The organism is Paraburkholderia caribensis (assembly GCF_002902945.1).
Taxonomy (GTDB): Bacteria; Pseudomonadota; Gammaproteobacteria; order Burkholderiales; family Burkholderiaceae; genus Paraburkholderia; species Paraburkholderia caribensis.
The window spans coordinates 3328830-3442435 of sequence record NZ_CP026101.1 but is presented as its reverse complement, the minus strand read 5'-3'; the positions used below and the strand labels follow the sequence as shown (position 1 = coordinate 3442435).

Sequence of the window (113606 nt, the reverse complement as noted above, 5' to 3'; positions counted from 1 at the left end):
TTAGGCTTTGCGCTGGCATCCGCGAATTGTTAGCGTGCTTCAGGCGTCGCCCCTGTGCGGGGCGGCACCTACTTTTCTTTGCCGCCGCAAAGAAAAGTAGGCAAAAGAAAGCGGCTCAAACCGCCAGCGCTAATTCTTGCCTGAGGGCCCCCAAAGGTTCTTATGCTTCACACGGCAATCACGTGACCCACGTTCGTTGCCAACGCTCTGAATGAGCGCCTCACCCGCTTCACGCATCTGCGTTTCAGCATGCCTCACCAGACAGTCCACGGCCGCCCAGGTGGCAAACTGTGTGTCAGCTTTCGCGCCATACGCGCCTCACTCCGGACCGATAGCGCACGCCTCCCACCCTGTAAGAGCGCCAAGCCATACGACGCGACAACCTACACACAGTTTGCCACCTGGGCGGCACGTACCATTCGCTGCCGCTGGCTCATGTATGGGTGTTTGAAGTGGGTGAGGCGCTCATTCAGCGCGTTGGCAACGCACACGGACAAGGGCGTTGCCGTGTGAAGTGTGGGGACGTTGGGGGCCCGTGGGCAGACGTCAAGAATTGGCGGTGTGAGCCGCTTTCTTTTGCCTACTTTTCTTTGCGGCGGCAAAGAAAAGTAGGTGCCGCCCCGCACAGGGGCGACGCCTGAAGCGAGCTAACGTATCGCGGATGCCAGCGCAAAGCCCAAAACACCAAACCGCACCGCGTGAAGCACGCCAACAAAAACGCGGATGCCCACGCAAAGCCCAAAAAACCACCCCCTCCGCTACCAGCAAAAAAAACCACTACAACAAACCAGGATAACAAGCCCCCTCAGTAACAACAACATCAAGCGGAACATCATGCGCTTCCCGCTGCATCGTGCCGATCCGGCACACCTCATACGCGACACCGACAGTCACCGGCACCTTCCCTGCCGCGCGAAAACCGGCGAGCGTCCGATCGTAATACCCTCCGCCATACCCGAGCCGATAACCATCGACATCAAACCCGACACACGGCACAAACAGTAAATCAGGCGTAATCACTTCGCCGGAAGTCGGTTCATGAATCCGATGCGCCCCGACCTGCATCGCCATATCAGGCGTCCAGACATGAAATTCCAGCGGCCGGTCACGGCCAGTAATAACGGGAAGGCTCGCGCGCCGCGCACCATCGCCAGCGAGCCACGCGGCAATCACAGACCGGATGTCGAACTCGCCCGACAAAGGCCAGTACAACCCTACACTCGCAGGCGAATAAACCGTTAACACATCCAGCACCCGACGCCTCAGGGCATCATTGCCCGCCGCATCGAGAGCCGCATGCAGACGCGCTTCCAGCAGCGTGGCGCGCAGTTCCTTTTTCGATTTCGCGATGGGGTTGCATGCTATGCTTGAGTTCAATTCGCGCTCCAGAAACGCTCTAGAAATAACGATGTCCAAACGCCTCTTCCGAGTATATCGCGCGGCCAGCCTGGCCCTCGCCGCGGCGGCGCTCGTCGCGTGCAGCACGGCCTCCGCCGTCAAGCCGATCCCGCTTTCCCAACTCACCAACGACGACCAGACTTTCGTGCAATTGCGCGAGGCAGCGCGCAATAACGACGCAGGCCGCGCCGCCCAGCTCGCGGCGATGATTCCGGATTACCCGGCGCCGTCGTATCTGGAATATTTCCAGTTGAAGCCACAGTTGTTCGACAGCTCGGGCCATCCGCGTATCGACGCGCCCGACGCGCCCGTGCTGTCGTTCCTGCAACGCTACGACGGCCAGGCTATCGCCGACCGAATGCGCAACGACTACCTCGTCGTGCTCGGCGCGCGTCACGACTGGCGCAACTTCGACCAGCAATACGCACGCTTCGTGCTGAACGACGACACACAGGTGAAGTGCTACGCGCTCGAATCGCGCGCGGCGAAAGGTGAGAACGTGGTCGATGCGGCGCGCGCGCTGCTCGTCGATCCGCGCAACTATGGCGACGGCTGTGTCGATCTGATCACGTCGCTGGCCATCAACCAGCAGTTCACCACCGACGACGTCTGGCAGCAGATCCGTCTCGCATACGAACAGAATCAGACCAGCACGGGCGCCAAGCTCGTCGACGCGCTCGGCAATAACCGTCCCGATCCGACGCTGTTCGACCAGGCCGCGACTACGCCGCCGCTGCTGCTCGCGCGCGGCGTCGGCGGCGATCCGCAATCGCATCAGCTCGCGCTCCTCGCGATCACGCGCATGGCCCGCAACGATCCCGCCATGGCCGCCGCAACCTTCGGTTCCGTCGCACCGTCGCTGACTTCGCCCGAACGCGCCATCGGCTGGGGCACGATCGCCTATCAGGCAGCCGCCAAGCAGATGCCGGGCGCCATCGACTGGTACCGGCTGTCGGCGAACGCGCCGTTGTCGAATCCCGCATACGAATGGCGCACGCGCCTCGCGCTGCTCAATGGCGACTGGACGATGGTGCGCTGGTCGATCGAACAGATGCCGCCGGCGCTGCGCAGCCAGCCCACGTGGACTTACTGGCACGCGCGGGCCCTGAAACAGGCAGGCGATGTCGTCACGGCCAACCAGGAATTCGAGTCGATCGCGCCGCAGTTCAATTTCTACGGCCAGCTTGCCGCTGAAGAACTCGGCCAGAAAATCGTCGTGCCGCCGAAAACCACCGTCACGGACGCCGAAGTCGAACAGGCCGGCAACACGCCGGGCTTCGCGCTTGCGCAGAAGTTCTATCAATTGAATCTGCGTCTGGAAGGCAACCGCGAATGGAACTGGCCGCTGCGCAGCATGACAGACCGTCAACTGATCGCGACAGCCGAATACGCGCGCCGTATCGAACTGTATGACCGCGCGGTGAACACGGCCGACCGCACGAAGACCGAGCATGACTTTTCGTTGCGCTACCTGTCGCCGTTCCGCGATATCGTCGAGCGCGACGCGCAGTCGAATGGTCTCGACGTCGAATGGGCCTATGGTCTGATCCGTCAGGAGTCGCGCTTCATCATGAACGCGCGCTCGGAAGTCGGCGCGAGCGGCCTGATGCAGCTGATGCCGGGCACCGCGCAACTGGTCGCGAAGAAGATCGGTCTCGGCCCGATTTCGCGTGCGCAGATGAACGACATAAACACCAATATCCTGCTCGGCACGAACTACCTGTCGATGATCTACAATGAGTTCGACGGGTCCGCCGTGCTCGCCACGGCAGGTTACAACGCAGGTCCGGGCCGTCCGCGCAACTGGCGCTCAACGTTGCCGCGCGGTGTCGAAGGCGCGATTTTCGCGGAAGCCATTCCGTTCCAGGAAACGCGTGACTACGTGAAGAACGTGCTGTCCAACACGGTCTACTATGCAGCGTTGTTCGAAGGCCGTCCGCAATCGCTGAAGGCGCGTCTGGGTTATATCCAGCCGTTGCAGTAACGATGCGCCATGCCGCCGCCGCGTGATCCGTCACGCAGGCGGCGGAGCACGACCTCAGCCGTTGCTGCGGCTTCCATCAGGGAGTCGAAAAATGCGACATCAAACCATCGCAATCGTCGGCGGTTCTGGATTTATCGGCAGTCATCTCGTCAACGCGCTCGTCGAACTCGGCAAAACGGTGCGCATTGCGACCCGCCGCCGCTATCACGCGCGACATCTCACACTGCTTCCCATCGACGTGATCGAAACCGATGTGTTCGATCCCATCCAGCTTGCGCGCTTCGTCGAGGGCGCGGATGCCGTCGTCAATCTTGTCGGCGTGTTGCATGGCCATCGCGGCGATCCATACGGGCCCGAGTTCGCGAAAGCGCATGTCGAGCTGCCGACGAAGATCGTCTCCGCCTGCGAAGGCAAGGGCGTGCACAGGTTGATCCATATGAGCGCGATCGGCGCCGACCCGCGCGGGCCGAGCATGTATCTGCGCTCGAAGGGCGACGGCGAGCGCGCGGTGCACGCTTCGTCGATGCTCGCATCGACCATCTTTCGCCCGTCCGTTGTGTTCGGCCCCGAAGACGCGTTCCTCAACAAGTTCGCGTTCCTGCAGCGCATGTTTCCCGTCATTCCGCTGGCGAAACCCAACGCCCGCTTTCAGCCGATCTTTGTCGGCGATGTCGCGAAGGCAATCGTCAACGTGCTGGATCTCGATGCGTCGACGGGCCGTACCTACGAGCTTGGCGGGCCGTCGGTGTACACGCTCGAAGCGCTCGTCGAGTATTGCGGCGACGTGATCGGCAAGCATGCGCGCATCATCCGCTTGCCCGATTCGCTGGCGCGATTGCAGGCGCTGTCGTTCGAGCTGGCGCCCGGCGAACCCGTGATTTCGCGCGACAATCTCGATTCGATGAAAATCGACGCCGTGCTGAGCGCGCCGCTCGCGCCCGAGCTCGATATCGAGCCGGCCAGCATCGAAACGATCGCGCCCGTGTATCTGACGGGTTCGTCGTTCCGCTCGCGCTTCAACGCGTTCCGCGCGAGCGCGGGCCGCTAAAACTTTTGTCGTTCACTCCACTTTATGGCGAAGCATGAAACTCGTTATCGGTGACAAGAACTATTCGTCGTGGTCGATGCGGCCGTGGCTCGTGCTCAAACACTTCGGCATTGCATTCGAAGAGGCGATCATCTGGCTAAACGAGGCGCAGACCCGAGCGTCGATCCTCGAGCATTCGCCTTCGGGCAAAGTGCCGTGCCTGATTGCCGACGACGGCGTCACCGTGTGGGATTCGCTCGCCATCTGCGAGACGCTCGCCGAACGTTATCCGCAACACGCAATGTGGCCGCGCGACGCAATCGCGCGCGGCCGTGCGCGCAGCGTCAGCGCCGAGATGCATTCTGGTTTCGGCGCGCTGCGCAACAACATGTGGATGAACATTCGCGCGTCGTTTCCGGGCAAGGGCGCGACGCCCGAAGCACTGGCCGATATCGCGCGCATCGACGCGATCTGGAGCGAATGCCTGGCAACCTATGGCGGCCCGTTCCTGTTCGGCGAATTCACGATTGCCGATGCAATGTATGCGCCCGTCGTGATGCGCTTCAATACGTGGCAACCCAAGCTGTCGGAAGCGGCGCTCGCCTATTCACGCCGCGTGACGTCGCTGCCCGCGGTCAAGGCGTGGATCGACGACGCGCTGCAAGAGACACATCGCATCCCCTATCAAGACACCTGCGCATGAATATCTACGCAGTAGGCGGCGCGATCCGCGACGAGCTGCTCGGCATGCCCGTGCAGGACCGCGATTACGTCGTGGTCGGCGCGACGCCCGAACAGATGGTCGCAAAGGGCTTTCGTCCCGTCGGCAAGGACTTTCCGGTTTTTCTGCATCCCGACACGCATGAGGAATACGCGCTTGCGCGAACCGAGCGCAAAACGTCGGCGGGCTATCACGGCTTCCAGTTTTTCTATGCGCCCGATGTGACGCTAGAAGAAGACCTCGCGCGGCGCGACCTCACGGTCAATGCGATGGCGCGCGAAGTCACGCCCGACGGCGAGTTGATCGGCCCCGTGATCGATCCGTTCGACGGCCAGGACGATTTGAAGCACCGCGTGTTCCGGCATGTCAGCGATGCGTTTCTCGAAGACCCGGTGCGCATTCTGCGCGTCGCGCGTTTCTCGGCGCGCTTCACGGATTTCGCTGTCGCGCCCGATACGCTGGCGCTAATGCGCAAGATGGTCGAGGCGGGCGAAGTGGATGCGCTCGTGCCCGAGCGCGTGTGGCAGGAACTGTCGCGCGGACTGATGGAAAAGAAGCCTTCGCGGATGTTCGATGTGCTGCGCGAATGCGGCGCGCTCGCGCGCATTCTGCCGGAAATCGACGCGCTCTATGGCGTGCCGCAGCGCGCCGACTATCATCCCGAAGTCGATACGGGCGTGCATGTGATGATGGTCGTCGATCACGCCGCCGCGCAGAACTATGCGCTCGCCGTGCGCTTCGCGGCGCTCACGCACGACCTCGGCAAGGCGACCACGCCAGAAGACGTGTTGCCGCGTCACATCGGCCACGAAGGGCGCAGTGTCGATCTGCTGAAGCCTTTATGCGAGCGCCTGCGGGTGCCGAACGAATGCCGCGATCTTGCGCTGCTGGTGGCGCGCGAGCACGGCAATATTCATCGCGTGATGGAGACGAAGGCGGCGGGCATCGTGCGGCTTTTCGAGCGCAGCGACGCGCTGCGCAAGCCCGCGCGTTTCGCCGAAGCGCTTCAGGCCTGTGAGGCCGATGCGCGCGGCCGGCTCGGCTTCGAAGCCAGGGCCTATCCGCAGGCGGAGCGTCTGCGCCAGGCTCTGGTCGCCGCGCGTGCCGTCGATGCGGGCGCAGTCGCGAAAGCCTACGAAAGCGAGCCGGCGAAGATCAAGGATGCCGTGCATCGCGAGCGCGTGCGGGCGGTTGCGCAGGCGTTGAGCGAAACGGCGTCGGAGGAAGAGGCGGAGTAGCTCAGAGCAACCGCGCAAGCAGCGACAGCAGCATCGACAGCACCAGCGTCGACATGAACGGGAATGGATATTCCTTCCCGAACAGCCGCAGCGTGACATCGCCCGGCATCCTGCCGATCCCGAGCTTACGCAGCCACGGCCAGCACGCCGACAGCACGGCGACGGCGATGAAGGTGGTCAGCAGCCAGCGGATCATCGTATGGGCCTCGGTTCGACGCTCAGAGCGTATGCGAGCGGTCGCCGCGCGCGAACGCGTCGAGCGTGCCGTCGATCCCGCGTGAAAACGCGATCACCTTGAACAACTCGCCCATCTCGGCTTCCGACAGCAGCTTCTGCACCGCGTTGGCGGCGGGCAGGAAGTTGGGGATGTCGGATGGATCGATCGTGCTCAATGCTTCCGTGATACCGGCGTTCATCAGAAAACGCGCGTGCGACGTAAAGCCGAGCAGGTCCGCGCCCGCATCGACGCCCGCCTCGGCGATACCGGTGAATTCCACGTGCGCGGTAATGTCCTGCAAGCCGGGGTAGAGAAACGGATCGCCGTGCGCGCGGTGCCGGTAGTGGCACATCAGCGTGCCCTGCGCGCGCTGCGCATGATAGAACTCGTGACGCGGAAAGCCGTAGTCGATCAGCAGCACGGCGCCGCGCGTGAGCATCGTGCAGACGGTGCGCGTGAAGGCGAGGGCGGCGTCGTGGGTTTCCGTCACATAATCGTGGTCGCCTTCGATCTCCAGATCGCGCAGGAAGGCGGCATCGTGCGTCGATTGAACGGGGCGGTCTTCGAATTGCAGCGCGCCGTCCTTCATCGCCACGCCGCGCTCGTGCCACGCTTCGTCGATGCGCGCGAACAGGCGCACGGGCATCGCGTCGAGCACTTCGTTGCCGACCACGACGCCTTCGAATTTCTCGGGCAACGCGTCCAGCCAGCGCACGCGAGCGGCCATGCCGGGCGCTTGCGCTTCGATCGTTTCGCGCTGGCGCTCGCGCAATTCGCCAGACAGATCGACGATCGAATACGTGTCGAACTGCGTGCCCAGTTCATCCAAAGCATTCAGCAGGCCGGCAGCCAGTTTGCCCGTGCCCGCGCCGAACTCCATCACGTGACGCGTGCCGCTCATGTCCAGCGCCTGCGCGATGGGCCGGGCGAGCGTCTGCGCGAACAGCGGCGACAGTTCCGGCGCCGTCACGAAGTCGCTGCCATCCTCGGCGCGCCGGCCGAACTTGACCGCGCCGCCGCTGTAATAGCCCAGTCCCGGCGCGTAGAGCGCGCGCTCCATGTAGCGATCGAACGGCATCCAGCCGCCGTTTGCGTCGATCTCCGCGCGAATCTGCGAAACCAGCGCTTCCGACTGCGCGAGCGCGGTCGGGCCGGGAGCAGGTAAACTATCGGGTTGGTGAGCTTTCGGATTCATCCCCGCATTGTAAATGACCGCCTCGAACGATACTTTCGCCGCCAGCGGCCGTCCCGAGCGGCCCGTCCGCACCGTGCTGGTCACGGGCGCCGGCCACCGGATCGGCCGTGGGCTGGCTCTGGGCTTTGCCGCGGCGGGCTGGGACGTGGCCGTGCATTACGGCTCGTCGAAGGCGAAAGCCGACCAAGTCGTCGCGGAAATCGCCGCGCTCGGGCGGCGCGCCGTCGCGCTGAAGGCGGATCTGTCCGTCGAGGCGGAGGTGGAGCGGCTCGTGCCCGATTGCACGGCGGCGCTCGGGCGGCCGTCGTGCATCGTGAACAATGCGTCGATGTTCGACGAGGACACCGCGCTCGACGTCGGCTACGCGAAGCTGCTGCATCTGACGTCGATCAACGTCGGCGCGCCGCTCGTGCTCGCGCGGATGTTGCATGAGGTCACGCCCGAGGCAGCGCGTCATGACGAATCGCTGCGCGCGGCCGTCATCAACGTGCTCGACCAGAAGTTGTACAACATGAATCCGGATTACCTGTCGTACACGCTGTCGAAGGCCGCGCTCGGCACGGCGACCGTCGCGCTTGCCCAGGCGCTGGCGCCGAAGGTGCGCGTCGTCGGTCTTGCGCCGGGCCTGACGCTGCAATCCGGCGATCAGACCCCGGAAAGCTTCGCGGCCGCGCACAAGGTGACCCCGCTCGGCCATGCGTCGCGCGTGGAAGATCTCGTCGCGGCGGCGTTGTATCTCGCGGATGCGCGCGGCGTCACGGGCACGACGCTGGTGGTCGACGGCGGCCAGCACCTGGTGCCGCTGCCGCGCGACGTGATGTTTTTGACGGGCGCCGACCGATAGCCCGACAGTTATCGGCCGTTAGACGTTGCGCCCTCCGGCGCGCCGCACAGCGCGCCCAATTGCAACTGCGTGCGCGTTCGCACGCACCCTTTTTTGTACTGGAACGAACATGTCTGCCGCTTTGCTTCATCCCCGGCTCGCTGATTGCCGCCGGCTCTTTCTGCGCGATTACGAGGTGCACATCAACATCGGCGTGCATGACTTCGAAAAGCGCGGCGAGCAGCGCGTGGTGATCAACGTCGAACTGTTCGTGCCGCTCGCGCTGTCCACGCCCGTCGAAGACAAGCTGCGCGAAGTCGTCGATTACGACTTCATGCGCTCGACGATCGCGCAGCGCGTGAGCCAGGGGCACATCCATCTGCAGGAAACGCTCTGCGACGACCTGGCGAAAGCGCTGCTCGCGCATCCGCAAGTGCGCGCCGTGCGTCTGTCGACGGAAAAGCCCGATGTTTATCCCGACTGCGATGCCGTGGGCGTCGAAGTCTTCCATATCAAAGAGGTCTGAGCGATGAACGCTCCCGAAACGCTGACGGGCGTCGACGCGGCCGCGCCGATTGCCGAAGCTGCCGTCGAAGCCGCCGAGCCCAAGCGCGCGCTGACGCGCCGCGAGCAGAAAGAGGCGTACGAGAACAACAAGCTGTTCAAGCGCCTCGCGCGCCAGGTCGGCCAGGCGATCGGCGACTTCAACATGATCGAGGACGGCGACAAGGTGATGGTGTGCCTGTCGGGCGGCAAGGACAGCTACGCGATGCTGGAGATCCTGATGCGGCTGCGCGAGCGCGCGCCCATCAACTTCGACATCGTCGCTGTGAATCTCGACCAGAAGCAGCCGGGTTTTCCGGAGCACGTGCTGCCCGAGTACCTGAGCAAGCTCGATATTCCGTTTCATATCGAGAATCAGGACACGTACAGCATCGTCAAGCGGCTGGTGCCGGAGGGCAAGACGACGTGTTCGCTGTGCTCGCGCCTGCGGCGCGGCATCCTCTATCGCGTGGCGGGCGAACTCGGCGCGACCAAGATCGCGCTCGGCCATCATCGCGACGACATCCTGCAGACACTGCTGCTGAACATGTTCTACGGCGGCAAGCTGAAGGGCATGCCGCCCAAGCTGCAATCCGACGATGGCAAGAACGTCGTGATCCGGCCGCTGGCGTACGTGAAGGAAACCGATCTCGAGAAATACGCGGAACTTCGTCAATTCCCGATCATTCCGTGCAACCTGTGCGGCAGCCAGCCCAATCTGAAACGTGCGGAAATGAAGGCGCTGATCCGCGAATGGGAAAAGCGTTTTCCTGGCCGCGTCGACAACATGTTTAACGCTTTAACGAACGTCGTGCCGTCGCATCTGATGGATCACAAGCTGTTTCCGTTTGCGTCGTTGCGCGCCACGGGCGAAGCCGACGCACAAGGCGATATCGCGTTCGACGAAGAGCCGTGTTCGACCGATTCCGCATCGGAAGGGACGCAGCCGGCATCGCAAACGATTTCCTTCGTGCAATTCGACGATGTTTGACGCTTTATCCATCCCGCAAAGCCTTTTAAAACAGGCATTTGCGGGGTGATTCCGGTTTGGTGGGCCAGGTTGCAGTCACACTCAGCGTGCTAGAATCGCCCACTCCAAACTCGTCAAATACGCCCACGTCATGAACATCGTGATTCTGGCGGCAGGCACCGGCAAGCGCATGCGCTCGGCATTGCCAAAGGTGCTTCATCCCCTGGCCGGCCGGCCGCTTCTTGCTCACGTCATCGACACCGCCCGCACACTGAATCCGACGCGTCTCGTCGTCGTGATCGGTCACGGCGCAGATCAGGTGCGCGAAGCCGTGGCGGCGCCCGATGTGCAGTTCGCCTTGCAGGAACAGCAGCTCGGCACAGGGCACGCAGTACAGCAGGCATTGCCGCTGCTCGATCCGTCCGCGCCCACGCTCGTGCTGTATGGCGACGTGCCGCTCACGAAGGCCAGCACGCTCAAGCGTCTGACTGACGCGGCGGGCCACGACGGCTACGGCGTGCTGACCGTCACGCTCGACGATCCCACCGGTTACGGGCGCATCGTGCGCGATGCGCAGGGCAAGGTGGAGCGCATCGTCGAGCAGAAAGACGCGACGCCGGAACAGCAGAAGATCGCCGAGATCAACACGGGCATCGTCGTGATGCCGACGAAGCGTCTCGAAGGCTGGCTGTCGTCGTTGAAGAACGACAATGCGCAGGGCGAGTTCTATCTGACCGACGTGGTCGAACTGGCCATCGAAGCGGGCATCGAAGCCGTCACCGCGCAGCCCGACGAAGAATGGGAAACGCTGGGCGTCAACAGCAAGCAGCAGCTCGCGGAACTCGAACGTATCCATCAGCGCAACGTCGCTGACGAACTGCTCGTCGCGGGCGTGACGATCGCCGATCCGGCGCGCATCGACGTGCGAGGCACGCTCGAATGCGGCCGCGATGTGTCGATCGACGTGAACTGCGTGTTCGAAGGCAAGGTGACGCTGGCCGACAACGTGTCGATCGGGCCGAATTGCGTGATCCGCAATGCGTCGGTTGGCGCGGGCACGCGCATCGACGCGTACACGCATATCGAAGGCGCACAGGTCGGCGCGCAGGCCGTGCTCGGCCCGTATGCGCGGCTGCGTCCGGGCGCGACGCTGGCGGACGAAACGCACGTCGGCAACTTCGTCGAAGTGAAGAACGCGGTGCTCGGCCACGGATCGAAAGCGAACCACCTGTCGTATATCGGCGATTCGGATGTCGGCGCGCGCGTGAACATCGGCGCGGGCACGATCACCTGCAACTACGACGGCGCGAACAAATTCCGCACGGTCATCGAAGACGATGTGTTCGTCGGCTCGGATACGCAACTGGTGGCGCCCGTGCGCGTCGGCCGTGGCGCGACAATCGCGGCGGGCACGACGGTCTGGAAGGATGTCGAAGAAGGTCTGCTGGTGCTCAACGAAAAGACCCAGATAGGCAAGACGGGCTACGTGCGCCCGACGAAAAAGAAAAGCTGAAGGGAACCGCGTGCGCGAGGCGCGCGCCTCGACCCCTAACTCTGCAAAGGATCATTCAATATGTGCGGCATTGTCGGCGCTGTTGCGCAGCGAAACATCGTTCCCGTCCTGATCGAAGGACTGCGTCGCCTCGAATATCGCGGCTATGACTCGTGCGGCGTCGCCGTGCTGGCGAACGGCGAGCCGAAGCGGGCTCGCAGCGTGGCGCGCGTCGCCGATCTCGACGAACAGGTGCGCGAGACGCACCTCGAAGGCGCGACGGGCATTGCCCACACGCGCTGGGCCACGCACGGCGCGCCCGTCACGGACAACGCGCATCCCATCTTTTCGCGCAACGAACTCGCGCTCGTGCACAACGGCATCATCGAGAACTACGAGTCGTTGCGCGAGATGCTGCGCGGCAAGGGTTACGAGTTCGTCTCGCAGACCGATACGGAAGTGATCGCGCATCTGGTGCATAGCCTGTATCGCGGCGATCTGTTCGCGGCCGTGCGCGAAGCGACGGCGCAACTGCATGGCGCATACGCCATCGCCGTGCTGCACAAGGGGCAGCCGCATACGGTGGTGGGCGCGCGTCAAGGTTCGCCGCTCGTCGTCGGCCTGGGCGAGGGCGAGAACTTCCTCGCATCCGACGCGCTCGCGCTGGCGGGCAGCACTGACCGCTTCATCTTCCTCGAAGAAGGCGACGTCTGCGAACTGACGCTGGAAACGGTGCGCGTGTTCGATCGCGACGGCAATCCCGCCGGGCGCGAAGTGCGCCAGGTGGCAGCCTACGGCGGCGCGGTCGAACTCGGACCGTATCGCCACTTCATGCAGAAGGAAATCTTCGAGCAGCCGCGCGCGATCACCGACACGATCCCGCAAGCCGACGCATTCGATGCAGCGCTGTTCGGCGAAAACGCGCCGAAGGCGTTTTCGGAGATCGACAGCCTGCTGATTCTCGCGTGTGGCACGAGCTACTACTCGGGGCTGACGGCGAAGTACTGGCTCGAATCCGTCGCGAAGATTCCGACGCAGGTTGAGATCGCGAGCGAATACCGTTATCGCGATTCCGTGCCGAATCCGAAGGCGCTCGTCGTCGTGATTTCGCAATCGGGCGAAACGGCCGACACGCTCGCAGCGTTGAAGCACGCACAGTCGCTGGGACACAAGCACACGCTGTCGGTGTGCAACGTCGGTACGAGCGCGATCGTGCGTCTGACGGAGTTGTCGTTCCTCACGCATGCTGGCCGCGAAATCGGCGTCGCCTCGACGAAGGCCTTCACGACGCAGTTGGTCGCGCTGTTCGTGCTCGCCGCGACGCTCGGCAAGATGCGCGGTCATGTCAGCGCTGCGCAGGAAGCGGACTACATCCGCCAGCTGCGTCACTTGCCTGCTGCGCTCAATAGCGTGCTGGCGCTGGAGCCGCAGATCATCGCGTGGTCGGAAGAGTTCTCGCGCAAGGAAAACGCGCTGTTTCTCGGCCGCGGCCTGCACTATCCGATCGCGCTGGAAGGCGCGCTCAAGCTAAAGGAAATCTCCTACATCCACGCCGAGGCTTATCCGGCGGGCGAACTGAAGCATGGGCCGCTTGCGCTCGTGACGGAAGCGATGCCGGTGGTGACAGTCGCGCCGAACGATGCGCTGCTCGAAAAGCTCAAGTCGAACATTCAGGAAGTGCGCGCGCGCGGTGGCCAGCTGTATGTGTTCGCGGATGCCGATACAAAGATCGTCAACGATGAAGGTATTCACGTGATCCGCATGCCGGAGCATTACGGCTTGCTGTCGCCAATCCTGCATGTGGTGCCGCTGCAGATGCTCGCGTATCACACGGCTTGCTCGCGCGGCACGGATGTGGATAAGCCGCGTAATCTCGCGAAATCGGTGACGGTGGAGTGAGGCGGTTGGCTTCGTGCTGATGTCGTTGTTTTTGCCGTAACCGTCTCACCCGCGTTCTGGATACGGCGCCGCGCTCGCGGACGTATCCAGAACCAGTCGCATGTCCTTTCTCTTCCCCTGATGTTTCCCTCGCGCGGCCCTCAAGGCTTCGTCGCACAGGCCAGCACGCAGGGCATCGGTATCCTCACCTCATCGTCGCTGGCATAGGCCGCCGCGCCGTCGCGCACCGTCTTGCTGATCGCAGCCAGCGCATCCGGCGTCTGCGCGTTCAGGATTGCCGACACCCGCACGCCGCCGCGCAACAGCATCTCGAACAACGCATCCGGCGAGCGCGCATGCAAAGTCTGCCCGACTTCCTCGATGCGCGGCTCGCGAAATCCTGCGTCCAGCAGTACGCGCTCGCACTCGGCCCAGTCGCTGAATCTGAAGAACGGCGGCCCGGGCGGCAACTGGACGTCCGTCCGGCCGTGCGTCTCGATTGCCTTCAGCACGATCGAGAAGCCGACCGCCTTGTCCGGTGACGCCCAAACCGTGAAGCCCACCTTGCCACCCGGCCGAAGCACGCGGAACGCTTCCTCGATTGCCTTCTCGGGATGCGAGAAGTGCAGCATGCCGAAGCTGATGCCGACGGCATCGAAATCGTCGTCGGGAAACGGCAGGTCTTCCGCGCTGCCGATGCGAAACGTCAGCGCGGGATAGATGCGCCTTGCCTGATCGACCATCGAATCCGCGAAGTCCACGCCGACGACATCCGCGCCGCGCTGCGCAGCCGCCGCGGCGAGATAGCCCGGGCCCGAGGCGACATCGAGCAGACGCACGCCACGGCGCACGGCGAGCGCATCGAGCAACGCGCAGTGCGACTGGATGGTCAGGTTGCCGAAAAACGTGTGATAAGGCTGCGCGACGCGCTCCCAGCCTCGATGTTCGAAGGCACTGAACTGGTCTTCTTTCATGGCCGTCCCCTTAGTGCTTCAAGTCACTTCCGTTATAGGACCCTCGCGTCAGAGGTCAACGACCAATCACGACCAACCGCCGCCAGACCACCCGGCGATTCTCTCCACACCGAGATGTCCACACGATGCTATGGACAACATGGGGATATCACGGAGGCGATTGCTGTGGGCGGTTTCTGGGTAGACACGAGGCGTGCTCGAACATGGGACAAGTTATTCAAACTTGCGGCGAACGGTCCCACGCTTATACGCAAGGGTATACGTTTCGCAATGCGTTGAGCGCAAAGCGGATTTGGCGCTTGTCCACAGGAAGTGGATGCCCTTGTTAACTGCTACTACGTATACATATCTATAACTTCAAAGACGGTAAACAAACCGCGCGTGCCGCCTGCATGTACGGCAGGGCGATGAATCTGCCTGTTCGATGAACTGCGCGATGAACAGCGCGATCAACAGCGCGATCAACAGCATCGGTCTGGAAAAACGCGTTGTCGGAATTCGTCTCCGGCACGCGGGCCATGTGTATGCCGCGAGCCGACAGTTCTGCGCCATAAGTCGTTTGCCGCGCGCAATCACACGCGTCTCATCCGCCGCCAAAGCATGCGTGGCAAGCCGCAAGGTCTGCGAGCCGCAAACGGGCATACACATTGCTGTTAGAAGGCGCGCCCGCTCAATGAAGCGGACTTCACCAAAACCCCCGGAGGCGATCGTGCTGGCAACAAAACCGTGTACTGCGACATGTGTCATCGATGGAATCGCGGTCACGCTGACCTTTTTCCCCGACACCGGCGTTCTGCGCATCACCGACAGCACGGGCAGTCGTCTAAGAGAAACACGCTGGTCCGCGTCGTGGCAAAGCCTCGTCGCGACCTTCCGCGAACTGAGCGAAACGCCTGTCGAAGAACGCGCCGATCCGGATGTGCTGTTCGGCAGCTACTATCGGTCGAACGCGATCAGCATCCGCTACGCGAGCTGAACACGACACGGAGCCTTGCTGGCGCGCTGACGGCCGTCCGGACAAACGGCCGAACTGAGCCACGATTCGCCCTCGCTTCCGCCGATTGAATGCGCGTGCTCGCTCCTATACTTCTTTCCATGGCGCGACGATTCAACAGCCCATCGACGCGGTTCCCCTCCGCGTTGCGCAAGACCGCAGGTTGCCAGCAGTCGTAACAGAAGCAGCAGAAGCACCGGAAGCACCGGCAGTGGCAGTCGACGAAGTGGCCGTACGCGCAGCAACGGAAGTTCATGCAACAAACGAAGTACGCGCAGCACTGGAATCAGCAGTTTGAATGGGTGGTTTGAAGTTGCAGTCGCAGCACAAGCAACATAAGCAACACAAACAACAGGCCGTCGAAAGACCGGTTCATCGAATGCAGTTGGGGTTAGCAGCAAGGAGTAGGCGCGGGGCCAATCGAAGCAAAAAGATGTTCTACTAATAACAGCTTCTCGTGATGAGCAGCAGTCGGCAAGCATCCACGCGCCTGTTCGATATGACTCATCCACCGAGCCCTGTTCCCCGCGGAACAGGGCTTTTTTTCGTGCAGCGAGCGTTTCTCACATACGCTCGACCTCCTGCCAGCCGCCCGTCGTCATGCTCTTCACCGATGCGGCAACGAATGCCAGTCCCTTCACGCCATCGCTGACGCCGGGGAAGAGTATCGGCTGGTCGTCGCCAGGGGCTCCCGCAATGCGTGTCGCCACGCGCTGTGCGAACTCCGTATAGAGATTCGCGAACGCTTCCAGATAACCCTCGGGATGACCGATCGCGATACGCGTCGAACGCTGTGCGCCTGCGCTCGTCGCAGGTCCCAGCCGGCGCGTGATGATCTCTTCGAAGGCGTCCTGCCGCCGATGGATCAGCCGGTTCGGCTCCTCCTGATGCCACTCGAGCCCGCCCTTGTCGCCGTGAATGCGGAAGCTCAATCCATGCTCCGAGCCCGCCGCGGCATTGGTGACCCATAGCGAGCCGCGCGCGCCGTTCTCGTAGCGCAACAACGCGGACACGTAATCGTCGATGGTGCGGCCTGGAATCGCGGACCCGACGTCCGCGCACAGGCGCGTCACGTCCAGCCCCGTCACGAACGCGCCCAGATGAAACGCATGCGTGCCGATGTCCATCAGCACGAGCGAACTGCCCGCGCGCCCGTCCGTACGCCAGCCCGCGGGCAGATCGTGGCCGGCCAGATAGCTCTGCACATATTGCAGATGCACCTGGCGAATCTCGCCAAGCTCGCCCGCGAGAATCATGTCGCGCGCCTGGCGCACCATCGGAAAGCCTGTGTAGCAATAGGTCACGCAGAACTCGGCGTTCGTGGTCTTCACGCGCGCGGCGATCTCACGCGCCTGCGCGAGATCGCTGGCCAGCGGCTTGTCGCAGATCACGTGAAAGCCGCGCTCCAGCGCCAGCATGCAGATGGGGTGATGCGAGTCGTTGGGCGTCATCACCGCGACGGCGTCGATGCGATCGGGGCGCGCCGCTTCCGCTTCGAGCATCTGTTGCCACGATGCATACGCGCGTTCTGCACCGATGCCGAGGTCGCGTGCCGCCTGCCGCGCGCGCTCGGGATTCGACGACAGCGCGGCTGCGACGATGTCGTACTGACCGTCGAGGCGTGCCGCAATGCGATGCGTCTCGCCGATGATCGAGCCCGGCCCGCCGCCGATCAGACCCAGCCGGATGCGCCGGCCAATCGTGCTTGTCACCATATCGTCTCCGTCGTTGTCGAATGTGCGGGGCTAGTGCGTCGCATTGCGAAATTCGAGGTTGCGCAGCTCGTCGGCGAATTGCTCGTCGGACCAGCATTCGTCGAGCGCGATCATGAGGATCTGCTGCTGACTTGCGGGCGCGAGTCCGCCCACGGGCGGATTGCGGTCGAGATTCGTCGGGAACGCATAGCCTTCCGCGCACGACGCGACAACGGCCGCCGTTTGCGCCGCATCGAGACGCTGTTGCGCACGCATCGCCCGCAGCACGGGAAACACGGCATTGCACATGCGAGTCCGGTCGAGCGATTCCATCGCGCGCCCATACGCCGACGACACCTGCAACAGGTTCGCCATCCGTTGCACGTCGCGCGTGAGGTTCGAACCCGCTGCGTGAAAGAGTGCGGGGCTGAAGAACAGCGCGTCGCCTTTTTGCAGCGGCAACTGCGCGTAGTGCGATTCGAAATACGCGCGGAAGTCCTCGCGGCGCCACGCGACATAACCTTGCGGATAACGCTGCGAGAACGGCAGCAGCTTGGTCGGGCCGCTCTCGACGGGCATGTCGGTGTGTGCGACGGCGCCTTGCAGCGTCAGCAGCGCGGACATCGTGTGGACATGCGCGGGAAAGCGCTGCGCTTCGTCGACGGTGAGAAAGCCGAGATGGAAATCGCGGTGCGCCTGCTGCGCTTCGCCGCCCGGCCGCACGACGTTCACCTGCGAGGTCATCTGATACGCGGGCCCGAGCCAGGCTTCGGCGGCCGCCACCAGAACGGGATTCGCGAAATAGCGGACGAACACGTCGGGTGCGGCGAGACACAGCTTTTCCTGCGCGTTCCAGATGCGGTCGTTCGCGCCCGCCTTCGCGAAGTGATCGGCGCCGCCGCCCGCCTTGCGCTCGCTGCGAATGATCGATTCGAAGATCGCGGTCGCGTCGTCGATGGCGGTCGTGTCGTCGTATGCGCGGTGCAGCACGAACACGCCCGCTCCGTCGAGCAGAACGCTGGCCCACTCGGCGAGCAGCTCGGGGCGACGCGCCGCGTCGGCCACGATGGGTCGCAGCGCATCGCCGTCGTAGACCGGTATGCCTTGCGCGATGTCCGCCGCAAGGCGCGGGCGTGGACGCATTTCACGTGAGGCTTCGATCAGCGTCGCGAAGTCGTCGACGGAACAGTCGGCTTCGCGAAACCATGTGTGTCCGCCTGAAGGCAGAGGCCGTGGGTTCATCTCGTCTCCTCCGATGCCATCGGGTGGTCCGATGTTGCGAACCAGCTTATCCGCAATCTCCTGCGCTGAGTGATCAACGAAACATCAAAAACACATCAAGAGGGGGCGGCGGATTTGCATGGCGAGTCGCCAGTCTTCGAGGAAATCGCTTTGCGGATGGGCCTCTGCATGATGACCGTCGACCGCGCGCTGAACGGACGCGCACACCTGCGCGAGCACACGCTGCGCACTGACGATGAGACTACTCCGTACGATGGGCTCGCGCGGTTCGCGGCGCGTCCTCAGCGGCCGTGCTTCACTGCAGCGGCGCCGTCCACGCTACAGTGCGGTTGCGCCCTTCGCGCTTGGCCGAGTAAAGCGCGCTGTCGGCGCGCGCGAGCGTCGTGTTCAGATCGTCGCTCGTTTCGACCTTGCAAACGCCCGCCGAAAACGAATAACGGATCGCGCGGTCGCCAGCGACCTGCACACGGCGGGTCATCACCTGGCGGCGCATCCGCTCGACCGCCGACACGCCATGCTCGACGGGCGTCGATGGAAACACCACCAGAAATTCCTCACCGCCGATGCGCCCCGCGATATCCGTCTGACGCGTCGCATGCCGGCAGACTTCGCCGAAGTCGCGCAGCACGGCGTCGCCGGCGGCGTGGCCGTGTGCGTCGTTGATCTGCTTGAAATGATCGAGGTCGACGAGCGCGACCGTGAGAGGCGTTTCCGTACCGACGGCGGCCGTGATCGCGAGTTCGAGCGCGGACATCGAATGACGCCGGTTCGACAGGCCTGTCAGCACGTCGGTGCGCGCTTCCTGCACCGCGCGTTCGTGCGCGCCGATCCACGCCTGCTCGCTGGAACGCAACGCCGAGATGTCCGTGCCGATCAGCACGATCCAGTCGTTCTCCAGCAGCGTTTCCGTCATCCAGAACCAGCGCCCGTCGATCAGCTCGGTCGCGAAGCTGCGTTGCCCGGCGCGTTCGCGGCGTAAGGCGATCGCGTCGCCGATCACGGCTGCGGCGTTGTCGCCCTCGATGCGCGTGCCGCATTGACCGAGGATGCCGCGCATCACGAGATCGGCGAAGGTGATTTCGCCGCGCTCGCGGTTCAGGCGGAAGGCGTGCTTGAATGCGCTGCTCGCGAACACGAGCCGGTCGCTCGTATCGTAGATCGCGACCAGCTTGTTTTTGCCGTCGAGGGCGCCGAGCAATGCTTCACAGGCGATGTCGTCGGTACGCAGATCCTGAATCGATTTCATATCGGTGCAGATGGGTCTCCGAACTCGCCGCGTCGTCGAAGCGCGGCTTGCGTCCCAGGTCCGCCGTGTCGCTCAAGAAAAGCGCCACGGACGAAGCCGTGGCGCGAAGCGTTCCAATGATTCCGACTGCGTGAAGAATCACGGAGAACGTGGAGACGGAATCAAGTCTACCTGGACGCAGGGCGCGGCCATCGCGTGAACAGTGAGCAGTTTTGCCCGCAATTCCGCGGGTCGTGCGGGCGTTGTGCATCGCTGCGAGGTCCGGCGTGTCGCCATGCTCACGCGTGGTGCCTGGTCTGACGGCTCCCGTGAGCGGTGGACGATTGAGCGCGCGGCAAGCACGGCGCGGTCTCGTCACGAGCGACGCCGAGGATGACGTTTGGCTCGTCGCGCTTGCTTCGCATGCGACGCGCACGCCGAACGAACGTTCGCGATGTACAGTGATAGCCCAATCGATCGATACGAACAACGACATGACGACTGGTTTCGCCCGACGCGTGATGGTCTGGACCTGCGTCCTGAGCAGCATTACGGCAAGCAACGCGCGACAGCCATCACGCGCGGCGCCACCAACGGGTGAAGCCGCCGATGCCGCCCATGCCACCCGCTCACCAGGCCGCGGGCCGACGCTCTGGCTGGCCGTGAGTCTGTCGATGGGCAGCGCGATCGCGCTGGGGCTCGCGCGCTTTTCCTATGCATTGCTGTTGCCGCCGATGAAAAGCGACCTCGGCTGGAGCTTCGCGCAGGCGGGGGCGATGAACACCGCGAATGCGCTCGGCTATCTGCTTGGCGCGCTAGCGTTTCCGCGTCTGTCGCGTCGCTGGTCGGCGGGCGCGCTGTTCGTCGGCGGATGCGTTGCGACAGCCTTGCTGATGGCGATCACGGGTCTGTCGTCCGATACGGGCGCGCTGCTTGCGCAGCGCGTGGCGACGGGCATCGCGAGCGCATTCATTTTCGTGAGCGGCGGCGTACTGGCGGCGCGCCTCGCAACCTCGCACCCGCGCGATGCAGGCCTCGTGCTCGGCCTATACTACGGCGGCACCGGATGGGGCATCGTCGCGTCGGCACTGCTGGTTCCCGTTTCGCTCGCTTCCTTCGCGCTCGTGCATCGCGCGCACGACTGGCAGATGGCGTGGTTCGCGCTTGCTGTGGCGTGCGTCGCGTTGTCGTTGATCGCTGGGCGTGCCGCGCGGCGCATCGACTGGCAGCACGCGATCAGCGCGGCCACGTCCAATGACGCGGCGGCTGCGCAGCCCGCCGCGCCGATGCTGCGCTATGCGTTCGCGCTCGCCGGCTACGGGCTGTTTGGAGTCGGCTACATCGGCTACATGACGTTCATCATCGCGCTGCTGCGCAACGGCGGCATGAGCGAAGGCGTCGTGACCGGGTTCTATCTGCTGCTCGGTGTTGCAACGATCGTGTCGGCGCGCATCTGGTCCGGGCTGCTCGACCGCATGCGTGGCGGCCAGGCGCTCGCGTTGCTCAACGCCTTGCTCGCGCTGGCGACGCTGATGCCCGCCATCGTCGCGCATCCTGTCGTGGCGTTTGCGTCGGGTGTGCTGTTCGGCGCGACATTCCTGTCGGCCGTCGCGTCGACGACGGCATTCGTGCGCCACAATCTGCCCGCCGCGCATTGGGGCCGAGGCATCAGCGCATTCACGATCGTGTTCGCGTTCGGACAGATCGTCGGGCCGACCGTGATCGGCCTGGTGTCCGACGGCGTCGGACTGGAACGTGGACTCATCTATTCGGCAGGCTTGCTTGCCGCTGGCGCGATGCTTGCTGCATTACAGACAAGCTTGCTGCGGACGCCCATTCGGTGAACTGATGGTTTGGTCGAAAGCAATGCACAACGTACGACCGCATATTCGGTGCCATGCCAGGTGTCATTTGGGTCACACAGTTGCTGCGTTGCGGTCGCCAGCGTACAGATTGCACGCACAGCCGGGAGCAGGATGGAAACCGATGAAACACTCAGTCATCGAATTCGAATTTGACTGTTGCTATTTCGTCAAAACGACTAGAGAGACGCGAGATCAACGCCTAGAGTTAAAGTGCTTTCTCAAGTCTTTTGTGCGGTGCGGGGGTGCTTATGAAACGCAGGAACGCGCGACAACTGGTCCGGATGCTATCGGACATACGGCATGCGGCAGATTGCAGGGCGCTGCGCGCAGCTGCGACGCAACGGGCCATCGAGCTTGCTGCGCAAGAGGCGCAAGACGAGCAGGAGAAGCCCGACACCGCCCGCGAGAGCACTTGCGACAAGACGACGTGGAGAACGTCATGAGAAACGCCACCGAGCAATCGCTGCGTTTTCTGGTCGAGAAATGGCTTGGGCCGGTTTCCGCGCCGGTGCACGTCACGCAGTTCGGGCGCACCAAATGGGACCACACGCGCTACGTGCGCGTCGAAACGTCCGCGCCCGATGGTTTGCGTTCGTTGTTCTTCTTCCGTCACGACGACGGATGCTGGTGCGTGTTTCCGCCGACGTCGAACCGCCGTCGCCCCGTCGAAAGCTGGCGCCAGGTGGCGGCACAGGCGGCCGCGTAGCATCGTCCGCAACGGCTGGCCCATGTGCGCCAGCCCGCCAGCCGCGTTTCAGGCGGGTTCCGCCGAGTCTGACGAGACTTCGCGCCGCGCCGTCCACATCGGCATCACCTGACAGACGATCAATCCCGCCAGCATCAGCGCGCAACCGAGCAGCGCGCGCGGCGCCAGTGTTTCACCCAGCACCAGCCAGCCGGCGAGCGCGGCGAACACACCCTCCATGCTGAAAATCACGGCCGCGTGCGCGGGCGCCGCATCTTGTTGCGCAACGACCTGGATCGTGTACGCCACGCCCACCGAAAGTGCGCCACCGTAAAGAATCGTCGGCGCGGCACGCACGATGTCGGCAATGCGCAACGGGTCCACGGCAAGTCCCACCGCAAGGCTCACCACGCCGCAAACGACGAACTGCACCAGCGCGAGCGCGAGCGGATCGTGACGGCGCGCAAAGCGGCTCACGAGTACGACCTGCGCCGAAATGACGATCGATCCCGCGAGTTGCAGCCAGTCGCCATACAGGATGGAAAAATGTTCATCGACACTCAGGAAATACATGCCGAGCGCGGCCAACAGCGCGCCGAGCCATACGCCGATGCCCGTCTGATGGCGCAGCAATACGCCGATCAGCGGCACGATCACGACATAGAGCGAACTGATGAACCCCGCATTCGCGACCTTCGTGTATTGCAGGCCGATCTGCTGGCACGAGATCGACACGGCGACGAGCAGGCCGAGCAGCGCGCCATCGCGCCATAGCGTGGCTGCGCGGGAAGGCGCAGGAGAAGCGGGGACGTCGTTCGCGCCCGCGTGCTTGCCGCGCCGCCGCCGCGCAATCGACCACACTATCAGGACAACGAACGCGCCCAGCAGGAAGCGCAGCCCCGTGAAGAGAAACGGACCGATCGAATCGAGACTCAAGCGTTGCGCGACGAACGCGCTGCCCCAGATCATCGCGGCGACGAGCATCAGCAGATTCGCGCGCAGGTGTTGGCGGGTGGCGGTTTTCAAGCGGAAATTCCTGACAGGGCCGGGCGCGTTTCGCGGCAGGCTTTCGAGGCCGCGCAGGCACGTTGCGCGCCTTCTGTTTAGACGAAACGACGGCCGTTAAATGGCAGCCGATATGATACCTGTTGACCGTCGGCGAAGCGTTCTGCAATTGAAAGCAATCGGTAAGGAAGCTGTCTCCCGGAAAATACATATCGAAGCTTATGGGATGACAAACAGCCAACGCTGCGTGATACTCCCCGCGGGGAGCCGCCGGGCGCTGTGTGGCCCGGCAGGCTTCGCCATCATGCGGTTCCAATTCAACATTTGACTTACAGTCGTCAGGTTTGGGGATAACACACATGAAGAAGATCATCGCCTCGCTCGTCACCGCCTCGCTCGCGCTGGTGTCCGTTCAAGCTTTCGCACAGGCATCCGACGCAGCGCCGGCAGCAGCTAGCGCCGCGAAGCCGAAGCATGCGCACAAGCAACTGAAGACCCACGGCAAGCGCGCAGGTGTGTCGTCGGCAGCATCGGCTGCAGGCACGAACGACAAGGGCACGCAGAACTAAGCAGCCCGTTCGCGCAGCAAAAAGAAAGGCCGAAGCGATGCTTCGGCCTTTTGCTTTTGTGGCGCGCTCTTGACGCGCCTTCGACACGCCCGTGGCGCATCCGGTCCGCGCGCCCGCGTCTCGACCTGCGCGACACCCGCAACGCCGCTCAAACGCCTGCTGCGAGTCCGTTGACCAGCAGCTCGGCGATCAATCCGTTCATGCCTTCGGGATGACTCGCGGCGCGCTCCTTCAACTGATCGACCAGCGAACCCGGCAGTTTGCACGCGAACGGCACGAGGCCTTTGGCCTGATCGAGCTTGCGCTGCTCGCGCCGGTCAAGTTGCGGCTGTAGCGACGACGCCTTGCCGAAGCGATCGGCGGAGAGCGACTGTTTCATCTCGTTGCCGAGTTTCAGCGCCTTGTTTTTCTCAAGGTCGAATTTCTTCATTGCCATGCGGAAAGGCCTCTAAACAGGTAAGCAATCCACCATTGTACGCATCGCGCGGCGCGTGAATGCCCGACTGATGCCGATTCGCTGAAGGGGAATGCCGCAGCTATTTCGCCGACGCTTCCGCGTTCGTCACGCTGTCCATCAGCGCGCGCATGCGCCGCCAGTGCGAGCCTTCCCAGAAAACGCGCTGGCACACGTCGCAGGTCACGAACTGTGCGTGCCGTTCGAGCACGCCTTCGGGCGCGCGTCCGACCGCCTCGTCTTTCGCAATGCGCCGCAGCGGCGCGTTGCACGTGAGGCACAGGCGAAACGGCCGCGCGCTGCGCGCCAGATCGAGCCGGTCGAAAATCTCGCGCAGTTGCGCCTCGGGTTTCAGGGCGCGGACATAGCAGCCATGTGTGATCGTGCGGCGCTTCAGCAGTTCGCGGTCGCGCGTCAGCACGATGCGGCCTTCATCGGATGCAATCGACTCGATATGCGAATCGGCGTAGTGATTGTCGTAAAGTGTGTCGAAGCCGGCCAGCCGCAACAGTTGCGCCAGTCCGCCGAGATGCGCGTCGGCGACGAAGCGCACCACCCGCAGCGGGCGCTCGCGCACGCGCAGAATCGGCTGAATGTCGAGCGCTTCGAATTTCGGGTAGACGGCAACGCGGTCGCCTTCCTGCAACAGATGATCGAAACCGACCGATTCGCCGTTCACGACGATCAGTTCGACTTCCGTATGCGGCACGCCGAGCGCCTCGATCATGTGCTTTGCGCTGGCCGCGCGCGCACACTCGCAACTGAACGACTGCCGGCGCAGCGGCCGCGCCAGAAAGTCGTTCAATTCTTCGTAGAAGCGGAAGGTGGCCGTAACCATGACGCCAGTATGGCACCGTGCCTCACGCAGCGCCGATGGGCAATTACCTGCACGACGCGCGCGGCTATGCTCTACTTCGGGTTCTTGAACAGGAGTGATTGATGGACATCGGTTTTATCGGTCTCGGCGAAATGGGTGCCGCAATGGTGGCAAACATGCTGAAAGCCGGGCACAGTGTGCGCGTCTGGAACCGCTCGCCGGACAAGGCGCAGCCGCTCGTCGAACTGGGCGCGCAGATCGTCGGCTCACCCGCCGAAGCTTTCACGGGCGACGCCGTCTTCTCGATGCTCGCCGACGATGCCGCGCTGCGCGACGTCATCAGCGCGCCGTTGCTCGAGCACGCGCCGCGCGGACTGATTCACGTGAACATGGCGACGATTTCCGTCGCGCTGGCGGAAGAACTGGCGACGGCGCACGCCGGGCGCGGCCTGAACTACGTCGCGGCACCCGTGATGGGCCGGCCGGACGTCGCGGCGGCCGCGAAGCTGACCATCGTCGCCGCCGGGCCCGCCGAAGCGATCGACCGTGTTCAGCCCGTGTTCGATTCGATCGGCCAGAAGACATGGCGGATCGGCTCGCTGCCGCAGCAGGCCAACGTCGTGAAGCTGGCGGCGAACTTCATGCTGGCGTCGGCGGTGGAGTCGCTTGGCGAGGCGTCGGCCTTGCTGGGCGGTCATGGCGTCGCGATGCAGGACTTTCTCGACGTGATCACGAACAGCGTGTTCCCCGGTCCCGTGTATCAGGGCTACGGCAAGATGATCGCCGAGCAGCGCTACGAGCCGGCGTTGTTCAAGGCGCGTCTCGGCCTGAAGGACGTGCGCCTCGCGCTGGCGGCAGCCGAGTCGGTGTCGACGCCGCTGCCCGTTGCGAGCGTGGTGCGCGACAGTCTGATCGAAGCCGTCGCGCACGGCGACGGCGAGAAGGATTTCGCCGTGCTGGGCCAGGTCGCATCGCGTCGCGCGGGGCGTTGAGGGCGCTGCGCTTGTCTTTGCTTGCGCTCATTCGCGCAGGCCGGCATCGCGCAACTGCGTGGGAGCGGGCGGGCGAGCATAATGCTCGTTCCGCCCGTTTTTCATTTTGATCGAGCAATACGCATCATGAGTCTGCATACCTGGTGGCTCTACCTCGCGACGATCTTCGTTGTCTGCGCGATTCCCGGCCCGAACATGCTGTTGATGATGACGCACGGCGCCCGTCACGGCATGCGTCAAACAACGGCCACGATGGCCGGCTGCCTGATGTCGCTGATGCTGATGCTGGCTGTTTCCGTCGCTGGCCTCGGTGTGCTGCTGAAAGCGTGGCCGACGACGTTCGACGCGCTGCGCCTGCTTGGCGCGGCTTATCTGATCTGGCTAGGTGTGAAGGCGTGGCGCGCGCCCGCGAGCGAAGCGGCGGCGGCACAAGTCGACGCTTGCGCCGACGCGATGGGTGGCAAGCGCGCACCGTCGCGCGGTGCGCTGATGCGTAATGGCTTTCTGGTCGGAAGCAGCAACCCGAAGGCGATTCTGTTTTCGGCTGCGCTGTTGCCGCAATTCATCGACGCTTCGCGCCCGACGCTGCCGCAGTTCGCGGTGCTCGTCGCCACTACGGCGGTGATGGAAGTCAGCTGGTACGCCGTCTACGCGGGCTGCGGCACGCAGATCGGAGCGAAGTTGAGAAGCAGCAGCGTCGCGAAAGCTTTCAACCGGTTGACGGGCGGCGTGTTCGTCGGCTTCGGCGCGATGATGGCGCTGATGCGGCACTGACGCTCGCCTTTCAGCGCTCGCTGCGTCTCATGGCGCGGCGGCGAGCGCTTGTTCGTCAATGGCGGCCTGTTTGCGCGGCTCGATCGACGAAACCGAACAGGAATACGGCAACCGCGAATCCCAGCGCGACTGCGCACACACCGCTCCATCCTGCTCTGGCCCACGCAACGCCTGACAGCGCCGCGCCGATTGCGCCGCCGACAAAGAAAATTCCCACAAAGAGTGCATTCAACCGGCCGCGTGCAGCGGGGTTGATCAGATTGATTGCGCGTCGTCCGAGCGTTTGATCGGCGATGACGCCAGCGTCGAGCGCTGCCGCGCCGGCGACCAGCAACGCCAGCGCCGTCACAGAATGCGCCGCCGGCGAGAATCCGCCCCAGCCAGCGCCCGCGACGCCCAGCACGAGGACGGCCGCGATCATCGCCAGATGCGCGACGATCTGCGTCGCCTGGCCCGCGCCGCGATCGCCGAGATAACCGGCAAACGGCGTGACGATCGCGCCCGTCGCGCCCGCCAGCGCAAACGCGGCGACGCCTTGCATGCCGAGTGAGAACGGCGGCTGCGCGAGCCGCAATGCGATGGCCGTCCAGAACGCGCTGAATGCGCCAAGCGCAAGGGCGGCCAGCGTAGCGCGCCGTTGCAGCACGGGTTCAGTACGCAGCAACGTCCAGAGCGAGCGCAGCAACTCAGCGTAGCGCGCGGTGGCGGGCGGCGCGTGGTTCGGCAACTGGATGGACAGCACGACCGCCAGCAACGCGTCCGCAAACGCTTCGATGCCGTAGAAAGCGCGCCAGCCAAATGTTCCGGCGATCACGCTAGCAAGCGGACGTGAAAGAAGAATGCCGGACATCAGTCCGCTCATGACGTTGCCGACGGCGCGCCCGCGGCGGCTTTCGGGCGCCATCGACGCCGCCATCGGCACGAGCATCTGGATCACGCTCGACGTCGCGCCCGCCATGAACACCGACGCCAGAAACATCCAACCCGAGCGCGCGAACGACGACAGCGCGAGAAACACGGCACAGCAGGCGAGCGTCCGGACGATGAGCCGGCGATTTTCGAGCAGATCGCACAGCGGCACGAACAGCAGCAAACCTGCTGCATAGCCGAGTTGCGGGAGCATCGCGATGAGGCCGGCCAGCGCGGGCGGCAGACCCAGCGCGCGGCTGACCGGCCCCGTCAACGGCTGCGCTGCCGACAGATTGACGACGATCACGCCGACGGCTGCGGCGAAGAAAAGCGTCAGCGGCGTGCTCAACGTCGTGCCGGGCGGCGCCGATGGGTGTGGCGGCGGCGACTGCGCTGACTCCGGCGGTGACGCGGCGGCGAGGCGGCGCGGACAGGTGTCGGCCGGCTGGTTCATGGTTCGGCTCCGGAAGATTTCGATCCGCCCTATCGTAGGGATGCCTGTGTTATGCGACAATTGAATTATCTCGATAATGTTTATGCGAGGTTGTTTTGAACACGCGTGATTTGCAGGCTTTCGTGGCGGTGGTCGAAAGCGGATCGATGGTGCGGGCGTCGGAGCGGTTGTTCCTGACGCAGCCGGGTCTGACGCGCCGCGTGCAGAACCTGGAAACGATGCTCGGTATCGAGTTGCTCGACCGGCAGAGCAAGCCACTGAAGCCGACGGCAGCAGGCAACGAGGTGTACGGTCTCGCACGCACGGTGCTGCGCGCCGTCGACGATCTGATGTCGGTTGCGTCGCCGGACAGCGAGCCGACGGGCGAATTCAGGATCGGCGTGCCGCCGTTTCTTTCCGAGCTTGCGCTGGAGCAGCCTATCGACCGTTTGCGCAGCGCCTTCCCGAACCTGACGTTGCGCGTGACGGCGGGCTGGTCGCCCGGTTTGTTGCAGATCGTCGAGCAGGCGAAAGTGGATGCCGCCGTGGTGCTGCTGCCGGAAAGCGTGCCGTTGCCGGAAGGGCTGACATCGAAGCTCCTCGCTTACAAGCCGACCGTGGTTGTCGCGCCGCGCTCGTTCGGCATTGCCGACGAGCCGGCGACGCTCGCGAGCTTGTCAGCCTACCCGTGGGTGTTGAATCAGGACGGCTGTGGGATGCGCTCCGCGCTGAGTCGCGCGATGGCGGCGGCGGGTTTGCCGTTCAACGTCGCTGTCGAGGCGTTCGGCTCGGAACTGCAGTTGTCGCTGGTGACGCGTGGGCTAGGGGTGGGGCTGGCGACGCCGGAAGTGCTCGCTCGCAGTCCGCATCGGGAGGCGCTGCAGGTCATCGACGTGCAGGACTTCCGGAACGGCCTGAACGTGTGGCTCGTGCATGGCGCGCTGCCCGGACGCCTCGTGCGTCCCGTCGCGTTGATGCGCGACGCGCTGGTCGACAAGCTGGAAAAGGATGCGGCCTGTCTGGCGGTGGTCCGTTCCGTCGCATGACGCAGAGCACAAAATGCCGCCAAAAACCATTCATGCGACGTTTTGTCACCCTTTAGTAACGTAGAACCGGCGCTCTAACGCATCATGTTGCAACGCACCAAGCGATTTGCTATAGTTCGTCTTGTCTCCTCCATGTCTCCTCTGATATGGATTCAGCCCGCCACCATGGCGGGCTTTTTTTTCGCCCTGCATTTGCCCATCCGCCGCCCGCTCAGAACTTGTACGACAGCGCGAGGTACGTGATGATCGGATCGGCCTTCAGTTCGGCTTTCGATACGGCCAGTTCCGTGCCGTCCGCTGCCTTGATGATCGTCGACGAGGTCGTCTTCAGCGGGATGTAGGTGACGGACGCGATGACGCCCCAGCGGTCGGTGATGCTGTACATCGCGCCCACATTGAAGACCGGCTGCCACGACGACGACGCTTTCGCCTCCACGGTCGTTTTTCCCGTCTTGCCCGCCCCTGCGGCCAGAATCGCGCCGAGGTTGTTCTGCGTCGACGTGACGAAATTCTCATTCAGCTGAATGTCGCTGAACCAGTTGTACGACACGCCAATGCCGACAAACGGCCGGAACTTCGCCGTGGATTCGCCGAAGTAGTACTGGAAAATCAGCGCCGGGCTCCATTGCCGCACGCTTTTGACAATGGGGTTGACGGCCGGGTCGCCGATATCCTGCTTGCCCAGCGCGCCTGCCGGGCCGGGCGGCTGGATCGTGCCGTGCCCGTACAGTTTGAACTTGGGCGGCACGCCCGCCACCGACGTCACCGCGAAATGATCCGTGACGAAGTGCGAAAACACGAGGCCGAGCGTATCGGCGCTGTTCGTCGACAGGCTCGTGCCAGCCGACGTGAACGAGTTCGGCAGACGCAGCGGCGTGTTGATCGGCACGGGCGCGACGTGCGTCGTGAGCGGCGTGCTCGAATCCTGTGGCATCACGTGAAACCAGCCGAGCGAGACGAGGTTGTCGCCCGCCTTTTGCGCATGAGCATTCGTCATCGCGAACATGGCCAGCGCAGCCGCGCATACGGCGGCGAATGCATGGGGCATTGCCGCGTCCAAGGGCTTTCTCATTCTGTTCCTCCTGAGCGGGCGGCCTGCCTCGCGCGACGGCGTTATCCGTGCCGTCTGCTGCGCTTCCCGGTTGCCGGCTTCCCTGCGCGGGCAGGGAAGCGGCCGGGCGGCGGTCGCCTCGTTGCGTTCTATGCGGTGGACCTCGCGTCCGTTACTGGACGAAGGCGCCGATCGTGAAGTACGGCGACGACGCGTTCGACAAGTCCAGGAAGCCGAACACGCCCCCCGTGAAGATGAACTTGCCGGTCGGCGCGCTGCCCGCTGCCGCGTTCGTGTACGTCGACGTCACGACGCCGGGCACGGTCTGCGTGAAATCGAGATTCAGCGCCTTGGTCAGCGACGCCTGCGACGCGTTGAACGGATCGAGCAGCGTCGCCTGCGTGCCGACGAGCGCATTGGTGCGGTAGTTGAACTCGCTGTCGACGCCGATGTACTCGCCGTTCTGCGAGTTGACGGCGATGTTCGACTGCGGCGCGAGGATCGAGATGCCCGATTCGTCGTCGGCGACCGGCCCGCTGATGCCGTTCTGCGGGTTCGGCGTCAGCGTCGAGTTCGCGACGCCCGTGCGGACGAGGATCGGCACGTTCTGGTTGCGCAGCTTGCCGACGATCATGAAGCCCTTGCCGACGGGCGACGTCGCGAGCGTCGGCTTGCCCTGGCCCTGGAAGTTGTCGGTTTCGAATGCGCCGCTGCCATTCGACGCCTGCGTCCAGTTCGTACCCGGCTGCTGGCACTTGCCGGCATTGACGCCAGCGTTATCGCACTCGGTCCAGGTGCCGTCGGCGTTGATCGTGATCTTCGTATCGACGACAGTCGGCGCGAAGTTCTGCGACGGAATCTGGTGATAGCCAAGCTGGTTATACGTGCCGACGATGTTCGCCAGATTCGTCTCGATCGTGGAAAAGCCGATGAACGGGTAGTACGGAAATTTCGTGTCAGGGACCGCGCCTTGCCCGAGAATGCCGCCGAACGAAATCTCGGCACCTGGAATCGTGCCGCCCGCCACGCCTTCACCGACGAAAATGCGCGCCGGCCGGTTCGGGTCGAGGCTCGCGCCGTTCAGCCGGAACGCGCACTGGTTGAGCTTGTTGGTAGGAAGCAGCGTTTCCTGGGTCAGCGTGCCCGAGGCCGTCTGGCCCTTGCGGGTCGGTGCGACCGTGCCCGTGGTGGCGGGAATCGGCGATTCGATGTAAGCGACCTGCCAGGTCATCTTCGTCGTATCGAGTTGCAGTTTGACGAGTTCGCCGTCGCCGCCGCCGCCCGTGAAGGTCGTGCCGTAATCGAGTGAGGCGGGGCACAGGCGCGCTTCCACGGGCGGCGCGCCTTCGCTGCTCCCACCGCCGCACGCGCCGAGCAAGGGCGCCGCAAACGCCAGCGCCGAAAGGATCTTCCAGTTCATCGTGCCTCCAGTCTTGTTATGGGCGGCCAGCTCCCAGTCCAGCCGCCTCTCGGTCTTGTTGATCTAGCGATGCTGCTGATGCGCGTGTTGCCTCCCTGCCATGCACGGCCCTTTCTGTCGATCCGGGTGAGGCTTACTTGCTGATCTGCGCGCCGACGCTGAAGTAGGGCGAACTGGCGGTGTCGGCATTGGCGGAGCTCGGCGTGAGGCCGCCGTTTTCGGTGCCGTTGATGAAGATCGCGTAAAGGCCGCCGCCTGCGATTGCGTAGCCCGTGTTGCCCTGCTTGTCGGTGACGCTGACGAGGCCCGGAACGCTGCTGCCGTATCCCAGACCGAATCCGCTTTCGGCCGCCTGCGTGGAAGGATTGATGAAGGTCCCGAGGCCGCCCTGGATCAGCGAAGCGGTGTACTTGAAGTTCGAGTCCGCGCCGACATAGCCGCCGTCGAATCCGCCCGAAGCGAGCGGAGTCGCGCTTTCCAGCAGCGCGATGCCGGATTCGTCGTCGACTTCGGCGTCGAGCGGAATCGCGCCGGTGCCCGTGAACACGTGCCCCGTCCTGACGACGACCGGGACGGTTGCGCCGTTTACCTGCCCGATGATCATGTGGGCCGATGAGCTGCCCTTCGCGCCCAGCAGCGGCAGCACCAGCTGGTTTTCGATGCGCGGCGCATTGGTGCTGTCGAAATAGCCGTTCGCGTTGAGCGTCGGCGTGTCGCCCATCGACAGGCAGCGCGTCGGGCTTGCGTTGCCGTTCGCGGGCGGGCTGTTGGTCGCTGACGAGCAGGCGCCGTTTGCATCGAACGTTTCGGATGTCTGGGTGGCCGCCGCCGCGTAATTGCCCGACGGGACGATGTGATACAGCAGCCCGTTATAGTTGCCGGCGAGCTTCGAGAGGTTCGTCGTCGTGCTTGCAAAGCCGAGGAACGGATAGAAGTCGAAATGTCTCGGCGTCACGGCGCCGACGTTCTGGAATGTGAGAAACGTCTTGCCAGCGTATGAGACGTCGGCACCCGGAATGCCGCCGCCCGCCACGCCCTTGCCGACGAAGACAATGGGCGGATTGGTGGACGAAAAGGGCGTCGTGTAGGTCGCGCCCGTCGACGGCGCGGTGCCCGACGCGGGCGTCAGCATGAACGCGCAGCGCGTCTGCTCGGCGTTCGGCAGCATGCCCGCCGGCGGATGCTTGACGGCGCCCGTAACGGTCGCGCCGGCCCGCGTATTGTCGACCTGGCCCGCCGACACCGGGATCGGCGACTCCAGAAACTTCAGCGTGTACGTCATCTTCACGGCGTCGATGTTCAACGACACCACTTCGCCGCTGCCTGCGCCGCCCAGATAGGTGCTCCGGCCGATGTCGGCGTCGGCGGGGCAAAGCGAGCCCGCGGCGGCCGTCGACCCAGGCGGCCCTTGCACGCCGCAGCTCGATCCCGAGCACTGGTTCGCGTTGATTGCACCGGGATCGTCGGCTTTTCCTCCTCCGCAGGCGATCAAAAACGGCATGCTGGCAATGGCACATGCCAGCCATTTTGAATTGGCGTACATGCTGCTGTCTCCCTGATTCGTGTAATTTGCGAGCTAATTTCGCCGCGCGATTTAAGGCTGTCAATTGAACGAACCGTCTAAATAACCCGATTCAAACAGCGCTTTTTTCGCGGAGAGTCGCATGGCGCTTCGAAGCGCGCCTTTTAAAACAAAACAGCATTTTCGGACTGGACGGATTTTCCGTGTCGCCGCTAAGCCTTTAACGACGCGGGTCCGGAAAAGCGCATCTATCATCTTCGAACGCTCGTTCGTAAAAAAGTCCGGAATATCCCTATGCGGTAATAGATGCGCATGGCGATAAAGAGAGGAGCAGCAAATACCTGCTATAAGGACTGCTGGCGATAGTGAGAAAATTGAAAGGTATTAATTCGCGTTTGAATGAGGCGTTTCAAATTGCCGATTAACAAGCAAAAAAATAAAAAGCCGGCGTTTGAATGCCGGCTTTGTGACGCGCAGGACGGCGGGCGCCGTCCGCTAGCGAAGGATCAACGTTTGAGGCCCGTGGCTTCGTCCGCGCCAATGGCGAGATTCATACACTGGATCGCCGCGCCCGAGGCGCCCTTGCCAAGATTGTCGAGCCGCGCGACCGTGACGAAGCGCTCTTCGTTGCCGAACACGAACAGATCGACGCGATTCGTGTCGTTGTTCGCCTGGACGTCGAAGAAGCCGCTGTCGAGGTTGTCGTCAGCGTTGAACGGCGCGACGCGCACGAACTGCTCGCCGCTGTAGTACTCGGCGAACAACGCTTGCACGTCTTGCGGCGTGGTCTGCTTGGACAGCTGGCCCGGGGTGAAGTAAGTCGTCACGGCCAGGCCCTTGTAGAAGTTGCCGACGATCGGCGTAAAGACAGGCGCGCTCTTCAGGCCGGTGTGCGCGGCCATTTCCGGCAGATGCTTGTGCGTCAGACCGAGCGCGTAAGGACGCGGGCTGTCGAGCTTCGCGTTGCCGCCCGCTTCGTAGTCCGCGATCATTTTCTTGCCGCCGCCGCTGTAACCGGTGATCGAGTAGCTGTGCGCAGCGAATTCCGCCGACACGACACCCGCTTCGACGAGCGGACGCATGGCCAGTACGAATGCCGACGCATGGCAGCCCGGCACGGCAATGCGCTTCGCGGTGCGCAGGCGCTCGCGCTGTGCGCGAGCCAGCTCGGGCAGACCGTACGCCCAGTCCGCGCTGGTGCGAAACGCGGTGCTCGCGTCGATCAGCACCGTGCGGTCGTTCTCGACGAGCGACGCTGATTCGCGCGACGCAACGTCGGGCAGGCACAGAAAGGTGACGTCCGAAGCGTTGATGAGACGACGGCGCTCGCCGATATCCTTACGCTTCGCTTCTTCGATGCGGAGGATTTCAACGTCTGCGCGCTGCGACAGGTATTCGAAAATCTTCAGGCCGGTCGTGCCTTCCTGTCCGTCGACAAAAACTTTCGTGCTCATCTCGATCTCGCTGGCTGATAAAAACGGCGGGAAAACGCGGCGCTGGCTGCGCCGGAACGTTATTTTAAGACCGTGAGGCGGCGCGTGCGCGAAATTGGCCGAAAAACACGTTGCGCCGCAACAGTGACGCCGGCATGACAGGCGGCGTTTTACGCACGCGCCAGGCGCCGCGGTGCGTTCATCCCGGCTGTCCGGCCTTCCAGCGCGCCGTCACGGCCGCGATCCGCGCGCCGAACACCTTTGCCGTGTCGAGATCGCCGGGTGGCGGCGCTTCGTCGGGCGTGGCGTCGGCAGGCGACTGCGACAGCAGGCCTGCGAAGCCGCCGACGAAATTCAGGTCGTTGCGCGTCGCCGCCTTCGTGTTGGCGGGCATCATGCCCATGCCTGCCCAGATCATGCCGTGCTGCATCGCGAGGGTGATGAAATACTGGATCGTCGAGAACTTGTCGCCGTTCATCGACCCCGAATTCGTGAAGCCCGCCGCCACCTTGTCCTTCCACTTTTGCGCGAACCACGGTTTCGAACTGGCGTCGGCGAATTTCTTGAAGTCGGCGGACGGGCCGCCCATGTAGGTCGGCGCGCCGAAAATGATGGCGTCGGCCGCGTCCAGCTCGGCCCAGGCCGCGTCGTCCAGTTCACCTACCGCGATCATCCTTGCGTCGGCGGCGCCGTCGAGCGTGCCCGCGAGCACGGCTTCCGCGAGCTTCTTCGTATGGCCGTAGCCGCTGTGATAGACGATGATGATTTTTGACATAGCCAGCTCCCTTGTTGCGAATAATGATGCGATTCGGAATGAACGGCCTTGAGCCTAGCTCATTCTGTCACCGCGCATGAGTGGTTCGAGACGCGGCAACGACTTCGCACTTATGGCTGATGCGAAAGACTAGCGGCCGTAGGTGACGGTCATTCGCGCGTAGCCGAGCGTCGCCGTGCGGATCTCGTGGTCGAACATGAGCGACGGCCGACCTTGCGCGAGCCTGAGGTTCGACGTGTTCAGCGCGTACACGGTGATCACATAGCGATGTGGCTTGCCGGGCGGCGGGCAGGGGCCTCCATAGCCGTCGATATCGAAGTCGTTGCGCGCCTCGACGGCGCCGACATTTTTAAGAAAGCCGGACGCGCTAGCGTTTTCGGGCAACCGGTCGACGTTGGCAGGAATGCCGACGACGGCCCAATGCCACCAGCCGCGTCCGGGCGAATCGGGATCGAACATGGTCACTGCGAAGCTGCGCGTGCCGTCGGGCGGGTTGTGCCAGTTCAATTGCGGCGAACGGTTAAGACCTTTGCAGTCGTTGCGGTCGAACACTTGCGCGTTGTCGACGGTGCCGCCTGCGCGAAGGTTTGCGCTCGTCACGGTGAACGCGGTGTCGGCAGAAGCCGCGCCCGCATGAATTGCAAATGAACAGACGATGAGCAAAGCAACGCGCGATCGCGCGAAGAGCAGCGGCGGCAGAAACGGACGGGACGAACGAGACGAACGGGGCGGAACGACCGGGCAACGCAAGTGCATGTGCCGAATCTCCTGTCAGGCTCGTAAAGATTGTCCTTACGAGCGATTGTTATCCTTTTTTGTGCCCAAGCGACAAATCGAGTCTAACATTACATCTTACGAAGCCATTTGTGCTCGACGAGGGGCCAGTACAGCGCGAAATCGGCTATAGTCGCTGCAATCGTCTGTAGTTGCACGCAAGCAGACAAGTCCTAGAAATTTAGAACTAAGAACAGTTGCATGACTGAAGTTTCGGAGCGCGGATTGTCAGTTGAAGGGAGGGCCATGCAAGATCCAATCAGGGTCGTGGTCGCCGATGACCATCCAGTAATTCTCTTTGGTGCCGAACAGGCGTTGCTCAAGTTTCAGGGCATTCGTGTGGTCGCGCGCGCAAAGCAGTCCACTGAGTTGGTGAAGATATTGCAGACGACGCCGTGCGACGTTCTCGTCACGGATCTCGCAATGCCAGGTGGACAATACGGCGACGGCTTACCGTTGATCGGTTACCTGCGTCGGAATTTTCCCGACCTACCTATAGTCGTCCTGACGATGCTCGAAAACGCCGCGCTATTGAAGCGGCTGAGCGAGCTTGGTGTGATTTCCGTCGTCAATAAATCAGACGACCTAAGTCATATCGGTCTTGCAGTGCAGCACGTCAGCCGGCATATCGAATACATGAGCCCGTCGGTGAAGTCATCGCTCGATACGTTGCGCATGAATGCTGGCGGCAAGAGCGACGAGGTGATTCTGTCGAAGCGTGAGTTGGAAGTCGTGCGGCTCTTTGTGTCGGGAATGACCATCAAGGAAATTTCCGAGCAGCTGAACCGCAGCATTAAGACGATCAGCACGCAAAAGAACACCGCAATGCGCAAGCTCGGACTCGAAAGGGATTCCGAACTATTTCAGTATGCGCAGAGTAATGGCTTGATGAATCTGTCGTCGTATGCGCCGGGTGAGGCGGATACTGGCAGTTCGTCGCAGGGAAGTTCTTAAGCGCTAACGCGGAAGTTGGCCGTCGGTTCTCAAACCGGGACGGCGGATCAAACAAAAACGCCGCCTGTCGTGAGACAGGCGGCGTTTTCGTATGGCGCGCTGAGTCCGGTTGCTCGCTTATTGCGGTGCCGCCGTCGCGCCGCCGTGCGCTGCCGACCACTCGGCAGGCGCGTGCAGGAATTTTTCGACTTCGTCGAGCGTCTTCGTTTCGAAGTAGCCCTGTTGCTTCGCGACGCGCAGCACGTCCCACCACGTGGCGAGCGCGTGCAGGTCGACGTCGATATCCTTCAGCACCGACACGCTTTCCTTGAAGATGTTGTAGTGGAACAGCACGAAGCAATGGTTCACCTGCGCGCCCGCCGTGCGCAACGCATTGATGAAGTTGATCTTGCTGCGGCTGTCCGTGGTCAGATCTTCGACCAGCAGCACGCGCTGACCTTCCGTCAACAGACCTTCGATCTGCGCATTGCGGCCAAAACCCTTCGGCTTCTTGCGCACATATTGCATCGGCACCATCAGGCGGTCCGACAGCCAGGCGGCGAACGGAATGCCCGCCGTTTCACCGCCGGCGACGGCGTCGATCTGCTCGTAGCCGACGTCGCGCAGAATCGTCGCTTCTGCCATTTCCATCAGGCCGCGGCGCACGCGCGGATACGAAATCAACTTGCGGCAGTCGATATATACCGGGCTCGCCCAGCCGGAAGTGAAGATGTACGGTTTTTCCGCGTTGAAATGCACTGCCTGGACTTCCAGCAGCATTTTGGCGGTCGTGTCGGAGATCGTCTGGCGATCGAAGCCTGTCATGGGCGAATCCTTCGGTGTGGTGAGCTTGGAGGGCGGGCGCGGAGCCCTGTGGCGCAGCAGGCGTAACGTTTCGCGCCTGGTGGGCGAGACATGCCGGACGAGTTGAGAAACCGGCCGGTTTGCTGCGCGCGTAGCCCGATATTTTACCCGATTCGGACTGTTCCCAGGGCGCGAGGCGGCGAAAGCGGGTAGGCGCCAGATAGGCACGGCCGCCGGACGTGCGTTTCGCCTATGCATTCTGGCCAGGTTGTGACGCCAATCTGGCGCCTTTACACTCACGGCAAATTTTCACAGACGGCCTTCGGATGGCCTTCTGCTCACGTCTGCTGCAAGGTTGCCGCCCATGAATATCGCCCCTTCCACGACCCAGGCCGCGCCGGCCGCCCGTCCCGGCTATGCGGCGCGCGCGCTGATTGCGTCGGTGCTCGGCTACGCGATGGATGGCTTCGATCTGCTGATCCTCGGCTTCATGCTGCCTGTCATCGCTGCCGACTTGCAGCTTTCATCGACGCAGGCCGGGTCGCTGGTGACGTGGACGCTGGTCGGCGCGGTTGCGGGCGGCGTGATTTTCGGCGTGTTGAGCGATTATTTCGGCCGCGTGCGCATGCTGACGTGGACGATTCTCATCTTCGCCGTCTTCACGGGCCTGTGCGCGCTCGCGCAAGGTTACGGCGATCTGCTCGCGTACCGGACCATCGCGGGCATCGGGCTGGGCGGCGAGTTCGGCATCGGCATGACCCTCGTGGCGGAGGCCTGGCCAGCGGCACAGCGGGCGCGCGTGTCGTCGTATGTCGGGCTTGGCTGGCAACTGGGTGTGCTGGCGGCGGCGCTGCTGACGCCTTTGCTGCTGCCCGTGATCGGCTGGCGCGGGATGTTCGCGCTCGGGCTGCTGCCTGCTGTCGTGTCGTTTTTCGTGCGGCGGCGCGTCGAGGAACCGGCGCTTTTCACCGAGCGGGTCGCGCGCGGCATGCGCAAGGCTCCGATGAAACTGCTTGTCGCCGACGCCCGCACGACCTGCGCAAGCGTAGGCGTTGCGATTCTGTGCTCGGTGCAAAACTTCGGCTACTACGGCCTGATGATCTGGCTACCCAGTTATCTGTCGAAGACCTTCGGCTACTCGCTGACGCGCTCCGGGCTGTGGACGGCCGTCACGGTGCTCGGCATGGCCGCCGGTATCTGGCTGTTTGGCGTCGCGGCTGACCGCTTCGGCCGCAAACCCACGTTTCTGTTCTACCAGGCGGGCGCCGTGGTGATGGTGTTCGTTTACTCGCAACTGGGCACCCCGTTCGCGCTGCTGATTGGCGGCGCGGTGATGGGCATGTTCGTGAACGGGATGATCGGCGGCTATGGCGCGTTGATCTCCGAGCTGTATCCGACCGAGGCCCGCGCCACCGCGCAGAACGTGTTGTTCAACATCGGGCGCGCAGTTGGCGGGTTCGGGCCTGTCGCCGTCGGCGCGCTGGCCGCGCGGTTTTCGTTCGCGGCGGCGCTCGGCATGCTCGCTTCGATCTACATCCTCGACATTCTCGCCACGCTCTTTTTGATCCCGGAACGCCGCGGCGCAACGCTCGAATAAGGCCCCGCCGCCACGTCGCGAAGGGCGGGGTGGGAGTGTTTTCATGCCGCGCTGCAGCAAGCGCCGGCGCGGTTGCGGCTTATCCATCCGGTACAAAACCTACCCCGAATCGTCGCATCCGGGGTGTACACTAATCGACCCGAAAAAGCTCAGCGCCGTTTGCTTTCCGCTGAGGTTTGACGCCGCGCCTAACCGGCGCACGCGAGAATCGCCGCCGTCGAGCAACCCGTCGACATTGGCCAGCGCAGCACGTGACATTGAGCCGGGCCCAATTATCAACGTCTCGCAGGTTAGAAAATGGACGAACAACTGAAGCAAAGCGCTCTCGCATATCACCAGAATCCGAAGCCCGGCAAGATTTCGGTCACCCCGACCAAGCCGCTTTCGAACCAGCTGGACCTGTCGCTCGCGTATTCGCCGGGCGTCGCAGCCGCGTGCATGGCCATCTTCGACGAGCCGCTCGACGCGCAGAAGTACACGTCGCGCGGCAACCTCGTCGGCGTGATCACGAACGGCACGGCCGTGCTGGGTCTCGGCAATATCGGGCCGCTCGCCGCGAAGCCGGTGATGGAAGGCAAGGGCTGTCTCTTCAAGAAGTTCGCCGGCATCGACGTGTTCGATATCGAGCTGAACGAGTCCGATCCCGACAAACTCGTCGACGCGATCGCGATGCTGGAGCCGACGCTCGGCGGCATCAACCTCGAAGACATCAAGGCGCCCGAATGCTTCTACATCGAGAAGAAGCTGCGCGAGCGCATGAAGATTCCCGTTTTCCACGACGACCAGCACGGCACGGCGATCATTGCGTCGGCGGCGATTCTCAACGGCCTGAAAGTGGTCGGCAAGAAGCTGGAAGAGGTCACACTGGTGTGCTCGGGTGCGGGCGCGGCGGCGATCGCCTGTCTGGACCTGCTCGTGAATCTGGGCCTTTCGAAGAAAAACGTGCTCGTCGTCGATTCGAAGGGCGTGATCTACGAAGGCCGCGGCAATCTGGACCCGTCGAAGGAACGTTACGCAGCGAACACCGAAGCGCGCACACTGGCTGACGCGATCAAGGGCGCGGACGTGTTTCTCGGCTGCTCGAGCGCGGGCGTGCTGAAGCCGGAAATGGTCAAGGAGATGGGCACGCAACCGCTGATTCTCGCGCTCGCGAACCCGGAGCCGGAAATCCGCCCGGAAGAAGCGAAGAAGGTGCGCCCAGACTGTATCGTTGCGACGGGCCGTTCGGACTATCCGAACCAGGTCAACAACGTGCTGTGCTTCCCGTTCATCTTCCGCGGCGCGCTGGATGTCGGCGCGACGACGATCACGGAAGAAATGAAGCTCGCATGCGTGCGCGCGATCGCCGAACTCGCCGAAGAAACCGATCAGGGCGATGAAGTCGCGAAGGCGTACGAAGGCCACTCGCTCGAATTCGGCCCCGACTACCTGATTCCGAAGCCGTTCGATCCGCGTCTGATCATCAAGATCGCGCCCGCTGTTGCGCAGGCCGCGATGGATTCGGGCGTCGCGACGCGCCCGATTCAGGACATGGACGCGTACCGCGAGCAACTCGGCGCAACCGTCTACCGCACGGGCATGGTGATGCGCCCGGTGTTCGCGGCAGCGAAGGCGCAACCGGCGCGCATCGTGTTCGCGGAAGGTGAGGACGAGCGCGTGCTGCGTGCCGCGCAATTCGTGCTGCTCGAAAAGATCGCGAAGCCTATCCTGGTCGGTCGCCCGAGCGTGATCGAGATGCGTCTGAAGAAGATGGGCTCGAAGCTCAAGTGCGGCGAGGATGTCGAGATCGTCAATCCGGAAGACGATCCGCGTTATCAGAAAAGCTGGCAGGCGTATCACGAGATCGGCGCGCGCGAAGGCGTCACGCCGGAAGTCGCGAAGGCCGCGATGCGCAAGTTCAACACGCTGATCGGCGCGATTCTCGTGCATCTCGGCGACGCGGACGGCATGATCTGCGGTCTGATCGACACGTATCACGAGCATCTGAAGTTCGTCGAGCAGGTGCTGGGCAAGGCGGAAAAGGTGGACAACTTCGCCGCGATGAACCTGCTGATGTTGCCGGGCCGCAATCTGTTCATCAGCGACACCTATGTGAACGAAGTGCCGACGGCCGAACAGCTCGCCGACATGACGATCCTCGCAGCGCGCGAGATCGAGAAGTTCGGCATCGCACCGAAGGTCGCGCTGCTGTCGAACTCGAACTTCGGCAGCGTCCCGTCGTCGTCTTCGGCACGCATGGCGGCCGCACGCAAGCTGATCGCCGAACGCGCGCCGCATCTCGAAGTGGACGGCGAAATGCACGGCGACGCCGCATTGTCGGAAGCGGTGCGCAAGGCCGCCTTCCCCGGCACGACGCTGACGGGCGAAGCGAACCTGCTGATCATGCCGAACGTCGAAGCGGCGAACATCACGTACAACCTGCTGAAGATGATCGGCGGCGAAGGCGTGACGGTCGGCCCGTTCCTGCTCGGCGCTGCGAAGCCGGTGCACATCCTGACGCCGGCAGCGACGGTGCGCCGGATCATCAACATGACGGCGGTCGCTTCGGCGAACGCCAACGTGGACCGCAACGTCGCGAAGTAGTCTTCGTTCGTTGATGCGATGAAAAAAGGGCACCGCGAGGTGCCCTTTTTATTTCGGGAGTGGCAGAAGGTTATGCCACGTGCCGCTCCACACCACCCGTCGGCGCGCGCCACTTCGCGAGCAACGACGCCCACTTGGCCCGCACGCCCTTCAGGTTGTTCTCCTTGACGTGGCCATAACCGCGAATCGCATCCGGCAGATTCGCCAGTTCGACAGCCAGAGCACGCTTCTCCGCCGTGAGCCCGCCGACCAGTTCATGCACGAGCGTTTCGTACTCGACGATCAGCGCCCGTTCGGTGCGACGCTCCTCCGTCCTGCCGAACACATCGAGCGCGGTGCCGCGCAGGAACTTCATCTTCGCGAGCACGTGCATCGCGTTGAGCATCCATGGACCGTACTGCTTCTTCACCAGATGCCCATGCGCGTCCTTCTTCGACGTGGCGGGCGGCGCGAGGTGGAACTTGAGCTTCCAGTCACCCTCGAAATTCGCCTTCAGCTTCTCGACGAACGCCGGGTCCGAATAGAGCCGCGCCACTTCATACTCGTCCTTGTACGCCATCAGCTTATGCAGATTCTTCGCGACGGCTTCCGTCAACGACATCTGGCCGTCGGCGGCATCGAGCTTCGTTTCGGCGGCCCGCACTGTTTCGACCAGCTTGCGGTAACGCGCCGCGTACGCTTCGTTCTGGTACTCGACGAGATACTGCGCGCGTTTATCGATTAGCGTATCGAGCGCCTTCGGCGTATGCAGCGAAACGATCTTGCTGTTCGCGGCATTCGCGGTGTTGCCGTCGTCGATACGATCTTGCATCCGCGCGAGCTTGCGCACGGTAGCCAGATCGTGAGCCGCGCGACGGCCCCATTCGAACGCTGCGCGATTCTTCTCGACCTGCACGGCATTCAGCTCGATCGCGCGAATCAGCGACTCGTGCGTGAGCGGCAACCAACCCTTTTGCCATGCGTAGCCGAGCACGAACGGGTTCGTGTAGATCGCGTCGCCGAGCAGCGCAACCGCAAAGTGATTCGCATCGACGGCGGCCACATGCTCGTCGCCCGCCGCCGCGCGCACGTCCGCATCCGCGCTTGCGCCGGGGAAGCGCCAGTTCGGGTTCTTGATAAATTCCGCGGTCGGGGTCGGCGCGCTGTTCAGCACGACGTGCGTTTGACCGGCCTGCATCCGCGACACGCATTCGTCGCTGGCCGTCACCAGCGAGTCGCAGCCGATCACCAGATCCGCTTCGCCCATCGCGATACGGGTTGCGTGGATGTCGGCGGGCTGGTTCGCGATCTGCACGTGGCTCATCACGGCGCCGCCCTTTTGCGCCAGGCCCGTCACGTCGAGTACGGTGACGCCTTTGCTTTCGAGATGCGCCGCCATGCCGAGCAACGCACCGATCGTCACGACGCCCGTGCCGCCGACGCCCGTCACCAGCACGCCATATGGCCGCGCGATCGCCGGAATCTCGGGATCGGGAACGGGCGGCATCGCGTCGCCCGCAACGCCCGACGCCTTCGGCTTGCGCAGTTGCCCGCCTTCGACCGTCACGAAGCTCGGGCAGAAGCCCTTCAGACACGAATAGTCCTTGTTGCAGGTGGACTGGTTGATCTGCCGCTTCGTGCCGTACTCGGTTTCGAGCGGCTCGACGGACAGGCAGTTCGACTGCACCGAGCAATCGCCGCAGCCCTCGCAAACCGCCTCGTTGATCACGACGCGCTTCGCCGGATCGGGATAGGCGCCGCGTTTCCGGCGGCGGCGCTTCTCCGTCGCGCAGGTCTGGTCGTAGATCAGGATCGTCGTGCCTTCGATCTCGCGCAGTTCGCGCTGCACGTCGTCGAGCTGGTCGCGATGATGAATCGTGATGCCGGGCGCAAGGCCGACGTTCGCGTGGTACTTCTCCGGTTCATCGGTGACGATCACAATCTTCTTCGCGCCTTCAGCGGCGAGCTGATGCGTGATCTGCGGCACCGTCAGCACACCGTCGACGGGCTGGCCGCCCGTCATCGCGACGGCGTCGTTGTAGAGAATCTTGTACGTGATGTTTGCCTTCGACGCGATCGCCGCGCGAATCGCGAGCAGGCCCGAATGGAAGTACGTGCCGTCGCCGAGATTGGCGAACACGTGCTTGTCGTTCGTGAACGGCGCCTGGCCGACCCACGCGACGCCTTCGCCGCCCATCTGGCTGAACGTGCTGGTGCTGCGGTCCATCCACACGGTCATGTAGTGGCAGCCGATGCCCGCCATCGCGCGCGAGCCTTCGGGCACATTCGTCGACGTGTTGTGCGGACAGCCGGAGCAGAACCAGGGCTTGCGCTCCGCTTGAACGCGCGGGCGCGCGAGCGCCTTTTCTTTCGCCTCGATCACAGCGATGCGCGTGGCAATGCGCGCGCGCACGTCGGACGGCAGGTCGAACTTGTCGAGCCGCGTCGCAATCGCCTTCGCGATCAACGCGGGCGACAGTTCGTAGTGCGCGGGCAGCAGCCAGTTGCCCATCGGCACTGACCATTCGCCGCCTGCACCGTCCTTTTCGTCGAACTTGCCGAACACGCGCGGACGCTGCGCATCGGGCCAGTTGTACAACTCTTCCTTGATCGCGTATTCGAGAATCTGCCGCTTCTCTTCGACCACCAGAATTTCTTCGAGCCCGCGCGCGAATGCCTGCGCGCCTTGCGCTTCGAGCGGCCACACGCAGCCGACCTTGTACAGCCGGATGCCGATGCGCGAGCAGGTTTCGTCGTCGAGTCCGAGGTCGGTCAGTGCCTGGCGGACGTCGAGATACGCCTTGCCGCCCGTCATGATGCCAAAGCGCGCGTTCGGCGAATCGATCTCGACGCGATCGAGCTTGTTCGCGCGCACGTAAGCGAGCGCGGCGTACCACTTGTAGTCGAGTAGACGCGCTTCCTGCACGAGCGGCGGATCGGGCCAGCGAATGTTGAGGCCGCCTTCGGGCATGGCGAAGTCGGTTGGCAGAATGATTTGCGTGCGGTGCGGGTCGATATCGACGGAAGCCGATGATTCGACCACGTCGGTCACGCACTTCATCGCGACCCACAGGCCCGAGTAGCGGCTCATCGCCCAGCCGTGCAAGCCGAAGTCCAGATATTCCTGCACGTTCGACGGAAACAGCACGGGCAGGCCGCAGGCCTTGAACAGATGTTCCGACTGATGCGCGAGCGTCGACGATTTGGCGGCGTGATCGTCGCCGGCGAGCACCAGGACGCCGCCGTGTCGCGACGAACCGGCCGAATTGCCGTGCTTGAACACGTCGCCCGAGCGATCGACGCCGGGGCCTTTGCCGTACCACATCGAGAACACGCCGTCGTATTTGGCGCTGGGATAGAGATTGACCTGCTGCGAGCCCCACACGGCGGTGGCGGCGAGGTCTTCGTTGACGCCCGGCTGGAATACGACCTGGTGCGCGGCGAGATGCTTCTTCGCTTTCCACAGCGACAGGTCGAGACCGCCGAGCGGCGATCCGCGATAGCCGGAAATGAACCCGGCGGTGTTGAGCCCGGCGGCCCGGTCGCGTTCCTGCTGCAGCATCGGCAGACGGACCAGCGCCTGGATGCCGCTCATGTACGCGCGGCCGCGTTCAAGCGTGTATTTGTCGTCGAGCGTGACGGACGTCAGCGCGGCTTCGAGCGAGGCTCGCTGACCGGCGTCTAGCGGGGCATTCATTATGTGTACTCCTCCACCCAGTTTGGGATCACCAAAATCTGCTTGGCCTCGGCATCTTGTGAATGCTTCGGCCGGGGTCGCCATGTTGACGGCTTTCGTTCGATGGTAGCACTGGTGAAAACCCGCCGCCTATCGTCGAAAACACCACGATGCGAGACCGCGCACGAACAAAATGTCACCTGTATGACCGCGCGCGAGCTTTTTCATTTGATGGTGTTACAGGGTGTAAAAGCTTGAAACGCGTGGAACTGCGCTTGAAATGTCGGTCTAAACTCCCCATCTGCACGAATCGCAACGTTCCGCATGCTGCGGAGCTTCGCTGTGCAGTCGAACAAGGAGTACGCATGAACACGAAACACATCCAGACCTTCCTGATGGTCTCGGCGGCATTCTTCGCGATGAGCGCGCCGATGCGCCCGAACAGCGCCAATGCGCTCGCGAATGCCGTCACGCGCACCACGCAGGTCGCCGCGACGACGGCCGCCGTGAACCAGCGGCGTGAGTCCGACGAAACGGAGCAGCGTGGCTGACGCGCTCTGGCGGGTGATCGGATGATCATCCGCGGCGCGTGACAGTCGAGAGCCGGTTGAGTTAGGAGCGCCGGTTCCAAAATGCGAAAGGCGAGGAACGTACGTTCCTCGCCTTTTTCTTATTTGGCTCTAACGCTTGAGCAGCGTGTCAGGCCTTGTCCTGCACGACACCGCGACGAATCTGATCCAATTCGATCGATTCGAACAGCGCCTTGAAGTTACCCTCGCCGAAGCCCTGATTGCCCTTGCGCTGGATGATCTCGAAGAAGATCGGTCCGATCTGGTTCTCGGTGAAAATCTGCAGTAGCAGGTCTTCGCGCGCGCCGTCGATCAGAATCTTGCGCTTGCGCAGTTCATCGAGCGGCTCGCCGTGATTCGGCACGCGGCGATCGACGAGCTCGTAGTACGTGTCGATCGTATCGAGCAGCGAAATGTTCGCGCCGCGCAGTCCGTCGACGGTCGCGTAAATGTCGTTCGTGCCGAGCGCGATATGCTGAATGCCTTCGCCGTGGTACGCGTCGAGGTATTCCTGGATCTGGCCCGCTGTTTCCGAACCTTCCTCATTGATCGGAATGCGGATCTTGCCGCACGGCGACGTCATCGCCTTCGACTTGACGCCCGTCACCTTGCCTTCGATATCGAAGTAGCGCACTTCGCGGAAATTGAACAGACGCTCGTAGAACTCGGCCCATTCCTGCATGCGTCCGCGATGGACGTTGTGTGTCAGGTGATCGATATAGGTGAGGCCGTGGCCGACGGGATTCGGATTCGCGCCCGGAATCGGTTCGAAGTCGACGTCATAGATATTGATGTCGCCGATGCTGTTCGGCGCCGCGCCGTTCTTGCCGCGCCAGCGGTCGACGAAATAGATCAGCGAGTCGCCGATCCCCTTGATGGCCGGAATGTTCAGTTCCATCGGGCCCGTCTTGTTGTCGAAGCCCCAGGCGCCGAGTTCGAGCGCGCGCTGATACGCCTTCGCCGCGTCCTGCACGCGGAACGCGATCGCGCAGATCGACGGCCCGTGCAGGCGCGTAAAGCGCTGTGCAAACGAGTCGGGCTCGCCGTTGACGATAAAGTTGATCTCGCCCTGACGGTACAGCGTCACGTTCTTGTGACGATGCTTCGCTATCGCCGTGAAACCCATGCGCTCGAACAGCTTGCCGAGCGCGACGGGGTCCGGCGCGGTGTATTCGATGAACTCGAAGCCGTCGGTGCCGACGGGATTTTCCCAGGTAGAAACCTTCATGTCTGTCTCCTCGACTATGTCCGGGGGCGCATCGCGCGATCCGATGAAGAACAGTGTAGTTGCCGGGTCAGGAAGAAAACTTGCGAAATTAATCGGCGAACACTACGCTCGGGCTATTTTCTGGCGTGCGATACGCCTTGGATGGCAGAACATGGCTCAAATTGAGATAGACGCGATCGACAGGCGCATTCTCGCGATTCTTCAGGAAAACGGGCGGCTGTCGAATCAGGAGATCGCCGAGCGGGTGAACCTGTCGCCGAGTCCGTGCTTGCGGCGCATCCGCAGGCTGGAGGAAATCGGTGTGATTCGCGGTTATGTCGCCCTGCTGGATTCCCAAATTCTCGGGCTCGATCTGCTCGCCTACGTCAATGTGCGGCTGGAAAAGCGTGGCGGTCCGGCACTCAGCGCACGCGCCGACGGCACGCCGGGGCGTGCGGGCGCGACGCACTCGGAACTGTTCCGCGCGGCTGTGCAGGGCTGGCCAGAGGTGGTCGCGTGCTACGCGATGACGGGCGATATGGATTACCTGCTGCGCGTGCAGGTGCGCGACATGGCGCACTTTTCGCGATTTGTGCAGGACCAGTTGCTGCGGCATCCGTCGGTGATCGATGTGAAGTCGAGCTTCTCGCTGGAGAAATTCAAGGAGACGACCGCGCTGCCGATTTGACGGGTGCGTTGGACAAAAACAAAAGGGCGGCTCCGTGAAGAGCCGCCCTTTCTGGATGTTCCCGTTCGCTGAAGTTTACGCGGCGATCGCGGTCGGAATGAACGATTCGATCAGCTTTGACGTGTTACGCGCCTGGCGCTTGAGCACATAGTCGAACACGGCGGCCTGTTCCTGCAGCATCTCGGAGATGATGCTGTTCTGATCCGCAGGCGCTAGCGTCAGGTAGGCGTCGGCTTCGCCGTACGCGTACTCGATCTTCATGCCAGCCTTCTTGGCGATGTGCATCATTGTCGTGTTGCGCGACAGGCAGTGGATATACAGCGTTGTGACGTGCGTGTTGCGGCTGCGGATGGCGGCGCGCTCGAACAGCTTCGTACCGATTCCCTGGCCGCGCACGCTTTCCGACACCGACACGCCGAATTCAGCGGTGCGCGTGTCGCCCTCAGCGGGCAGATAAGCCAGATGGCCGACGCCGACCAGTTGCAGATGGCGGTCGAACACGCCGAACACGGTATCGCGGCTGAAATCCAGCATGCGAACGTAGTTTTCGATGACGTGGTTCGGCGTGACCTGACCGAAGCGCAGCAGGCGATCGTCTTCGTCGAGTTCGAGGAAGTGAGCGAGCAGACGCTCGCGGTCTTTCTCGCTGAGTTCCCGGATCAGAACAGGCGCGCGGCCAGCGACGTTCAACGAGCGATCGACGACGATCGGCTCGGCGGCGCGGACAGTTTGCAGATTCATGGTGGGTTCTCCTTTAGCTATGCGGCATGACGCGCCGCAATAAGCATTCTAATGGAAAACCCGAGGTCTTACTGGGGAAAACCCTGAGATAACCCGAGTGCGGCATCTAAAATTATGCTCGGCTTTGCTTATGTTATTGATTTTTAAGAAAAATATTTTAAATGGCTACGTGCTTGGACTGCGTCGTGTTGTCACAACGACGGCACGGTTATTGCTGCACAACAGCATCCGCACGGGGCCCTGCGAGCGGCGGCGCGGATCTCAGCGACCGCCAGCGTCCCCATCCGATGCACTTGCGGCCAGCCCGTGATCCACCATCGCGACCACCTGTTCCGCGAATTCCCGATAACCCATCCGGCCGCCCGGCTTGAGCCAGGTGAACGTCCAGTTGATCATGCCGAAGACCATCATCGTGAGGGCCGTCTGGTTTTCGCGCGCCACGCGTTCGGGGTACGCGCGCGCCAATTGCCGGGCGAACGCGGCGACCACGTCGCGCTGGCGGTTCAGGATGATCTCCCGCTGCGACTCGACCAGATATTTGACGTCGTTCAACAGCGCGACGTGCCGGCTGTGCGACGTCTCGTACTCGGAAAGGAACGCGCGGATCAGCTCGGCGAAGGTTTCGCGTTCAGTGAGTCCGCGCCGCTGGCTCGCGCCTTCGACCTCGGCGATGATCAGCATCAGTCGCTTCGTGTAGCGGTCGAGCAGGTCGAAAAGAATCGCTTCCTTGCTCTCGTAATAGTGATAGAGGCGCGCCTTGGACGTGCCGCTCGCCGCAGCCAGATCGGCCATCGACGTGCTGGGATAGCTCGTTTGAGCGAATTTCTCAGCGGCCAGATCGAGGATCTGGTCGCGCTGGCTTTCATGGTCTGGGGCTCGTGTACGGGCCATGATTGTTCTGTTTGGTCTTATACGGGAGAAAGGGTGGTGCGCGTGACGTGCATTTCGAGCGAACGCCAGTTATCCGCGTCGCTGCGCAACTGCAACTGGCCCGCGACCGCGAGCTCGCGCATCCGCCACAGCACGAGCTTGTCGCTGACCAGCAAGCCGCTGTGCGCCGCCATCACGCAAGCCGCGACGCGCCCGGCGGCCTGCCAGCCGTCGACGGCGTATTGGAGGACCAGCGCGTCCAGTTCGGCGAACGTGCCGGTCGTCAAGGTCTCGTCGTGCCAGCGGCGCAGTTCGGCATCGACGAGTTTCACTTCCTGCCATTCGAGCGCGAGCCTGCCGATGCGCAGCACCGAAACAGGCGCGGCCTCGGGCAGGTGCTTTTGCAACAGATCGGGGGCGAACATGCCGACTGACGTCGCGCGATCGGAACGGCGGAGCGGGGCGCTTGCGTCGCCCGTCAGGTCGTCGATCGACAGGCGCACTTCGTTGAGCCGCTGCGGCAACTCGCGCAGATGGAAGCACACGCGGCGCAGCGTCAGCTGATCGGCGGCGCTCTGACCGTGCCAGACGACCACATGCGCCGTACCGTCGACCACCGCTTTCAGCTCCTTCGCCTGCTGTTCCAGCTCGGCGAGGAAATCGCGGGTGGTGTCGCCGGTCACGCCTCGCCAGAAGTCGGCGCGTATCTGCGGCGCTTCGTCGATGCCATGCAGCGGACCAACGGCCAGATCGTCGCGCAGGGCCAGCACGATGTCTGCGCGGCGCGCCTGATCGAGCGCCTCGCGTAGAGAATCGGCGGCGACGTCGCCATTGGTGATGTGGATCGTGCTCATGGTCATTGACGGGCGGTTCGTGCGCCCTTTGAGCGCAGCTCGGTCGCGCAGGTTGGTCAAGTAACGGAAAAGGCCGCTCGTCCAGGGAATGCGTTTCCCATGACGAGCGGCCCCTAGTGTAAGCGGATCGCGTGTGTGCCGAAAGCGACGATGCGCACGTACGGTGCATGGCGCACTGCGCCATGCGGACATCAGCGTTCGTCGTAGCTAACCACGACCTTGTCGCTGACGGGATGGCACTGACAGGTCAGCACGTAGCCGTCGCGGATTTCGTGTTCCTCCAGCGTGTAGTTCTTTTCCATCTTCACTTCGCCTTCGAGCACCTTCGCGCGGCAGGTGCAGCAGACGCCGCCCTTGCACGCATACGGCAGCGCGAGTCCGGCGCGCAGCCCCACGTCGAGCACGCTCAAACCCTGATACGGCAACTTCAGCTTGCGTTTCTTGCCGTCGAGGACGATTTCGAGGTCGGCGGTCGGCGTATCGTCGGTGATTTCCGCGACGGGCACCCCGGCTTGCGGCAGCGGCGTGCCGAAACGCTCGACGTGCACCTTCGCCTGCGGCACGCCCGCTGCCTTCAGCGCCGCTTCGGCGGCATCCATCATCGGCCCGGGGCCGCAGATGAAGGCTTCGTCGATCGAGTCCGCAGGCACCAAGGTCTGGAGGAACGACTCGCACTTCGCCTGGTCGAGCACGCCGTTGAACAGCTCGACGTCCTGGATATCGTCGGACAGCACGTGATACAACACGAAGCGGTTCATGAACCGGTTCTTCAGATCCTCGAGCTCTTCGGCGAACATGATCTGATCGACGCTGCGGTTGCCGTAGATCAGCGTGAACGTGCTGCGCGGCTCGATTTCGAGTGTTGTCTTGACGATGGCCAGCACGGGCGTGATACCGGAACCGCCCGAGAACGCGACGTACTGCTTGCCGTGATCGGCGTTCAGGTGCGTGAAGAAGCGCCCGTCCGGGGTCATCACGTCGAGCATATGGCCGGGTTGCAGCGTATCGAACGCGAAGTTCGAAAAGCGGCCGCCGCGCACGCGCTTGATGCCGATGCGCAACTCGCCGTCGCGGTCGTAATCGGTGACGCCCACGCAGATCGAATACGAACGGCGCGTTTCCTCACCGTCGATATGCGTCTTCAGCGTGACGAACTGGCCCTGCGTGAAGCGATACTGCTCGCGCAGTTCGGCGGGGACTTCGAAGGCGACGGAGACCGCATCGGCGGTTTCGGGCCGCACTTCCCGGATGCGCAGCGGATGAAATTGCGGGGTGGCCATATCAGTACGGTTTGAAATAGTCGAAGGGTTCGCGGCAGTCGATACAGCGGTACAGCGCCTTACAGGCTGTCGAGCCGAATTGCGCGAGGCGCTCGGTGTGCTTCGAGCCGCAGCGCGGGCAGGCGGGCGCGGGCAGCGAGCGGGGAACGAAGCGGATCACTTTTTCTTTCGATCCACCGTTCGCACTGGCGTCGCCGCTGCCGCAGTTGCCCGTCGGCGGTGCGATGCCGTAGGCGCGCAGTTTGTCGCGGGCGTCGTCGGTGATCCAGTCGGTGGTCCAGGCGGGCGCGAGTACGGTTTCGACGCGATACGGCGCGAAACCCGCTGCGTCGAGCGCATGGCCGATGTCTTCCGCAATTTGCGACATCGCCGGGCAGCCCGAGTAAGTCGGCGTGATGACGACTTCGAGCGCGCCGTCGGCGGCGCGGCGCACGTCGCGCAAAATGCCCAGTTCGCGAATCGACACGACGGGGATTTCCGGGTCGGGCACGGCTTCGAGCACGGCCCACGCCTGGGCGAGCGCGTGATCCGGGGCCACGGCGGCGATTTGAGCAGTCGACGTCATCGTTGGACTCACCTGTTGGATCGACGGATTACCAGCTTGCGCCCGGATGCTGGCGCGCGAGGCTTTGCATTTCGGCAAGCAGGAAGCCCATGTGCTCCGAATGCTCGCCGTGCTTACCCGTCGTGATGTGCTTGACGGGTTCGGGCAGCTTCAGCGTCGCTTCGTCGAGCGCGGCGCGCACGTCTTCGAGCCACAGCGCTTCCAGTTCGGACGTCTTCGGACCGATACCGGCAGCGGCGATCGCGTCTTCCGTCGCGTCCGCGCTGAAGAATTCACGCGTGTACGGCATCAGATAATCGAGCGCAGCCTGTGCACGGCGATGCGATTCGTCCGTGCCGTCGCCGAAACGCACGAGCCACTCGTGCGAGTGATGCACGTGGTACTGCGTTTCCTTGATCGACTTGGCGGCAATGGCGGCTAACTGGTCATCCGACGAACCCGTCAAAGCCGACCACACGTGCAGCATCAGCGTCGAGTACAGGAAGTTGCGCACGATCGTGACCGCGTAATCCTTGTCGGCGCGCGCCGTGCCGGCGAGAGGCCCGACATGCGGCAGCTCGGCCAGCGTGTAGTTCGCGAATTCGCGCTCGACCCGGAAGAACGCGTAGTCGTCTTCCGTGCGGCTTTTGCCCGTCAGCGTTTTTTCGAGATCGGCGGCGTGCGTGTACAGCAGGCGTGCCTGGCCGACCAGGTCGAGGCTCATGTTCGACAGCGCGATGTCTTCTTCGAGAATCGGTCCGTGTCCGCACCATTCCGCATTGCGCTGACCGAGGATCAGCGCGGTGTCGGCGAGGCGCAGCACGTAGGCAAGGTGTTGAGGCGTAGTGGTCATGACGCGCGCTTACATGTGGTTGACTTCGTCGGGCAACTGATAGAACGTCGGGTGGCGATAGATCTTGTCCGCCGCCGGTTCGAACAGTTCTGCCTTGTCGTCAGGCGCCGATGCCGTGATCGCCGACGACGGCACCACCCAGATGCTCACGCCTTCCTGCCGGCGGGTGTAGACATCGCGCGCCATGCGCAGCGCCATCGACGCGTCCGAGGCATGCAGGCTGCCGCAATGCTTGTGGTCGAGTCCCTGCTTGCTGCGCACGAAGACTTCCCAGATCGGCCATTCCTTGTTCATCGCTATCTCCTACCAGTCCTTCCAGATTTGGGGCGCCACTCAGGCGGCGTGTTGCTGCGCGCGCTGGCGCTGTTTTTCGGCATGGGCGAGGGCGGCTTCGCGGACCCAGGCGCCGTCGTTGTGCGCCTTTACGCGCGTGGCGAGGCGTTCCTTGTTGCAGGGGCCGTCGCCGTTGACGACACGCCAGAATTCATCCCAGTCGAGGTCGCTGTAGTCGTAGTGGGCGCGTTCTTCGTTCCACTTCAGCTTCGGGTCCGGCAGCGTCACGCCCAGCACTTTCGCCTGCTCGACGGTCGCGTCGACGAATTTCTGACGCAGGTCGTCGTTCGTGATGCGCTTGATGCCCCACTTCGCCGACTGGTTGCTGTGGACGGAATCCTTGTCGCTCGGGCCGAACATCATCAGCACCGGATACCACCAGCGGTTCACGGCTTGCTGGACCAGCTCGCGCTGGGCGTCGGTGCCTTTCATCATCGCGATCAGCGCATCGAAGCCCTGACGTTGATGGAACGACTCTTCCTTGCAGATACGGATCATCGCGCGCGCATACGGCCCGTACGTGCAGCGGCACAGCGGAATCTGGTTCATGATCGCCGCGCCGTCGACCAGCCAGCCGATCACGCCGACGTCCGCCCAGGTCGGTGTCGGATAGTTGAAGATGCTCGAGTACTTCGCCTTGCCGGAGTGCAGCCCGTCGATCATCTGGTCGCGCGACACGCCGAGCGTCTCAGCCGCGCTGTAGAGATAGAGACCGTGGCCGCCTTCGTCCTGCACCTTTGCCAGCAGGATCGCCTTGCGCTTCAGGCTAGGCGCGCGCGTGATCCAGTTCCCTTCCGGCAACATGCCGACGATTTCCGAGTGCGCGTGCTGTGAGATTTGACGCACCAGCGTCTTGCGGTACGCGTCGGGCATCCAGTCTTGCGGTTCGATCTTGCCGTCGGCGGCCATGACTGCATCGAAACGCGCCTGCTCGGGCGAACTGGCAGCCGTGTCGAGCGGGGCGACGTTGCCCGGGATGTCGAGGGATTGCGTGTACATGTCGAACGCTCTCGTCATGAGTAAGGGTGTGTTCGGCAGTATAAACCAACCGTCCGGTCGGTTAATAAATTTTTCAAGATGAACCGGTAGGGGTTTGCACTATGCAATCGTGCACAATGGGCGACTCGCGTTCTCAACCATTTTTCACCGATCAGTCGCAATGACCATTCGTTCTCTCGCCGTCGTGTGTGGCGCGGTTCTGTCTTCCTTTCTGCTGGCGTCGGCTCCCGTGGCCGCTGCCGATAGCCCGTCGCCCTGGGTGACCGCGTGGGCGACCGCGCTCCAGCCGATTCCGCAAATATCCAATCCGCCGCCGTTGTACCGGGCGCCTGACGTCGCGGGGCGGACGCTTCGGCAGATCGTGTATCCGACGCTGTCGGGTGAGGTCGCGCGCATCCATATAAGTAATGCGTATGGGAAAGCGCCGCTCGTCATAGAGGATCTGCGGATCGCGCGGTCGGGTGGCGGCGCGCGCGCGACCGTTCAGGCCGGGACAGAGGCGCGGGTGACTTTCGGCGGAAAGCCGATGGTTAGCGTGCCGCCGGGCGGAGAGGTCGATAGCGACCCCGTTCGTGTCGGGATTTCCGCCGGCGTGCCGTACGCAGTCAGCAGTTATATGGGGCGCGAGCAAAAGTTGATCGCGTGGCATCGCGTGTCGAGCCAGGTCAACTATCTGTCGATGCCGGGCAACCATGCCGGCGACGCGTCCGCCGATGCTTACCGGCAGCGGATCACCCAGTTCGCGTGGGTCACGGGCGTGCAGGTCGAGGCCCCATCGTCGACGACGATTGCGGCGATTGGCGATTCGATCACAGACGGAATGCGCTCGAGCCTGAACGAGAACCGGCGCTGGCCTGACGCGCTGGCGCACAGGGTGGCGCAGAGCGGCGACCGGTCGGTGGCGGTCGTGAATCTGGGAATCAGTGGAAACCGGCTGTTGACGGATTCCCCCTGCTACGGTGACGCGCTCGCGTCGCGCTTCGGGCGAGACGTGCTGGCTCAGCCGGGCGTGAAGACGGTGATCCTGCTGATCGGTATCAATGACATCAACTTCGCAGCGATGCCGGCGCATGGCGGCCTGGATTGCGATGCGCCGCATACGCAAGTGACCGTGGATAGCCTGATCGCGGGATACAAGCGCGTGATTGCGGCGGCGCACGCTCGTGGGGTGCGGATTTTCGGCGCCACCTTGACGCCGGCGGCGCTGCCGCCGCAGCGCGAGGCGATTCGCACGGAGGTGAATCAATGGATCCGGACAGGCCATGCGTTCGACGGCGTCGTGGATTTCGACGCCGCGCTTCGCGACCCGGCCGATGCGACGCGCTTGCGCCGCGCGTTCGACAGTGGGGACCAGATCCATCCCAGCGACGCAGGCTATTCAGCGATGGCGGATGCGATCCCGCTGCAGCCGGTGGTGAACGCTGCGAAGAAATGACCGCTGAAAAAACTTTGCATCCCACCCTTGTCACGTGGCGCGGGATGGCCTAAGATTCGCGTCCTCGTTGAGCAGCAGTCAGTTGGATGCGACACAACGGGGCCGCGGCAGAGACGGCGCGGTCGTGAAGTCAGCAAGGTTTTTCAGGCGATGCTAAAAAAACCGGTTGACGAAACGAAAAAGGTTCTTCATAATCTCGTTTCTCTGCTGCTGACGCAGCAACGTGGTGAAAGCAAGGCGCTTCCCGCGAATGTTCTTTAACAATCAACAGCCGATAAGTGTGGGCGCTCGATGACGAGGCGCGCGGTGATCTTCGGGTCACTGATAGCGAAAGTAATCGAGTCTCACACGGAAGAAATTGAGGAAGGTTTGACTGGGTTGAAAGACCCAGCGCAGATCTTTCGTCAGTGATTTTGAGTGAGCGACCGGTTTCTGACGAAACCGAAAAACAGTAACAGGTTTGAACTGAAGAGTTTGATCCTGGCTCAGATTGAACGCTGGCGGCATGCCTTACACATGCAAGTCGGACGGCAGCGCGGGGGCAACCCTGGCGGCGAGTGGCGAACGGGTGAGTAATACATCGGAACGTGTCCTGGAGTGGGGGATAGCCCGGCGAAAGCCGGATTAATACCGCATACGCTCTGTGGAGGAAAGCGGGGGATCTTCGGACCTCGCGCTCAAGGGGCGGCCGATGGCAGATTAGCTAGTTGGTGGGGTAAAGGCCTACCAAGGCGACGATCTGTAGCTGGTCTGAGAGGACGACCAGCCACACTGGGACTGAGACACGGCCCAGACTCCTACGGGAGGCAGCAGTGGGGAATTTTGGACAATGGGGGCAACCCTGATCCAGCAATGCCGCGTGTGTGAAGAAGGCCTTCGGGTTGTAAAGCACTTTTGTCCGGAAAGAAAACCGCTTCTCTAATACAGGGGCGGGATGACGGTACCGGAAGAATAAGCACCGGCTAACTACGTGCCAGCAGCCGCGGTAATACGTAGGGTGCAAGCGTTAATCGGAATTACTGGGCGTAAAGCGTGCGCAGGCGGTTCGCTAAGACCGATGTGAAATCCCCGGGCTTAACCTGGGAACTGCATTGGTGACTGGCGGGCTAGAGTATGGCAGAGGGGGGTAGAATTCCACGTGTAGCAGTGAAATGCGTAGAGATGTGGAGGAATACCGATGGCGAAGGCAGCCCCCTGGGCCAATACTGACGCTCATGCACGAAAGCGTGGGGAGCAAACAGGATTAGATACCCTGGTAGTCCACGCCCTAAACGATGTCAACTAGTTGTCGGGTCTTCATTGACTTGGTAACGAAGCTAACGCGTGAAGTTGACCGCCTGGGGAGTACGGTCGCAAGATTAAAACTCAAAGGAATTGACGGGGACCCGCACAAGCGGTGGATGATGTGGATTAATTCGATGCAACGCGAAAAACCTTACCTACCCTTGACATGTACGGAACCTTGCTGAGAGGTGAGGGTGCCCGAAAGGGAGCCGTAACACAGGTGCTGCATGGCTGTCGTCAGCTCGTGTCGTGAGATGTTGGGTTAAGTCCCGCAACGAGCGCAACCCTTGTCCCTAGTTGCTACGCAAGAGCACTCTAGGGAGACTGCCGGTGACAAACCGGAGGAAGGTGGGGATGACGTCAAGTCCTCATGGCCCTTATGGGTAGGGCTTCACACGTCATACAATGGTCGGAACAGAGGGTTGCCAAGCCGCGAGGTGGAGCCAATCCCAGAAAACCGATCGTAGTCCGGATCGCAGTCTGCAACTCGACTGCGTGAAGCTGGAATCGCTAGTAATCGCGGATCAGCATGCCGCGGTGAATACGTTCCCGGGTCTTGTACACACCGCCCGTCACACCATGGGAGTGGGTTTTACCAGAAGTGGCTAGTCTAACCGCAAGGAGGACGGTCACCACGGTAGGATTCATGACTGGGGTGAAGTCGTAACAAGGTAGCCGTATCGGAAGGTGCGGCTGGATCACCTCCTTTCCAGAGCTTTAGCGTTTCACAAGTTGAGCGCTCACACTTGTCGGCTGTTAATTGAAGACAGGCTCAGGGGTCTGTAGCTCAGTCGGTTAGAGCACCGTCTTGATAAGGCGGGGGTCGATGGTTCGAATCCATCCAGACCCACCAGCGTCTTGTCTGCGGTGGCTGATCGCAAAACCCCCTGTGTACTGTATGACTGGGGGATTAGCTCAGCTGGGAGAGCACCTGCTTTGCAAGCAGGGGGTCGTCGGTTCGATCCCGTCATCCTCCACCAATTCCCAATGTTGGTTTCATTGGCGCGAGCGTCGAAAGATGCTGGCGGTTCAGTGTGACAAACATTGGCAATTGAGCCAGTCAGATGCGGTATTGCAGTTAGATATCGGCTGTCGTTCTTTAACAATCAGGAAGAAGTAGTAAAGAGATTCACGAAAGCGTGCTTAGAGATGGGCGCGCGAGTAGGTGAATCAGGGTTGTGATTGTATCAATGTATTTTTTGAGTTCATCGAAAGACGAACCTGGAATACGGCACAACGCGAATACTCAGCCTGTAGCGAGTGAGTCTGGCGTGGCAACACGACGAGACACACCCGTTATAGGGTCAAGCGAACAAGTGCATGTGGTGGATGCCTTGGCGATCACAGGCGATGAAGGACGCGGTAGCCTGCGAAAAGCGGTGGGGAGCTGGCAAACGAGCTTTGATCCACCGATATCCGAATGGGGAAACCCACTCCTTATGGAGTATCCATGGCTGAATACATAGGCCATGTGAAGCGAACGCGGTGAACTGAAACATCTAAGTAACCGCAGGAACAGAAATCAACCGAGATTCCCAAAGTAGTGGCGAGCGAAATGGGACCAGCCTGTACTCTTTATCTTCGTTGTTAGCCAAACGCTCTGGAAAGTGCGGCCATAGTGGGTGATAGCCCCGTAGGCGAAAACAGCGAGGAAGAACTAGGTGTACGACAAGTAGGGCGGGACACGTGAAATCCTGTCTGAAGATGGGGGGACCATCCTCCAAGGCTAAATACTCGTGATCGACCGATAGTGAACCAGTACCGTGAGGGAAAGGCGAAAAGAACCCCGGGAGGGGAGTGAAACAGATCCTGAAACCGCATGCATACAAACAGTCGGAGCCTCGCAAGGGGTGACGGCGTACCTTTTGTATAATGGGTCAGCGACTTACATTCAGTGGCGAGCTTAACCGATTAGGGCAGGCGTAGCGAAAGCGAGTCCGAACAGGGCGATTCAGTCGCTGGGTGTAGACCCGAAACCAGGTGATCTATCCATGGCCAGGATGAAGGTGCGGTAACACGTACTGGAGGTCCGAACCCACTAACGTTGAAAAGTTAGGGGATGAGCTGTGGATAGGGGTGAAAGGCTAAACAAACCTGGAAATAGCTGGTTCTCTCCGAAAACTATTTAGGTAGTGCCTCGTGTATCACCTTCGGGGGTAGAGCACTGTCATGGTTGAAGGGTCCATTGCGGATTACTTCGCCATAGCAAACTCCGAATACCGAAGAGTGCAATCACGGGAGACAGACATCGGGTGCTAACGTCCGGTGTCAAGAGGGAAACAACCCAGACCGCCAGCTAAGGTCCCCAAATATGACTAAGTGGGAAACGAAGTGGGAAGGCTAAAACAGTCAGGAGGTTGGCTTAGAAGCAGCCACCCTTTAAAGAAAGCGTAATAGCTCACTGATCGAGTCGTCCTGCGCGGAAGATGTAACGGGGCTAAGTCATATACCGAAGCTGCGGATGCGTGCTTTGCACGCATGGTAGGAGAGCGTTCCGTAAGCCTGCGAAGGTGCGTTGAAAAGCGTGCTGGAGGTATCGGAAGTGCGAATGCTGACATGAGTAGCGATAAAGGGGGTGAAAGGCCCCCTCGCCGTAAGCCCAAGGTTTCCTACGCAACGTTCATCGGCGTAGGGTGAGTCGGCCCCTAAGGCGAGGCAGAAATGCGTAGCTGATGGGAAGCAGGTCAATATTCCTGCACCAGTGTGAAATGCGATGGGGGGACGGATCGCGGAAGGTTGTCCGGGTGTTGGAAGTCCCGGTCGCTGCGTTGGAGAAGGTGCTCTGGCAAATCCGGGCACGGAATTCAAGGGCGTGGCGCGAGCTTCTTCGGAAGCGAAGCAATCGGAAGGGGTTCCAGGAAAAGCCTCTAAGCTTCAGTTTCACATTGACCGTACCGCAAACCGACACAGGTGGGCGAGATGAGTATTCTAAGGCGCTTGAGAGAACTCGGGAGAAGGAACTCGGCAAATTGGTACCGTAACTTCGGGATAAGGTACGCCCCTGTAGCTTGACGCCCCTGCGGGCGGAGGGTGAAGGGGTTGCAATAAACTGGTGGCTGCGACTGTTTAATAAAAACACAGCACTCTGCAAACACGAAAGTGGACGTATAGGGTGTGACGCCTGCCCGGTGCCGGAAGATTAAATGATGGGGTGCAAGCTCTTGATTGAAGTCCCGGTAAACGGCGGCCGTAACTATAACGGTCCTAAGGTAGCGAAATTCCTTGTCGGGTAAGTTCCGACCTGCACGAATGGCGTAACGATGGCCACACTGTCTCCTCCCGAGACTCAGCGAAGTTGAAGTGTTTGTGATGATGCAATCTCCCCGCGGCTAGACGGAAAGACCCCATGAACCTTTACTGTAGCTTTGCATTGGACTTTGAACCGATCTGTGTAGGATAGGTGGGAGGCTATGAAGCTGGAACGCTAGTTTCAGTGGAGCCGTCCTTGAAATACCACCCTGGTTTGTTTGAGGTTCTAACCTTGGCCCGTGATCCGGGTCGGGGACAGTGCATGGTGGGCAGTTTGACTGGGGCGGTCTCCTCCCAAAGTGTAACGGAGGAGTACGAAGGTACGCTAGGTACGGTCGGAAATCGTGCTGATAGTGCAATGGCATAAGCGTGCTTAACTGCGAGACCGACAAGTCGAGCAGGTGCGAAAGCAGGTCATAGTGATCCGGTGGTTCTGTATGGAAGGGCCATCGCTCAACGGATAAAAGGTACTCTGGGGATAACAGGCTGATACCGCCCAAGAGTTCATATCGACGGCGGTGTTTGGCACCTCGATGTCGGCTCATCTCATCCTGGGGCTGTAGCCGGTCCCAAGGGTATGGCTGTTCGCCATTTAAAGAGGTACGTGAGCTGGGTTTAAAACGTCGTGAGACAGTTTGGTCCCTATCTGCCGTGGGCGCTGGATATTTGAAGGGGGCTGCTCCTAGTACGAGAGGACCGGAGTGGACGAACCTCTGGTGTACCGGTTGTCACGCCAGTGGCATCGCCGGGTAGCTATGTTCGGAAGAGATAACCGCTGAAAGCATCTAAGCGGGAAACTCGCCTTGAGATGAGATATCCCCGGGGCTTCGAGCCCCTTGAAGGGTCGTTCAAGACCAGGACGTTGATAGGTCAGGTGTGGAAGCGCAGTAATGCGTTAAGCTAACTGATACTAATTGCCCGTAAGGCTTGATCCTATAACCGGTGTGTTTTACGCATCAGGTTGAGATCGGTGTTGTGCCAGAAACAACACAACCCATACCCTCTTTACGCTTCTTCCCGATTGGCTGTGGCGCGACCAGGTTACCCAACCTCCAGCGCGACGCAGCAACCCGTCATGCCTGATGACCATAGCGAGTCGGTACCACCCCTTCCCATCCCGAACAGGACCGTGAAACGACTCCACGCCGATGATAGTGCGGATTGCCCGTGTGAAAGTAGGTAATCGTCAGGCTCCTTACCCAAGACAAGACCCCGCCCTCAAAAGCGGGGTCTTGGCGTTTCTGGCTCTACTATAAGTGAGAGCCTATGGGTTTCGAGCGGTCAAGAGCCACTTGACAAGATGTAATCGCTCCCCCATAATCATCAGTTCTCTGCGGAGGGGTGCCCGAGTGGCTAAAGGGGGCAGACTGTAAATCTGTTGGCTTACGCCTACGTTGGTTCGAATCCAACCTCCTCCACCAGATTTCAAAGTGCTGTAACGCAGTTGTTGGGAATCGATAGATCCTTGCGGGTGTAGCTCAATGGTAGAGCAGAAGCCTTCCAAGCTTACGACGAGGGTTCGATTCCCTTCACCCGCTCCAGCAAGCAAAGTAGATGTAGCGCCCATGTGGCTCAGTGGTAGAGCACTCCCTTGGTAAGGGAGAGGTCGGCAGTTCGATCCTGCCCATGGGCACCAGCTGGTACCAAAGTGATTGTTTGCGCCCGGCGCAACGTACGGAAAAATCCTCTTAGGAGTCGAAAATGGCCAAAGGTAAGTTTGAGCGGACCAAGCCGCACGTGAACGTCGGCACGATCGGTCACGTTGACCACGGCAAGACCACGCTGACGGCAGCGATCACGACGGTGCTGACCGCGAAGTTCGGCGGCGAAGCAAAGGCCTACGACCAGATCGACGCAGCGCCGGAAGAAAAGGCGCGCGGTATCACGATCAACACGGCACACGTCGAGTACGAAACGGCGAACCGCCACTACGCGCACGTCGACTGCCCGGGCCACGCTGACTATGTGAAGAACATGATCACGGGCGCAGCGCAGATGGACGGCGCAATTCTGGTGTGCTCGGCTGCTGACGGCCCGATGCCGCAAACGCGTGAGCACATCCTGCTGGCGCGTCAGGTCGGTGTGCCGTACATCATCGTGTTCCTGAACAAGTGCGACATGGTGGACGACGCCGAGCTGCTCGAGCTGGTCGAAATGGAAGTGCGCGAACTTCTGTCGAAGTACGACTTCCCGGGCGACGACACGCCGATCATCAAGGGTTCGGCGAAGCTGGCGCTCGAAGGCGACAAGGGCGAGCTGGGCGAAGTGGCGATCATGAACCTGGCCGACGCCCTGGACACGTACATCCCGACGCCGGAGCGCGCGGTTGACGGCGCGTTCCTGATGCCGGTGGAAGACGTGTTCTCGATCTCGGGTCGTGGCACGGTGGTGACGGGTCGCGTCGAGCGCGGCATCGTCAAGGTCGGCGAAGAAATCGAAATCGTCGGTATCAAGCCGACGGTGAAGACGACCTGCACGGGCGTGGAAATGTTCCGCAAGCTGCTCGACCAGGGGCAGGCAGGCGACAACGTCGGTATCCTGCTGCGCGGCACGAAGCGTGAAGACGTGGAGCGTGGCCAGGTGCTGGCCAAGCCGGGTTCGATCACGCCGCACACGCACTTCACGGCTGAAGTGTACGTGCTGAGCAAGGACGAAGGCGGCCGTCACACGCCGTTCTTCAACAACTACCGTCCGCAGTTCTACTTCCGTACGACGGACGTGACGGGCTCGATCGAACTGCCGAAGGACAAGGAAATGGTGATGCCGGGCGACAACGTGTCGATCACGGTGAAGCTGATCGCTCCGATCGCCATGGAAGAAGGTCTGCGCTTCGCAATCCGCGAAGGTGGCCGTACCGTCGGCGCAGGTGTCGTTGCTAAGATCATCGAGTAAGCCAGCCAGTTCTCGTTGATCGGTTGTTTCGGGTTGGCGATGCCGCCGACCCCAATGGTTTAGGGGTATAGCTCAACTGGCAGAGCGTCGGTCTCCAAAACCGAAGGTTGGGGGTTCGATTCCCTCTGCCCCTGCCAACTCTCGCGTCATGTGTGGCGCTCGTTAAGGTGTTATGGCGAATCCTTCCGTCGAAACTGTTAATACTTCCAGCGACAAGCTGATGCTCGTCGCTGGCGTATTGTTGGTCTTGGCCGGGTTCGTGGGGTTCTTCTGGCTGAATGGCCAAGAGTGGTACGTCCGCGGAGCGGCTTTGGCTGTCGGACTGATCGCAGGCGTCGCAGTCGGTCTTCTCTCAGCGCCCGGCAAAGGTTTTATCGCGTTCGCCAAAGATTCGTACAAAGAAGTCCGCAAGGTTGTCTGGCCGACCCGCAAGGAAGCAAGCCAGACAACTTTGGTGGTTTTCGGGTTTGTACTGGTCATGGCGGTGTTCCTCTGGATTTGCGATAAATCCATCGAGTGGACAATTTTCTCGGCGATTCTGGGTTGGAAATGATATGAGTGATATTCCGGCATCCCCGAGCGGAAAACGTTGGTACGTAGTGCACGCCTACTCCGGTATGGAGAAGAGCGTGCAACGTGCGCTTCAAGAGCGCATTGAACGTGCTGGCATGCAGGACAAGTTTGGACAGATTCTCGTCCCGACCGAAGAAGTCGTCGAGGTGAAGGGTGGTCACAAGTCGGTGACCGAGCGTCGCTTCTTTCCGGGCTATGTGCTCGTCGAAATGGAAATGACTGACGAGACGTGGCACCTCGTGAAAAACACGGCAAAGGTGACGGGTTTCGTGGGCGGCGCGCGCAACCGTCCGAGCCCGATTTCCCCGCGGGAAGTCGAGAAAATCATGTCCCAGATGCAGGAAGGCGTCGAGAAGCCGCGCCCGAAAACCCTGTTCGAAGTGGGCGAGATGGTTCGGGTGAAGGATGGCCCATTTACCGACTTCAACGGCAGCGTCGAGGAAGTGAACTACGAAAAGTCGCGTGTCCGAGTATCTGTCACGATTTTCGGTCGTGCGACTCCAGTAGAACTGGAATTCGGTCAGGTCGAAAAGCTGTGAGTCAGGTTTCGCGGATCGCGCCGGATGGCGCGGTCCGTCTTTCGCGCTTACGGTCCGCGTAATGGCCGTTGAGGAGCGTCGATAGTCGAAGTTCGACGAGGGCGCGCTACTACTCACTGAACGCACTTGCGTTCCAAAGAGGTTTTCAACATGGCAAAGAAAATCATCGGCTTTATCAAGCTGCAGATTCCTGCAGGTAAAGCCAATCCGTCGCCGCCGGTTGGTCCGGCACTGGGTCAACGCGGCCTGAACATCATGGAGTTCTGCAAGGCGTTCAACGCGCAGACCCAAGCGATGGAGCCGGGTCTGCCGATTCCGGTCGTCATCACCGCGTTCGCAGACAAGAGCTTCACGTTCGTTCTGAAGACGCCGCCGGCTACGGTTCTGATCAAGAAGGCAGCGAAGCTCGACAAGGGTTCGAGCAAGCCGCACACCGACAAGGTCGGTAAGATCACGCGCGCTCAAGCTGAAGAAATCGCAAAGACCAAGATGCCGGATCTTACGGCTGCTGATCTGGACGCAGCGGTTCGTACGATCGCTGGTAGCGCCCGCTCGATGGGCATCACCGTGGAGGGCGTGTAAATGGCTAAGCTTTCGAAGCGTCTGCAAGCATTTGCAAACAAGGTTGATCGTCAAAAGCTGTACGCGATCGATGAGGCTCTGTCGCTCGTGAAGGAGTGCGCAAGCGCGAAGTTCGACGAATCGATCGACGTCGCAGTGCAACTCGGCATCGACGCAAAGAAGTCGGACCAGGTTGTTCGCGGTTCGGTCGTTCTGCCGGCTGGTACCGGTAAGTCGGTCCGTGTTGCTGTGTTCGCGCAAGGTGAAAAGGCCGAGCAGGCTCGTGCAGCGGGCGCTGAAATCGTCGGTATGGAAGACCTGGCTGAGCAAGTGAAGGCCGGTAACCTGAATTTCGACGTCGTGATCGCTTCGCCGGACACGATGCGTGTGGTCGGTACGCTGGGTCAGATCCTCGGCCCGCGCGGCCTGATGCCGAACCCGAAGGTCGGCACGGTCACGCCGGACGTCGCGACCGCGGTCAAGAACGCGAAGGCCGGTCAGGTTCAGTTCCGTGTCGACAAAGCCGGTATCATCCACGCAACGATCGGTCGCGCATCGTTCGAGCCGACGGCTCTGCGTTCGAACCTGAGCGCGCTGGTCGAAGCGCTGCAAAAGGCGAAGCCGGCGACGAGCAAGGGCGTATACCTGCGCAAGATCGCATTGTCGAGCACCATGGGTGTTGGCGTGCGTGTTGATCAGGCAACGCTGGCAGCACAGTAAAGTTTTAACCGCTTCGGTCGAAAGGCTGGGGCGATTTAAGGGCTTTGGGCGGTCGCGAGGTTGCAATCTGAATCTGGCGACCGGTTGTCAAAGACCGTTGGTGGAGGCGCAGCAGTTGGGAGCTTCCTTAATTCAAGCCAACGCAGATGGCGAACCCGAAAAAGTTTTGAAGTGGTGAAGCCGTTTGATTTGCACAGCCATGTGGAAATCGAGCGGTCGAAGTACTCCTGACTGGTCGGACGCCGTTGTTGAACGCGATGCGCGAGGCATGTGCCAAGCGCATCGAATCTGGAGGTTAACCGTGCCACTTAACAAAGAAAGTAAGCAGGCCGTCGTAGCTGAGGTTTCCGCGCAAGTCGCGAAAGCCCAGACGGTGGTTCTGGCTGAGTATCGTGGGATCACGGTTGGCGATCTGACCAAGCTGCGCGCGAAAGCGCGCGAGCAACAGGTGTATCTGCGCGTGTTGAAGAACACGCTGGCGCGTCGCGCTGTCGAAGGTACCCCGTTTGCTCCGCTGGCTGAGCAGATGACTGGTCCGCTGATCTACGGCATCTCGGAAGATGCAATTGCTGCTGCGAAGGTCGTTAATGACTTCAGCAAGAGCAATGACAAGTTGGTCATCAAGGCCGGTTCCTACGAAGGCAAAGTGATGGACAAGGCGGGCGTGCAAGCGCTGGCCAACATCCCGAGCCGCGAGGAACTGCTCTCCAAGCTGTTGTTCGTTATGCAAGCTCCTGTTTCTGGCTTTGCGCGTGCTCTGGCCGCGCTGGCAGAAAAGAAGGAAAGCGAAGCTGCGTAAGCAGTGCATCGACGCACTTCAGTCGAGCGTAATTGATCGCTGGCTGTATCCGAATTCAATTTAGGAGTATTTCAAATGGCAATCGCAAAAGAAGACATCCTCGAAGCCGTAGGCGCGATGTCGGTTCTGGAACTGAACGAACTGGTCAAGGCATTCGAAGAAAAGTTTGGCGTGTCGGCTGCTGCTGTTGCAGTTGCTGGCCCGGCAGGCGCTGGCGGCGGCGCTGCTGCTGCTGAAGAGCAAACCGAGTTCACGGTTATCCTGACCGAAACGGGCGCAAACAAGGTTTCCGTGATTAAGGCAGTTCGCGAACTGACGGGCCTGGGCCTGAAGGAAGCGAAGGACCTGGTCGACGGTGCACCGAAGCCTGTTAAGGAAGCGGTACCGAAGGCTGCTGCTGAAGAAGCCAAGAAGAAGCTGGAAGAAGCCGGCGCGAAGGCTGAAATCAAGTAAGTTTCGGCGCGCTGTGCGAAGGCTGGCGGTTTTCCACCGCCGGCCTTTTTGTGCTTTGTGGGAACGACGTTTTTGCTCTCAAGTTTCGGCAAAAACGTAATCCCAGAAGCCAAAGAAAATCGCCGTTCGGGAAGTTCGACTGGCGTTTCTCTTTGTCTTCTGAAGCGACTGCAGAAGGCAAGTTTGGTCGGGTAGCGGGCAACACAGGCATCCGCTGCCGTCAGCCAGCGGTTGGTAGCGGCCAACCACCAAGCTTCTAGGCTCGTTCAAGCCATCGGACGGCCAACGGGTCTCAGTCGGTGAACACTCGGGTTGTCACATCAAGGTATCCCGCCTCGACAACAATGCCCGCCGTGATTCGGAGATCGTATGCAATATTCCTTCACCGAGAAGAAGCGTATTCGCAAGAGTTTCGCGAAGCGCCCCATCGTTCACCAAGTACCTTTCCTGCTGGCTACCCAGCTTGAATCATTCAGCACGTTTCTGCAAGCGGAAGTGCCCACAGTGCAGCGCAAACCGGAAGGTCTGCAAGCTGCGTTCACGTCAGTTTTCCCCATTGTTTCGCATAACGGGTTTGCTCGTCTAGAGTTCGTCAGCTACATGCTGTCGCCGCCGGCATTCAACATCAAGGAATGTCAGCAGCGCGGTCTGACTTACTGTTCGGCGCTGCGTGCCAAGGTGCGTCTGGTGCTGCTCGACAAGGAATCGCCGAGCAAGCCTGTCGTCAAGGAAGTGAAGGAACAGGAAGTGTACATGGGCGAAATTCCGCTCATGACGCCGACTGGCTCGTTCGTCATCAACGGCACGGAACGCGTGATCGTGTCGCAGTTGCACCGTTCGCCTGGCGTGTTCTTCGAACACGACAAGGGCAAGACGCACAGCTCCGGCAAGCTGCTGTTCTCGGCACGGATCATTCCTTACCGTGGCTCGTGGCTCGACTTCGAATTCGATCCGAAGGACGTGCTGTACTTCCGCGTCGACCGTCGTCGCAAGATGCCTGTCACGATCCTGCTGAAGGCAATCGGCCTGACGCCGGAACAGATCCTCGCGAACTTCTTCGTGTTCGATAACTTCACGCTGATGCCGGAAGGCGCGCAGATGGAGTTCGTGCCGGAGCGTCTGCGCGGTGAAGTCGCGCGCTTCGACATTACGGATCGCGACGGCAAGGTCATCGTCCAGAAGGACAAGCGTATCAACGCGAAGCACATTCGCGACCTCGAAAACGCGAAGACCAAGTACATTTCGGTCCCCGAAGACTACCTGCTCGGCCGCGTGCTCGCGAAGAACGTGGTTGATGGCGACACGGGCGAAGTGATCGCAAACGCGAACGACGAAGTCACCGAAAGCGTGCTCGAAAAGCTGCGCGAAGCGAAGATCAAGGACATCCAGACGCTCTACACGAACGATCTGGATCAAGGTCCGTACATCTCGTCGACGCTGCGTATCGACGAAACGGCCGACAAGATGGCCGCGCGCATCGCAATCTACCGCATGATGCGTCCGGGCGAACCGCCGACGGAAGAAGCCGTCGAGGCGCTGTTCAACCGTCTGTTCTACAGCGAAGAAGCGTACGACCTGTCGAAGGTGGGTCGTATGAAGTTCAACCGCCGCGTCGGCCGTGACGAAATCGTCGGCCCGATGACGCTGCAGGACGACGACATCCTCGCGACCATCAAGATCCTGGTCGAACTGCGTAACGGCAAGGGCGAAGTGGACGATATCGACCACTTGGGCAATCGTCGTGTGCGTTGCGTCGGCGAACTGGCGGAAAACCAGTTCCGCGCGGGTCTCGTGCGTGTCGAACGTGCAGTGAAGGAACGCCTCGGCCAGGCCGAAAGCGAAAACCTGATGCCGCACGACCTGATCAACTCGAAGCCGATTTCGTCGGCAATTCGCGAGTTCTTCGGTTCGTCGCAGCTGTCGCAGTTCATGGACCAGACCAATCCGCTGTCGGAAATCACCCACAAGCGCCGTGTTTCGGCACTTGGCCCGGGTGGTCTGACGCGCGAGCGCGCTGGCTTTGAAGTCCGCGACGTGCACCCGACCCACTATGGCCGTGTGTGCCCGATTGAAACGCCGGAAGGTCCGAACATCGGCCTGATCAACTCGCTGGCGCTGTACGCGCACCTGAACGAATACGGCTTCCTCGAAACGCCGTATCGCAAGGTGACGGACAGCAAGGTCACGGATCAGATCGACTATCTGTCGGCAATCGAAGAAGGCCGTTACGTGATCGCTCAGGCGAACGCGGCCGTGGCGGAAGATGGCACGCTGACCGACGAACTCGTGTCGTCGCGTGAAGCGGGCGAAACGCTGATGGTCACGCCGGACCGCATCCAGTACATGGACGTGGCGCCGTCGCAGATCGTGTCGGTGGCCGCATCGCTGATTCCGTTCCTCGAGCACGACGACGCGAACCGTGCATTGATGGGCTCGAACATGCAGCGTCAGGCTGTGCCGTGTCTGCGTCCGGAGAAGCCGGTCGTCGGTACGGGTATCGAGCGCACGGTGGCTGTCGACTCGGGCACGACCGTGCAGGCGCTGCGTGGTGGTGTGGTCGACTACGTCGATGCAGGCCGTATCGTGATTCGTGTGAACGATGATGAAGCGGTGGCTGGCGACGTCGGCGTCGACATCTACAACCTGATCAAGTACACGCGTTCGAACCAGAACACGAACATCAACCAGCGTCCGATCGCGAAGGTCGGCGACAAGGTTGCGCGCGGCGACGTGCTGGCTGACGGCGCTTCGACGGACCTCGGTGAACTGGCGCTTGGCCAGAACATGCTGGTCGCGTTCATGCCGTGGAACGGCTACAACTTCGAAGACTCGATCCTGATCTCGGAGAAGGTCGTTGCGGACGATCGCTACACGTCGATCCACATCGAAGAATTGAACGTCGTTGCTCGCGACACGAAGCTCGGACCGGAAGAAATCACGCGCGATATTTCGAATCTCGCTGAAGTGCAGCTTGGCCGTCTCGACGAGTCGGGCATCGTGTACATCGGCGCGGAAGTCGAAGCAGGCGACGTGCTGGTCGGCAAGGTCACGCCGAAGGGCGAAACCCAGCTGACGCCGGAAGAAAAGCTGCTGCGCGCGATCTTCGGTGAGAAGGCGTCGGACGTGAAGGACACGTCGCTGCGCGTGCCGTCGGGCATGAGCGGCACGGTTATCGACGTGCAGGTGTTCACGCGTGAAGGCATCCAGCGCGACAAGCGTGCGCAACAGATCATCGACGATGAACTGAAGCGCTATCGCCTGGACCTGAATGACCAGTTGCGTATCGTGGAAGGCGACGCGTTCCAGCGTCTTGCACGTATGCTCGAAGGCAAGGTGGCGAACGGCGGTCCGAAGAAGCTCGCGAAGGGCACGAAGATCGAACGCGCTTACCTGGAAGATCTGGATCACTACCACTGGTTCGACATCCGCCTCGCGGACGAAGAAGCAGCGGCACAGCTCGAAGCGATCAAGGATTCGATCGAACAGAAGCGTCACCAGTTCGACCTCGCTTTCGAAGAGAAGCGCAAGAAGCTCACGCAAGGCGACGAACTGCCGCCGGGCGTGCTGAAGATGGTCAAGGTCTACCTGGCTGTGAAGCGCCGCCTGCAACCTGGCGACAAGATGGCAGGCCGTCACGGTAACAAGGGTGTCGTGTCGAAGATCGTTCCGATCGAAGACATGCCGTACATGGCCGATGGCCGTCCGGCTGACGTCGTGCTGAACCCGCTGGGCGTTCCGTCGCGGATGAACGTGGGTCAGGTTCTCGAAGTGCATCTGGGTTGGGCCGCGAAGGGTCTGGGCTGGCGTATCGGCGAAATGCTGCAGCGTCAGGCGAAGATCGAAGAAGTTCGCAAGTTCCTGACCAAGATCTACAACGAGTCGGGCCGTGCGGAAGAGCTGGAAAGCTTCTCCGACGACGAAATCCTCGAACTCGCGAAGAACCTGCGCGAAGGCGTGCCGTTCGCAACGCCGGTGTTCGACGGTGCGACGGAAGAGGAAATGTCCAGCATGCTGGATCTCGCCTACCCGGACGACATCGCGCAGAACCTCGGCATGACGAAGTCGAAGAACCAGGTGCGTCTGTTTGACGGCCGCACGGGTGAAGCCTTCGAACGTACGGTGACGGTTGGCTACATGCACTACCTGAAGCTGCACCACCTGGTCGACGACAAGATGCACGCGCGTTCGACGGGTCCGTACTCGCTGGTCACGCAGCAGCCGCTGGGTGGTAAGGCGCAGTTCGGTGGTCAGCGCTTCGGTGAAATGGAAGTGTGGGCGCTCGAAGCCTACGGCGCATCGTATGTGCTGCAGGAAATGTTGACGGTCAAGTCGGACGACGTGACGGGCCGGACCAAGGTTTACGAGAACCTGGTGAAGGGCGATCACGTGATCGACGCGGGCATGCCGGAATCCTTCAACGTGCTGGTGAAGGAAATCCGCTCGCTCGGTATCGACATCGACCTCGACCGCAACTAATCGGACTACGGAGAGAAAGCAATGAAAGCTCTGCTCGATCTATTCAAGCAAGTCCAACAGGAAGAAGTTTTTGACGCGATCAAGATCGGTCTGGCCTCGCCGGACAAGATCCGTTCGTGGTCGTTCGGTGAAGTCAAGAAGCCGGAAACCATCAACTACCGCACCTTCAAGCCGGAGCGGGATGGTCTGTTCTGCGCGAAGATTTTCGGTCCGATCAAGGACTACGAATGCCTTTGCGGCAAGTACAAGCGCCTGAAGCACCGTGGCGTGATCTGCGAGAAGTGCGGCGTTGAAGTGACGCTCGCGAAGGTGCGTCGCGAACGCATGGGCCACATCGAACTGGCCTCGCCTGTCGCGCACATCTGGTTCCTGAAGTCGCTGCCGTCGCGTCTGGGCATGGTGCTCGACATGACGCTGCGCGACATCGAGCGCGTGCTGTACTTCGAAGCATATGTGGTGATCGATCCGGGCATGACGCCGCTGAAGGCGCGTCAGATCATGACGGAAGAGGATTACTACAATAAGGTCGAAGAGTACGGTGACGAATTCCGCGCTGAAATGGGCGCGGAAGGCGTGCGCGAACTGCTGCGCGCGATCAACATCGACGAGCAGGTCGAAACGCTGCGCTCGGAGCTGAAGAACACGGGTTCGGAAGCGAAGATCAAGAAGTACGCGAAGCGCCTGAAGGTGCTCGAGGCCTTCCAGCGTTCGGGCATCAAGCCCGAGTGGATGATTCTCGAAGTGCTGCCGGTGCTGCCGCCCGAACTGCGTCCGCTGGTTCCGCTGGACGGCGGCCGTTTTGCGACGTCGGACCTGAACGACCTGTATCGCCGCGTGATCAACCGTAACAACCGGTTGAAGCGTCTGCTCGAACTGAAGGCGCCTGAAATCATCGTTCGCAACGAAAAGCGGATGCTGCAGGAAGCCGTCGATTCGCTGCTCGACAACGGTCGTCGCGGCAAGGCGATGACGGGCGCAAACAAGCGTCCGCTGAAGTCGCTCGCCGACATGATCAAGGGTAAGGGCGGTCGCTTCCGTCAGAACCTGCTGGGCAAGCGCGTCGACTACTCGGGCCGTTCGGTCATCGTGGTTGGCCCGACGCTGAAGCTGCATCAGTGCGGTCTGCCGAAGCTGATGGCGCTCGAACTGTTCAAGCCGTTCATCTTCAACAAGCTGGAAGTGATGGGTGTTGCTACCACCATCAAGGCTGCGAAGAAGGAAGTCGAGAACCAGACGCCGGTGGTGTGGGACATTCTCGAAGAAGTCATTCGCGAACATCCGGTGATGCTGAACCGCGCGCCGACGCTGCACCGTCTTGGCATTCAGGCTTTCGAGCCGGTGCTGATCGAAGGTAAGGCTATCCAGCTGCACCCGCTCGTTTGCGCGGCGTTCAACGCCGACTTCGACGGTGACCAGATGGCTGTTCACGTTCCGCTGTCGCTCGAAGCGCAGATGGAAGCGCGCACGCTGATGCTGGCGTCGAACAACGTGCTGTTCCCGGCCAACGGCGATCCGTCGATCGTGCCGTCGCAGGATATCGTGCTCGGCCTGTACTACGCGACGCGCGAAGCGATCAACGGCAAGGGCGAAGGCCTGACGTTTACGGGCGTGTCGGAAGCGCTGCGCGCGTACGAGAACAAGGAAGTCGAACTGGCCTCGCGCGTCAACGTGCGGATCACCGAAATGGTCCATAACGAAGACAAGTCGGAAGGTGCGCCGGCATTCGTGCCGAAGGTCACGCTGTACGCGACGACCGTCGGCCGTTCGATCCTGTCGGAAATTCTGCCGCCGGGCCTGCCGTTCTCGGTGCTGAACAAGCCGCTGAAGAAGAAGGAAATCTCGCGTCTGATCAACACTGCATTCCGCAAGTGCGGTCTGCGTGAAACGGTGATTTTCGCCGACCAGTTGATGCAGTCGGGCTTCCGCCTGGCCACGCGCGCCGGTATCTCGATCTGCGTCGACGACATGCTCGTGCCGCCGCAGAAGGAGACTATCGTCGGCGACGCCGCGAAGAAGGTGAAGGAATACGACCGTCAGTACATGTCGGGTCTCGTCACCTCGCAGGAACGCTACAACAACGTGGTCGACATCTGGTCGGCAACGTCGGAAGCGGTCGGCAAGGCGATGATGGAGCAACTGTCGACGGAACCGGTCGTAGACCGCGACGGCAACCAGACGCGTCAGGAGTCGTTCAACTCCATCTACATGATGGCCGACTCGGGTGCGCGTGGTTCGGCAGTTCAGATCCGTCAGCTCGCTGGTATGCGTGGCCTGATGGCGAAGCCGGACGGCTCGATCATCGAGACGCCGATTACGGCGAACTTCCGTGAAGGCCTGAACGTGTTGCAGTACTTCATCTCGACCCACGGTGCACGTAAGGGTCTGGCTGATACGGCACTGAAGACGGCAAACTCGGGTTACCTGACGCGTCGTCTCGTCGACGTGACGCAGGATCTCGTCGTGGTCGAAGACGATTGCGGTACGTCGAACGGCGTGGCAATGAAGGCGCTGGTCGAAGGCGGTGAAGTCGTCGAAGCACTGCGTGACCGTATTCTGGGCCGCGTTGCGGTGGCTGACGTCGTCAATCCGGAAACGCAGGAAACGCTGTTCGAATCGGGCACGCTGCTCGACGAAGACGCGGTCGAAGAAATCGAACGCCTGGGTATCGACGAAGTGCGCGTGCGCACGCCGCTGACTTGCGAAACGCGTTACGGTCTGTGCGCAGCCTGCTACGGCCGCGACCTGGGCCGCGGCTCGTCGGTCAACGTCGGCGAAGCAGTCGGCGTGATCGCTGCTCAGTCGATCGGTGAGCCGGGCACGCAGCTGACCATGCGTACGTTCCACATCGGTGGTGCGGCATCGCGTGCGGCAGTGGCGTCGTCGGTCGAAGCGAAGTCGAACGGTACGGTGCGTTTCACGTCGACGATGCGTTACGTGACGAATGCGAAGGGCGAGCAGATCGTCATCTCGCGTTCGGGCGAAGCGATGATCACCGACGATCACGGCCGCGAGCGCGAGCGTCACAAGGTGCCGTACGGCGCGACGCTGCTGCAACTCGACGGCGCGCAGATCAAGGCGGGCACGCAACTGGCCACGTGGGATCCGCTGACGCGTCCGATCATCACCGAGTGGGGCGGTACGGTGAAGTTCGAAAACGTCGAGGAAGGCGTGACGGTCGCGAAGCAGATCGACGACGTGACGGGTCTGTCCACTCTCGTCGTGATCGACGTGAAGCGCCGCGGCTCGCAGGCTTCGAAGAGCGTGCGTCCGCAGGTGAAGCTGCTCGACGCGAACGGCGACGAAGTCAAGATCCCGAACTCGGAGCACTCGGTTCAGATCGGCTTCCAGGTCGGCGCACTGATCACCGTGAAGGATGGTCAGCAGGTTCAGGTGGGTGAAGTGCTCGCACGTATCCCGACCGAAGCGCAGAAGACGCGTGACATTACGGGTGGTCTGCCGCGTGTGGCGGAACTGTTCGAAGCACGTTCGCCGAAGGACGCAGGTATCCTGGCGGAAGTCACGGGTACGACGTCGTTCGGTAAGGACACGAAGGGCAAGCAGCGTCTCGTTATCACGGACCTCGAAGGCAATCAGCACGAGTTCCTGATCGCGAAGGAAAAGCAGGTTCTGGTGCACGATGGTCAAGTCGTCAACAAGGGCGAAATGATCGTCGACGGGCCGGCCGATCCGCACGACATCCTGCGTTTGCAGGGTATCGAAGCGCTGTCGCGTTACATCGTGGACGAAGTGCAGGACGTGTACCGTCTGCAGGGCGTGAAGATCAACGACAAGCACATCGAGGTGATCGTCCGTCAGATGCTGCGTCGCGTGCAGATCACTGACAACGGCGATACGCGCTTCATCCCGGGTGAGCAGGTCGAGCGGTCGGACATGCTGGACGAAAACGATCGCATGATCGCGGAAGACAAGCGTCCGGCAACGTACGAGAACATCCTGCTGGGTATCACGAAGGCGTCGCTGTCGACCGACTCGTTCATCTCCGCGGCATCGTTCCAGGAAACGACCCGCGTGCTGACGGAAGCGGCGATCATGGGCAAGCGCGACGATCTGCGTGGCCTGAAGGAAAACGTGATCGTCGGTCGTCTGATTCCGGCCGGTACGGGTCTCGCGTTCCACAAGGCACGCAAGACCAAGGAAATGGCGGATCGCGAACGTTTCGACCAGATCGCAGCAGAAGAGGCCTTCGAGTTCGGTACGCCGGAAACCCCGGCCGCCGAGCAAACGCCGCACACCAACGAATAAGCCGGCAGGCGGCTTATGCCGCCACGCCTGTGAAGTTCGCTGAAGTTGCATGAACCGCCCGGTTTCGACCGGGCGGTTTTTTTTCGCCTTGCGGATTTGCGTTTCTTCCTATGCCCTTCGGACTCTGCCGGACGGTCAGTTACACGACAAACCTCGGGCGAAGTGCGATTGCATTGGTAAAATTCGAGTCACCCGCTCCGCGCACTTTTTTCTCTCCTTCATGTCCCGTCCGCTCCAGATCCTCAACGAAGTTTTCGGTTATCCCGCGTTTCGAGGGCAGCAGGGAGAAATCGTCGAACACGTTTCTTCTGGCGGCGACTGTCTGGTGCTGATGCCGACAGGCGGTGGCAAATCGCTGTGCTATCAGATTCCGTCGCTGGTGCGCCGCGAAGCCGGGTTGGGCGCAGGGATCGTCGTCTCGCCGCTGATCGCGTTGATGCAGGACCAGGTGGCGGCCTTGCGGGAAGTCGGCGTGCGCGCGGCGTATTTGAACTCGACGCTGTCAGGCGCCGATGCGGCCGCGACGGAGCGCGCCTTGCGTGAGGGCGAAATCGATCTGCTGTACGTCGCTCCTGAACGGCTGATGACGCCGCGCTTTCTCGATCTGCTCGAGCGCGCGCGAATCGGCTTGTTCGCTATCGACGAAGCACATTGCGTGTCGCAATGGGGGCACGATTTCAGACCCGAGTACATCCAGCTGTCGGTGTTGCACGAGCGGTTCCCTTCGGTACCGCGCATCGCGCTGACGGCCACGGCCGACGCGATCACGCGCGACGAAATCATTCATCGCCTCGCGCTCGACGACGCGCGTGTGTTCGTATCGAGTTTCGATCGGCCGAATATCCGCTATCGGATCGTCGAGAAGGACAACGCGCGTTCGCAACTGCTCGATTTCATCCGCGCGGAACACACGCGTCCGGACAACACGACCGACGCGGGGGTCGTGTATTGCCTGTCGCGCCGCAAGGTCGAAGAGACGGCTGAATGGCTGAAGGCGCAGGGCGTGCGAGCGCTGCCGTATCACGCGGGAATGGAGTTTGAGGTGCGCCAGCGGCACCAGGAAATCTTCCAGCGCGAAGAGGGCATCGTGATGTGCGCGACGATCGCGTTCGGCATGGGCATCGACAAACCGGACGTGCGCTTTGTCGCGCATCTCGATTTGCCGAAGAGCGTCGAAGGCTATTACCAGGAAACAGGGCGCGCCGGCCGCGATGGTTTGCCGGCGAACGCCTGGATGACGTACGGTCTCGGCGATGTCGTGCAGCAGCGCAAGATGATCGACGAATCCGACGCCGACGATGCGCATAAGCGCGTGCAAACCGGCAAGCTCGATGCGTTGCTCGGTTTATGCGAAACGGCTACGTGCCGGCGCGTGCGGTTGCTGGCTTACTTCGGCGAAGAGGGCAAGCCCTGCGGCAACTGTGATACATGTCTCGAGCCGCCGGCATCGTGGGATGCCACGCGTGAATCGCAGATGGCGCTGTCATGCGCGTTTCGTGCGCAGCGCGCTAGCGGATTCAATTTCGGCGCAGGACATCTGATCGACATTCTTCGCGGCAATCGTACCGAGAAGATTCTGCAGCGTGGCCACGAGAAGCTGAGCACATTCGGAATTGGTGCGGCGTTATCCGAACATGAATGGCGAGCGGTGTTTCGCCAGTTGGTCGCATTCGGATTTCTCACCGTCGATCACGACGGTTTCGGTGCCCTCGTGCTGACGGAAGCCAGCAAGCCTGTCCTAAAAGGCGAGCAACAAGTGACGATGCGGCGCTATGTGAAGCCAGTGCGCACGCGTCAATCCTCCGGACGCACAAGCGAACGCGCCGATCCGACAGCGGGCATGAATTCACGCGAGCGCGCGCGCTGGGACCGTCTGCGCGCGTGGCGCACGGAAACCGCGAAGAGCGATGGCGTGCCGGCTTACGTCATTTTCCACGATGCCACGCTGGCCGAAATTGCGCGCAACTCCCCGGGGTCGCTCGAAGATTTGCGCCATATTCCGGGTATGGGCGCGCGTAAGCTCGACCGTTTCGGCGACGAACTGCTCGAAGTCGTCGCTGCGGATTGAGTCTTGGTGCGCCGCCAACCCTTTCGAATCGGCGCAACCTGTTGACTCGTTTGGGATTTTCGGAATATGATGCTAGGTTCCGGTTCTTGGCAGGATTCCGTGCGGCGCGAGCGCGTCGCCAAAACGCCAGGGCTGGAAATCAGCAGTAGTCAGAACGCGTCATTTTCTGCTTTGCCCAGAAATGAACGCGTCGATTTTGTTCAATTTCAGGAATAAACAATGCCAACCATCAATCAACTGGTTCGCAAAGGCCGCACGTCGGAAACGACGAAGAGCAAGAGCCCGGCCTTGCAGGACTGCCCCCAGCGTCGCGGCGTGTGCACCCGTGTGTACACCACGACGCCTAAGAAGCCGAACTCGGCACTCCGTAAGGTCGCCAAGGTGCGCCTGACGAACGGCTTCGAAGTCATTTCGTACATCGGTGGTGAAGGCCACAACCTGCAGGAACACTCGGTCGTGCTGATTCGCGGCGGCCGTGTGAAGGACTTGCCGGGTGTGCGTTACCACATGGTTCGTGGCTCGCTGGATACCCAGGGCGTCAAGGATCGTAAGCAGGCTCGCTCGAAGTACGGTGCGAAGCGTGCCAAGGCTGGCAAGTAAGAAGCCGGTCGGCAGTAACAGGTCGCTCACAAGAGCGGTTTAGCGGTGGTGCCGGATAGCCGGTGCTGTCGAGTAAGTGGTCACCCGACCAGGCTGGTAAGTCGTAATGGATGAATCGGGTTAGTTGGTGGCCGCGGGGTGAGTGCAGAGGCACTGCTCCAACTGAAAAGTCAAAGGAAGAAACATGCCGCGTCGTCGCGAAGTCCCCAAGCGGGAAGTGTTGCCGGATCCGAAGTTCGGTAACGTTGATGTTGCAAAATTCATGAACGTGCTGATGCTCTCCGGCAAGAAGTCGGTTGCCGAGCGCATCGTGTACGGCGCTTTCGAACAGATCCAGACCAAGGGTGGCAAGGACCCGCTGGAAGTGTTCACGGTAGCGCTCAACAACGTGAAGCCGGTGGTCGAAGTGAAGAGCCGTCGCGTTGGTGGTGCGAACTATCAGGTTCCGGTCGAAGTGCGTCCGTCGCGTCGTATGGCATTGGCGATGCGTTGGCTGCGTGAAGCCGCGAAGAAGCGCAGCGAGAAGTCGATGGCTCTGCGTCTGGCTGGTGAACTCTCCGAAGCGGCTGAAGGCCGTGGCGGCGCGATGAAGAAGCGCGACGAAGTTCACCGGATGGCAGAAGCCAACAAGGCGTTCTCGCATTTCCGTTTCTAAGCATCCCGTCCCCGGGCTGGCAGTAAAGCGGAAAGAAATTCCGGGCGGGTGCGCTTGCAAAGCGCCTCGCCCGTTTGTGTTAGAGCGCGATGGACTGGTTTCCATCGTGTCATCCCAATAGAGGATCAAAGTGGCTCGCAAGACTCCTATCGAGCGCTACCGCAACATCGGTATTAGCGCTCACATCGACGCCGGCAAAACGACGACGACCGAGCGCATCCTGTTCTATACCGGCGTGAACCACAAGATCGGTGAAGTGCACGACGGCGCCGCTACCATGGACTGGATGGAGCAGGAACAGGAACGTGGTATTACCATCACGTCCGCTGCTACGACGGCGTTCTGGAAGGGCATGGCGGGCGACCGTGCCGAGCACCGCATCAACATCATCGACACGCCGGGCCACGTCGACTTCACGATTGAAGTTGAGCGCTCGATGCGCGTGCTCGACGGTGCGTGCATGGTCTACTGCGCAGTGGGCGGCGTGCAGCCGCAATCGGAAACGGTGTGGCGCCAGGCTAACAAGTACAAGGTTCCCCGTCTCGCGTTCATCAACAAGATGGACCGTACCGGCGCGAACTTCTTCAAGGTCTACGACCAGCTCAAGCTGCGTCTGAAGGCGAACCCGGTTCCCGTCGTCGTGCCGATCGGCGCGGAAGAGAACTTCACGGGCGTCGTCGATCTGATGAAGATGAAGGCGATCATTTGGGACGAAGCGTCCCAAGGCACCAAGTTCTCGTACGAAGACATCCCGGCTGAACTGGTCGATTCGTGCAACGAATGGCGCGAAAAGATGATCGAAGCCGCCGCTGAGTCGAGCGAAGACTTGATGAACAAGTACCTCGAAGACGGCGAACTGTCGGAAGCGGAAATCATCAAGGGTCTGCGCGACCGTACGATCGCTTGCGAAATCCAGCCGATGCTGTGCGGCACCGCGTTCAAGAACAAGGGCGTGCAACGCATGCTGGACGCAGTTCTGGACTTCCTGCCGTCGCCCGTCGACATTCCGCCGGTTACCGGCGAACTGGAAAACGGCGAGAAGGCTGAGCGCCGCGCTGCTGACGACGAAAAGTTCTCGGCACTGGCATTCAAGATCATGACCGACCCGTTCGTCGGCCAGCTGATCTTCTTCCGTGTGTATTCGGGCGTCGTCAATTCGGGCGACACGGTTCTGAACGCGACCAAAGACAAGAAGGAACGTCTGGGCCGTATTCTGCAGATGCACGCGAACCAGCGCGAAGAAATCAAGGAAGTGCGCGCGGGCGACATCGCTGCAGCCGTTGGCCTGAAGGAAGCGACGACGGGCGACACGCTGTGCGATCCGCAAAACCCGATCGTGCTGGAACGCATGATTTTCCCGGAGCCGGTGATCTCGCAGGCTGTCGAGCCGAAGACCAAGGCTGACCAGGAGAAGATGGGTCTCGCACTGAACCGTCTGGCTCAGGAAGATCCGTCGTTCCGCGTTCAGACGGACGAAGAATCGGGTCAAACCATCATTTCGGGCATGGGCGAGCTCCACCTCGAAATTCTGGTTGACCGGATGAAGCGTGAATTCGGCGTCGAAGCAACCGTTGGTAAGCCGCAGGTGGCATACCGCGAAACGATTCGCGCGACGGCAGCCGACGTTGACGGCAAGTTCGTCAAGCAGTCGGGCGGCCGCGGCCAGTACGGCCACGCTGTCATCACGCTCGAGCCGAATGAACAAGGCAAGGGCTACGAGTTCCTGGACGAGATCAAGGGTGGTGTGATTCCGCGTGAATACATCCCGGCGGTCGACAAGGGTATCCAGGAAACGCTCAAGGCCGGCGTGCTGGCGGGCTTCCCGGTTGTCGACGTGAAGGTCCACCTGACGTTCGGTTCGTACCACGACGTTGACTCGAACGAAAATGCGTTCCGCATGGCTGGTTCGATGGCGTTCAAGGAAGCAATGCGCAAGGCGAGCCCGGTCATCCTCGAACCGATGATGGCCGTGGAAGTCGAAACGCCTGAAGACTACATGGGCAACGTGATGGGCGACCTGTCGGGCCGTCGCGGTATCGTCCAGGGCATGGAAGACATGGTGGGCGGCGGCAAGATCGTCCGCGCTGAAGTGCCGCTGTCGGAGATGTTTGGCTACTCGACGTCGCTGCGCTCGCTGACGCAAGGCCGCGCAACGTACACGATGGAATTCAAGCACTACGCAGAAGCTCCGCGTAACGTGTCGGAAGCGATCATCAACGCGAAGTCGAAGTAAGACCTCGCATAGTCATTCATCGAACAACTTTTTTGAAAGAAGAGAAACATGGCTAAAGGTAAATTCGAGCGGACCAAGCCGCACGTGAACGTCGGCACGATCGGTCACGTTGACCACGGCAAGACCACGCTGACGGCAGCGATCACGACGGTGCTGACCGCGAAGTTCGGCGGCGAAGCAAAGGCCTACGACCAGATCGACGCAGCGCCGGAAGAAAAGGCGCGCGGTATCACGATCAACACGGCACACGTCGAGTACGAAACGGCGAACCGCCACTACGCGCACGTCGACTGCCCGGGCCACGCTGACTATGTGAAGAACATGATCACGGGCGCAGCGCAGATGGACGGCGCAATTCTGGTGTGCTCGGCTGCTGACGGCCCGATGCCGCAAACGCGTGAGCACATCCTGCTGGCGCGTCAGGTCGGTGTGCCGTACATCATCGTGTTCCTGAACAAGTGCGACATGGTGGACGACGCCGAGCTGCTCGAGCTGGTCGAAATGGAAGTGCGCGAACTTCTGTCGAAGTACGACTTCCCGGGCGACGACACGCCGATCATCAAGGGTTCGGCGAAGCTGGCGCTCGAAGGCGACAAGGGCGAGCTGGGCGAAGTGGCGATCATGAACCTGGCCGACGCCCTGGACACGTACATCCCGACGCCGGAGCGCGCGGTTGACGGCGCGTTCCTGATGCCGGTGGAAGACGTGTTCTCGATCTCGGGTCGTGGCACGGTGGTGACGGGTCGCGTCGAGCGCGGCATCGTCAAGGTCGGCGAAGAAATCGAAATCGTCGGTATCAAGCCGACGGTGAAGACGACCTGCACGGGCGTGGAAATGTTCCGCAAGCTGCTCGACCAGGGGCAGGCAGGCGACAACGTCGGTATCCTGCTGCGCGGCACGAAGCGTGAAGACGTGGAGCGTGGCCAGGTGCTGGCCAAGCCGGGTTCGATCACGCCGCACACGCACTTCACGGCTGAAGTGTACGTGCTGAGCAAGGACGAAGGCGGCCGTCACACGCCGTTCTTCAACAACTACCGTCCGCAGTTCTACTTCCGTACGACGGACGTGACGGGCTCGATCGAACTGCCGAAGGACAAGGAAATGGTGATGCCGGGCGACAACGTGTCGATCACGGTGAAGCTGATCGCTCCGATCGCCATGGAAGAAGGTCTGCGCTTCGCAATCCGCGAAGGTGGCCGTACCGTCGGCGCAGGTGTCGTTGCTAAGATCATCGAGTAAAATCGAAGATTGCTGTAGCAGTATGCAGTGCCCGGGTCTGGGCACTCGCGCCAAGCGGGCGCCCAGACCTACGCTCTTTTTTAATCGGCGGTGCAATATCGCCTCGCTCTTTCCAAGGAATTCGTCATGCAGAACCAGAAAATCCGCATTCGCCTCAAAGCGTTCGACTATCGTCTGATCGATCAATCGGCAGCTGAGATCGTCGACACGGCAAAGCGGACTGGCGCAATCGTTCGTGGTCCGGTGCCCCTGCCGACCCGCATCCAGCGTTTCGACATCCTTCGTTCGCCGCACGTCAACAAGACGTCGCGCGACCAGCTCGAAATCCGCACGCACCAACGCCTGATGGACATCGTCGATCCGACGGACAAGACCGTCGACGCGTTGATGAAGCTGGATCTGCCGGCTGGTGTCGACGTCGAAATCAAGCTGCAGTAAAGGCTGCGAGCGGTTACCGGGTTATTGGATGCCGCTAAGTCTTTGATTGCTTGCAGAAAACGAAAAGCCTCGCTATAATGCAAGGCTTTTCGCGCATTTGCGTAAAAAAGCCGTCGCGTTTCGCCTCTGAAGCGCGAGGCATTTTGTAAATTAGCCCCGACCAATCGCAGTCGGGAATGGAGAAAACGATGAGCCTTGGACTCGTAGGTCGCAAGGTTGGCATGACCCGTATCTTCACGGCTGAAGGGGATTCGATTCCCGTCACCGTGCTGGACGTGTCCGACAACCGCGTGACGCAGATCAAGACTGTTGAAACCGACGGCTACACGGCCGTTCAGGTTGCCTTCGGTACGCGCCGTGCATCGCGTGTGACGAAGCCGTTGGCAGGTCATCTCGCCAAAGCCGGCGTTCAAGCCGGTGAAATCCTCAAGGAATTCCAGATCGACGCCGTCAAGGCCGCCGAGCTGTCGAATGGCGCAGTGATCGGTGTGGATCTCTTCGAAGTAGGTCAGAAGGTCGACGTGCAAGGCACCTCGATCGGTAAGGGCTACGCCGGTACCATCAAGCGCTACAACTTCGCGTCGGGTCGTGCATCGCATGGTAACTCGCGTTCGCACAACGTGCCGGGTTCGATCGGTATGGCGCAGGATCCGGGTCGTGTTTTCCCGGGTAAGCGCATGACGGGTCATATGGGTGACGAGACGGTCACCGTGCAGAACCTCGAAATCGCACGTATCGACGCAGATCGCAAGCTGCTGCTGGTCAAGGGTGCTGTTCCGGGTGCGAAGGGCGGCAAGGTTTTCGTGACGCCGGCTGTGAAGACGCGCGCCGTGAAAGGAGCGAAATAATGGAACTTAAGCTCCTGAATGCCAACGGTCAGGAAGGCGCAGCAGTTAACGCGTCGGACGTCGTGTTCGGCCGTGACTACAACGAAGCCCTGATCCACCAGATCGTCGTCGCTTATCAGGCGAACGCACGTAGCGGTAACCGCGCTCAGAAGGATCGTGAGCAGGTCAAGCACACCACGAAAAAGCCGTGGCGCCAGAAGGGTACGGGCCGTGCTCGTGCCGGTATGTCGTCGAGCCCGTTGTGGCGTGGCGGTGGTCGTATCTTCCCGAATTCGCCGGAAGAAAATTTCTCGCACAAGGTCAACAAGAAGATGCATCGCGCAGGTCTCTGCTCGATCTTCTCGCAGCTGGCCCGCGAAGGCCGCATCGCGGTTGTCGACGAGCTGACGCTCGAAGCACCGAAGACGAAGCTGCTGGCCGAAAAGTTCAAGGCAATGGGTCTCGACTCCGTGCTGGTCATCACCGACACGGTTGACGAAAACCTGTACCTCGCGTCGCGCAACCTGGCCCATGTGGCGGTTGTCGAGCCGCGTTACGCCGACCCCCTGTCGCTGATCTACTTCAAGAAAGTGCTGATCACGAAGGCTGCGGTCGCCCAGATCGAGGAGTTGCTGTCATGAGCGAAGTTCGCAAAAACGATCATCGTTTGATGCAAGTTCTGCTCGCGCCGGTGATCTCCGAAAAGGCGACCCTGGTGGCTGACAAGAACGAGCAAGTCGTGTTCGAAGTTGCGCCGGACGCTACGAAGCAGGAAGTGAAGGCTGCTGTCGAGCTGCTGTTCAAGGTGGAAGTCAATTCCGTCAACGTGCTGGTCCAGAAGGGCAAAGCAAAGCGCTTTGGCCGTTTCATGGGCAAGCGCAAGGACGTGAAGAAGGCCTACGTCTGCCTGAAGCCCGGCCAGGAAATCAACTTTGAAGCGGAGGCCAAGTAATCATGGCAATCGTGAAAGTTAAGCCGACTTCGCCGGGCCGCCGCGCGATGGTCAAGGTGGTCAACAAGGATCTGCATAAGGGCAAGCCGTACGCGCCGCTGCTCGACGTGCAGAGCAAGACCGCCGGCCGTAACAACAACGGCCACATCACCACACGTCACAAAGGCGGTGGTCATAAGCAACACTACCGTATCGTCGATTTCCGTCGCACGAAGGATGGTATTCCGGCAAAGGTTGAACGCCTCGAATACGATCCGAACCGTAGCGCGAACATCGCGCTGGTCCTGTACGCAGACGGCGAGCGTCGTTACATCATCGCTCCGAAGGGCGTGACGGTTGGTACGCAACTGATGTCGGGTTCGGAAGCTCCGATCCGCGCAGGCAATACGCTGCCGATCCGCAACATCCCGGTCGGTACGACGATTCACTGCATCGAGATGTTGCCGGGCAAGGGCGCGCAAATGGCGCGTTCGGCTGGTACGTCGGCGATGCTGCTGGCTCGCGAAGGCACCTATGCGCAGGTTCGTCTGCGTTCGGGCGAAATCCGCCGCGTTCACATCGAATGCCGCGCGACGATCGGTGAAGTAGGCAACGAAGAGCACAGCCTCCGTCAAATCGGTAAGGCTGGCGCGAACCGCTGGCGCGGTATCCGTCCGACGGTGCGTGGCGTTGTTATGAACCCGGTCGATCACCCGCACGGTGGTGGTGAAGGCAAGACGGCTGCAGGTCGCGATCCGGTGAGCCCGTGGGGCACGCCGACGAAGGGTTATCGCACCCGTAGCAACAAGCGCACGACGAGCATGATCGTCCAGCGCCGTCACAAGCGTTAAGGAGTAGGCAATGGCACGTTCTATTAAAAAAGGTCCGTTCTGCGACGCCCATTTGCTGAAGAAAGTTGAGGCGGCTGCAGCATCGCGCGACAAGAAGCCAATCAAGACCTGGTCGCGTCGCTCGACGATCCTGCCGGACTTCATCGGTCTGACGATCGCCGTTCATAACGGCCGTCAACACGTTCCGGTGTACGTCACGGAAAACATGGTCGGCCACAAGCTTGGCGAGTTCGCACTGACCCGTACGTTCAAGGGTCACGCGGCCGACAAGAAGGCCAAGAAATAAGGGGCAATCAAGATGGAAGTGAAAGCAATTCATCGCGGTGCCCGCATCTCGGCGCAGAAAACGCGCCTTGTGGCTGACCAGATTCGTGGTTTGCCGGTCGACAAGGCGCTGAACGTTCTGACGTTCTCGCCGAAGAAGGCGGCGGGTATCGTTAAGAAGGTCGTGTTGTCTGCGATCGCGAATGCGGAACACAACGAAGGCGCCGATATCGACGAGCTCAAGATCACGAGCATCTACGTCGACAAGGCTGCTTCGCTGAAGCGTTTCACCGCACGCGCAAAGGGTCGCGGTAACCGCATCGAGAAGCAATCCTGTCACATCACTGTGACGGTCGGGAATTAAGGAGCCATACGATGGGACAGAAAATTCATCCGACTGGCTTCCGTTTGGCCGTCAGCCGCAATTGGGCTTCGCGTTGGTACGCGAACAACAACAATTTCGCGGCGATGTTGCAGGAAGACATCGGTGTTCGTGAATACCTGAAGAAGAAGCTGAAGAACGCGTCCGTCGGCCGCGTTGTGATCGAGCGTCCTGCAAAGAACGCACGTATCACGATTTTCAGCTCGCGTCCGGGTGTGGTGATCGGTAAGAAGGGTGAAGACATTGAACTGCTGAAGTCCGAGCTGCAAAAGCGCATGGGCGTTCCGGTTCACGTCAACATCGAAGAAATCCGCAAGCCGGAAACCGACGCGCAACTGATCGCCGATTCGATCACTCAGCAGCTCGAGCGCCGGATTATGTTCCGCCGCGCAATGAAGCGTGCGATGCAAAACGCGATGCGTCTGGGTGCCCAAGGCATCAAGATCATGAGCGCTGGCCGTCTGAACGGCATCGAAATCGCCCGTACGGAATGGTATCGCGAAGGTCGCGTGCCCCTGCACACGCTGCGTGCGGACATCGACTACGCAACCTCGGAAGCGAAGACGACGTACGGCATCATCGGCGTGAAGGTGTGGGTCTACAAGGGCGACACGCTCGGCCGCAATGACGCTCCGGTGGTGGAAGAAGTCGCCGAAGAAAAGCGTCCGCGCCGCAACGCACGTCCGGGCGATCGCCGCCCGCGTCGCGATGGTGAAGGTGCACCGGCAGGTGCTCGCCGTGGTGCTCCGCGCCGTGGCGGTGCCGGCGACGGTAAGACTGGAGAATAACGATGCTGCAACCGAAACGCAGGAAGTATCGCAAAGAGCAGAAGGGTCGTAACACGGGCGTCGCAACGCGTGGTAACGCGGTGTCGTTCGGTGAGTACGGTCTTAAGGCTATCGGTCGCGGCCGCCTGACCGCGCGTCAGATTGAGGCAGCGCGTCGTGCAATGACGCGTCACATCAAGCGCGGCGGCCGCATCTGGATCCGTATTTTCCCGGACAAGCCGATCTCGCAAAAGCCGGCGGAAGTGCGTATGGGTAACGGTAAGGGTAACCCTGAGTACTACGTCGCTGAGATTCAGCCGGGCAAGATGCTGTACGAAATGGATGGTGTGACCGAAGAACTGGCACGTGAAGCGTTCCGTCTGGCTGCAGCCAAGCTGCCGCTGAAGACGACGTTCATGGTTCGCCAGCTCGGCGCCTAAGGAGTGAATGATGAAGGCATCCGAACTTCACCAGAAAGATCAGGCCGCGCTCAACAAGGAGCTGTCGGACCTGTTGAAGGCGCAATTCGGCCTGCGCATGCAACTCGCGACCCAGCAGCTCACGAACACGAGCCAGCTGAAGAAGGTCCGTCGCGACATCGCACGTGTGCGGACCGTCCTGACTGAGAAGGCGAACCAGAAATGAACGATAGCGTAAAAACCTCGCTCAAGCGGACGCTGGTCGGCAAGGTCGTCAGCAACAAGATGGACAAGACGGTTACCGTGCTGGTCGAGCATCGCGTGAAGCACCCGATCTACGGCAAGTACGTCGTGCGTTCGAAGAAGTACCACGCTCACGACGAAGCGAACACCTATAACGAGGGCGATCTCGTTGAAATCCAGGAAACTCGTCCGGTGTCGAAGACGAAGGCTTGGGCGGTGTCGCGTCTGATCGAAGCTGCTCGAATCATCTAAAGCGGCTGAGCTGTAAGAAGTAGTTGAAATCGCAGTAGATTTCGCTTGCAAGACCGAGATTATTTGTTATAATCTCGGTCTTCCCTCTTTGTGGGAGCCCCATCGCGGGCGAAGTCGTAGGTGGGGGAAGCGACCTGGGCGCCAGTCCATGTCGACAGAATCACCGGATTGCGATGGCGGGTTTCGTTTGCCGTCGCTGCTGTTCTAACCCAAGCAGCCGTTGGCTGACGGGACCAAGACTGACCGAGTGCATCATGGTGGTGCAACCGGATTAAGTTGGGAAAGATAAACCATGATCCAGACCGAAACTCGGCTAGAAGTGGCCGACAACACGGGTGCGCGTGAAGTCATGTGCATCAAGGTGCTCGGCGGCTCGAAGCGTCGTTATGCCAACATCGGCGACATCATCAAGGTGAGCGTCAAAGAGGCAACGCCGCGCGGGCGCGTGAAGAAAGGCGAAATCTACAACGCCGTGGTGGTTCGCACCGCCAAGGGCGTGCGTCGTCAAGACGGCTCGCTGATCAAGTTCGACGGCAACGCAGCCGTGCTTTTGAATACCAAGCTCGAGCCTATCGGCACCCGCATCTTCGGGCCGGTTACGCGTGAGCTGCGCAGCGAACGTTTCATGAAGATCGTTTCGCTCGCGCCGGAAGTGCTGTAAGGAGCCGAGATGAACAAGATTCGCAAGGGTGACGAAGTCGTCGTCATCACCGGCAAGGACAAGGGCAAGCGCGGTGTCGTGCTGGCTGTTGCTGATGACCGCGTGACCGTCGAAGGCCTGAATATCGCCAAGAAGCATGTTAAGCCGAACCCGATGAAGGGTACGACGGGCGGCGTGGAAGCGAAGGCAATGCCGTTGCATATTTCGAACGTCGCGCTGGTCGACGCGAATGGCAAGCCGTCGCGTGTCGGCATCAAGGTCGAGGGAGACAAGAAGGTTCGTTTCCTGAAGTCGACCGGTGCTGTGCTGAGCGCCTGACGCTGCGGAGTAAAAAATGGCACGTTTGCAAGAATTTTATAAAGAGAAGGTTGTTCCCGGCCTGATCGAGAAGTTCGGTTACAAGTCCGTGATGGAAGTGCCGCGCATCACCAAGATCACCCTGAACATGGGTCTTGGCGAAGCCGTCGCTGACAAGAAGATCATCGAGAACGCCGTTGGCGATCTGACGAAGATCGCGGGCCAGAAGCCGGTCATCACGAAGGCACGCAAGGCAATCGCAGGCTTCAAGATCCGTCAGGGTTACCCGATCGGCGCGATGGTCACGCTGCGTGGCCAGGCAATGTACGAATTTCTCGATCGTTTCGTGACGGTTGCGCTCCCGCGTGTGCGTGACTTCCGTGGCGTGTCGGGCCGTGCATTCGACGGTCGTGGCAACTACAACATCGGTGTGAAAGAGCAGATCATTTTCCCCGAAATCGACTACGACAAAATCGACGCGCTGCGTGGGCTGAACATCAGCATCACGACGACTGCGAAGACTGACGACGAAGCAAAGGCACTGCTCGCCAGCTTCAAGTTCCCGTTCAGAAACTGAGGTTACCGTGGCTAAACTGGCACTGATCGAACGTGAAAAGAAGCGTGCGCGCCTGGCTGCCAAGTTCGCACCGAAGCGTGCTGAGCTGAAGGCAATCATCGACGACCAAAGCAAATCGGAAGAAGAGCGTTATGCGGCTCGTCTGGAGTTGCAACAACTGCCGCGCAATTCGAACCCGACCCGCAAGCGCAATCGTTGCGCAATCACCGGTCGTCCGCGTGGCACCTTCCGTAAATTCGGGCTGGCGCGTAACAAGATTCGTGAAATCGCGTTCCGCGGCGAGATCCCTGGCCTGACCAAGGCGAGCTGGTAATAGGAGAAACGTAAATGAGCATGAGTGATCCTATCGCCGATATGCTGACTCGCATCCGCAACGCGCAGATGGTTGAGAAGGTTTCGGTGGCGATGCCCTCGTCGAAAGTCAAGGTTGCGATCGCGCAAGTCCTGAAGGATGAAGGCTATATCGACGATTTCGCAGTGAAGGCTGAAGGTGCGAAGTCGGAATTGAACATCGCGTTGAAGTACTACGCTGGCCGTCCGGTTATCGAGCGCCTCGAGCGCGTCTCGAAGCCTGGTCTGCGTGTGTATCGCGGCCGTAACGACATCCCGCAAGTCATGAATGGGTTGGGCGTTGCGATCGTTTCGACGCCGAAGGGTGTGATGACCGACCGCAAGGCGCGCGCTACTGGCGTGGGCGGCGAAGTCATCTGCTACGTCGCTTAAGACCGAAGGGAGAAGAAACATGTCTCGAGTAGGTAAAAGCCCGATCGCGCTGCAAGGCGCAGAAGTGGCCCTGAGCGACGAGCGCATTACCGTCAAGGGTCCGCTGGGTACGATCTCGCAGAACGCGAATCGTCTCGTAAAGGTGGTGAACGACAACGGCACGCTGAAGTTCGAGCCGGTTGACGAAAGCCGCGAAGCAAATGCTATGTCGGGCACGATGCGCGCGCTGGTCGCGAACATGGTGCAAGGCGTGACCAAGGGTTTCGAGCGCAAGCTGACGCTGGTTGGCGTTGGTTATCGTGCGCAAGCGCAAGGCGACAAGCTGAACCTGTCGCTGGGTTTCTCGCACCCGGTGGTGCACCAGATGCCGGAAGGCGTCAAGGCAGAAACCCCGTCGCAAACCGAAATCGTGATCAAGGGGATCAACAAGCAACAAGTTGGCCAAGTCGCTGCAGAAGTGCGCGGCTACCGTCCGCCGGAGCCTTATAAGGGCAAGGGCGTGCGTTACGCCAACGAGGTTGTGATCCTCAAAGAAACGAAGAAGAAGTAAGGGTGCGCAATCATGGATAAGACTCAATCACGCCTGCGCCGCGCTCGTCAGACGCGTATCAAGATCGCTGAGCTGCAAGTCGCGCGTCTGGCCGTGCATCGCACGAACACGCACATCTATGCGCAAGTGTTCTCGCCGTGCGGCACCAAGGTGCTCGCCAGCGCGTCGACGCTCGAAGCCGAAGTGCGTGCGCAATTGGCCGACCAGTCGGGCAAGGGTGGCAATGTTGCCGCTGCGACCCTGATCGGCAAGCGCATCGCAGAAAAGGCTAAGGCTGCCGGCATCGAATCCGTCGCCTTCGACCGCTCGGGTTTCCGCTACCACGGCCGCGTGAAAGCGCTGGCTGATGCGGCGCGCGAAGCCGGGCTCAAGTTCTAAGGAAGGAATTCGTCATGGCAAAGATGCAAGCGAAAGTTCAGGCTGACGAACGCGACGACGGCCTCCGCGAAAAGATGATTTCGGTCAACCGCGTGACCAAGGTCGTGAAGGGTGGCCGTATTCTCGGTTTCGCCGCACTGACCGTGGTTGGCGACGGTGATGGCCGCGTCGGTATGGGCAAGGGCAAGGCCAAGGAAGTTCCGGTCGCTGTTCAGAAGGCAATGGAACAAGCCCGCCGCAACATGTTCAAGGTGCCGCTCAAGAACGGTACGCTGCAACACGAAGTGCACGGCAAGCACGGCGCATCGACGGTTCTCCTCGCTCCGGCGAAGGACGGTACCGGGGTGATCGCTGGCGGCCCGATGCGCGCAGTGTTCGACGTGATGGGCGTGCAAAACGTTGTGGCCAAGAGCCACGGTTCGACGAACCCGTACAACCTCGTTCGTGCGACGCTGGATGGTCTGCGCAAGCAGTCGACGCCGGCTGACATCGCGGCGAAGCGTGGTAAGTCCGTCGAAGACATTCTGGGCTAAGGTGGTCACCATGTCTGAAAAAACTGTCAAGGTTCAGCTCGTCAAGAGCCTGATTGGGACCCGCGAATCGCACCGCGCAACGGTGCGAGGTCTTGGCCTGCGCCGTCTGAACTCGGTTAGCGAGCTGCAGGACACGCCGGCTGTGCGCGGCATGATCAACAAGGTCTCGTACCTCGTTAAGGTCATCGGCTAAGCGGCCGTTCGGGCACTCAAGGAGTTGATAATGGAATTGAATAACCTGAAGCCGGCTGAAGGCGCGAAGCACGCAAAGCGTCGCGTTGGTCGCGGCATCGGCTCCGGCCTCGGCAAGACCGCTGGCCGTGGTCACAAGGGTCAGAAGTCGCGTTCGGGTGGCTTTCACAAGGTCGGCTTCGAAGGCGGTCAGATGCCGCTGCAACGCCGTCTGCCGAAGCGTGGCTTTACCTCGCTGACGAAGGAATTCGTTGGTGAAGTGCGTCTCGGCGATCTGGAGAAGCTGCCGGTCGATGAAATCGATCTGCTGGCACTGAAGCAAGCCGGTCTGGTCGGCGAGCTGATGACTAGCGCCAAGATCATCGCGACGGGCGAGCTGAAGCGCAAGGTCGTTGTGAAGGGGCTGGGTGCGACGAAGGGCGCGCGCGCTGCGATCGAAGCAGCTGGCGGTTCTTTCGCCGAGTAACGTGCAAGTCGATTGCCGTCACTAGCATTTGCATCGGAGAAGGTTCTTGGCTAACAGCCCGAGTCTCGCAAAACCCGGTCGAAGCGCGGCGAAGTTTGGCGATCTGCGCCGGCGTGCAGTGTTCCTGCTGCTGGCGCTGGTCGTCTACCGCATCGGCGCGCATATTCCGGTGCCGGGTATCGACCCGGACCAGCTGGCGAAGTTGTTTCAGAGCCAGTCGGGCGGCATCCTTGGCATGTTCAACATGTTCTCGGGTGGCGCACTTTCGCGGTTCACGATTTTCGCGCTGGGGATCATGCCGTACATCTCGGCGTCGATCATCATGCAGTTGCTGGCGATCGTCTCGCCGCAACTCGAAGCGCTGAAGAAGGAAGGACAGGCGGGGCAACGGAAGATTACGCAGTACACGCGTATCTTTACCGTGGTTCTTGCCACGTTCCAGGCTTTCGGTATCGCTGTTGCGCTGGAGAATCAGCCGGCATTGGTGATCGATCCTGGCATGGTCTTCCGGCTGACGACGGTTGTGACGCTCGTGACCGGCACGATGTTCCTGATGTGGCTCGGTGAGCAAATCACGGAACGCGGTCTGGGTAACGGTATTTCGATCATTATTTTCGGCGGCATTGCAGCGGGTTTCCCCAATGCGATCGGTGGTCTCTTCGAACTGGTTCGTACTGGCTCGATGAGTATCATCTCGGCGATCATCGTGGTCGCGCTGATTGCAGCTGTGACGTATCTGGTGGTGTTCATCGAACGCGGCCAGCGCAAGATTCTTGTGAACTACGCGAAGCGGCAAGTCGGCAACAAGATTTACGGTGGACAGTCGTCGCATCTGCCGCTGAAGTTGAACATGTCGGGTGTGATTCCGCCGATCTTCGCATCGTCGATCATCCTGTTCCCGGCAACCATCCTGAACTGGTTCAGTTCAGGGTCGCGGACCGGTTGGTTCGCGGACACGCTGCACAATGTGGCTGAAGCGCTCAAGCCCGGTCAACCGGTGTACGTGTTGCTGTACGCGTTGGCGATCGTGTTCTTCTGCTTTTTCTACACCGCGCTGGTGTTCAACAGCAGGGAGACGGCCGACAACCTGAAGAAGAGTGGTGCATTCGTCCCGGGTATTCGTCCGGGTGACCAGACGGCACGCTATATTGACCGCATCCTGACGCGTTTGACGCTGGCCGGTGCGATCTACATTGTGTTCGTTTGCTTGCTGCCCGAGTTTCTGGTGCTGCGCTGGAATGTGCCGTTTTATTTTGGTGGAACGTCGCTGCTGATCATTGTCGTCGTCACAATGGATTTCATGGCGCAGGTGCAGTCGTACGTTATGTCGCAACAGTATGAGTCGCTGCTGAAGAAGGCTAACTTCAAGGGCGGCGGCGTCCCGATGCGTTGAAAGGACTTATGGCCAAAGACGATGTAATCCAGATGCAGGGCGAGGTTATCGAAAACCTCCCCAACGCTACCTTTCGGGTGAAGCTGGAAAACGGCCATGTCGTATTGGGACACATATCCGGCAAGATGCGGATGCACTACATCCGTATCCTTCCGGGCGACAAGGTTACGGTTGAATTGACGCCTTACGATCTGTCGCGTGCGCGGATCGTGTTCCGGGCGAAGTGATTTGAAAAAAGGGTAATATCATGAAAGTGATGGCATCGGTTAAGCGCATTTGCCGCAATTGCAAGATCATCAAGCGCAAGGGCGTCGTTCGCGTGATTTGCAGCTCCGATCCGCGCCACAAGCAGCGTCAAGGCTGAACGCCGCGCTTTTGTTTGCGCTTTTTGTTTGAGGAAAAACAATGGCTCGTATCGCAGGGGTTAACATCCCGAACCACCAGCATACCGAAATCGGCCTGACGGCAATTTACGGTATCGGCCGCACGCGCTCGCGCGACATTTGCGTCGCTGCTGGTGTGGCATTTTCGAAGAAGGTCAAGGACCTGAACGACGCAGATCTCGAAAAGCTGCGTGAAGAGGTCGGCAAGTTCATCGTTGAAGGCGATCTGCGCCGTGAAACGACGATGAACATTAAGCGCCTGATGGATCTCGGTTGCTATCGTGGCGTGCGCCATCGCAAGGGCCTGCCCCTGCGTGGTCAGCGTACGCGTACGAATGCTCGTACGCGCAAGGGTCCGCGTCGTGCAGCGCAAGCGCTGAAGAAGTAAGCGAGACTGACAGTTACAGGAAAACGTAATGGCTAAGGCTTCGAACAACTCCGCGGCGCAACGCGTTCGCAAGAAGGTCAAGAAGAACGTCGCCGAGGGCGTGGTTCACGTTCACGCGTCGTTCAACAACACCATCATCACGATCACCGATCGTCAAGGCAATGCATTGGCTTGGGCGACGTCGGGTGGCCAGGGCTTCAAGGGTTCGCGTAAGTCGACCCCGTTTGCTGCTCAGGTCGCTGCGGAATCGGCTGGTCGTGTGGCGATGGAATACGGCGTGAAGAACCTCGAAGTGCGGATCAAGGGCCCTGGTCCTGGCCGTGAGTCCGCGGTGCGCGCGCTGCATGGTCTTGGCATCAAGATCACCGCGATCTCCGACGTGACGCCGGTTCCGCACAACGGCTGCCGTCCGCCGAAGCGTCGTCGTATCTAAGACGCACGCGCCGCTTGCGCCTGTTGCCGCTAACGGCGGTAACAGGCTGCTTGCGTTATTGAATTGACTAAGCCCACCGTTCGACCCAAAGGGTTAGGACTAGCGTGAATGGAAGTTCACGTGATCAATCATAGAAGGAATGCAAAGTGGCACGCTATATCGGCCCTAAAGCCAAGCTGTCTCGCCGTGAAGGCACCGATCTCTTCCTGAAGAGCGCCCGTCGTTCGCTCGCTGACAAGTGCAAGCTTGACAGCAAGCCGGGTCAACATGGCCGCACCTCGGGCGCGCGTACGTCCGATTACGGTACGCAGCTGCGCGAAAAGCAAAAAGTGAAGCGCATCTACGGCGTTCTCGAGCGCCAGTTCCGCCGTTACTTCGCTGAAGCCGACCGTCGCAAGGGCAACACGGGTGAGAACCTGCTGAAGTTGCTCGAGTCGCGTCTGGACAACGTCGTGTATCGCATGGGTTTCGGTTCGACGCGCGCTGAAGCGCGTCAGCTCGTGAGCCACAAGTCGATCACGGTGAACGGCGTCGTTGCGAACATCCCGTCGCTGCAAGTCAAGGCTGGCGACGTGGTTGCCGTGCGCGAACAGGCGAAGAAGCAGGCTCGTATTCTCGAAGCGCTGTCGCTCGCCGAACAGGGCGGTCTGCCGCAGTGGGTTGCTGTCGATTCGAAGAAATTCGAAGGCACGTTCAAGCAAATGCCGGAACGCAGCGACATCGCTGGCGACATCAACGAAAGCCTGATCGTCGAATTGTATTCGCGCTAATCGGATTGACGGCCGAGGTTCCCCGATTGCGTTAGGCAAGGGGGCACCTCGGCTGTTTATTTTCAGGTTGTTACCGGTCAGCCTTATCGGTGTAACGAGCCGAGGGTATTGAAAAGGAAAACCTATGCAAACCAGTTTGTTGAAGCCCAAGATCATCGCTGTTGAGTCGCTTGGCGAAAGCCATGCGAAAGTGGTCATGGAACCGTTTGAACGGGGTTATGGCCACACCTTGGGTAACGCGCTCCGGCGCGTGTTGCTGTCGTCGATGGTGGGCTATGCGCCGACCGAAGTGACGATCGCAGGCGTCGTGCACGAATACTCGACGCTCGATGGTGTGCAGGAGGACGTGGTCAACCTGTTGTTGAACCTGAAGGGCGTGGTGTTCAAGCTGCATAACCGTGACGAAGTGACGGTTACGCTGCGCAAGGAAGGCGAAGGCGTTGTCACGGCTGGCGACATCGAACTCGCGCACGACTGCGAAGTGATCAACCCGGATCACGTGATTGCGCATCTGTCGAAGGGCGGTAAGCTCGACGTGCAGATCAAGGTCGAAAAGGGCCGTGGCTATGTCCCGGGCAACGTGCGTCGTTACGGTGAAGAATCGGCCAAGATCATTGGTCGTATCGTGCTGGACGCGTCGTTCTCGCCGGTTCGCCGCGTGAGCTACGCAGTGGAAAGCGCGCGTGTCGAACAGCGTACCGACCTCGACAAGCTCGTGATGAACATCGAAACCAACGGTGTGATTTCGCCGGAAGAAGCGATCCGTCAATCGGCGCGTATTCTGGTTGATCAGCTGTCGGTCTTCGCAGCGCTGGAAGGTACGGAAGCAGCGGCAGAAGCGCCGTCGCGCGCTCCGCAGATCGATCCGATCCTGCTGCGTCCGGTCGATGATCTCGAACTGACGGTTCGTTCCGCGAACTGCCTGAAGGCCGAGAACATCTACTACATCGGCGACCTGATCCAACGCACGGAAAACGAGCTGCTGAAGACGCCGAACCTGGGCCGCAAGTCGCTGAACGAGATCAAGGAAGTGCTCGCTTCGCGTGGCCTGACGCTTGGCATGAAGCTCGAAAACTGGCCGCCGGCCGGTCTCGACAAGTAAGACACGTAGTAGCGTCTGGCGAAGACGCGGATTTTCCTTTAAAATCCGCGTCTTGCCTTTTTCACTACCGGCCCGTGCTTTCCAGGTTACACAGGGAAAGCGATAGAAGAGCTGGACCAAAACTTTGATTCAAGGAAATTGAAATGCGTCACCGTCATGGTCTGCGGAAACTGAACCGCACGAGCAGCCACCGTCTGGCAATGCTCCGTAACATGTCCAACTCGCTGATCGAGCACGAAGTCATCAAGACGACGCTGCCGAAGGCGAAGGAACTCCGTAAAGTCGTCGAGCCGCTGATCACGCTCGGCAAGAAGCCGTCGCTGGCTAACCGTCGTCTGGCGTTCAATCGCCTGCGCGACCGTGACTCGGTCACGAAGCTGTTCGACGTGCTGGGCCCGCGCTTCGCGAACCGTCCGGGTGGCTACCTGCGCATCCTGAAATTCGGTTTCCGCGTCGGCGACAATGCACCGATGGCGCTGGTCGAACTGCTCGACCGTCCGGAAGTCGAGGAAGTCGAGAACGTTGCAGAAGCTGAATAAGGTTTCTGACAGCGACCAAAAAAGCCAGGCTTGAGCCTGGCTTTTTTGTTTTCCACCGTGCGTTTTGCCTATGCCATTCGAGCGACAGCGAGCGATCAGGGCAAGGTGATACGATAACGTCACCCTGTTTTGGAAGCGCTGGAGCCGTCGGTGAACGTGAATGTGAGTTTGGTCTTGACGACCGTACCGGACCTCGAAACGGCGCAAACATTGGCTGAGCATGTGCTTTCTGCTCGTCTCGCTGCGTGTGTGACGCAACTTGGCAGCGTGCAGTCGAGCTACCACTGGCAGGGCAAGATCGAATCGGCGGAAGAGATCCAGTTGCTGTTCAAGACGAGCGTCGTGCGAACGCTTGAGCTCGAACAGTTCATCCTGGCTCCGCATCCGTACGACACGCCCGAAATCCTTTCCTGGCAAGTCACTGCGTCGGCCGCGTATGGCCAATGGGTGAATGCCGAAACGCAACGCCCAATCCATGTTTAACGGTTTGTTCCGGCGCGGGCGGAATGTCGCGCGCTTTCTCACCTTTGTCGCAGGCGTACTGCTGCTGTCGCTGACTACGGCGACGGTCGTTCGTGCGGCGGACGACTTTCTCGATCCCTCGGTCGCATTCAGATTCAGCGCATCCGAGCAGCCAGGCGAGGTGCTGGTTCACTACAAGATCGCGGACGGTTACTACATGTACCGGGAGCGATTCGCCTTCATGACTCGCAACGGTACGGCCACGGTCGGTGACGCGCAATTGCCCGCGGGACATGTGAAGTTCGATCAAACCTTCGGGAAAAATGTCGAGACTTATCGCGGAGAATTGACCGTCCGTGTCCCCGTGAAGCAAGCGAGCGGTCCGTTCGATCTCGCCGTTACGTCGCAGGGCTGCGCCGACGCGGGCATCTGCTACCCGCCAATGGAGCGCGTCTATCACGTGACGGGAGCGGCGTTGCACGCTGCCATTGCGGGCAATACGAACACGCTGTCGGCTCCGGACGCTCAAAGCAGCGGCTCGTGGTACGAGCGCGCGACCAGCGCAGACTATGCGCAATCGCTGCTGCAAGGCGGCGGTTTCTTCGCGATCGTCGGGTTGTATTTCGTCGCCGGTATCGTGTTGAGTCTACTTCCCTGTTCGTACCCGATGATCCCGATCCTGTCGGCAATCATCATCGGCGAGGGGCCACGGGTCACACGCGCACGCGGTTTCACGCTGTCGTTAGCTTACGTTGTCGGGATGGCGCTCGTGTACACCGTGCTTGGCATCGCGGCGGCGCTCGTTGGACAAAGCCTCGGCGCCTGGCTGCAAAACCCTTGGGTGCTCGGCGCGTTTGGCGTTTTGCTGTCCCTCTTTGCGCTCACATTGATCGCGGGTGTCGATATCGCGTTGCCTCAGCGCTTGCAGAGCGGCGTTCCAGCGGCGTCCGGCAAGCATGCGGGAGGCAAATTCGCGGCCGTCGCGGTGATGGGGGCGCTTTCTGCGCTGGTGGTCGGTGCGTGCATGACGGCACCGCTGTTTGCCGTCTTGGCGTTCGTAGCGCATACCGGTAATGCGGTGCTGGGCGGTGCGGCACTGTTTTCGATGGGGATCGGGCTTGGTGTACCGCTGCTCATCATCGGGCTCGGTGCGGGCACGTTGCTGCCGCGTGCGGGTGCCTGGATGGACAGCGTCAAGGTTCTCTTCGGCATTGTGCTGCTCGCGGCCGCGCTCTGGATCGTGTGGCCGGTCTTGGGCCCGGTTGCGCAAATGCTATTGGCCGCGCTGTGGCTACTGGTCGCGGCTGCCGGTCTGGGGCTATTTTCTCCGCATGCGGGCGCAGGCTCGATCTGGCGCGGTCTTGGGCGCGGAATCGGCGCCGCATTTGCGATCTGGGCCGCCACATTACTGGTCGGCCTGGCTGCGGGATCGACAGACCCGTTGAAGCCGCTCGCCGTGCTCGCGAGTCGGACATCGAATGCGCCGTCCGGGGAGGCCCAACAGGCCGATCTGGCCTTCGCGCCGGTGAGCACATCCGGTCAGCTCGACGAAGCCGTCAAAACGGCCGCACAGCCCGCCATGCTCGATTTTTACGCGGACTGGTGCGTCAGCTGCAAGGAAATGGAGAAGTTCACCTTCAAGGACCCGCGCGTCCAGGCGAAGCTCAAGCAAATGAATCTGCTGCGCGCGGACGTGACGGCGAACAACGCAGACGATCAGGTTCTGCTCAAACGGTTCAACTTGTTCGGGCCACCGGGAATCATCTTTTTCGACCGCGGCGGGAGAGAAATACTGCGCGTCGTCGGATACGAATCGGCGGACAAATTCCTGAGAAGTCTCGACCGCGCAATGGCGGCACCACAGACCTGAGCATCAAAACGTCACCCACCATAAGCGACGCCGCCCGCGTCAGCCCGCAATCAAAAAAGCGGAGATCGCCTCAAGGCGATCTCCGCTTCCAGTCCCTGCCCACTGCGACACCGTGACGCCGTAGTACGCGGCGGGAATCGCAACCTTACTTCTGCGCCTTCAGCAAGCGTGCAGCGTCCAGCGCGAAGTAGGTCAGCACGCCGTCCGCGCCAGCGCGCTTGAACGCGAGCAGCGATTCCATCATCACCTTGTCGTGATCGAGCCAGCCGTTTTGCGCGGCGGCCTTCAGCATCGCGTATTCGCCGCTCACCTGGTACACGTAAGTCGGGAAGCGGAACTCGTCCTTCACACGGCGCAAGATATCCAGATAAGGCATGCCCGGCTTGACCATCACCATGTCCGCACCCTCGTCGATGTCGGCGCGCACTTCGCGCAGCGCCTCGTCGGAGTTGGCGGGGTCGAGCTGATAGGTCATCTTGTTGCCTTTGCCGAGATTCGCTGCGGAACCGACAGCATCGCGGAACGGGCCGTAGAACGCCGACGCGAACTTCGCCGAGTAAGCCATGATCCGCGTGTGAATATGGCCTTCGCTCTCCAGCATCTCGCGAATCGAGCCGATCCGGCCGTCCATCATGTCGGACGGAGCAACGATGTCGACGCCCGCCTGAGCCTGCGTCTGCGCCTGCTCGACAAGACTCTCGACCGTTTCGTCGTTGATCACGTAGCCATTTTCATCCAGCACGCCGTCCTGGCCGTGGCTCGTGTACGGATCGAGCGCGACGTCGGTCAGCACGCCGAGCTCGGGAAAGCGTTGCTTCAACTCCCGCACCGCGCGCGGAATCAGGCCGGCTTCATTGGTTGCCTCGCGGCCATCGGGCGTCTTCAGCGACGGCTCGATCACCGGGAAGAGCGACAGCACGGGCACGCCCAGCTCGAGACACTGTTCGGCGACGCCCATCAACAGATCGACGGACACTCGCTCGACGCCCGGCATCGACGGTACGGCCTGGCGGACATTCGTCCCTTCGATCACGAAGACGGGGTAGATCAGATCATTGGTGGTGAGGATGTTTTCGCGCATCAGGCGGCGCGAAAAGTCGTCCCGGCGCATGCGGCGCGGGCGGTGATGCGGATAGAAGCTCATGTGAGGATATCTGCAAAAGTCAAAAATGCTGGCGGCACCCTGCCAGAAACTTTTCGAGACAATGGTATATCATACCGATCGAGCAAGGCGCCTAGCGCTGACCTCCCCGCTTCTCCTCCCTGAGCGGGTGCCTGTCGTTTTTCGATTAGGCTGTTTAACCCGCCGTTATCTAGCGGCGGGTTTTTTTCTGGGCGAACGAAAAGCGCTGCCCGCGTTTCGCGGCGGGCCTTTGCGCGTTATCTGGACTTTATTCAGCCTCGGCAGGTTCGTCGGAATCGCCCGCCGTGCCGGGCGCGATCCAGCTTTCGATCAGTTCGTGCGCTTCGTCGAGGCCGACCCGCTTGAGCGCGGAGAAGAGCTGGGCCGACAGTTCGCCCTGATAGCCCGCCGCACGGTATTCTTCCAGCCCTTTCTTCGTCGCCCGCAGCGCATTGATGCTCTCCTGACGAGTCAATTTGTCGCACTTGGTGAGCAATGTGTGAATCGGCTTGCCCGTCGGCGCGAACCACTCGATCATCCGTCGATCCAGCTCCGTAAGCGGCCGGCGCGAATCCATCATCAGGATCATGCCGCGCAGCTGCGATCGCGTTTGCAGATAGCTCGACAGCAACTGCTCCCAATGAGCCTTCGCCGCGCCGGGCACCTCGGCATAGCCGTAGCCGGGCAGATCGACGAGATTCGCGACAGGCTCGTCGGCCGGTCCCACCGAGAAATAGTTGATGTGCTGCGTGCGTCCCGGCGTCTTACTGGCAAACGCGAGCCGCTTCTGGTTGCAGAGGATGTTGATGGCCGTCGACTTTCCCGCATTCGACCGCCCCGCGAAAGCGACCTCGGGTTGCGGCGTAGGCGGCAAATCGCGCAAATGGTTGACGGTCGTGAAGAAGCGCGCTTGGTGGAGCAGAAAAGACATGGAGAAGACCAGATGGAGGGGTGAATGGACGTCGAGCGGACGTCCTGCGCACATCGGCGGACGTGATGAATTGCCCTGCAAGGGCGATGCAGCCCCGCCGTAAAGGCCGGAGAGGCCCGACTGGCGCCAGATCGATTAGCGAGTTATTGTACAATACGATGGTTTACTGAAAACCTGAGAGGCCGCCGCGCGGGCCTCGGCGGCTGATCGGTCGCTGTCGTATTTTGCAAAACCTCTAATTCCCACAAGACGAAACAGGGTGTGCGAATGAATCGACTGGGCAAGTTTCTGGTGGTACTTCACACAGCAGCAGGTCTTTCAGGTTTGGCGGTACAGGCAAGAGCAGCAGATCAGGCAAAGCCGGATTTGAATCGGGGACAGGCAATCGCAGCGCAGGTGTGCGCCTCATGTCACGGTGCGGATGGCAACAGTGCGGGTGGCGCGTATCCGAAGCTCGCCGGCCAACATCCCGAGTATCTCGTCAAGCAGCTCAAGGATTTCAAAACCCAGCCAGGTGCGAAGCAGCCCGCGCGCAACAATGCGATCATGGCGGGTATGGCCGCGGCGCTGACCGATCAGGACATGGTCAACGTGTCGGCATATTTCGCGTCGCAGGCACCGAAGCCCGGTTACGCGCACAACAAGGACACCGTGCCCCTCGGGCAGAAGATTTATCGCGCAGGACTCGCTGACAAGGGCGTCCCGGCGTGCGCAAGCTGTCACGGGCCGACGGGACAGGGCATTCCGTCACAGTATCCGCGCCTGTCGGGACAATGGGCGGATTACACCGTGGCACAGTTGACCGCATTCACGCAGGGCCCGGGCGCGCGTAACAATAACGAAGCAATGCACGCCGTCGCATCGCGTTTGTCGGATAGCGAAATCAAGGCGGTGGCCGATTACATCGCGGGCTTGCATTAAGAGCCCGTACGAAAGCGAAGCCGGCCTAAGGCGAGTCGTAAGATGGCCGGCGAAAAAACAAGAAAAGGGTGAGGGAATCGCACGCAGCGATATCCCTGCACCCTTTTTTGCTGTTCAGTCGGAGTTTGAATGAGCGTCACCACGTCGGGTTTGGAGTTGAAGTCGCGGCAGCGCTTCCTGCGCACGTCGGTCGAATTGCTGAGTTCGATGCGCTTTGCGATCGCATTGCTCGTGATCCTGTCGATTGCGAGCATTATCGGCACGGTGCTCACGCAGGACGATCCGTATCCGAACTACGTCAACCAGTTCGGGCCGTTCTGGGCTGACATCTTCCGCTCGCTGAGCTTGTACAACGTGTACAGCGCGTGGTGGTTCATGCTGATCCTCGGCTTTCTGGTCGTGTCGGTCTCGCTGTGCGTGATCCGCAACGCGCCGAAGATGATCGCCGACACGAAAAGCTGGAAGGACAAGGTCCGCGAAGGCAGCCTGCGCGCGTTCCACCACAAGGGCGAGTTCGCGGTGCCGAACGCGACGCGCGCGCAAGCCGCAGCCACGCTCGGCAAGCTGTCGGCGAAGCTCGGCTACAAGTACGTGACGCGCGAATCGGAAGGCGCCACGCTGATCGCCGCAAAGCGCGGCGCGCTGACCAAGCTCGGCTACATCTCCGCGCACATCGCGATCGTGATCATTTGCATCGGCGGTTTGCTCGACAGCAATCTGCCCATCAAGCTGCAGATGTGGCTGTTCGACAAGACGCCGATCCGCAGCAACACCGTCATCAACGAGATCCCGCCCGAGCATCGCCTGTCGCAAGGCAATCCGACCTTCCGCGGCTACGCGTGGGTGCCGGAAGGCCAGCATGTATCGACGGCGATCCTGAACCAGCAGGACGGCTCGCTGATCCAGGATTTGCCGTTTTCGATCGAACTCAACAAGTTCATCGTCGATTATTACTCGACGGGCATGCCGAAGCTCTTTGCCAGCGACATCGTCGTGATCGACCACAAGACGGGCGCGCGCGTGCCGGCACGCGTCGAGGTGAACAAGCCGTTCGAATACGACGGCGTGTCGATCTATCAGTCGAGCTTCCAGGACGGCGGCTCGCAGATGCAGACGACGGCGTGGCCGATGACGGGCAGCAGCGTCAAGAGCGAGCCGTTCAGCGGCGAGATCGGCGGCTCGAAGGTATTGAGCGCGTCGATGCCCGGCGCGGACGGCCAGACGGTCGAATTTGCCGATTTCCGCGCAATCAATGTCGAGAACATCTCGAACGGCAACGGCCAGAACGATGCGCGCGGCGTCGCCGCGCATCAGTCGCTGAAGGAAGCCTTCGACGAGCGCCTCGGCTCCGGCGCCAAGACGTCGAAGCCGGTCGATCTGCGTAACGTCGGCCCGTCGGTGCAATACAAGGTGCGCGACAAGGACGGTCAGGCGCGCGAGTACAACAACTACATGCTGCCCGTCGATGTAAGCGGCGAGCGGGTGTTTCTCGCGGGCATGCGCGCCAATCCTGACGATGCCTTCCGCTATCTGCGCATCCCCGCCGACGCGGGCGGCACGGTCAACGAATGGATGCGCATGCGCGCGGCGCTCGAGGACCCCGCCATCCGTGCACAGGCGGCACGCGATTTCGCGCAGCGCTCGGTGCAGTCGAACGCGGAACTGCAGCAGCATCTGGAGGAAAGCGCATCGCGCGTGCTGACGCTGTTCGCCGGTGACGATCCGAGCCTGGGCAAGGCCGCCAACGGTCAGAAGGTTGGCGGCTTCCAGGCAGTCGCCGCCTTCATCGACCGTTCTGTCCCCAAGGCTGAGCAAGAGAAGGCGGCAGGACTCTTGCTTCGCATGCTCGAAGGCTCGATGTGGGATGTGTGGCAACTCGCGCGCAAGCAGGCGGGAGAAGGCCCGGCGACAGCCGATCCGACCACGAGCCGCTTTGTCCAAAGCTCGATCAACGCGATTTCGGACAGCTTTCTGTACGGTTCGCCGGTCTATTTGCAGCTTGACTCCTTCAAGCAGGTGCAAGCTTCGGTATTTCAGTTGACGCGCGCGCCCGGCAAAAAAGTCGTGTATCTTGGCAGCCTGCTCCTTGTGTTGGGCATCTTTTCGATGTTCTATGTTCGTGAGCGGCGGCTGTGGTTTTGGCTCAAGGACGCGGATCGCAGCGGAAATGGCGTGAACGTCGTGATGGCGATGTCGACGGCGCGCAAGACATTCGATTTCGAGAAGGAATTCGTCCAAACCCGCGAAGCCGTTGGCGTCGCGCTGGGCGGCAAGCCTGTCGATGCCGATCCCGCCTACGAGGCGAAGGGCGCCGCGCGTGCAGCGAGCGAAGCGTCCGAAGATTCATCCGATTCGACCCGGTAAGATCATGGACCTGACTCAAGTTTCCTCATCCTCGCGCGCCAAGCCGCGTGCCGATACGGCGGCTCACTCGACCCCGCATCTGACGGGCGAAGCGCTGCTGGACGATCGTCCATTCCTGAAGCGCCTCGGTCCGTTCGACTGGCTGTTCGCGCTCGCGCTGGTTGCGGGCGCTGGGTTTGCGCTGTCGCGCTACCACGACTACATGAATTACTACGACAAGCTGGTGCTGGTGTGCACGGTACCTGCTTTCGTCGCGCTAGGCTGGCGCTGGAAGCCCGCCCGTCTGCTGATGGCGTGCATCGCGGTGCTGTCGCTGTCGGCCATCCAGATTTACGGCGGCGATCTCGCCCGCGCCGATCACGCGTTCTTCCTCAAGTATTTCCTGTCGAGCCAGTCGGCCATCCTGTGGATGAGCGCACTGTTCGTGCTGGCCACGCTGTTCTACTGGATCGGCACGTTGTCGCGTTCGCCGACGGGCGCCGCGATCGGCTCGAAGATGACGTGGGTGGCGGTGCTGATGGGCTTCGTCGGCCTCATGGTGCGCTGGTACGAGTCGTATCTGATCGGCTCGGACGTCGGCCATATTCCAATCTCGAACCTGTACGAAGTGTTCGTGCTGTTCAGCCTGATTACGGCGCTGTTCTACCTGTACTACGAGCAGCATTACAACACCCGCTCGCTTGGCGCCTTTGTGCTGCTGGTGATCAGCGCGGCCGTCGGCTTCCTGATGTGGTACTCGATCGCGCGCGACGCCCAGCAGATCCAGCCGCTCGTCCCCGCGCTGCAAAGCTGGTGGATGAAGATTCACGTGCCGGCGAACTTCATCGGCTACGGCAGCTTCGCGCTGTCGGCGATGGTTGGCGTCGCGTATCTGATGAAAGAACGCGGCGTGCTGGCCGACCGTCTGCCGACGCTCGACGTGCTCGACGACGTGATGTACAAGTCGATAGCCGTCGGCTTCGCGTTCTTCACGATTGCGACGATTCTCGGCGCGCTGTGGGCGGCCGAAGCGTGGGGCGGCTACTGGAGCTGGGACCCGAAGGAAACGTGGGCGCTGATCGTCTGGCTGAACTACGCGGCGTGGCTGCACATGCGTCTGATGAAAGGCCTGCGCGGCGCGGTCGCCGCATGGTGGGCGCTGACGGGCCTGCTGGTGACGACTTTCGCGTTCCTCGGCGTCAATATGTTCCTGTCGGGGCTGCACAGCTACGGCAAGCTGTAAGTTTCAGTTTCTCCGGGCTGGAACAACCAGAAACCGCCGTGTGCGCCGCACCGGCGGTTTTTTTATGCCGGTATGGAAGAATCGCCCGCCGCGTGTGTTAACAGAACGAAGCAGAACGAAGAACCGGTAACGTAGAACGGTGACTCGCCTGCGCGAGTCGAACGAATATCGATCGGGCGAAGGCGCCCGGCAAGGAGTTTTCAGCATGTGGATCAAGCGAAGCGACCGAGGCCAGCTGTATGGCGACGACATCGCGCGCAGCGAAATTACGCCGCAGCGCGTGTTCGAAAATCGCCGGCGCATCCTGCAGGCGGCGGGCGCAGTCGCGCTCGGCGGCCTGATCGGCGTGCACGGCGAGGCGTACGCGGAATATTCGTCGCCCGATCCGAAAGCGCTGAAGCTCGGCGCGAAGGCCAACCCGAAATTCGTCGTCGCAGACAAGGTCACGTCTTACAAGGACATCACCACGTACAACAACTTCTACGAGTTCGGCACCGACAAAAGCGACCCCGCGCACAACGCCGGGACGTTGCGGCCGCGTCCGTGGAAGGTGAGCGTCGAAGGCGAGGTGAAGAACGCGAAGGTCTACGACATCGACGAATTGCTGAAGCTCGCGCCGCTCGAGGAGCGCGTGTACCGGCTGCGTTGCGTGGAAGGCTGGTCGATGGTGATTCCGTGGATCGGCATTCCGCTGTCGGAACTCATCAAGCGCGCGCAGCCCACGGCGAACGCGAAATACGTGCAGTTCATCACGCTTGCCGATCCGTCGCAGATGCCCGGACTGTCGGAGCCGATTCTCGAATGGCCCTATTCGGAAGGTCTGCGCATGGACGAAGCAATGAATCCGCTGACGCTGCTGACGATGGGCGTCTACGGCCAGGTGCTGCCGAATCAGAACGGCGCGCCCGTGCGCATCATCGTGCCGTGGAAGTACGGCTTCAAGAGCGCGAAGTCGCTGGTGAAAATCCGCTTCGTCGAAAAGCAGCCGCCGACCAGTTGGAACACCTACGCGCCGAGCGAGTACGGTTTCTATTCGAACGTGAACCCGAACGTCGACCATCCGCGCTGGAGCCAGGCGACTGAACGGCGCATCGGTGACGGCATCTTCACGCCCAAGCGGAACACGCTGATGTACAACGGCTACGGCGATCTGGTCGCGTCGATGTATCAGGGCATGGACCTGAAGAAGAACTTTTGATGGCGGCGCGCATGGCAACCGACACGACCCGAACCGCGACCGCAACGAGCAGCGCCGCAAGCGCCAAAACCGCCTCGAACACCGTGCGTTCGACGCGACAAGCCGGCACTGCGAGCGCCAACGCCAGCCGCTGGGTCGGCCCGGCGAAGATCGCGGTATTCGTCGCGGCGTTGTACCCGCTTGCGCGCATTGTGTTGTTCGGCTTCACGGGCGGACTGGGCGCAAACCCCATCGAGTTCATCACGCGCTCGACGGGTTTGTGGACGCTGGTGTTCATCTGCATCACGCTCGCGGTGACGCCGCTACGCAAGTTGACAGGCTGGAACGCGTTGCTGCGCTTTCGCCGGATGCTCGGCCTCTACGCGTTCTTCTACGCCGCGCTGCATTTCACGACCTACTTCTGGTTCGACAAGTGGTTCGACATCGCCGCGATCGTGAAGGACATCGGCAAGCGGCCGTTCATCACAGTCGGCTTTGCGGCGTTCGTTCTGCTGGTGCCGCTTGCCGTCACGTCGCCGAAAGCCATGGTGCGCAAGCTCGGCCGACGCTGGCAGACGCTGCACCGCGCCATCTATCCGATCGCCGCGCTCGCGATCCTGCATTTCTGGTGGATGAAGGCGGGCAAGCACGATCTGATCTTGCCGAAGATCTACGGGGCGATCGTGATTGCGTTGCTGGGCTGGCGCGTTCTGGTTTGGGCGCGCGACAGAATCAGGCAGCGCGCAAAAATCTGACGAGCCCGAATCGACAGGCGAAAAAAAGGCGATGCGTGGTGAGCGCATCGCCTTTTTGCTTTGAGCGTTCGAAACGCACGCTGTCTATCAGTGTTATTCCGGCAGAACCGTCTCGCCCGCGAACAGGTCTTTCACTTCTTCGCGTTTGCGCACGACGTACGCCTTGTCGCCGTCGACCATCACTTCGGCTGCGCGCACACGCGTGTTGTAGTTCGAGCTCATCGCGAAACCGTAGGCGCCCGCGGAGCGGATCGCCAGCAGATCGCCGGGCTCGACGGCGAGTTTGCGTTCGCGTCCGAGCCAGTCTCCGCTTTCGCACACGGGACCGACGACGTCATAAACATGCTTGTCGCCTGCGCGCTGCAGGACGGGTTCGATTGCGTGATAAGCCTCGTACATCGCGGGGCGCGCAAGGTCGTTCATCGCCGCGTCGACGATCGCAAAATTCTTCTCGACGCCCGGCTTCAGAAACTCGACGCGCGTGAGCAGCATGCCCGCATTGCCGACGAGCGAGCGGCCCGGCTCGAAATACACTTCGCGGTGGCCATGCCCGCGCGCTTCGATCCGGTCGAGCAAGGTGCGCACGAAATCGCCGATATCCGGCGGCGTTTCGTCGTCGTAGGTGATACCGAGGCCGCCGCCGACATCGATATGCTTGATCTTCACGCCGTCTGCCTCGATCTGTTCGACGAGTTCCAGCAGTTTGTCCACGGCGTCGAGATACGGCGCGACTTCCGTGATCTGCGAACCGATATGACAGTCGATGCCGACCACGTCGAGGTGCTTCATTGCGGCGGCGGCGCGATACGTGGCGCGCGCTTCGTCGAACGCAACGCCGAACTTGTTCGACTTGAGGCCCGTCGAAATGTACGGATGCGTCTTCGCGTCGACATCAGGATTCACGCGCAGCGACACGGGCGCCTTCTTGCCCATTTCACCCGCTACGGCATTGAGGCGGTCGAGTTCGGGAATCGATTCGACGTTGAAGCATTTCACGCCCGCCGCAAGCCCTTCGCGCATTTCCGCGACGCTCTTGCCGACGCCCGAGAACACGGTGTTTTCCGCTTTGCCGCCCGCAGCGAGCACGCGCGCCAGCTCGCCGCCCGACACGATGTCGAAGCCCGCGCCCATGCGCGCGAACAGGTTGAGCACGGCGAGGTTGCTGTTCGCCTTCACGGCGACGTGCACGGTAGCGCGCCGGCCGGCGCATGCGTCCGCGTAGGCGTGCCATGCGTTGCTGAGCGCGGCGCGCGAGTAGACATACAGCGGCGTGCCGAACTGCTCGGCAAGCGATGCGGCGGACACGCCTTCAGCGTGCAGCACGCCGTCGACGTAGGCAAAAGCGGATTGAGTCATACGGCAGTCTTATTGAGCTTCGGACGCGCCGGACGCCGGTTGGGCGGGCGCGTTCGACGTCGGCGCAGTGCGCAGTTCGGAATCGGGCGACAGGGACAATGGCGTGCCCGACGTATCCGGCACGGAATCCTGAGCGGATTCGGCGTCGGGTTTCACTTCGTTGGGCGAGCGCGGCTGGGTCTGTTCGTTCGGTTTGGCCGGAAGAGGCGGAACGGTAGGCATATACAGCGAACCGCGTTGTCCGCAACCGCTGAGCGCTACACCTGCGACAATAGCCAGAGTCGCTAGAATCGTGGCCGTGGCGCTCGTCCGGAAAACGACTCGCATGACTGTCCCTGAATAATTAATCGCTGGAGTTTAGCATGTCCGACAGTGAATACCTGACCCGCGCCGAGGCTGTGCTGGCAGCCATCGAACGCTCGCTCGACGATACGGACGCCGACGTCGAATTCGAGCGCAGCGGCAACGTGCTGACGCTCGAATTCGAGAACGGCACGAAGATCATCGTGAATCTTCAGCCGCCGATGCAGGAGATCTGGATCGCCGCAAAGTCGGGCGGATACCACTTCCGTTTTGTCGACGGTGCGTGGCGCGATACGCGCAATGGCACCGAGTTCTACGCGGCGCTTTCCGACTACGCGACGCAGCAGGCAGGCGAAGACGTCCATATCGCGCCCTGAGCGTCTCGAGCCTGCGCGTCTGATGCCGATGCGCGTTTGCCGAAATGAAAAAGCCGCCGCGTTCGACACGCGGCGGCTTTGTTTCTGCGCGGAAATCGGGACTCAGTGGCCTTTGAACAGGTTCATGATGTCTTCTTTTTCCTGCGCGCCGACCGCGGCCGGCGCAGCGCTCGCTGCATCGCTGGCTCCCGGCGGCGGCAGCGTCACCCCGACCGTCGACACAAAGCCGTTGCCCGGCGTGAAGTCGTCGAAGTACAGCTCGTCGCCGATCGACACGACGTCTTCCGGCATCGGCATCTTGTACTCGGGCACGCCCTTGAGCGCGCGTCCCATGTAGTCGATCCACACGGGCAGTGCGAGCCCGCCGCCCGTTTCCTTGTCGCCGAGACTGCGCGGGCTGTCATAGCCCATCCACGCGATCGCGCAAAGCGTGTGCTGATAGCCGGCGAACCACGCGTCGCGAGAATCGTTGGTGGTGCCCGTCTTGCCTGCGAGGTCCGTGCGCTTCAGAACGTTCGACTTCGCCCCCGTGCCGCGCTGCGCCACGCTCGTCAGCAGGCTGTTCATCACGTACGCATTGCGTGCTTCGATTGCGTGCGGCGCGTTGCTGCCGGCGACGAGCGGGTCAGCATGCGCGACGACCATGCCGCGCTGATCGGTGACTTCGGCGATCAGATACGGATTCACGCGAAAGCCGCCGTTGGCGAACACCGAGTAGCCAGCCGCCATCTGCAGCGGCGTGACGAGGCCCGCGCCCAGTGCCATCGGCAGATAGGCGGGGTGACGTTCAGCATCGAAACCGAAGCGCGTGATGTACTGCTGTGCGTACTTCGTGCCGATGTGGTTGAGGATGCGGATCGACACGAGGTTCTTCGACTTCTGCAGCGCAGTGCGCATCGACATCGGGCCGTCGAAGCCGCCGCCGTAGTTCTTCGGCTCCCACGCCTGGCCGCCTGTTTCAGCTGCGCTGAAAAAGAGCGGCGCGTCGTTGATGACGGTTGCCGGTCCCAAACCCTTTTCTAGCGACGCCGAATAGATGAACGGCTTGAAGCTCGAACCCGGCTGACGCCACGCCTGCGTCACGTGATTGAACTTGTTCTTGTTGAAGTCGAAGCCGCCGACGAGCGCGCGGATCGCGCCATCCTGCGGCACGACGGAGACGAACGCGCCTTCGATCTGCGGCAATTGCGTGATCGACCAGTTGCCGTCGTCGTTCTTCACGATACGGATGATCGCGCCCGGCCGCACGCGCTGGTTCGGCTGAGCGCGCGTGCTCAGTGCGAATGTCGCGTAGCGCAGCCCGTCGCCCTGGATCGTCACGGCGTTGCCGTCGATCAGCGTCGCCTGAACCTGCTTCGGACTTGCCGACGTGACGACGGCTGCGATGATTTCGCCGTTGTCGGGATGCTCGAGCAGCGCGTCGTCGATGGCCTGCTCGCGTTCGTCCGCGTCGGCGGGCAGGTCGATGAATGCTTCCGGACCGCGATAGCCGTGACGCCGTTCATAGTCCATCAAGCCCTTGCGCAACGCCCGGTATGCGGCGTCCTGATCGGCGGAATCGATGGTCGTCACGACGTTCAGGCCGCGCGTGTACGCCTCTTCGCGGTACTGCGCATACATCATCTGCCGCACCATTTCCGCGACGTACTCCGCGTGCACGCTGAACTCCTTGCCAGCGCCCTTGACGATGAGCGGCTGACGGCTCGCCGTGTCGTACTGGTCCTGCGTGATATAGCCGAGTTCCAGCATGCGTTGAAGGATGTATTCCTGACGCACTTTCGCGCGCTTCGGATTCACCACCGGGTTATACGCGGAAGGCGCTTTGGGCAGACCGGCGAGCATCGCGCATTCGGCCAGCGACAGGTCTTTCAGGTCCTTGCCAAAGTACACCCGCGCCGCGCTCGCGAAGCCGTACGCACGCTGGCCGAGATAGATCTGATTCATGTACACCTCGAGAATCTGATCTTTGCTCAGCTTCGATTCGATCTTATACGCGAGCAGCATCTCGTAGATCTTGCGCGTGTACGTCTTCTCGCTGGACAGGAAGAAGTTGCGCGCAACCTGCATCGTGATCGTGCTCGCGCCTTGCGTTGCGTGGCCGTTCGTGAGCGCGACCACGCCGGCGCGCGCGATACCCATCAGATCGACGCCGCCGTGGTCGTAGAAACGCGCGTCTTCGATGGCGAGCACGGCCTTCTTCAGATTGTCCGGCACCTCGCGCATGTGCACGATGTCGCGGCGCTCTTCGCCGAATTCGCCGATCAGCACGTGATCTGCCGTGTAGATGCGCAGCGGCACCTTCGGGCGATAGTCCGTCAACGCGTCGAGCGAAGGCAGATTGGGCGTGGCGACGACCAGCGCGTAACCCAGCACGAGCAAAACGCAGAGGATTCCGGCGAAGATCAGCCCGACGAAGCCAAGGATGATCTTCAGCCACAGCGGACGCTTGCGCTTCTGCGGGGGTGGAGGCGGAGACGTAGGAGTCGTGGATTGCATATGAACACCAGAAAACGGTCCCGCGATTATAGCCGCCCGACCCGCCAGCTTTCGGCGTGCTTACGGCCGACGCGGTCCGCACGGCTATGAGAACACTGTAGTGCCTTTGATTGTCGCCGGATATCCGTCACCCGACCATTAGCCATTCGGCTGAATTTCGCCTGTGTGCCGCGCTGCGCAGAATGCCTTCCGTTGCCCGCGTTTCTCCGGATGCCGCGGGCCTTCAGTTTCCGTTGGTATCTGAGGGAGGATGGAATGGCGTTGAAAGACTCGTTACGAATGGCGATGCGGCGTCAGGCAGTCGGCATCGATGTCGGTGCGCAGGCGGTGAGGATCGTGGCGTTGAGCGGCAGCGCGCGAAAGGCGGGACCTGTGCGCATCGAATGCATTGCTTTGGAGCCGCTCGCGCCGGGCGCGATGGCTGGCGCGGAGATCGTGGACCGGCAAGCGGTGGCGCGCGCGGTGTCCGAGGCATTCTGTCGGGTGCCCCAGCAATGCATGTCGGCGGCACTGCGATGCGCAATGGCGATTCCGGGCTCCGCGACCTTCACGGCGCATCTCCCCATCAATCACGTGAGCGGGCCGCGTGGTTCGGGTGCGTCACTCGAGCCCACGGTGCTGATGGAAGCCGAGCGCGTTGCGGGCATCGAGCGTCACGCGCTCGCCGTCGACTGGTACGTCGACGAGTCGCCGTCGAATCCTGGCAGGGTGTCGATTGCCGCGACGGCGCGCGCGCATCTCGAAGCGCGCATCGAAAGCGCGGCCATGGCAGGCGTGACGCTGACCACGGTCGACGTCGAGC

General features: G+C 61.3%; 107 protein-coding genes, 6 tRNA genes and 3 rRNA genes (1 of these 116 only partly in view). 83 read left to right on the top strand and 33 right to left on the bottom strand.

Annotation, left to right across the window (positions count from 1 at the left end; translation table 11 throughout):
• Nucleotides 1–777: 777 nt before the first annotated feature.
• Nucleotides 778–1377 (bottom strand): 5-formyltetrahydrofolate cyclo-ligase, encoded by a 600-nt coding sequence (locus tag C2L66_RS15355; protein WP_082670363.1) that lies wholly within the window; start codon nucleotides 1375–1377, stop codon nucleotides 778–780.
• A 31-nt stretch (nucleotides 1378–1408) separates the two neighbouring features.
• Between C2L66_RS15355 and C2L66_RS15350 the strand changes: the two genes are divergently transcribed.
• From C2L66_RS15350 to C2L66_RS15335, 4 genes are all read left to right on the top strand, one after another.
• On the top strand, nucleotides 1409–3382 hold the full coding sequence (locus C2L66_RS15350) for a lytic transglycosylase domain-containing protein (RefSeq protein ID WP_054929211.1): 1974 nt from the start codon (nucleotides 1409–1411) through the stop codon (nucleotides 3380–3382).
• Between the two features lie 91 nt (nucleotides 3383–3473).
• On the top strand, nucleotides 3474–4430 hold the full coding sequence (locus tag C2L66_RS15345) for a complex I NDUFA9 subunit family protein (protein ID WP_060599565.1): 957 nt from the start codon (nucleotides 3474–3476) through the stop codon (nucleotides 4428–4430).
• Between the two features lie 34 nt (nucleotides 4431–4464).
• Nucleotides 4465–5112 (top strand): glutathione S-transferase family protein, encoded by a 648-nt coding sequence (locus C2L66_RS15340; protein WP_054929209.1) that lies wholly within the window; start codon nucleotides 4465–4467, stop codon nucleotides 5110–5112.
• Nucleotides 5109–6368, top strand: a complete 1260-nt coding sequence (locus C2L66_RS15335) for a multifunctional CCA addition/repair protein (RefSeq protein WP_060599566.1) — start codon at nucleotides 5109–5111, stop codon at nucleotides 6366–6368. Before C2L66_RS15340 ends, C2L66_RS15335 begins: the two co-directional genes overlap by 4 nt.
• A gap of 1 nt (nucleotide 6369) precedes the next feature.
• Here the strand turns inward: C2L66_RS15335 and C2L66_RS15330 are convergent, their stop codons facing one another.
• Together C2L66_RS15330 and C2L66_RS15325 are read right to left on the bottom strand one after the other, a co-directional pair.
• Nucleotides 6370–6564 (bottom strand): DUF2905 domain-containing protein, encoded by a 195-nt coding sequence (locus C2L66_RS15330; protein WP_007747914.1) that lies wholly within the window; start codon nucleotides 6562–6564, stop codon nucleotides 6370–6372.
• Nucleotides 6565–6586: 22 nt separating this feature from the next.
• A complete protein-coding gene (locus tag C2L66_RS15325; protein WP_054929207.1) occupies nucleotides 6587–7780 on the bottom strand; it encodes a class I SAM-dependent methyltransferase in 1194 nt (397 codons plus the stop codon).
• Between the two features lie 13 nt (nucleotides 7781–7793).
• Here C2L66_RS15325 and C2L66_RS15320 point away from each other — a divergent pair, with 13 nt between their 5' ends.
• The 5 genes from C2L66_RS15320 (at nucleotide 7794) to glmS (ending at nucleotide 13507) form a co-directional block, all read left to right on the top strand.
• A complete protein-coding gene (locus C2L66_RS15320; RefSeq protein ID WP_060599567.1) occupies nucleotides 7794–8624 on the top strand; it encodes an SDR family oxidoreductase in 831 nt (276 codons plus the stop codon).
• Between the two features lie 109 nt (nucleotides 8625–8733).
• Nucleotides 8734–9129, top strand: coding sequence for a dihydroneopterin aldolase (locus C2L66_RS15315; protein ID WP_035991590.1), 396 nt, complete (start codon nucleotides 8734–8736; stop codon nucleotides 9127–9129).
• A gap of 3 nt (nucleotides 9130–9132) precedes the next feature.
• Nucleotides 9133–10137, top strand: a complete 1005-nt coding sequence (ttcA, locus tag C2L66_RS15310) for a tRNA 2-thiocytidine(32) synthetase TtcA (protein WP_060599568.1) — start codon at nucleotides 9133–9135, stop codon at nucleotides 10135–10137.
• Between the two features lie 130 nt (nucleotides 10138–10267).
• Nucleotides 10268–11629, top strand: a complete 1362-nt coding sequence (gene glmU / locus C2L66_RS15305; protein ID WP_060599569.1) for a bifunctional UDP-N-acetylglucosamine diphosphorylase/glucosamine-1-phosphate N-acetyltransferase GlmU — start codon at nucleotides 10268–10270, stop codon at nucleotides 11627–11629.
• A 60-nt stretch (nucleotides 11630–11689) separates the two neighbouring features.
• Complete coding sequence (glmS, locus tag C2L66_RS15300) at nucleotides 11690–13507, top strand: glutamine--fructose-6-phosphate transaminase (isomerizing) (RefSeq protein WP_060599570.1); 1818 nt, start codon at nucleotides 11690–11692, stop codon at nucleotides 13505–13507.
• A gap of 140 nt (nucleotides 13508–13647) precedes the next feature.
• On the opposite strand, the gene C2L66_RS15295 is transcribed toward glmS, so the two are convergent.
• Nucleotides 13648–14460 carry a class I SAM-dependent methyltransferase gene (locus tag C2L66_RS15295; protein ID WP_054929202.1) on the bottom strand — a complete coding sequence of 271 codons (813 nt, stop codon included), beginning with the start codon at nucleotides 14458–14460 and terminating at the stop codon, nucleotides 13648–13650.
• A 709-nt stretch (nucleotides 14461–15169) separates the two neighbouring features.
• Here C2L66_RS15295 and C2L66_RS15290 point away from each other — a divergent pair.
• A complete protein-coding gene (locus C2L66_RS15290; RefSeq protein WP_060599571.1) occupies nucleotides 15170–15436 on the top strand; it encodes a hypothetical protein in 267 nt (88 codons plus the stop codon).
• 581 nt (nucleotides 15437–16017) lie between these two features.
• Here the strand turns inward: C2L66_RS15290 and C2L66_RS15285 are convergent.
• The 3 genes from C2L66_RS15285 to C2L66_RS15275 form a co-directional block, all read right to left on the bottom strand.
• A complete protein-coding gene (locus C2L66_RS15285; RefSeq protein WP_060599572.1) occupies nucleotides 16018–17169 on the bottom strand; it encodes a Gfo/Idh/MocA family protein in 1152 nt (383 codons plus the stop codon).
• Nucleotides 17170–17199: 30 nt separating this feature from the next.
• Nucleotides 17200–18390, bottom strand: a complete 1191-nt coding sequence (locus C2L66_RS15280; protein WP_060599573.1) for a phytanoyl-CoA dioxygenase family protein — start codon at nucleotides 18388–18390, stop codon at nucleotides 17200–17202.
• A gap of 295 nt (nucleotides 18391–18685) precedes the next feature.
• Nucleotides 18686–19636, bottom strand: a complete 951-nt coding sequence (locus C2L66_RS15275; RefSeq protein ID WP_060599574.1) for a GGDEF domain-containing protein — start codon at nucleotides 19634–19636, stop codon at nucleotides 18686–18688.
• A gap of 473 nt (nucleotides 19637–20109) precedes the next feature.
• Between C2L66_RS15275 and C2L66_RS15270 the strand changes: the two genes are divergently transcribed.
• Together C2L66_RS15270 and C2L66_RS15260 are read left to right on the top strand one after the other, a co-directional pair.
• The gene (locus C2L66_RS15270; protein WP_409372570.1) at nucleotides 20110–21459 is read left to right on the top strand and encodes a YbfB/YjiJ family MFS transporter; all 1350 of its coding nucleotides are present in this window, start codon (nucleotides 20110–20112) and stop codon (nucleotides 21457–21459) included.
• A 460-nt stretch (nucleotides 21460–21919) separates the two neighbouring features.
• On the top strand, nucleotides 21920–22186 hold the full coding sequence (locus tag C2L66_RS15260) for a hypothetical protein (protein WP_042314100.1): 267 nt from the start codon (nucleotides 21920–21922) through the stop codon (nucleotides 22184–22186).
• 48 nt (nucleotides 22187–22234) lie between these two features.
• Here C2L66_RS15260 and C2L66_RS15255 read toward each other — a convergent pair whose 3' ends face one another.
• Complete coding sequence (locus C2L66_RS15255) at nucleotides 22235–23191, bottom strand: DMT family transporter (protein WP_060599575.1); 957 nt, start codon at nucleotides 23189–23191, stop codon at nucleotides 22235–22237.
• Between the two features lie 338 nt (nucleotides 23192–23529).
• Here C2L66_RS15255 and C2L66_RS15250 point away from each other — a divergent pair, with 338 nt between their 5' ends.
• Nucleotides 23530–23739, top strand: a complete 210-nt coding sequence (locus C2L66_RS15250) for a hypothetical protein (protein WP_009769951.1) — start codon at nucleotides 23530–23532, stop codon at nucleotides 23737–23739.
• A 148-nt stretch (nucleotides 23740–23887) separates the two neighbouring features.
• On the opposite strand, the gene C2L66_RS15245 is transcribed toward C2L66_RS15250, so the two are convergent.
• Together C2L66_RS15245 and C2L66_RS15240 are read right to left on the bottom strand one after the other, a co-directional pair.
• Nucleotides 23888–24175, bottom strand: coding sequence for a hypothetical protein (locus tag C2L66_RS15245; protein ID WP_054929196.1), 288 nt, complete (start codon nucleotides 24173–24175; stop codon nucleotides 23888–23890).
• Between the two features lie 100 nt (nucleotides 24176–24275).
• Nucleotides 24276–25031: a Mut7-C RNAse domain-containing protein gene (locus C2L66_RS15240; RefSeq protein WP_054929195.1), complete on the bottom strand. Its 756-nt coding sequence runs from the start codon at nucleotides 25029–25031 to the stop codon at nucleotides 24276–24278.
• Between the two features lie 101 nt (nucleotides 25032–25132).
• Here C2L66_RS15240 and C2L66_RS15235 point away from each other — a divergent pair, with 101 nt between their 5' ends.
• A complete protein-coding gene (locus C2L66_RS15235) occupies nucleotides 25133–26002 on the top strand; it encodes an NAD(P)-dependent oxidoreductase (protein ID WP_054929194.1) in 870 nt (289 codons plus the stop codon).
• A gap of 126 nt (nucleotides 26003–26128) precedes the next feature.
• The gene (locus C2L66_RS15230; RefSeq protein ID WP_060599576.1) at nucleotides 26129–26776 is read left to right on the top strand and encodes a LysE family translocator; all 648 of its coding nucleotides are present in this window, start codon (nucleotides 26129–26131) and stop codon (nucleotides 26774–26776) included.
• A 55-nt stretch (nucleotides 26777–26831) separates the two neighbouring features.
• Here the strand turns inward: C2L66_RS15230 and C2L66_RS15225 are convergent, their stop codons facing one another.
• Nucleotides 26832–28139 (bottom strand): MFS transporter, encoded by a 1308-nt coding sequence (locus C2L66_RS15225; protein WP_060599577.1) that lies wholly within the window; start codon nucleotides 28137–28139, stop codon nucleotides 26832–26834.
• 95 nt (nucleotides 28140–28234) lie between these two features.
• Between C2L66_RS15225 and C2L66_RS15220 the strand changes: the two genes are divergently transcribed.
• Nucleotides 28235–29164, top strand: a complete 930-nt coding sequence (locus C2L66_RS15220; protein WP_060599578.1) for a LysR family transcriptional regulator — start codon at nucleotides 28235–28237, stop codon at nucleotides 29162–29164.
• A gap of 211 nt (nucleotides 29165–29375) precedes the next feature.
• Here the strand turns inward: C2L66_RS15220 and C2L66_RS15215 are convergent, their stop codons facing one another.
• From C2L66_RS15215 to C2L66_RS15190, 6 genes are all read right to left on the bottom strand, one after another.
• Nucleotides 29376–30212: an OmpW/AlkL family protein gene (locus C2L66_RS15215; RefSeq protein ID WP_098021574.1), complete on the bottom strand. Its 837-nt coding sequence runs from the start codon at nucleotides 30210–30212 to the stop codon at nucleotides 29376–29378.
• Nucleotides 30213–30387: 175 nt separating this feature from the next.
• The gene (locus tag C2L66_RS15210) at nucleotides 30388–31635 is read right to left on the bottom strand and encodes a DUF2957 domain-containing protein (RefSeq protein WP_054929190.1); all 1248 of its coding nucleotides are present in this window, start codon (nucleotides 31633–31635) and stop codon (nucleotides 30388–30390) included.
• A gap of 133 nt (nucleotides 31636–31768) precedes the next feature.
• Entirely contained in the window at nucleotides 31769–33178 is a 1410-nt protein-coding gene (locus C2L66_RS15205; protein WP_060599580.1) for a DUF2957 domain-containing protein, read from the bottom strand.
• A 485-nt stretch (nucleotides 33179–33663) separates the two neighbouring features.
• A complete protein-coding gene (gene argC / locus C2L66_RS15200; RefSeq protein ID WP_060599581.1) occupies nucleotides 33664–34611 on the bottom strand; it encodes an N-acetyl-gamma-glutamyl-phosphate reductase in 948 nt (315 codons plus the stop codon).
• A 178-nt stretch (nucleotides 34612–34789) separates the two neighbouring features.
• Nucleotides 34790–35365, bottom strand: a complete 576-nt coding sequence (locus C2L66_RS15195; protein WP_054929187.1) for a flavodoxin family protein — start codon at nucleotides 35363–35365, stop codon at nucleotides 34790–34792.
• 129 nt (nucleotides 35366–35494) lie between these two features.
• Nucleotides 35495–36121 carry a YbhB/YbcL family Raf kinase inhibitor-like protein gene (locus C2L66_RS15190; protein WP_054929186.1) on the bottom strand — a complete coding sequence of 209 codons (627 nt, stop codon included), beginning with the start codon at nucleotides 36119–36121 and terminating at the stop codon, nucleotides 35495–35497.
• Nucleotides 36122–36385: 264 nt separating this feature from the next.
• Between C2L66_RS15190 and C2L66_RS15185 the strand changes: the two genes are divergently transcribed.
• On the top strand, nucleotides 36386–37093 hold the full coding sequence (locus C2L66_RS15185; protein WP_054929185.1) for a response regulator: 708 nt from the start codon (nucleotides 36386–36388) through the stop codon (nucleotides 37091–37093).
• A gap of 117 nt (nucleotides 37094–37210) precedes the next feature.
• Here the strand turns inward: C2L66_RS15185 and C2L66_RS15180 are convergent, their stop codons facing one another.
• Nucleotides 37211–37897, bottom strand: coding sequence for an orotate phosphoribosyltransferase (locus C2L66_RS15180; RefSeq protein ID WP_035991642.1), 687 nt, complete (start codon nucleotides 37895–37897; stop codon nucleotides 37211–37213).
• 343 nt (nucleotides 37898–38240) lie between these two features.
• Here C2L66_RS15180 and C2L66_RS15175 point away from each other — a divergent pair, with 343 nt between their 5' ends.
• Nucleotides 38241–39473 (top strand): MFS transporter, encoded by a 1233-nt coding sequence (locus C2L66_RS15175; protein ID WP_060599582.1) that lies wholly within the window; start codon nucleotides 38241–38243, stop codon nucleotides 39471–39473.
• Between the two features lie 297 nt (nucleotides 39474–39770).
• Nucleotides 39771–42056: an NADP-dependent malic enzyme gene (locus C2L66_RS15170; protein ID WP_054929183.1), complete on the top strand. Its 2286-nt coding sequence runs from the start codon at nucleotides 39771–39773 to the stop codon at nucleotides 42054–42056.
• Nucleotides 42057–42126: 70 nt separating this feature from the next.
• Here C2L66_RS15170 and C2L66_RS15165 read toward each other — a convergent pair whose 3' ends face one another.
• Entirely contained in the window at nucleotides 42127–45732 is a 3606-nt protein-coding gene (locus C2L66_RS15165) for an indolepyruvate ferredoxin oxidoreductase family protein (protein ID WP_060599583.1), read from the bottom strand.
• 344 nt (nucleotides 45733–46076) lie between these two features.
• On the opposite strand from C2L66_RS15165, the gene C2L66_RS15160 reads away from it, so the two are divergent.
• Nucleotides 46077–46262, top strand: coding sequence for a hypothetical protein (locus tag C2L66_RS15160; protein ID WP_054929181.1), 186 nt, complete (start codon nucleotides 46077–46079; stop codon nucleotides 46260–46262).
• Nucleotides 46263–46410: 148 nt separating this feature from the next.
• On the opposite strand, the gene hppD is transcribed toward C2L66_RS15160, so the two are convergent.
• On the bottom strand, nucleotides 46411–47508 hold the full coding sequence (gene hppD / locus C2L66_RS15155; RefSeq protein WP_054929180.1) for a 4-hydroxyphenylpyruvate dioxygenase: 1098 nt from the start codon (nucleotides 47506–47508) through the stop codon (nucleotides 46411–46413).
• A gap of 151 nt (nucleotides 47509–47659) precedes the next feature.
• Between hppD and C2L66_RS15150 the strand changes: the two genes are divergently transcribed.
• A complete protein-coding gene (locus tag C2L66_RS15150; RefSeq protein ID WP_060599584.1) occupies nucleotides 47660–48175 on the top strand; it encodes an Lrp/AsnC family transcriptional regulator in 516 nt (171 codons plus the stop codon).
• Nucleotides 48176–48250: 75 nt separating this feature from the next.
• Here the strand turns inward: C2L66_RS15150 and C2L66_RS15145 are convergent, their stop codons facing one another.
• The 8 genes from C2L66_RS15145 to paaA all read right to left on the bottom strand — a co-directional run bounded on the left by C2L66_RS15145 (nucleotide 48251) and on the right by paaA (nucleotide 54649).
• Nucleotides 48251–48916 (bottom strand): GNAT family N-acetyltransferase, encoded by a 666-nt coding sequence (locus C2L66_RS15145; RefSeq protein ID WP_054929179.1) that lies wholly within the window; start codon nucleotides 48914–48916, stop codon nucleotides 48251–48253.
• Between the two features lie 261 nt (nucleotides 48917–49177).
• Complete coding sequence (locus C2L66_RS15140; protein ID WP_035991658.1) at nucleotides 49178–49807, bottom strand: TetR/AcrR family transcriptional regulator; 630 nt, start codon at nucleotides 49805–49807, stop codon at nucleotides 49178–49180.
• Nucleotides 49808–49824: 17 nt separating this feature from the next.
• Complete coding sequence (locus C2L66_RS15135) at nucleotides 49825–50640, bottom strand: DUF1835 domain-containing protein (protein ID WP_176054934.1); 816 nt, start codon at nucleotides 50638–50640, stop codon at nucleotides 49825–49827.
• Nucleotides 50641–50831: 191 nt separating this feature from the next.
• Nucleotides 50832–51920, bottom strand: coding sequence for a 1,2-phenylacetyl-CoA epoxidase subunit PaaE (paaE, locus tag C2L66_RS15130; protein ID WP_054929177.1), 1089 nt, complete (start codon nucleotides 51918–51920; stop codon nucleotides 50832–50834).
• Nucleotide 51921: 1 nt separating this feature from the next.
• Nucleotides 51922–52485: a 1,2-phenylacetyl-CoA epoxidase subunit PaaD gene (gene paaD / locus C2L66_RS15125; protein WP_060599586.1), complete on the bottom strand. Its 564-nt coding sequence runs from the start codon at nucleotides 52483–52485 to the stop codon at nucleotides 51922–51924.
• Between the two features lie 28 nt (nucleotides 52486–52513).
• Nucleotides 52514–53317, bottom strand: coding sequence for a 1,2-phenylacetyl-CoA epoxidase subunit PaaC (gene paaC, locus C2L66_RS15120; RefSeq protein WP_060599587.1), 804 nt, complete (start codon nucleotides 53315–53317; stop codon nucleotides 52514–52516).
• A gap of 9 nt (nucleotides 53318–53326) precedes the next feature.
• Complete coding sequence (gene paaB / locus C2L66_RS15115) at nucleotides 53327–53611, bottom strand: 1,2-phenylacetyl-CoA epoxidase subunit PaaB (protein ID WP_007733491.1); 285 nt, start codon at nucleotides 53609–53611, stop codon at nucleotides 53327–53329.
• 39 nt (nucleotides 53612–53650) lie between these two features.
• Nucleotides 53651–54649, bottom strand: coding sequence for a 1,2-phenylacetyl-CoA epoxidase subunit PaaA (gene paaA / locus C2L66_RS15110; RefSeq protein WP_054929174.1), 999 nt, complete (start codon nucleotides 54647–54649; stop codon nucleotides 53651–53653).
• Between the two features lie 160 nt (nucleotides 54650–54809).
• Between paaA and C2L66_RS15105 the strand changes: the two genes are divergently transcribed.
• From C2L66_RS15105 to dsbD, 55 genes are all read left to right on the top strand, one after another.
• On the top strand, nucleotides 54810–56084 hold the full coding sequence (locus C2L66_RS15105) for an SGNH/GDSL hydrolase family protein (protein ID WP_060599588.1): 1275 nt from the start codon (nucleotides 54810–54812) through the stop codon (nucleotides 56082–56084).
• Between the two features lie 462 nt (nucleotides 56085–56546).
• A 16S ribosomal RNA gene (locus C2L66_RS15100) occupies nucleotides 56547–58077 on the top strand.
• Between the two features lie 67 nt (nucleotides 58078–58144).
• Nucleotides 58145–58221: transfer RNA gene (locus C2L66_RS15095), tRNA-Ile, on the top strand.
• 51 nt (nucleotides 58222–58272) lie between these two features.
• A tRNA-Ala gene (locus C2L66_RS15090) sits at nucleotides 58273–58348 on the top strand.
• A gap of 322 nt (nucleotides 58349–58670) precedes the next feature.
• Nucleotides 58671–61552: ribosomal RNA gene (locus C2L66_RS15085) — 23S ribosomal RNA — on the top strand.
• 143 nt (nucleotides 61553–61695) lie between these two features.
• A 5S ribosomal RNA gene (rrf, locus tag C2L66_RS15080) occupies nucleotides 61696–61809 on the top strand.
• Together the 16S, 23S and 5S rRNA genes with 5 tRNA genes alongside form the textbook arrangement of a ribosomal RNA operon.
• A gap of 143 nt (nucleotides 61810–61952) precedes the next feature.
• A tRNA-Tyr gene (locus C2L66_RS15075) sits at nucleotides 61953–62038 on the top strand.
• A gap of 46 nt (nucleotides 62039–62084) precedes the next feature.
• A tRNA-Gly gene (locus C2L66_RS15070) sits at nucleotides 62085–62158 on the top strand.
• A 20-nt stretch (nucleotides 62159–62178) separates the two neighbouring features.
• Nucleotides 62179–62253, top strand: a tRNA-Thr gene (locus C2L66_RS15065).
• A gap of 65 nt (nucleotides 62254–62318) precedes the next feature.
• Complete coding sequence (gene tuf, locus C2L66_RS15060) at nucleotides 62319–63509, top strand: elongation factor Tu (protein ID WP_028371383.1); 1191 nt, start codon at nucleotides 62319–62321, stop codon at nucleotides 63507–63509.
• Between the two features lie 61 nt (nucleotides 63510–63570).
• Nucleotides 63571–63646 (top strand) — tRNA-Trp (locus C2L66_RS15055).
• A gap of 35 nt (nucleotides 63647–63681) precedes the next feature.
• Nucleotides 63682–64062, top strand: coding sequence for a preprotein translocase subunit SecE (gene secE, locus C2L66_RS15050; protein WP_054929172.1), 381 nt, complete (start codon nucleotides 63682–63684; stop codon nucleotides 64060–64062).
• A gap of 1 nt (nucleotide 64063) precedes the next feature.
• Complete coding sequence (gene nusG / locus C2L66_RS15045) at nucleotides 64064–64621, top strand: transcription termination/antitermination protein NusG (protein ID WP_007578364.1); 558 nt, start codon at nucleotides 64064–64066, stop codon at nucleotides 64619–64621.
• Between the two features lie 150 nt (nucleotides 64622–64771).
• The gene (gene rplK / locus C2L66_RS15040; protein WP_007578363.1) at nucleotides 64772–65203 is read left to right on the top strand and encodes a 50S ribosomal protein L11; all 432 of its coding nucleotides are present in this window, start codon (nucleotides 64772–64774) and stop codon (nucleotides 65201–65203) included.
• Complete coding sequence (gene rplA, locus C2L66_RS15035) at nucleotides 65204–65902, top strand: 50S ribosomal protein L1 (protein ID WP_007578362.1); 699 nt, start codon at nucleotides 65204–65206, stop codon at nucleotides 65900–65902.
• A gap of 268 nt (nucleotides 65903–66170) precedes the next feature.
• Nucleotides 66171–66701, top strand: coding sequence for a 50S ribosomal protein L10 (rplJ, locus tag C2L66_RS15030; protein ID WP_176054979.1), 531 nt, complete (start codon nucleotides 66171–66173; stop codon nucleotides 66699–66701).
• Between the two features lie 75 nt (nucleotides 66702–66776).
• Complete coding sequence (gene rplL, locus C2L66_RS15025) at nucleotides 66777–67154, top strand: 50S ribosomal protein L7/L12 (protein ID WP_035988792.1); 378 nt, start codon at nucleotides 66777–66779, stop codon at nucleotides 67152–67154.
• A 369-nt stretch (nucleotides 67155–67523) separates the two neighbouring features.
• Nucleotides 67524–71630, top strand: a complete 4107-nt coding sequence (gene rpoB / locus C2L66_RS15020; protein WP_054929171.1) for a DNA-directed RNA polymerase subunit beta — start codon at nucleotides 67524–67526, stop codon at nucleotides 71628–71630.
• Between the two features lie 21 nt (nucleotides 71631–71651).
• Complete coding sequence (gene rpoC / locus C2L66_RS15015) at nucleotides 71652–75893, top strand: DNA-directed RNA polymerase subunit beta' (RefSeq protein WP_054929170.1); 4242 nt, start codon at nucleotides 71652–71654, stop codon at nucleotides 75891–75893.
• A 220-nt stretch (nucleotides 75894–76113) separates the two neighbouring features.
• On the top strand, nucleotides 76114–77961 hold the full coding sequence (recQ, locus tag C2L66_RS15010) for a DNA helicase RecQ (protein ID WP_054929169.1): 1848 nt from the start codon (nucleotides 76114–76116) through the stop codon (nucleotides 77959–77961).
• 219 nt (nucleotides 77962–78180) lie between these two features.
• A complete protein-coding gene (rpsL, locus tag C2L66_RS15005; protein WP_006053290.1) occupies nucleotides 78181–78561 on the top strand; it encodes a 30S ribosomal protein S12 in 381 nt (126 codons plus the stop codon).
• A gap of 184 nt (nucleotides 78562–78745) precedes the next feature.
• Complete coding sequence (rpsG, locus tag C2L66_RS15000) at nucleotides 78746–79216, top strand: 30S ribosomal protein S7 (protein WP_006053291.1); 471 nt, start codon at nucleotides 78746–78748, stop codon at nucleotides 79214–79216.
• A gap of 130 nt (nucleotides 79217–79346) precedes the next feature.
• Nucleotides 79347–81449 (top strand): elongation factor G, encoded by a 2103-nt coding sequence (gene fusA / locus C2L66_RS14995; RefSeq protein WP_054929168.1) that lies wholly within the window; start codon nucleotides 79347–79349, stop codon nucleotides 81447–81449.
• 48 nt (nucleotides 81450–81497) lie between these two features.
• Complete coding sequence (tuf, locus tag C2L66_RS14990) at nucleotides 81498–82688, top strand: elongation factor Tu (protein ID WP_028371383.1); 1191 nt, start codon at nucleotides 81498–81500, stop codon at nucleotides 82686–82688.
• A 126-nt stretch (nucleotides 82689–82814) separates the two neighbouring features.
• The gene (gene rpsJ, locus C2L66_RS14985) at nucleotides 82815–83126 is read left to right on the top strand and encodes a 30S ribosomal protein S10 (protein WP_006998489.1); all 312 of its coding nucleotides are present in this window, start codon (nucleotides 82815–82817) and stop codon (nucleotides 83124–83126) included.
• Between the two features lie 188 nt (nucleotides 83127–83314).
• The gene (gene rplC, locus C2L66_RS14980; protein WP_035991100.1) at nucleotides 83315–83974 is read left to right on the top strand and encodes a 50S ribosomal protein L3; all 660 of its coding nucleotides are present in this window, start codon (nucleotides 83315–83317) and stop codon (nucleotides 83972–83974) included.
• A complete protein-coding gene (gene rplD, locus C2L66_RS14975; protein WP_007730523.1) occupies nucleotides 83974–84594 on the top strand; it encodes a 50S ribosomal protein L4 in 621 nt (206 codons plus the stop codon). Before rplC ends, rplD begins: the two co-directional genes overlap by 1 nt.
• The gene (gene rplW / locus C2L66_RS14970) at nucleotides 84591–84905 is read left to right on the top strand and encodes a 50S ribosomal protein L23 (RefSeq protein WP_007730525.1); all 315 of its coding nucleotides are present in this window, start codon (nucleotides 84591–84593) and stop codon (nucleotides 84903–84905) included. Before rplD ends, rplW begins: the two co-directional genes overlap by 4 nt.
• Before the next feature lie 2 nt (nucleotides 84906–84907).
• Complete coding sequence (gene rplB, locus C2L66_RS14965) at nucleotides 84908–85735, top strand: 50S ribosomal protein L2 (protein WP_060599589.1); 828 nt, start codon at nucleotides 84908–84910, stop codon at nucleotides 85733–85735.
• Between the two features lie 10 nt (nucleotides 85736–85745).
• Nucleotides 85746–86021 (top strand): 30S ribosomal protein S19, encoded by a 276-nt coding sequence (gene rpsS / locus C2L66_RS14960; protein WP_006998484.1) that lies wholly within the window; start codon nucleotides 85746–85748, stop codon nucleotides 86019–86021.
• Nucleotides 86022–86033: 12 nt separating this feature from the next.
• Nucleotides 86034–86363, top strand: a complete 330-nt coding sequence (rplV, locus tag C2L66_RS14955) for a 50S ribosomal protein L22 (protein ID WP_007730533.1) — start codon at nucleotides 86034–86036, stop codon at nucleotides 86361–86363.
• A gap of 11 nt (nucleotides 86364–86374) precedes the next feature.
• On the top strand, nucleotides 86375–87169 hold the full coding sequence (gene rpsC, locus C2L66_RS14950) for a 30S ribosomal protein S3 (protein ID WP_012402193.1): 795 nt from the start codon (nucleotides 86375–86377) through the stop codon (nucleotides 87167–87169).
• Nucleotides 87170–87171: 2 nt separating this feature from the next.
• Nucleotides 87172–87588, top strand: coding sequence for a 50S ribosomal protein L16 (gene rplP / locus C2L66_RS14945; RefSeq protein ID WP_007730545.1), 417 nt, complete (start codon nucleotides 87172–87174; stop codon nucleotides 87586–87588).
• Nucleotides 87589–87598: 10 nt separating this feature from the next.
• Complete coding sequence (rpmC, locus tag C2L66_RS14940) at nucleotides 87599–87793, top strand: 50S ribosomal protein L29 (protein ID WP_007180130.1); 195 nt, start codon at nucleotides 87599–87601, stop codon at nucleotides 87791–87793.
• On the top strand, nucleotides 87790–88062 hold the full coding sequence (gene rpsQ, locus C2L66_RS14935) for a 30S ribosomal protein S17 (protein WP_007730563.1): 273 nt from the start codon (nucleotides 87790–87792) through the stop codon (nucleotides 88060–88062). Before rpmC ends, rpsQ begins: the two co-directional genes overlap by 4 nt.
• Nucleotides 88063–88354: 292 nt before the next feature.
• Entirely contained in the window at nucleotides 88355–88723 is a 369-nt protein-coding gene (gene rplN, locus C2L66_RS14930) for a 50S ribosomal protein L14 (RefSeq protein ID WP_012402188.1), read from the top strand.
• 9 nt (nucleotides 88724–88732) lie between these two features.
• Nucleotides 88733–89041 (top strand): 50S ribosomal protein L24, encoded by a 309-nt coding sequence (gene rplX, locus C2L66_RS14925; protein WP_054929163.1) that lies wholly within the window; start codon nucleotides 88733–88735, stop codon nucleotides 89039–89041.
• Nucleotides 89042–89057: 16 nt separating this feature from the next.
• A complete protein-coding gene (gene rplE, locus C2L66_RS14920; RefSeq protein ID WP_006052214.1) occupies nucleotides 89058–89597 on the top strand; it encodes a 50S ribosomal protein L5 in 540 nt (179 codons plus the stop codon).
• 7 nt (nucleotides 89598–89604) lie between these two features.
• A complete protein-coding gene (gene rpsN, locus C2L66_RS14915; protein WP_007730586.1) occupies nucleotides 89605–89910 on the top strand; it encodes a 30S ribosomal protein S14 in 306 nt (101 codons plus the stop codon).
• A gap of 14 nt (nucleotides 89911–89924) precedes the next feature.
• On the top strand, nucleotides 89925–90320 hold the full coding sequence (rpsH, locus tag C2L66_RS14910; RefSeq protein ID WP_006477185.1) for a 30S ribosomal protein S8: 396 nt from the start codon (nucleotides 89925–89927) through the stop codon (nucleotides 90318–90320).
• Between the two features lie 19 nt (nucleotides 90321–90339).
• On the top strand, nucleotides 90340–90870 hold the full coding sequence (gene rplF / locus C2L66_RS14905) for a 50S ribosomal protein L6 (protein ID WP_035988814.1): 531 nt from the start codon (nucleotides 90340–90342) through the stop codon (nucleotides 90868–90870).
• Nucleotides 90871–90882: 12 nt separating this feature from the next.
• Entirely contained in the window at nucleotides 90883–91248 is a 366-nt protein-coding gene (gene rplR / locus C2L66_RS14900) for a 50S ribosomal protein L18 (protein ID WP_008923336.1), read from the top strand.
• 14 nt (nucleotides 91249–91262) lie between these two features.
• Nucleotides 91263–91781, top strand: coding sequence for a 30S ribosomal protein S5 (gene rpsE, locus C2L66_RS14895; protein ID WP_007730604.1), 519 nt, complete (start codon nucleotides 91263–91265; stop codon nucleotides 91779–91781).
• Between the two features lie 10 nt (nucleotides 91782–91791).
• On the top strand, nucleotides 91792–91974 hold the full coding sequence (gene rpmD, locus C2L66_RS14890; protein ID WP_004202755.1) for a 50S ribosomal protein L30: 183 nt from the start codon (nucleotides 91792–91794) through the stop codon (nucleotides 91972–91974).
• A 30-nt stretch (nucleotides 91975–92004) separates the two neighbouring features.
• A complete protein-coding gene (rplO, locus tag C2L66_RS14885; protein ID WP_035988819.1) occupies nucleotides 92005–92439 on the top strand; it encodes a 50S ribosomal protein L15 in 435 nt (144 codons plus the stop codon).
• 46 nt (nucleotides 92440–92485) lie between these two features.
• Nucleotides 92486–93832, top strand: a complete 1347-nt coding sequence (secY, locus tag C2L66_RS14880) for a preprotein translocase subunit SecY (RefSeq protein WP_054929162.1) — start codon at nucleotides 92486–92488, stop codon at nucleotides 93830–93832.
• Between the two features lie 8 nt (nucleotides 93833–93840).
• Nucleotides 93841–94059, top strand: coding sequence for a translation initiation factor IF-1 (infA, locus tag C2L66_RS14875; RefSeq protein ID WP_004521905.1), 219 nt, complete (start codon nucleotides 93841–93843; stop codon nucleotides 94057–94059).
• A 20-nt stretch (nucleotides 94060–94079) separates the two neighbouring features.
• Nucleotides 94080–94196, top strand: coding sequence for a 50S ribosomal protein L36 (rpmJ, locus tag C2L66_RS14870; protein ID WP_004199844.1), 117 nt, complete (start codon nucleotides 94080–94082; stop codon nucleotides 94194–94196).
• 41 nt (nucleotides 94197–94237) lie between these two features.
• Nucleotides 94238–94603, top strand: coding sequence for a 30S ribosomal protein S13 (gene rpsM, locus C2L66_RS14865; RefSeq protein ID WP_035988822.1), 366 nt, complete (start codon nucleotides 94238–94240; stop codon nucleotides 94601–94603).
• A gap of 28 nt (nucleotides 94604–94631) precedes the next feature.
• Nucleotides 94632–95036: a 30S ribosomal protein S11 gene (gene rpsK, locus C2L66_RS14860; RefSeq protein WP_006052224.1), complete on the top strand. Its 405-nt coding sequence runs from the start codon at nucleotides 94632–94634 to the stop codon at nucleotides 95034–95036.
• A gap of 146 nt (nucleotides 95037–95182) precedes the next feature.
• Nucleotides 95183–95806, top strand: coding sequence for a 30S ribosomal protein S4 (gene rpsD / locus C2L66_RS14855; RefSeq protein WP_035988825.1), 624 nt, complete (start codon nucleotides 95183–95185; stop codon nucleotides 95804–95806).
• A 124-nt stretch (nucleotides 95807–95930) separates the two neighbouring features.
• Nucleotides 95931–96908, top strand: coding sequence for a DNA-directed RNA polymerase subunit alpha (locus C2L66_RS14850; RefSeq protein WP_007730697.1), 978 nt, complete (start codon nucleotides 95931–95933; stop codon nucleotides 96906–96908).
• A gap of 143 nt (nucleotides 96909–97051) precedes the next feature.
• Nucleotides 97052–97447: a 50S ribosomal protein L17 gene (gene rplQ / locus C2L66_RS14845; protein ID WP_007730705.1), complete on the top strand. Its 396-nt coding sequence runs from the start codon at nucleotides 97052–97054 to the stop codon at nucleotides 97445–97447.
• 156 nt (nucleotides 97448–97603) lie between these two features.
• Nucleotides 97604–97930, top strand: a complete 327-nt coding sequence (cutA, locus tag C2L66_RS14840; RefSeq protein WP_176056951.1) for a divalent-cation tolerance protein CutA — start codon at nucleotides 97604–97606, stop codon at nucleotides 97928–97930.
• A complete protein-coding gene (dsbD, locus tag C2L66_RS14835) occupies nucleotides 97923–99779 on the top strand; it encodes a protein-disulfide reductase DsbD (protein ID WP_060599590.1) in 1857 nt (618 codons plus the stop codon). Before cutA ends, dsbD begins: the two co-directional genes overlap by 8 nt.
• A 145-nt stretch (nucleotides 99780–99924) precedes the next feature.
• On the opposite strand, the gene hemB is transcribed toward dsbD, so the two are convergent.
• Nucleotides 99925–100923 (bottom strand): porphobilinogen synthase, encoded by a 999-nt coding sequence (gene hemB, locus C2L66_RS14830; RefSeq protein WP_060599591.1) that lies wholly within the window; start codon nucleotides 100921–100923, stop codon nucleotides 99925–99927.
• A gap of 247 nt (nucleotides 100924–101170) precedes the next feature.
• Nucleotides 101171–101833, bottom strand: a complete 663-nt coding sequence (gene yihA, locus C2L66_RS14825) for a ribosome biogenesis GTP-binding protein YihA/YsxC (protein WP_054929158.1) — start codon at nucleotides 101831–101833, stop codon at nucleotides 101171–101173.
• A gap of 267 nt (nucleotides 101834–102100) precedes the next feature.
• Between yihA and C2L66_RS14820 the strand changes: the two genes are divergently transcribed.
• From C2L66_RS14820 to msrQ, 5 genes are all read left to right on the top strand, one after another.
• A complete protein-coding gene (locus C2L66_RS14820; RefSeq protein WP_035988840.1) occupies nucleotides 102101–102754 on the top strand; it encodes a c-type cytochrome in 654 nt (217 codons plus the stop codon).
• 129 nt (nucleotides 102755–102883) lie between these two features.
• Nucleotides 102884–105118 (top strand): cytochrome c biogenesis protein ResB, encoded by a 2235-nt coding sequence (locus C2L66_RS14815; protein ID WP_060599592.1) that lies wholly within the window; start codon nucleotides 102884–102886, stop codon nucleotides 105116–105118.
• A 4-nt stretch (nucleotides 105119–105122) separates the two neighbouring features.
• Nucleotides 105123–106340, top strand: a complete 1218-nt coding sequence (gene ccsB / locus C2L66_RS14810) for a c-type cytochrome biogenesis protein CcsB (RefSeq protein ID WP_060599593.1) — start codon at nucleotides 105123–105125, stop codon at nucleotides 106338–106340.
• A 205-nt stretch (nucleotides 106341–106545) separates the two neighbouring features.
• A complete protein-coding gene (gene msrP, locus C2L66_RS14805) occupies nucleotides 106546–107538 on the top strand; it encodes a protein-methionine-sulfoxide reductase catalytic subunit MsrP (RefSeq protein WP_054929155.1) in 993 nt (330 codons plus the stop codon).
• Entirely contained in the window at nucleotides 107538–108272 is a 735-nt protein-coding gene (gene msrQ / locus C2L66_RS14800) for a protein-methionine-sulfoxide reductase heme-binding subunit MsrQ (protein ID WP_054929154.1), read from the top strand. Before msrP ends, msrQ begins: the two co-directional genes overlap by 1 nt.
• 93 nt (nucleotides 108273–108365) lie before the next feature.
• Here the strand turns inward: msrQ and lysA are convergent, their stop codons facing one another.
• Nucleotides 108366–109628: a diaminopimelate decarboxylase gene (gene lysA / locus C2L66_RS14795; RefSeq protein WP_060599594.1), complete on the bottom strand. Its 1263-nt coding sequence runs from the start codon at nucleotides 109626–109628 to the stop codon at nucleotides 108366–108368.
• 9 nt (nucleotides 109629–109637) lie between these two features.
• Nucleotides 109638–109955 carry an LPS translocon maturation chaperone LptM gene (gene lptM / locus C2L66_RS14790; RefSeq protein ID WP_060599595.1) on the bottom strand — a complete coding sequence of 106 codons (318 nt, stop codon included), beginning with the start codon at nucleotides 109953–109955 and terminating at the stop codon, nucleotides 109638–109640.
• Between the two features lie 35 nt (nucleotides 109956–109990).
• On the opposite strand from lptM, the gene cyaY reads away from it, so the two are divergent.
• Nucleotides 109991–110308: an iron donor protein CyaY gene (cyaY, locus tag C2L66_RS14785; protein ID WP_054929151.1), complete on the top strand. Its 318-nt coding sequence runs from the start codon at nucleotides 109991–109993 to the stop codon at nucleotides 110306–110308.
• A 102-nt stretch (nucleotides 110309–110410) separates the two neighbouring features.
• Here cyaY and C2L66_RS14780 read toward each other — a convergent pair whose 3' ends face one another.
• Entirely contained in the window at nucleotides 110411–112804 is a 2394-nt protein-coding gene (locus C2L66_RS14780; protein ID WP_054929150.1) for a penicillin-binding protein 1A, read from the bottom strand.
• A gap of 255 nt (nucleotides 112805–113059) precedes the next feature.
• Here C2L66_RS14780 and pilM point away from each other — a divergent pair, with 255 nt between their 5' ends.
• A protein-coding gene (pilM, locus tag C2L66_RS14775) for a type IV pilus biogenesis protein PilM (RefSeq protein ID WP_060599596.1) crosses the window boundary here: on the top strand, nucleotides 113060–113606 show its 5' portion. The gene runs 413 nt beyond the window's last position; 547 of the gene's 960 nt are visible here — the first part of the coding sequence; the start codon lies at nucleotides 113060–113062; its stop codon lies beyond the right edge, outside the window.

Bases quoted from the DNA above. Each gene is read 5' to 3' on its own strand.
- C2L66_RS15225 (WP_060599577.1), bottom strand. From the start codon at position 28,139: ATGAACCAGCCGGCCGACACCTGTCCGCGCCGCCTCGCCGCCGCGTCA.
- rplJ (WP_176054979.1), top strand. From the start codon at position 66,171: ATGTGCCAAGCGCATCGAATCTGGAGGTTAACCGTGCCACTTAACAAA.
- hemB (WP_060599591.1), bottom strand. From the start codon at position 100,923: ATGAGCTTCTATCCGCATCACCGCCCGCGCCGCATGCGCCGGGACGAC.
- C2L66_RS15240 (WP_054929195.1), bottom strand. From the start codon at position 25,031: ATGGTTACGGCCACCTTCCGCTTCTACGAAGAATTGAACGACTTTCTG.
- recQ (WP_054929169.1), top strand. From the start codon at position 76,114: ATGTCCCGTCCGCTCCAGATCCTCAACGAAGTTTTCGGTTATCCCGCG.
- rpsH (WP_006477185.1), top strand. From the start codon at position 89,925: ATGAGCATGAGTGATCCTATCGCCGATATGCTGACTCGCATCCGCAAC.
- rpmC (WP_007180130.1), top strand. From the start codon at position 87,599: ATGAAGGCATCCGAACTTCACCAGAAAGATCAGGCCGCGCTCAACAAG.
- glmS (WP_060599570.1), top strand. From the start codon at position 11,690: ATGTGCGGCATTGTCGGCGCTGTTGCGCAGCGAAACATCGTTCCCGTC.
- rplD (WP_007730523.1), top strand. From the start codon at position 83,974: ATGGAACTTAAGCTCCTGAATGCCAACGGTCAGGAAGGCGCAGCAGTT.
- C2L66_RS15195 (WP_054929187.1), bottom strand. From the start codon at position 35,365: ATGTCAAAAATCATCATCGTCTATCACAGCGGCTACGGCCATACGAAG.
- rpsG (WP_006053291.1), top strand. From the start codon at position 78,746: ATGCCGCGTCGTCGCGAAGTCCCCAAGCGGGAAGTGTTGCCGGATCCG.
- rplX (WP_054929163.1), top strand. From the start codon at position 88,733: ATGAACAAGATTCGCAAGGGTGACGAAGTCGTCGTCATCACCGGCAAG.
- C2L66_RS15150 (WP_060599584.1), top strand. From the start codon at position 47,660: ATGGCTCAAATTGAGATAGACGCGATCGACAGGCGCATTCTCGCGATT.
- C2L66_RS15230 (WP_060599576.1), top strand. From the start codon at position 26,129: ATGAGTCTGCATACCTGGTGGCTCTACCTCGCGACGATCTTCGTTGTC.
- paaA (WP_054929174.1), bottom strand. From the start codon at position 54,649: ATGTACACGCAATCCCTCGACATCCCGGGCAACGTCGCCCCGCTCGAC.
- rplK (WP_007578363.1), top strand. From the start codon at position 64,772: ATGGCAAAGAAAATCATCGGCTTTATCAAGCTGCAGATTCCTGCAGGT.
- rplW (WP_007730525.1), top strand. From the start codon at position 84,591: ATGAGCGAAGTTCGCAAAAACGATCATCGTTTGATGCAAGTTCTGCTC.
- C2L66_RS15135 (WP_176054934.1), bottom strand. From the start codon at position 50,640: ATGAGCACGATCCACATCACCAATGGCGACGTCGCCGCCGATTCTCTA.
- C2L66_RS15245 (WP_054929196.1), bottom strand. From the start codon at position 24,175: ATGGCAATGAAGAAATTCGACCTTGAGAAAAACAAGGCGCTGAAACTC.
- rplF (WP_035988814.1), top strand. From the start codon at position 90,340: ATGTCTCGAGTAGGTAAAAGCCCGATCGCGCTGCAAGGCGCAGAAGTG.
- C2L66_RS15280 (WP_060599573.1), bottom strand. From the start codon at position 18,390: ATGAACCCACGGCCTCTGCCTTCAGGCGGACACACATGGTTTCGCGAA.
- hppD (WP_054929180.1), bottom strand. From the start codon at position 47,508: ATGAAGGTTTCTACCTGGGAAAATCCCGTCGGCACCGACGGCTTCGAG.
- C2L66_RS15175 (WP_060599582.1), top strand. From the start codon at position 38,241: ATGAATATCGCCCCTTCCACGACCCAGGCCGCGCCGGCCGCCCGTCCC.
- ccsB (WP_060599593.1), top strand. From the start codon at position 105,123: ATGGACCTGACTCAAGTTTCCTCATCCTCGCGCGCCAAGCCGCGTGCC.
- C2L66_RS15335 (WP_060599566.1), top strand. From the start codon at position 5,109: ATGAATATCTACGCAGTAGGCGGCGCGATCCGCGACGAGCTGCTCGGC.
- C2L66_RS14780 (WP_054929150.1), bottom strand. From the start codon at position 112,804: ATGCAATCCACGACTCCTACGTCTCCGCCTCCACCCCCGCAGAAGCGC.
- rpmD (WP_004202755.1), top strand. From the start codon at position 91,792: ATGTCTGAAAAAACTGTCAAGGTTCAGCTCGTCAAGAGCCTGATTGGG.
- yihA (WP_054929158.1), bottom strand. From the start codon at position 101,833: ATGTCTTTTCTGCTCCACCAAGCGCGCTTCTTCACGACCGTCAACCAT.
- C2L66_RS15215 (WP_098021574.1), bottom strand. From the start codon at position 30,212: ATGCCCCATGCATTCGCCGCCGTATGCGCGGCTGCGCTGGCCATGTTC.
- ttcA (WP_060599568.1), top strand. From the start codon at position 9,133: ATGAACGCTCCCGAAACGCTGACGGGCGTCGACGCGGCCGCGCCGATT.
- rpoB (WP_054929171.1), top strand. From the start codon at position 67,524: ATGCAATATTCCTTCACCGAGAAGAAGCGTATTCGCAAGAGTTTCGCG.
- nusG (WP_007578364.1), top strand. From the start codon at position 64,064: ATGAGTGATATTCCGGCATCCCCGAGCGGAAAACGTTGGTACGTAGTG.
- C2L66_RS14850 (WP_007730697.1), top strand. From the start codon at position 95,931: ATGCAAACCAGTTTGTTGAAGCCCAAGATCATCGCTGTTGAGTCGCTT.
- C2L66_RS15250 (WP_009769951.1), top strand. From the start codon at position 23,530: ATGAAGAAGATCATCGCCTCGCTCGTCACCGCCTCGCTCGCGCTGGTG.
- C2L66_RS15315 (WP_035991590.1), top strand. From the start codon at position 8,734: ATGTCTGCCGCTTTGCTTCATCCCCGGCTCGCTGATTGCCGCCGGCTC.
- rpsL (WP_006053290.1), top strand. From the start codon at position 78,181: ATGCCAACCATCAATCAACTGGTTCGCAAAGGCCGCACGTCGGAAACG.
- C2L66_RS15145 (WP_054929179.1), bottom strand. From the start codon at position 48,916: ATGAATCTGCAAACTGTCCGCGCCGCCGAGCCGATCGTCGTCGATCGC.
- lysA (WP_060599594.1), bottom strand. From the start codon at position 109,628: ATGACTCAATCCGCTTTTGCCTACGTCGACGGCGTGCTGCACGCTGAA.
- C2L66_RS14820 (WP_035988840.1), top strand. From the start codon at position 102,101: ATGAATCGACTGGGCAAGTTTCTGGTGGTACTTCACACAGCAGCAGGT.
- C2L66_RS15160 (WP_054929181.1), top strand. From the start codon at position 46,077: ATGAACACGAAACACATCCAGACCTTCCTGATGGTCTCGGCGGCATTC.
- C2L66_RS15340 (WP_054929209.1), top strand. From the start codon at position 4,465: ATGAAACTCGTTATCGGTGACAAGAACTATTCGTCGTGGTCGATGCGG.
- C2L66_RS15210 (WP_054929190.1), bottom strand. From the start codon at position 31,635: ATGAACTGGAAGATCCTTTCGGCGCTGGCGTTTGCGGCGCCCTTGCTC.
- C2L66_RS15330 (WP_007747914.1), bottom strand. From the start codon at position 6,564: ATGATCCGCTGGCTGCTGACCACCTTCATCGCCGTCGCCGTGCTGTCG.
- paaC (WP_060599587.1), bottom strand. From the start codon at position 53,317: ATGACCACTACGCCTCAACACCTTGCCTACGTGCTGCGCCTCGCCGAC.
- msrQ (WP_054929154.1), top strand. From the start codon at position 107,538: ATGGCGGCGCGCATGGCAACCGACACGACCCGAACCGCGACCGCAACG.
- rplE (WP_006052214.1), top strand. From the start codon at position 89,058: ATGGCACGTTTGCAAGAATTTTATAAAGAGAAGGTTGTTCCCGGCCTG.
- rplQ (WP_007730705.1), top strand. From the start codon at position 97,052: ATGCGTCACCGTCATGGTCTGCGGAAACTGAACCGCACGAGCAGCCAC.
- argC (WP_060599581.1), bottom strand. From the start codon at position 34,611: ATGAGCACGAAAGTTTTTGTCGACGGACAGGAAGGCACGACCGGCCTG.
- tuf (WP_028371383.1), top strand. From the start codon at position 81,498: ATGGCTAAAGGTAAATTCGAGCGGACCAAGCCGCACGTGAACGTCGGC.
- rpsM (WP_035988822.1), top strand. From the start codon at position 94,238: ATGGCTCGTATCGCAGGGGTTAACATCCCGAACCACCAGCATACCGAA.
- rplO (WP_035988819.1), top strand. From the start codon at position 92,005: ATGGAATTGAATAACCTGAAGCCGGCTGAAGGCGCGAAGCACGCAAAG.
- rplV (WP_007730533.1), top strand. From the start codon at position 86,034: ATGGAAGTGAAAGCAATTCATCGCGGTGCCCGCATCTCGGCGCAGAAA.
- C2L66_RS15345 (WP_060599565.1), top strand. From the start codon at position 3,474: ATGCGACATCAAACCATCGCAATCGTCGGCGGTTCTGGATTTATCGGC.
- rpoC (WP_054929170.1), top strand. From the start codon at position 71,652: ATGAAAGCTCTGCTCGATCTATTCAAGCAAGTCCAACAGGAAGAAGTT.
- rpmJ (WP_004199844.1), top strand. From the start codon at position 94,080: ATGAAAGTGATGGCATCGGTTAAGCGCATTTGCCGCAATTGCAAGATC.
- C2L66_RS15235 (WP_054929194.1), top strand. From the start codon at position 25,133: ATGGACATCGGTTTTATCGGTCTCGGCGAAATGGGTGCCGCAATGGTG.
- C2L66_RS15285 (WP_060599572.1), bottom strand. From the start codon at position 17,169: ATGGTGACAAGCACGATTGGCCGGCGCATCCGGCTGGGTCTGATCGGC.
- infA (WP_004521905.1), top strand. From the start codon at position 93,841: ATGGCCAAAGACGATGTAATCCAGATGCAGGGCGAGGTTATCGAAAAC.
- C2L66_RS15170 (WP_054929183.1), top strand. From the start codon at position 39,771: ATGGACGAACAACTGAAGCAAAGCGCTCTCGCATATCACCAGAATCCG.
- C2L66_RS14815 (WP_060599592.1), top strand. From the start codon at position 102,884: ATGAGCGTCACCACGTCGGGTTTGGAGTTGAAGTCGCGGCAGCGCTTC.
- C2L66_RS15205 (WP_060599580.1), bottom strand. From the start codon at position 33,178: ATGTACGCCAATTCAAAATGGCTGGCATGTGCCATTGCCAGCATGCCG.
- cyaY (WP_054929151.1), top strand. From the start codon at position 109,991: ATGTCCGACAGTGAATACCTGACCCGCGCCGAGGCTGTGCTGGCAGCC.
- secE (WP_054929172.1), top strand. From the start codon at position 63,682: ATGGCGAATCCTTCCGTCGAAACTGTTAATACTTCCAGCGACAAGCTG.
- rplL (WP_035988792.1), top strand. From the start codon at position 66,777: ATGGCAATCGCAAAAGAAGACATCCTCGAAGCCGTAGGCGCGATGTCG.
- C2L66_RS15275 (WP_060599574.1), bottom strand. From the start codon at position 19,636: ATGAAATCGATTCAGGATCTGCGTACCGACGACATCGCCTGTGAAGCA.
- C2L66_RS15165 (WP_060599583.1), bottom strand. From the start codon at position 45,732: ATGAATGCCCCGCTAGACGCCGGTCAGCGAGCCTCGCTCGAAGCCGCG.
- rplA (WP_007578362.1), top strand. From the start codon at position 65,204: ATGGCTAAGCTTTCGAAGCGTCTGCAAGCATTTGCAAACAAGGTTGAT.
- paaE (WP_054929177.1), bottom strand. From the start codon at position 51,920: ATGGCCACCCCGCAATTTCATCCGCTGCGCATCCGGGAAGTGCGGCCC.
- C2L66_RS15140 (WP_035991658.1), bottom strand. From the start codon at position 49,807: ATGGCCCGTACACGAGCCCCAGACCATGAAAGCCAGCGCGACCAGATC.
- rplR (WP_008923336.1), top strand. From the start codon at position 90,883: ATGGATAAGACTCAATCACGCCTGCGCCGCGCTCGTCAGACGCGTATC.
- rplB (WP_060599589.1), top strand. From the start codon at position 84,908: ATGGCAATCGTGAAAGTTAAGCCGACTTCGCCGGGCCGCCGCGCGATG.
- C2L66_RS15185 (WP_054929185.1), top strand. From the start codon at position 36,386: ATGCAAGATCCAATCAGGGTCGTGGTCGCCGATGACCATCCAGTAATT.
- C2L66_RS15270 (WP_409372570.1), top strand. From the start codon at position 20,110: ATGACGACTGGTTTCGCCCGACGCGTGATGGTCTGGACCTGCGTCCTG.
- dsbD (WP_060599590.1), top strand. From the start codon at position 97,923: ATGTTTAACGGTTTGTTCCGGCGCGGGCGGAATGTCGCGCGCTTTCTC.
- C2L66_RS15325 (WP_054929207.1), bottom strand. From the start codon at position 7,780: ATGAATCCGAAAGCTCACCAACCCGATAGTTTACCTGCTCCCGGCCCG.
- rpsK (WP_006052224.1), top strand. From the start codon at position 94,632: ATGGCTAAGGCTTCGAACAACTCCGCGGCGCAACGCGTTCGCAAGAAG.
- glmU (WP_060599569.1), top strand. From the start codon at position 10,268: ATGAACATCGTGATTCTGGCGGCAGGCACCGGCAAGCGCATGCGCTCG.
- rplP (WP_007730545.1), top strand. From the start codon at position 87,172: ATGCTGCAACCGAAACGCAGGAAGTATCGCAAAGAGCAGAAGGGTCGT.
- C2L66_RS15320 (WP_060599567.1), top strand. From the start codon at position 7,794: ATGACCGCCTCGAACGATACTTTCGCCGCCAGCGGCCGTCCCGAGCGG.
- rpsQ (WP_007730563.1), top strand. From the start codon at position 87,790: ATGAACGATAGCGTAAAAACCTCGCTCAAGCGGACGCTGGTCGGCAAG.
- rpsC (WP_012402193.1), top strand. From the start codon at position 86,375: ATGGGACAGAAAATTCATCCGACTGGCTTCCGTTTGGCCGTCAGCCGC.
- rplC (WP_035991100.1), top strand. From the start codon at position 83,315: ATGAGCCTTGGACTCGTAGGTCGCAAGGTTGGCATGACCCGTATCTTC.
- msrP (WP_054929155.1), top strand. From the start codon at position 106,546: ATGTGGATCAAGCGAAGCGACCGAGGCCAGCTGTATGGCGACGACATC.
- rpsJ (WP_006998489.1), top strand. From the start codon at position 82,815: ATGCAGAACCAGAAAATCCGCATTCGCCTCAAAGCGTTCGACTATCGT.
- tuf (WP_028371383.1), top strand. From the start codon at position 62,319: ATGGCCAAAGGTAAGTTTGAGCGGACCAAGCCGCACGTGAACGTCGGC.
- C2L66_RS15105 (WP_060599588.1), top strand. From the start codon at position 54,810: ATGACCATTCGTTCTCTCGCCGTCGTGTGTGGCGCGGTTCTGTCTTCC.
- C2L66_RS15260 (WP_042314100.1), top strand. From the start codon at position 21,920: ATGAGAAACGCCACCGAGCAATCGCTGCGTTTTCTGGTCGAGAAATGG.
- C2L66_RS15180 (WP_035991642.1), bottom strand. From the start codon at position 37,897: ATGACAGGCTTCGATCGCCAGACGATCTCCGACACGACCGCCAAAATG.
- paaD (WP_060599586.1), bottom strand. From the start codon at position 52,485: ATGACGTCGACTGCTCAAATCGCCGCCGTGGCCCCGGATCACGCGCTC.
- rpsE (WP_007730604.1), top strand. From the start codon at position 91,263: ATGGCAAAGATGCAAGCGAAAGTTCAGGCTGACGAACGCGACGACGGC.
- lptM (WP_060599595.1), bottom strand. From the start codon at position 109,955: ATGCGAGTCGTTTTCCGGACGAGCGCCACGGCCACGATTCTAGCGACT.
- paaB (WP_007733491.1), bottom strand. From the start codon at position 53,611: ATGAACAAGGAATGGCCGATCTGGGAAGTCTTCGTGCGCAGCAAGCAG.
- C2L66_RS15190 (WP_054929186.1), bottom strand. From the start codon at position 36,121: ATGCACTTGCGTTGCCCGGTCGTTCCGCCCCGTTCGTCTCGTTCGTCC.
- C2L66_RS15295 (WP_054929202.1), bottom strand. From the start codon at position 14,460: ATGAAAGAAGACCAGTTCAGTGCCTTCGAACATCGAGGCTGGGAGCGC.
- C2L66_RS15350 (WP_054929211.1), top strand. From the start codon at position 1,409: ATGTCCAAACGCCTCTTCCGAGTATATCGCGCGGCCAGCCTGGCCCTC.
- rpsS (WP_006998484.1), top strand. From the start codon at position 85,746: ATGGCACGTTCTATTAAAAAAGGTCCGTTCTGCGACGCCCATTTGCTG.
- rplN (WP_012402188.1), top strand. From the start codon at position 88,355: ATGATCCAGACCGAAACTCGGCTAGAAGTGGCCGACAACACGGGTGCG.